The sequence below is a fragment of the Mesorhizobium sp. M1E.F.Ca.ET.045.02.1.1 genome, from assembly GCF_003952485.1.
Taxonomy (GTDB): domain Bacteria; phylum Pseudomonadota; class Alphaproteobacteria; order Rhizobiales; family Rhizobiaceae; genus Mesorhizobium.
In genome coordinates this window covers 1712360-1823029 of sequence record NZ_CP034447.1, presented here as the reverse complement: position 1 = coordinate 1823029, position 110670 = coordinate 1712360, and the positions used below count along the sequence as shown (strand labels likewise).

The 110670-nt window shown below is 64.6% G+C and carries 111 protein-coding genes, 1 tRNA gene and 2 pseudogenes (2 of these 114 only partly in view); 48 read left to right on the top strand and 66 right to left on the bottom strand.

The features are described 5' to 3' along the window. The 7 genes from EJ070_RS08595 to EJ070_RS08565 form a co-directional block, all read left to right on the top strand. Positions 1–37: the final stretch of a GtrA family protein gene (locus tag EJ070_RS08595; RefSeq protein ID WP_126090959.1), read on the top strand. It extends 1757 nt beyond the left edge of the window; only the last 37 of its 1794 coding nucleotides appear in the window; its start codon lies off the left edge, out of view; its stop codon occupies positions 35–37. A 211-nt stretch (positions 38–248) separates the two neighbouring features. Continuing rightward, complete coding sequence (locus tag EJ070_RS08590; protein WP_126090958.1) at positions 249–1598, top strand: EAL domain-containing protein; 1350 nt, start codon at positions 249–251, stop codon at positions 1596–1598. A gap of 277 nt (positions 1599–1875) precedes the next feature. Continuing rightward, positions 1876–2643 (top strand): SDR family oxidoreductase, encoded by a 768-nt coding sequence (locus EJ070_RS08585; protein WP_126090957.1) that lies wholly within the window; start codon positions 1876–1878, stop codon positions 2641–2643. Next, entirely contained in the window at positions 2640–3584 is a 945-nt protein-coding gene (locus EJ070_RS08580; protein ID WP_127220193.1) for a 2-dehydro-3-deoxygalactonokinase, read from the top strand. The genes EJ070_RS08585 and EJ070_RS08580 overlap by 4 nt, the downstream gene beginning before the upstream one ends. Next, positions 3581–4219 carry a 2-dehydro-3-deoxy-6-phosphogalactonate aldolase gene (locus tag EJ070_RS08575; RefSeq protein ID WP_126090955.1) on the top strand — a complete coding sequence of 213 codons (639 nt, stop codon included), beginning with the start codon at positions 3581–3583 and terminating at the stop codon, positions 4217–4219. Before EJ070_RS08580 ends, EJ070_RS08575 begins: the two co-directional genes overlap by 4 nt. Next, positions 4216–5091, top strand: coding sequence for an SMP-30/gluconolactonase/LRE family protein (locus tag EJ070_RS08570; RefSeq protein WP_126090954.1), 876 nt, complete (start codon positions 4216–4218; stop codon positions 5089–5091). Before EJ070_RS08575 ends, EJ070_RS08570 begins: the two co-directional genes overlap by 4 nt. Before the next feature lie 102 nt (positions 5092–5193). After that, positions 5194–6252 carry a D-alanine:D-lactate ligase-like protein gene (locus tag EJ070_RS08565; protein WP_126090953.1) on the top strand — a complete coding sequence of 353 codons (1059 nt, stop codon included), beginning with the start codon at positions 5194–5196 and terminating at the stop codon, positions 6250–6252. Positions 6253–6534: 282 nt separating this feature from the next. On the opposite strand, the gene EJ070_RS08560 is transcribed toward EJ070_RS08565, so the two are convergent. The 6 genes from EJ070_RS08560 to dnaK form a co-directional block, all read right to left on the bottom strand. Then, positions 6535–6822 (bottom strand): DUF1330 domain-containing protein, encoded by a 288-nt coding sequence (locus EJ070_RS08560; protein WP_126090952.1) that lies wholly within the window; start codon positions 6820–6822, stop codon positions 6535–6537. Between the two features lie 21 nt (positions 6823–6843). Beyond that, positions 6844–7545, bottom strand: coding sequence for an orotidine-5'-phosphate decarboxylase (pyrF, locus tag EJ070_RS08555; protein ID WP_126090951.1), 702 nt, complete (start codon positions 7543–7545; stop codon positions 6844–6846). Beyond that, positions 7545–8141, bottom strand: coding sequence for an NADPH-dependent FMN reductase (locus EJ070_RS08550; protein ID WP_126090950.1), 597 nt, complete (start codon positions 8139–8141; stop codon positions 7545–7547). Before EJ070_RS08550 ends, pyrF begins: the two co-directional genes overlap by 1 nt. Positions 8142–8265: 124 nt before the next feature. Beyond that, a complete protein-coding gene (gene pmtA / locus EJ070_RS08545; protein WP_126090949.1) occupies positions 8266–8871 on the bottom strand; it encodes a phospholipid N-methyltransferase PmtA in 606 nt (201 codons plus the stop codon). A 165-nt stretch (positions 8872–9036) separates the two neighbouring features. Next, a complete protein-coding gene (gene dnaJ, locus EJ070_RS08540) occupies positions 9037–10167 on the bottom strand; it encodes a molecular chaperone DnaJ (protein ID WP_126090948.1) in 1131 nt (376 codons plus the stop codon). A gap of 299 nt (positions 10168–10466) precedes the next feature. Then, positions 10467–12383, bottom strand: a complete 1917-nt coding sequence (gene dnaK / locus EJ070_RS08535; RefSeq protein ID WP_126090947.1) for a molecular chaperone DnaK — start codon at positions 12381–12383, stop codon at positions 10467–10469. Between the two features lie 481 nt (positions 12384–12864). Between dnaK and EJ070_RS08530 the strand changes: the two genes are divergently transcribed. Next, positions 12865–13485 carry a L,D-transpeptidase gene (locus tag EJ070_RS08530; RefSeq protein WP_126090946.1) on the top strand — a complete coding sequence of 207 codons (621 nt, stop codon included), beginning with the start codon at positions 12865–12867 and terminating at the stop codon, positions 13483–13485. A gap of 50 nt (positions 13486–13535) precedes the next feature. Here the strand turns inward: EJ070_RS08530 and EJ070_RS08525 are convergent, their stop codons facing one another. The 5 genes from EJ070_RS08525 to EJ070_RS08505 all read right to left on the bottom strand — a co-directional run bounded on the left by EJ070_RS08525 (position 13536) and on the right by EJ070_RS08505 (position 18776). After that, complete coding sequence (locus EJ070_RS08525; RefSeq protein ID WP_126090945.1) at positions 13536–14330, bottom strand: inositol monophosphatase family protein; 795 nt, start codon at positions 14328–14330, stop codon at positions 13536–13538. A 136-nt stretch (positions 14331–14466) separates the two neighbouring features. Further along, positions 14467–15465 carry an LLM class flavin-dependent oxidoreductase gene (locus tag EJ070_RS08520; RefSeq protein ID WP_126090944.1) on the bottom strand — a complete coding sequence of 333 codons (999 nt, stop codon included), beginning with the start codon at positions 15463–15465 and terminating at the stop codon, positions 14467–14469. Positions 15466–15468: 3 nt separating this feature from the next. Continuing rightward, positions 15469–16305, bottom strand: a complete 837-nt coding sequence (locus tag EJ070_RS08515) for an arylamine N-acetyltransferase (protein WP_126090943.1) — start codon at positions 16303–16305, stop codon at positions 15469–15471. An 86-nt stretch (positions 16306–16391) separates the two neighbouring features. Continuing rightward, positions 16392–17561, bottom strand: coding sequence for an AI-2E family transporter (locus EJ070_RS08510; RefSeq protein WP_126090942.1), 1170 nt, complete (start codon positions 17559–17561; stop codon positions 16392–16394). Between the two features lie 156 nt (positions 17562–17717). Next, entirely contained in the window at positions 17718–18776 is a 1059-nt protein-coding gene (locus EJ070_RS08505; RefSeq protein WP_126090941.1) for an LLM class flavin-dependent oxidoreductase, read from the bottom strand. A gap of 227 nt (positions 18777–19003) precedes the next feature. Between EJ070_RS08505 and EJ070_RS08500 the strand changes: the two genes are divergently transcribed. Then, the gene (locus EJ070_RS08500; RefSeq protein WP_126090940.1) at positions 19004–19432 is read left to right on the top strand and encodes a DUF6481 family protein; all 429 of its coding nucleotides are present in this window, start codon (positions 19004–19006) and stop codon (positions 19430–19432) included. 84 nt (positions 19433–19516) lie between these two features. Here EJ070_RS08500 and sugE read toward each other — a convergent pair whose 3' ends face one another. Together sugE and EJ070_RS37435 are read right to left on the bottom strand one after the other, a co-directional pair. After that, positions 19517–19831 carry a quaternary ammonium compound efflux SMR transporter SugE gene (sugE, locus tag EJ070_RS08495; protein WP_126090939.1) on the bottom strand — a complete coding sequence of 105 codons (315 nt, stop codon included), beginning with the start codon at positions 19829–19831 and terminating at the stop codon, positions 19517–19519. A 194-nt stretch (positions 19832–20025) separates the two neighbouring features. Beyond that, positions 20026–20151, bottom strand: coding sequence for a hypothetical protein (locus EJ070_RS37435; protein ID WP_082953831.1), 126 nt, complete (start codon positions 20149–20151; stop codon positions 20026–20028). A gap of 256 nt (positions 20152–20407) precedes the next feature. On the opposite strand from EJ070_RS37435, the gene EJ070_RS08485 reads away from it, so the two are divergent. Then, positions 20408–21367 (top strand): cation diffusion facilitator family transporter, encoded by a 960-nt coding sequence (locus EJ070_RS08485; protein ID WP_126090938.1) that lies wholly within the window; start codon positions 20408–20410, stop codon positions 21365–21367. Between the two features lie 34 nt (positions 21368–21401). Continuing rightward, positions 21402–21806: a GFA family protein gene (locus EJ070_RS08480; protein WP_126090937.1), complete on the top strand. Its 405-nt coding sequence runs from the start codon at positions 21402–21404 to the stop codon at positions 21804–21806. A gap of 27 nt (positions 21807–21833) precedes the next feature. Here EJ070_RS08480 and EJ070_RS08475 read toward each other — a convergent pair whose 3' ends face one another. After that, a complete protein-coding gene (locus EJ070_RS08475; protein ID WP_126090936.1) occupies positions 21834–23084 on the bottom strand; it encodes a DNA recombination protein RmuC in 1251 nt (416 codons plus the stop codon). Positions 23085–23187: 103 nt separating this feature from the next. On the opposite strand from EJ070_RS08475, the gene def reads away from it, so the two are divergent. From def to truA, 5 genes are all read left to right on the top strand, one after another. Next, the gene (gene def, locus EJ070_RS08470; RefSeq protein WP_126090935.1) at positions 23188–23718 is read left to right on the top strand and encodes a peptide deformylase; all 531 of its coding nucleotides are present in this window, start codon (positions 23188–23190) and stop codon (positions 23716–23718) included. 66 nt (positions 23719–23784) lie between these two features. Next, complete coding sequence (locus tag EJ070_RS08465; protein WP_126090934.1) at positions 23785–24066, top strand: plasmid stabilization protein; 282 nt, start codon at positions 23785–23787, stop codon at positions 24064–24066. Positions 24067–24199: 133 nt separating this feature from the next. Beyond that, positions 24200–25135 (top strand): methionyl-tRNA formyltransferase, encoded by a 936-nt coding sequence (fmt, locus tag EJ070_RS08460; protein WP_126090933.1) that lies wholly within the window; start codon positions 24200–24202, stop codon positions 25133–25135. Then, complete coding sequence (locus EJ070_RS08455; protein WP_126090932.1) at positions 25132–25638, top strand: N-acetyltransferase; 507 nt, start codon at positions 25132–25134, stop codon at positions 25636–25638. Before fmt ends, EJ070_RS08455 begins: the two co-directional genes overlap by 4 nt. Positions 25639–25661: 23 nt before the next feature. Beyond that, positions 25662–26426, top strand: coding sequence for a tRNA pseudouridine(38-40) synthase TruA (gene truA / locus EJ070_RS08450; RefSeq protein ID WP_126090931.1), 765 nt, complete (start codon positions 25662–25664; stop codon positions 26424–26426). Between the two features lie 349 nt (positions 26427–26775). Here the strand turns inward: truA and EJ070_RS08440 are convergent, their stop codons facing one another. Continuing rightward, on the bottom strand, positions 26776–27381 hold the full coding sequence (locus tag EJ070_RS08440; RefSeq protein ID WP_126095684.1) for a transporter: 606 nt from the start codon (positions 27379–27381) through the stop codon (positions 26776–26778). Positions 27382–27383: 2 nt separating this feature from the next. Beyond that, a complete protein-coding gene (dapE, locus tag EJ070_RS08435) occupies positions 27384–28583 on the bottom strand; it encodes a succinyl-diaminopimelate desuccinylase (protein WP_126090930.1) in 1200 nt (399 codons plus the stop codon). A gap of 116 nt (positions 28584–28699) precedes the next feature. Between dapE and EJ070_RS08430 the strand changes: the two genes are divergently transcribed. Beyond that, a complete protein-coding gene (locus EJ070_RS08430; protein ID WP_126090929.1) occupies positions 28700–29734 on the top strand; it encodes a 2-dehydropantoate 2-reductase in 1035 nt (344 codons plus the stop codon). Here the strand turns inward: EJ070_RS08430 and EJ070_RS08425 are convergent. The 4 genes and pseudogenes from EJ070_RS08425 to dapD form a co-directional block, all read right to left on the bottom strand. After that, positions 29712–30410: pseudogene (locus EJ070_RS08425) on the bottom strand (hypothetical protein); the annotation flags it as partial. The gene EJ070_RS08430 and the pseudogene EJ070_RS08425 overlap by 23 nt on opposite strands. Positions 30411–30412: 2 nt before the next feature. Beyond that, positions 30413–30790 carry a DUF805 domain-containing protein gene (locus EJ070_RS08420; RefSeq protein ID WP_189350446.1) on the bottom strand — a complete coding sequence of 126 codons (378 nt, stop codon included), beginning with the start codon at positions 30788–30790 and terminating at the stop codon, positions 30413–30415. After that, positions 30783–31145 carry a DUF805 domain-containing protein gene (locus EJ070_RS08415; RefSeq protein WP_126090926.1) on the bottom strand — a complete coding sequence of 121 codons (363 nt, stop codon included), beginning with the start codon at positions 31143–31145 and terminating at the stop codon, positions 30783–30785. The genes EJ070_RS08420 and EJ070_RS08415 overlap by 8 nt, the downstream gene beginning before the upstream one ends. A 72-nt stretch (positions 31146–31217) precedes the next feature. Continuing rightward, positions 31218–32072 (bottom strand): 2,3,4,5-tetrahydropyridine-2,6-dicarboxylate N-succinyltransferase, encoded by an 855-nt coding sequence (gene dapD / locus EJ070_RS08410; RefSeq protein WP_126090925.1) that lies wholly within the window; start codon positions 32070–32072, stop codon positions 31218–31220. Positions 32073–32215: 143 nt separating this feature from the next. Here dapD and EJ070_RS08405 point away from each other — a divergent pair, with 143 nt between their 5' ends. Further along, on the top strand, positions 32216–33055 hold the full coding sequence (locus EJ070_RS08405; RefSeq protein WP_126090924.1) for an LOG family protein: 840 nt from the start codon (positions 32216–32218) through the stop codon (positions 33053–33055). Positions 33056–33066: 11 nt separating this feature from the next. Here the strand turns inward: EJ070_RS08405 and EJ070_RS08400 are convergent, their stop codons facing one another. Continuing rightward, complete coding sequence (locus EJ070_RS08400) at positions 33067–33708, bottom strand: response regulator transcription factor (protein ID WP_245464836.1); 642 nt, start codon at positions 33706–33708, stop codon at positions 33067–33069. Positions 33709–34211: 503 nt separating this feature from the next. Further along, positions 34212–34835, bottom strand: coding sequence for a sensor histidine kinase (locus tag EJ070_RS08395; RefSeq protein ID WP_189350444.1), 624 nt, complete (start codon positions 34833–34835; stop codon positions 34212–34214). Between the two features lie 344 nt (positions 34836–35179). Here EJ070_RS08395 and EJ070_RS08390 point away from each other — a divergent pair, with 344 nt between their 5' ends. The 3 genes from EJ070_RS08390 to EJ070_RS08380 all read left to right on the top strand — a co-directional run bounded on the left by EJ070_RS08390 (position 35180) and on the right by EJ070_RS08380 (position 36734). Further along, entirely contained in the window at positions 35180–35596 is a 417-nt protein-coding gene (locus EJ070_RS08390) for a hypothetical protein (RefSeq protein ID WP_189350442.1), read from the top strand. Between the two features lie 176 nt (positions 35597–35772). Further along, positions 35773–36225 carry a hypothetical protein gene (locus EJ070_RS08385; RefSeq protein ID WP_126090922.1) on the top strand — a complete coding sequence of 151 codons (453 nt, stop codon included), beginning with the start codon at positions 35773–35775 and terminating at the stop codon, positions 36223–36225. 107 nt (positions 36226–36332) lie between these two features. Beyond that, positions 36333–36734 carry a hypothetical protein gene (locus tag EJ070_RS08380; protein ID WP_126090921.1) on the top strand — a complete coding sequence of 134 codons (402 nt, stop codon included), beginning with the start codon at positions 36333–36335 and terminating at the stop codon, positions 36732–36734. 61 nt (positions 36735–36795) lie between these two features. Here EJ070_RS08380 and EJ070_RS08375 read toward each other — a convergent pair whose 3' ends face one another. Further along, positions 36796–37503: a pyrimidine 5'-nucleotidase gene (locus EJ070_RS08375; protein ID WP_126090920.1), complete on the bottom strand. Its 708-nt coding sequence runs from the start codon at positions 37501–37503 to the stop codon at positions 36796–36798. Between the two features lie 150 nt (positions 37504–37653). Here EJ070_RS08375 and EJ070_RS08370 point away from each other — a divergent pair, with 150 nt between their 5' ends. From EJ070_RS08370 to EJ070_RS08365, 3 genes are all read left to right on the top strand, one after another. Continuing rightward, entirely contained in the window at positions 37654–38415 is a 762-nt protein-coding gene (locus tag EJ070_RS08370; protein ID WP_126090919.1) for a GGDEF domain-containing protein, read from the top strand. A 271-nt stretch (positions 38416–38686) separates the two neighbouring features. Next, complete coding sequence (locus tag EJ070_RS36205) at positions 38687–38860, top strand: hypothetical protein (protein WP_189350440.1); 174 nt, start codon at positions 38687–38689, stop codon at positions 38858–38860. Next, on the top strand, positions 38857–40296 hold the full coding sequence (locus EJ070_RS08365) for a GMC family oxidoreductase (protein WP_126090918.1): 1440 nt from the start codon (positions 38857–38859) through the stop codon (positions 40294–40296). The genes EJ070_RS36205 and EJ070_RS08365 overlap by 4 nt, the downstream gene beginning before the upstream one ends. 83 nt (positions 40297–40379) lie before the next feature. Here EJ070_RS08365 and EJ070_RS36200 read toward each other — a convergent pair whose 3' ends face one another. After that, positions 40380–40547, bottom strand: a complete 168-nt coding sequence (locus tag EJ070_RS36200; RefSeq protein WP_189350438.1) for a hypothetical protein — start codon at positions 40545–40547, stop codon at positions 40380–40382. Between the two features lie 95 nt (positions 40548–40642). On the opposite strand from EJ070_RS36200, the gene EJ070_RS08360 reads away from it, so the two are divergent. Next, a complete protein-coding gene (locus EJ070_RS08360) occupies positions 40643–41134 on the top strand; it encodes a MarR family transcriptional regulator (protein WP_126090917.1) in 492 nt (163 codons plus the stop codon). Positions 41135–41287: 153 nt separating this feature from the next. On the opposite strand, the gene phhA is transcribed toward EJ070_RS08360, so the two are convergent. Then, the gene (gene phhA, locus EJ070_RS08355) at positions 41288–42121 is read right to left on the bottom strand and encodes a phenylalanine 4-monooxygenase (protein WP_126090916.1); all 834 of its coding nucleotides are present in this window, start codon (positions 42119–42121) and stop codon (positions 41288–41290) included. Between the two features lie 138 nt (positions 42122–42259). On the opposite strand from phhA, the gene EJ070_RS08350 reads away from it, so the two are divergent. Next, positions 42260–42736, top strand: coding sequence for an Lrp/AsnC family transcriptional regulator (locus tag EJ070_RS08350; protein ID WP_126090915.1), 477 nt, complete (start codon positions 42260–42262; stop codon positions 42734–42736). Between the two features lie 468 nt (positions 42737–43204). Continuing rightward, positions 43205–45097, top strand: coding sequence for an EAL domain-containing protein (locus EJ070_RS08345; protein WP_245464835.1), 1893 nt, complete (start codon positions 43205–43207; stop codon positions 45095–45097). Between the two features lie 227 nt (positions 45098–45324). Here the strand turns inward: EJ070_RS08345 and EJ070_RS08340 are convergent, their stop codons facing one another. Continuing rightward, entirely contained in the window at positions 45325–46386 is a 1062-nt protein-coding gene (locus tag EJ070_RS08340; RefSeq protein WP_126090913.1) for a class I SAM-dependent methyltransferase, read from the bottom strand. Between the two features lie 424 nt (positions 46387–46810). Between EJ070_RS08340 and bchE the strand changes: the two genes are divergently transcribed. Beyond that, positions 46811–48379, top strand: a complete 1569-nt coding sequence (bchE, locus tag EJ070_RS08335) for a magnesium-protoporphyrin IX monomethyl ester anaerobic oxidative cyclase (protein ID WP_126090912.1) — start codon at positions 46811–46813, stop codon at positions 48377–48379. 7 nt (positions 48380–48386) lie between these two features. On the opposite strand, the gene argB is transcribed toward bchE, so the two are convergent. After that, positions 48387–49280: an acetylglutamate kinase gene (gene argB / locus EJ070_RS08330; protein ID WP_126090911.1), complete on the bottom strand. Its 894-nt coding sequence runs from the start codon at positions 49278–49280 to the stop codon at positions 48387–48389. Positions 49281–49384: 104 nt separating this feature from the next. Then, positions 49385–50881 (bottom strand): amidase, encoded by a 1497-nt coding sequence (locus EJ070_RS08325; RefSeq protein ID WP_126090910.1) that lies wholly within the window; start codon positions 50879–50881, stop codon positions 49385–49387. Between the two features lie 178 nt (positions 50882–51059). On the opposite strand from EJ070_RS08325, the gene EJ070_RS08320 reads away from it, so the two are divergent. From EJ070_RS08320 to msrB, 4 genes are all read left to right on the top strand, one after another. Further along, positions 51060–51599: a sigma-70 family RNA polymerase sigma factor gene (locus EJ070_RS08320; RefSeq protein ID WP_126090909.1), complete on the top strand. Its 540-nt coding sequence runs from the start codon at positions 51060–51062 to the stop codon at positions 51597–51599. Continuing rightward, a complete protein-coding gene (locus tag EJ070_RS08315) occupies positions 51596–52315 on the top strand; it encodes an anti-sigma factor (RefSeq protein WP_126090908.1) in 720 nt (239 codons plus the stop codon). The genes EJ070_RS08320 and EJ070_RS08315 overlap by 4 nt, the downstream gene beginning before the upstream one ends. Positions 52316–52520: 205 nt before the next feature. After that, positions 52521–53078, top strand: coding sequence for a fasciclin domain-containing protein (locus tag EJ070_RS08310; protein ID WP_126090907.1), 558 nt, complete (start codon positions 52521–52523; stop codon positions 53076–53078). Positions 53079–53274: 196 nt separating this feature from the next. Continuing rightward, positions 53275–53778 (top strand): peptide-methionine (R)-S-oxide reductase MsrB, encoded by a 504-nt coding sequence (msrB, locus tag EJ070_RS08305; RefSeq protein ID WP_126090906.1) that lies wholly within the window; start codon positions 53275–53277, stop codon positions 53776–53778. Positions 53779–53875: 97 nt separating this feature from the next. On the opposite strand, the gene EJ070_RS08300 is transcribed toward msrB, so the two are convergent. Continuing rightward, entirely contained in the window at positions 53876–55450 is a 1575-nt protein-coding gene (locus tag EJ070_RS08300; protein ID WP_245464937.1) for a DHA2 family efflux MFS transporter permease subunit, read from the bottom strand. A gap of 149 nt (positions 55451–55599) precedes the next feature. Then, positions 55600–56784 (bottom strand): HlyD family secretion protein, encoded by a 1185-nt coding sequence (locus EJ070_RS08295; protein WP_126090904.1) that lies wholly within the window; start codon positions 56782–56784, stop codon positions 55600–55602. 137 nt (positions 56785–56921) lie between these two features. Here EJ070_RS08295 and EJ070_RS08290 point away from each other — a divergent pair, with 137 nt between their 5' ends. Beyond that, positions 56922–57620, top strand: coding sequence for a TetR/AcrR family transcriptional regulator (locus EJ070_RS08290; RefSeq protein ID WP_126090903.1), 699 nt, complete (start codon positions 56922–56924; stop codon positions 57618–57620). 230 nt (positions 57621–57850) lie between these two features. After that, positions 57851–60273, top strand: a pseudogene (locus EJ070_RS08285) (DNA translocase FtsK). A gap of 425 nt (positions 60274–60698) precedes the next feature. Here the strand turns inward: EJ070_RS08285 and yihA are convergent. The 5 genes from yihA to rpmH form a co-directional block, all read right to left on the bottom strand. Next, positions 60699–61352, bottom strand: coding sequence for a ribosome biogenesis GTP-binding protein YihA/YsxC (gene yihA / locus EJ070_RS08280; protein ID WP_126095682.1), 654 nt, complete (start codon positions 61350–61352; stop codon positions 60699–60701). A 32-nt stretch (positions 61353–61384) separates the two neighbouring features. Further along, positions 61385–62023, bottom strand: coding sequence for a CatB-related O-acetyltransferase (locus tag EJ070_RS08275; protein ID WP_126090902.1), 639 nt, complete (start codon positions 62021–62023; stop codon positions 61385–61387). 334 nt (positions 62024–62357) lie between these two features. Further along, entirely contained in the window at positions 62358–64187 is a 1830-nt protein-coding gene (gene yidC, locus EJ070_RS08270) for a membrane protein insertase YidC (RefSeq protein WP_126090901.1), read from the bottom strand. A gap of 7 nt (positions 64188–64194) precedes the next feature. Continuing rightward, on the bottom strand, positions 64195–64548 hold the full coding sequence (rnpA, locus tag EJ070_RS08265) for a ribonuclease P protein component (RefSeq protein WP_126090900.1): 354 nt from the start codon (positions 64546–64548) through the stop codon (positions 64195–64197). A gap of 16 nt (positions 64549–64564) precedes the next feature. After that, on the bottom strand, positions 64565–64699 hold the full coding sequence (gene rpmH / locus EJ070_RS08260; protein WP_008833937.1) for a 50S ribosomal protein L34: 135 nt from the start codon (positions 64697–64699) through the stop codon (positions 64565–64567). Positions 64700–64955: 256 nt separating this feature from the next. On the opposite strand from rpmH, the gene EJ070_RS08255 reads away from it, so the two are divergent. Continuing rightward, complete coding sequence (locus EJ070_RS08255; RefSeq protein ID WP_126095681.1) at positions 64956–66449, top strand: HAMP domain-containing sensor histidine kinase; 1494 nt, start codon at positions 64956–64958, stop codon at positions 66447–66449. Positions 66450–66641: 192 nt separating this feature from the next. Next, positions 66642–66718: transfer RNA gene (locus EJ070_RS08250), tRNA-Arg, on the top strand. Positions 66719–66746: 28 nt separating this feature from the next. Here EJ070_RS08250 and adhP read toward each other — a convergent pair. The 3 genes from adhP to EJ070_RS08235 form a co-directional block, all read right to left on the bottom strand. After that, positions 66747–67826: an alcohol dehydrogenase AdhP gene (gene adhP, locus EJ070_RS08245; RefSeq protein WP_126090899.1), complete on the bottom strand. Its 1080-nt coding sequence runs from the start codon at positions 67824–67826 to the stop codon at positions 66747–66749. A gap of 96 nt (positions 67827–67922) precedes the next feature. Then, positions 67923–69098, bottom strand: coding sequence for an MFS transporter (locus EJ070_RS08240; RefSeq protein WP_126090898.1), 1176 nt, complete (start codon positions 69096–69098; stop codon positions 67923–67925). 21 nt (positions 69099–69119) lie between these two features. After that, positions 69120–70514: an FAD-binding oxidoreductase gene (locus tag EJ070_RS08235; RefSeq protein WP_126090897.1), complete on the bottom strand. Its 1395-nt coding sequence runs from the start codon at positions 70512–70514 to the stop codon at positions 69120–69122. Positions 70515–70750: 236 nt separating this feature from the next. Here EJ070_RS08235 and EJ070_RS08230 point away from each other — a divergent pair, with 236 nt between their 5' ends. Further along, positions 70751–71629, top strand: a complete 879-nt coding sequence (locus EJ070_RS08230) for a LysR substrate-binding domain-containing protein (RefSeq protein WP_245464834.1) — start codon at positions 70751–70753, stop codon at positions 71627–71629. Between the two features lie 114 nt (positions 71630–71743). On the opposite strand, the gene nuoB is transcribed toward EJ070_RS08230, so the two are convergent. From nuoB to EJ070_RS08155, 15 genes are all read right to left on the bottom strand, one after another. Further along, positions 71744–72283 (bottom strand): NADH-quinone oxidoreductase subunit NuoB, encoded by a 540-nt coding sequence (nuoB, locus tag EJ070_RS08225; protein WP_126090895.1) that lies wholly within the window; start codon positions 72281–72283, stop codon positions 71744–71746. Positions 72284–72351: 68 nt separating this feature from the next. Beyond that, entirely contained in the window at positions 72352–73875 is a 1524-nt protein-coding gene (locus tag EJ070_RS08220) for an NADH-quinone oxidoreductase subunit C (RefSeq protein WP_126090894.1), read from the bottom strand. A gap of 20 nt (positions 73876–73895) precedes the next feature. After that, on the bottom strand, positions 73896–75347 hold the full coding sequence (locus EJ070_RS08215; protein ID WP_126090893.1) for a hydrogenase 4 subunit F: 1452 nt from the start codon (positions 75345–75347) through the stop codon (positions 73896–73898). Continuing rightward, entirely contained in the window at positions 75344–76006 is a 663-nt protein-coding gene (locus tag EJ070_RS08210) for a hydrogenase-4 component E (RefSeq protein WP_126090892.1), read from the bottom strand. The genes EJ070_RS08215 and EJ070_RS08210 overlap by 4 nt, the downstream gene beginning before the upstream one ends. Continuing rightward, complete coding sequence (locus EJ070_RS08205; protein ID WP_126090891.1) at positions 76006–76962, bottom strand: NADH-quinone oxidoreductase subunit H; 957 nt, start codon at positions 76960–76962, stop codon at positions 76006–76008. The genes EJ070_RS08210 and EJ070_RS08205 overlap by 1 nt, the downstream gene beginning before the upstream one ends. Next, the gene (hyfB, locus tag EJ070_RS08200; protein ID WP_189350627.1) at positions 76953–78968 is read right to left on the bottom strand and encodes a hydrogenase 4 subunit B; all 2016 of its coding nucleotides are present in this window, start codon (positions 78966–78968) and stop codon (positions 76953–76955) included. Before hyfB ends, EJ070_RS08205 begins: the two co-directional genes overlap by 10 nt. Further along, a complete protein-coding gene (locus EJ070_RS08195) occupies positions 78968–79273 on the bottom strand; it encodes a helix-turn-helix transcriptional regulator (RefSeq protein ID WP_126090889.1) in 306 nt (101 codons plus the stop codon). The genes hyfB and EJ070_RS08195 overlap by 1 nt, the downstream gene beginning before the upstream one ends. 415 nt (positions 79274–79688) lie before the next feature. After that, on the bottom strand, positions 79689–80324 hold the full coding sequence (locus EJ070_RS08190; protein ID WP_126090888.1) for a Pr6Pr family membrane protein: 636 nt from the start codon (positions 80322–80324) through the stop codon (positions 79689–79691). Positions 80325–80456: 132 nt separating this feature from the next. Beyond that, entirely contained in the window at positions 80457–81353 is an 897-nt protein-coding gene (locus EJ070_RS08185; protein WP_126090887.1) for an RNA polymerase sigma factor, read from the bottom strand. Between the two features lie 46 nt (positions 81354–81399). Next, positions 81400–81720, bottom strand: a complete 321-nt coding sequence (locus EJ070_RS08180) for a hypothetical protein (protein ID WP_245464833.1) — start codon at positions 81718–81720, stop codon at positions 81400–81402. Positions 81721–81966: 246 nt separating this feature from the next. After that, positions 81967–83622, bottom strand: coding sequence for an FAD-binding dehydrogenase (locus tag EJ070_RS08175; RefSeq protein WP_126090886.1), 1656 nt, complete (start codon positions 83620–83622; stop codon positions 81967–81969). 36 nt (positions 83623–83658) lie between these two features. Beyond that, positions 83659–84645 carry a Gfo/Idh/MocA family oxidoreductase gene (locus EJ070_RS08170; protein ID WP_126090885.1) on the bottom strand — a complete coding sequence of 329 codons (987 nt, stop codon included), beginning with the start codon at positions 84643–84645 and terminating at the stop codon, positions 83659–83661. A gap of 279 nt (positions 84646–84924) precedes the next feature. Continuing rightward, a complete protein-coding gene (locus tag EJ070_RS08165; protein ID WP_126090884.1) occupies positions 84925–85500 on the bottom strand; it encodes a YceI family protein in 576 nt (191 codons plus the stop codon). Between the two features lie 58 nt (positions 85501–85558). After that, positions 85559–86131, bottom strand: coding sequence for a cytochrome b (locus EJ070_RS08160; RefSeq protein WP_126090883.1), 573 nt, complete (start codon positions 86129–86131; stop codon positions 85559–85561). Between the two features lie 145 nt (positions 86132–86276). Further along, entirely contained in the window at positions 86277–87167 is an 891-nt protein-coding gene (locus tag EJ070_RS08155; protein WP_126090882.1) for a LysR family transcriptional regulator, read from the bottom strand. 96 nt (positions 87168–87263) lie between these two features. On the opposite strand from EJ070_RS08155, the gene EJ070_RS08150 reads away from it, so the two are divergent. After that, positions 87264–88259, top strand: coding sequence for an aldo/keto reductase (locus EJ070_RS08150; RefSeq protein ID WP_126090881.1), 996 nt, complete (start codon positions 87264–87266; stop codon positions 88257–88259). A gap of 293 nt (positions 88260–88552) precedes the next feature. Here EJ070_RS08150 and EJ070_RS08140 read toward each other — a convergent pair whose 3' ends face one another. The 8 genes from EJ070_RS08140 to infC form a co-directional block, all read right to left on the bottom strand. Next, positions 88553–89155 (bottom strand): nucleotidyltransferase family protein, encoded by a 603-nt coding sequence (locus tag EJ070_RS08140; RefSeq protein WP_126090879.1) that lies wholly within the window; start codon positions 89153–89155, stop codon positions 88553–88555. A 106-nt stretch (positions 89156–89261) separates the two neighbouring features. After that, positions 89262–91670, bottom strand: a complete 2409-nt coding sequence (pheT, locus tag EJ070_RS08135; protein WP_126090878.1) for a phenylalanine--tRNA ligase subunit beta — start codon at positions 91668–91670, stop codon at positions 89262–89264. Beyond that, complete coding sequence (locus EJ070_RS08130; protein ID WP_126090877.1) at positions 91667–92104, bottom strand: GFA family protein; 438 nt, start codon at positions 92102–92104, stop codon at positions 91667–91669. The genes pheT and EJ070_RS08130 overlap by 4 nt, the downstream gene beginning before the upstream one ends. Further along, entirely contained in the window at positions 92101–93198 is a 1098-nt protein-coding gene (gene pheS / locus EJ070_RS08125) for a phenylalanine--tRNA ligase subunit alpha (protein ID WP_126090876.1), read from the bottom strand. Before pheS ends, EJ070_RS08130 begins: the two co-directional genes overlap by 4 nt. 140 nt (positions 93199–93338) lie before the next feature. Further along, the gene (gene rplT, locus EJ070_RS08120; RefSeq protein ID WP_071100686.1) at positions 93339–93740 is read right to left on the bottom strand and encodes a 50S ribosomal protein L20; all 402 of its coding nucleotides are present in this window, start codon (positions 93738–93740) and stop codon (positions 93339–93341) included. A gap of 37 nt (positions 93741–93777) precedes the next feature. Beyond that, complete coding sequence (gene rpmI, locus EJ070_RS08115; protein WP_027166935.1) at positions 93778–93981, bottom strand: 50S ribosomal protein L35; 204 nt, start codon at positions 93979–93981, stop codon at positions 93778–93780. A 469-nt stretch (positions 93982–94450) separates the two neighbouring features. Next, positions 94451–95098, bottom strand: a complete 648-nt coding sequence (locus tag EJ070_RS08105) for an isoprenylcysteine carboxylmethyltransferase family protein (RefSeq protein WP_126090875.1) — start codon at positions 95096–95098, stop codon at positions 94451–94453. Between the two features lie 316 nt (positions 95099–95414). After that, positions 95415–95951: a translation initiation factor IF-3 gene (infC, locus tag EJ070_RS08100; RefSeq protein ID WP_126090874.1), complete on the bottom strand. Its 537-nt coding sequence runs from the start codon at positions 95949–95951 to the stop codon at positions 95415–95417. Positions 95952–96165: 214 nt separating this feature from the next. Here infC and EJ070_RS08095 point away from each other — a divergent pair, with 214 nt between their 5' ends. The 4 genes from EJ070_RS08095 (at position 96166) to EJ070_RS08080 (ending at position 99555) form a co-directional block, all read left to right on the top strand. Then, positions 96166–96936 carry an alpha/beta hydrolase gene (locus EJ070_RS08095; RefSeq protein ID WP_126090873.1) on the top strand — a complete coding sequence of 257 codons (771 nt, stop codon included), beginning with the start codon at positions 96166–96168 and terminating at the stop codon, positions 96934–96936. 3 nt (positions 96937–96939) lie between these two features. Further along, on the top strand, positions 96940–98109 hold the full coding sequence (locus EJ070_RS08090; RefSeq protein ID WP_348639595.1) for a benzoate/H(+) symporter BenE family transporter: 1170 nt from the start codon (positions 96940–96942) through the stop codon (positions 98107–98109). Between the two features lie 84 nt (positions 98110–98193). Then, the gene (locus EJ070_RS08085) at positions 98194–98676 is read left to right on the top strand and encodes a DUF2852 domain-containing protein (protein ID WP_126090872.1); all 483 of its coding nucleotides are present in this window, start codon (positions 98194–98196) and stop codon (positions 98674–98676) included. 120 nt (positions 98677–98796) lie between these two features. Further along, the gene (locus EJ070_RS08080) at positions 98797–99555 is read left to right on the top strand and encodes a M48 family metallopeptidase (RefSeq protein WP_126090871.1); all 759 of its coding nucleotides are present in this window, start codon (positions 98797–98799) and stop codon (positions 99553–99555) included. 43 nt (positions 99556–99598) lie between these two features. Here EJ070_RS08080 and EJ070_RS08075 read toward each other — a convergent pair whose 3' ends face one another. Then, positions 99599–99817: a hypothetical protein gene (locus tag EJ070_RS08075; RefSeq protein ID WP_126090870.1), complete on the bottom strand. Its 219-nt coding sequence runs from the start codon at positions 99815–99817 to the stop codon at positions 99599–99601. Positions 99818–99926: 109 nt separating this feature from the next. Here EJ070_RS08075 and EJ070_RS08070 point away from each other — a divergent pair, with 109 nt between their 5' ends. The 6 genes from EJ070_RS08070 to EJ070_RS08045 all read left to right on the top strand — a co-directional run bounded on the left by EJ070_RS08070 (position 99927) and on the right by EJ070_RS08045 (position 105562). After that, the gene (locus EJ070_RS08070) at positions 99927–100586 is read left to right on the top strand and encodes a phosphoribosylanthranilate isomerase (RefSeq protein WP_126095679.1); all 660 of its coding nucleotides are present in this window, start codon (positions 99927–99929) and stop codon (positions 100584–100586) included. Between the two features lie 91 nt (positions 100587–100677). Then, a complete protein-coding gene (gene trpB, locus EJ070_RS08065; protein ID WP_126090869.1) occupies positions 100678–101898 on the top strand; it encodes a tryptophan synthase subunit beta in 1221 nt (406 codons plus the stop codon). A gap of 2 nt (positions 101899–101900) precedes the next feature. Continuing rightward, complete coding sequence (gene trpA, locus EJ070_RS08060) at positions 101901–102740, top strand: tryptophan synthase subunit alpha (protein ID WP_126090868.1); 840 nt, start codon at positions 101901–101903, stop codon at positions 102738–102740. Positions 102741–102778: 38 nt separating this feature from the next. Then, positions 102779–103705: an acetyl-CoA carboxylase, carboxyltransferase subunit beta gene (gene accD / locus EJ070_RS08055; RefSeq protein ID WP_126090867.1), complete on the top strand. Its 927-nt coding sequence runs from the start codon at positions 102779–102781 to the stop codon at positions 103703–103705. Positions 103706–103767: 62 nt separating this feature from the next. Further along, the gene (locus EJ070_RS08050; RefSeq protein ID WP_126090866.1) at positions 103768–105093 is read left to right on the top strand and encodes a folylpolyglutamate synthase/dihydrofolate synthase family protein; all 1326 of its coding nucleotides are present in this window, start codon (positions 103768–103770) and stop codon (positions 105091–105093) included. Between the two features lie 49 nt (positions 105094–105142). Next, positions 105143–105562 (top strand): VOC family protein, encoded by a 420-nt coding sequence (locus EJ070_RS08045; RefSeq protein ID WP_126090865.1) that lies wholly within the window; start codon positions 105143–105145, stop codon positions 105560–105562. A gap of 15 nt (positions 105563–105577) precedes the next feature. Here EJ070_RS08045 and EJ070_RS08040 read toward each other — a convergent pair whose 3' ends face one another. From EJ070_RS08040 to addB, 4 genes are all read right to left on the bottom strand, one after another. After that, entirely contained in the window at positions 105578–105859 is a 282-nt protein-coding gene (locus tag EJ070_RS08040; protein ID WP_126090864.1) for a cupin domain-containing protein, read from the bottom strand. A gap of 130 nt (positions 105860–105989) precedes the next feature. Further along, positions 105990–106313, bottom strand: a complete 324-nt coding sequence (gene trxA, locus EJ070_RS08035; protein ID WP_126090863.1) for a thioredoxin — start codon at positions 106311–106313, stop codon at positions 105990–105992. A 75-nt stretch (positions 106314–106388) separates the two neighbouring features. After that, a complete protein-coding gene (gene addA / locus EJ070_RS08030) occupies positions 106389–109901 on the bottom strand; it encodes a double-strand break repair helicase AddA (RefSeq protein WP_126090862.1) in 3513 nt (1170 codons plus the stop codon). Beyond that, a protein-coding gene (gene addB, locus EJ070_RS08025) for a double-strand break repair protein AddB (protein ID WP_126090861.1) crosses the window boundary here: on the bottom strand, positions 109898–110670 show its end. The gene runs 2347 nt beyond the window's last position; 773 of the gene's 3120 nt are visible here — the last part of the coding sequence; its start codon lies beyond the right edge, outside the window — the gene reads right to left on this strand; the stop codon is at positions 109898–109900. Before addB ends, addA begins: the two co-directional genes overlap by 4 nt.

The following is a 110670-nucleotide window of genomic DNA, read 5'->3' as shown; positions in this document are numbered from 1 at the left end:
CCCGATCGAGCTCTATCGCCTCAGGCAAGCCGGCTAATGCATGTCGCCCAAAACTGCGCAGCGGTTTTGGGACAACGACATGCATCAAAACAAAGACTAAAAACGCGTCGCCTGATCCGTTTCAGCGCCACGTGCTTTAAGCGCCGTGCGGACTTTTGAGGCCATTGAAAAATCGATTTTTCCGATACCTTTCCTAAACGCTTTGCTGCCAGTCTGAAGATAAATACCGCCATCACAACAGGGACATGATGCAAACGACGTTTGGCACCGGGCAGCCAGGCAGGGAAAACTCGGATCTGGCCTTCACCGATCCGCTGACCGGGCTTGGCAACCATCGTCGCTTCTTCGACAAGGTCGATCGCCTGATCAGCGATCGCGCCGACGATCCCGCGCCCTTCACCGTCGGCATCCTCGATCTCGACGGCTTCAAGCCGATCAACGACCTGTTCGGTCACAAGGCCGGCGACGACATCCTGATCCAGGTGGCGATGCGCCTGCGCGCCTCGATGGACGGCTATTCCACCGTCTGCCGTATCGGCGCCGACGAGTTCGCCTATCTCTATCCGATGGTGTTCAGCGAGGAGCAGGCGGCCGAGAAGTCGCGCATGCTGATCGAGATCCTGTCGGCGCCCTACGACGTCGGCGAGCGTACCGCGAGATTGTCGGCCTCGGTCGGCTGCTCGCTGTTCTATTCCGGCGACGAGACCACCGAGATCCTGATCAACAAGGCCGAGACCGCGCTCTACCACGCCAAGCGTTCGGGCCGCGGCCGCGTCGTGGTCTACACCCGCGAGATGGAGGAGGCCGCCAAGCGCGTCACCCGTATCGAGCAGGCGCTGCGCCGCGCCGTCTCCGCCGGCGAGGTCGAGCCGCATTTCCAGCCGATCGTCGATCTCAACAGTCGCCGCACCATCGGCTTCGAGACGCTGGCCCGCTGGACCGATCGCGATCTCGGCACGGTGCCGCCGAGCGTCTTCATTCCCATCGCCGAGGAGCGCGGCATCATCGGTCCGCTGTCGCAGCTCGTCCTGCGCAAGGCGACCGAGGCTGCCCGCAACTGGCCGAAGGACCTGTTCCTGTCCTTCAATCTGTCGCCGTCGCAGCTCGTCGACCAGAACACCGGCCTGCATATCCTGGCGATCCTCGACCGCACCGGCTTCGATCCGAGCCGGCTTGAGATCGAGATCACCGAAACCGGCTTGATGACCGACCCGGCTTCGGCCGAAAAGATCGTCGGAGACCTGCGCCGCGTCGGCATCCGCGTCTCGCTCGACGATTTCGGCACCGGCCAGTCGTCGCTCGGACGCCTGCGCGAATTCCATTTCGACAAGCTGAAGATCGACCGCGCCTTCGTCTCCTCCATTCTCGACGACCGGCCGTCGGAGCACATCATCCGCGCCATTCTCGCCATGTGCGAAGGGCTCGGCATGGATGTGGTCGCCGAAGGCATCGAAGAGGAAGCGCAGGCCGACCGCCTCGTCCAGTTCGGCTGCGCCGGCGGCCAGGGCTATCTGTTCGGCAAGCCGGCCGATGCCGACGCCACGCTGGGCTACCTGCGCGACTCCTATCGCGGCGCGCTGCACGCCAAGGCGATCTGACTACCCCCACCCCTAACCCCTCCCCTCTGTTTGGACCGGGGACATCGCGAACAGGTGCGCGAAGACATCGGCCGAAACAATGTCGGCATAGTTCCGCTCCCCCTTGTGGGAAGGGGTTAGGGGTGGGGGTACTCGTAAAGCGCTTCCGTCTGGCCGCGACAGCCTGCCGCGCAGCAGACCTCATTTGTCGGACATAAGCGCTGAAATCCGCTTTTTCGCCCTTGCCCCTGGCACCTGCGTGGCTAGGATGCGCGCCGGCCAAAGGGAGAAAGAAATCATGATGCCATCGGCGCGTTTCGCCGACCTTGACGGCGCCTCGGTGCTGATCACCGGCGGCGGCTCCGGCATCGGCGCGGCGCTGACCGAAGGCTTCATGCGGCAAGGCGCCAAGGTCGCCTTCATCGATATCGCCGACAAGCCCAGCACGGTGCTCGCCGACCGCCTGGAAAAGGAGCTTGGCCGGCGTCCGCTCTACCTCAAGACCGATTTGCGCGACGTGGCGGCGTTGCGCACTGCTGTGGCCAAGGCCGCGGAAGCGCATGGCGATGTCACGGTGCTCGTCAACAACGCCGCGCTCGATGACCGTCATGAGGTCAAGGACGTCACCGTCGAGTTCTGGGACAACAATCTCGCTATCAACCTGCGGCCGCATTTCTTCACCGCCCAGGCGGTGGCGCCGGGTATGAAGCGCGCCGGCGGCGGCTCGATCATCAACTTCACCTCCACCTCCTATCTCATCAACCATCCGGACATGCCGGCCTACACCGCGGCCAAGGCCGGCATACTCGGCCTCACCAAGGGCCTTGCCGGCAAGCTCGGCGCCGACGGCATCCGCGTCAACGCGGTCGCGCCCGGCTGGGTGATCACCGAGCGCCAGAAGGAGCTCTGGGTTACCGAAGAGACGCTCGCCGCTCATGTCGCCAAGCAATGCATCAAGGAGGTGATGCGGCCCGACGACATCGTCGGCACGGTGCTGTTCCTGGCGTCGGACGCTTCGCGCATGCTGACGGCGCAGATGCTGATCGTCGACGGAGGCGTGCTGTGAGCGGCGCGCCCGCGGTCGCCGCCCTCGATTGGGGCACGACAAGGCTTCGGGCCTGGCTGCTCGACGGCGAAGGCCAGATGCTTGCCGAGCGGCGCGGCGACGACGGGCTGATCACCGCGCGCGAAAAAGGCTTCGCCAACGTGCTGGAGGGTCACCTTGCCGCCATGGGCGCGCCGGAGGACTTGCCCGTCATCATCTGCGGCATGGCCGGCTCCCGCCAGGGCTGGATCGAGGCGCCTTATGTCACGGTGCCGGCGCCGATCGGCGCCATCCTTGGCGAGGCCGCCCGCATAGAGGGCGAGCGCCGCGATATCCGCATCGTTCCGGGCCTCGCCCAGCGCCTGGCCGATGCGCCGGATGTCATGCGCGGAGAGGAAACCCAGCTCGCCGGCGCCGGTTTGCCGGCAAAGGGCCGCCACCTGGTCTGCATGCCCGGGACGCATTCGAAGTGGGTCGCGGTCGAGGACGGCACCGTCGCCGGCTTCGGCACCTGGCCGACCGGCGAATTGTTTTCCGTGCTGGCCACGCACTCGATCTTGAAACATTCGCTCGGCGAGCATCCGGCCCCGGTCGCTGCGGACAACCCGTTCTTCCGCCACTGGTGCAGCCAAGCGCTGGGCGAGGGCGGCGACGTCACCTCGAAACTGTTCGCGATCCGCGCCGCAGGGCTGCTGCAGGACCTGAAGTCCGACGAGGCGGCGGCCTGCCTGTCCGGACTCTTGATCGGCGGCGAGATCGCCTCGGCCAAACGCCGCTATGGTGTCAGCGAAGCGCCGGTTGTGCTGATCGCCTCCGGCGCGCTGGCTTCGCTTTACGGCGCCGCCCTGGGCCTCGCCGGTCTTGCCTTCAGGATCGTCGATGCGGATGAAGCGGTGCGCGCCGGCCTTGTCGAGGCCGCGCGCGAGAACGGCATGATTGCCAGAACCGGAGTTGCCCGATGAGTCAGACAGCCCCCTTTCCCAAGCTCAAGCGCGGGCTGGTCGCCATTCTGCGCGGCCTCCAGGCGACCGAAGCGATTGCCATCGGCCAGGCACTGTTCGACGCCGGCATCGAGGCGATCGAGGTGCCGCTCAACTCGCCTGAGCCGTTTTCGTCGATCGCCAGGATCGTGGAGGTCCTGCCGAAAACGGCCCTGGTCGGTGCCGGCACGGTGCTGACGGCCGCCGATGTCGACGCCTTGCGCGAGGCCGGCGGCCGGCTGCTGGTCAGCCCCAACATCGACGCCGAGGTCATGGGCCGCGCGAAGGACTACGGCATGGTGACGATGCCCGGCGTGTTCACACCCACTGAAGCCTTCCAGGCGATCCGGCTCGGCGCGTCGGCGCTGAAATTCTTTCCGGCGAGTGTGCTCGGCGCGTCCGGCATCGCGGCAATTCGAGCCGTGTTGCCGGCATCGACCCTGATCGGCGCCGTCGGTGGCGTTTCCGACAAGGACTTTGCCGGCTACAAGGCGGTCGGCGTCAGCGTGTTTGGTCTGGGGTCGAGCCTCTACAAGCCGGGCGCCAGCGTCGAGGACGTGGCTGAGCGCGCCCGCGCCGCGGTCGCCGTCTGGGACGAGGCATTCGGAGGGAAATGATGGACAGCGTTTCGGTCTTCAGCGATCACATCTGCCAGCTTGGCGAGGGGCCGAGCTACGATCCCGGCACCGACACCCTCTTCTGGTTCGACATCGTCAACGGCAAGCTTCTGGAAAAGCCGCTCGCCGGCGCGCTGAAGGTCCATGACCTCGGCCTGATGGCCAGCGCCATTGCCGTCATCGACGACGACCGCCAGCTGATCGCCACCGAGGTCGGCCTGCAGGTCCGCGACGTCAAGACCGGCAAGCTGACGCTGCACACGCCGATCGAGGCCGACAATCCTGCGACCCGTTCCAACGATTCCCGCGTCCATCCTTGCGGCGCCTTCTGGGTCGGCACGATGGGCAAGGACGAGGGGAAGGGCGCCGGCTCGATCTACTGGTTCTTCAAGGGCGAGCTGCGCCGGCTGTTTGCCGACATCACCGTCTCCAACTCGATCTGCTTTTCCGAGGACGGGACGATCGCCTATTACACCGACACCGCGACGGGCCTCCTGATGCGCGTCGCCTGCGATCCGGCAACCGGCCTGCCGACAGGCGAGCCGAAAGTCTTCGTCGACCACCGCTCGCAGAAAGGCTATGTCGACGGCTCCGTCGTCGACCGCGACGGCGTTCTCTGGAACGCGGTCTGGGGCGGCAAGGCGGTGAAGGCGTATTCGCCCGACGGCGCGCTGCTGCGCGAAATCCCGATGCCGGTGACGCAACCCTCCTGCTCGGCCTTCGTCGGCCAGAAGGCCGACCGCATCGCTGTGACGTCGGCCTGGAAGGGCAAGGACGAGAAGCAGCGCGCGCTCGACCCGCAGGCCGGCATGACCTTTCTTCTCGATATTCCCGTCAGGGGCCGCTTCGAGCCACGCGTGCTGATCGCCTGAGCAGTTTAGCACTGCTGTCACGCAACCGTCCGGGCCGGTCGGTTTCCCGCAAGCCGATCGCAACGGCCATGCGATGGTAGCTTGATTTCGCCGGGAGCTTCCATGCCGCGCAACGGGCCGACGCTGATCCTTGTCCACGAGCCGGAGAAGGCCTGTTTCGACAGGCTCGTCGCGGACGGCTGCCCGGCGGAACGCGCCATCGAGATATCGTCCTATCTGGCGCAGTCGACCGATCTCGCCTGCGAATTCGGCCAGCTCGCCGCCGCTTGCGAAAAGCGCGGTCTTGCCTTTTTGCCGGTCGAACTGGACGACGCGGCGGCCGTACTGGCGAAAGCCGATCCGGCCAAAACGCTCGTCTGGACACTGACCGACGGCATCGCCTATTTCCGTGGCGGCGCTTCGCCCGCGCTGGCAAGGCTGAACGGGCTGAAAACCGTCGGCGCCGACGATTCGTTGTTCGCGCTCTGCCAGGACAAGTTCCGCTCCGGCGCCGTGCTCGGCGCACTCGGCCTGCCGGTCCCGCCGGCTGGTCTGGCGCGCAACGGCGCGTGGCTGGTCGAGCCCCCGGCCTCGCCGGCCGGCTGGTTCGTCAAGCCCAACCGGCTCGGCGCCAAGATCGGCATCTGGCCGGATTCGCGCGCGGCTGATCTTGGCCATGCGCTGGAGCTTAGCCGGCGCGTCTTTGCCCATTACCGCGACGATGTCGTCGTCCAGCCCTACGTCGCCGGCCGCAATGCGCGCGCGAGCTTCCTCGGGTTGAGGCCGGAAACGGGTGTCCAGGCGCTCGGCATCGCCTTTGTGGATTCCGGCGGCGACTTCCAGACCATGGCCGACAGCCAGGCGCTCTACGGCGATACCGGCCAGGCCGCCAGGGACGCCGGCGCCTATGCGGAGCCGAAGCTTCAGCCGGTCGCCGCCAGCCAGCCGATAGCCGATCGGGCGATCCGCGCCATGGCGCAAAAGCTGATCGCCGGGCTTGGCCTGAAGGACGTCTTCTCGATCGACCTCAGGGTCGAGGCCGACGACACCATCCATCTGATCGAGTTCGAAGTCTGCCCCGGTCTGCCCTGCTTCGATTTTCGCGACTATTGCCGCAGGCAATGGGGCATGAGTTTAGCCGACGCGATGGCGGAGACGGCGGCGAACAGGCTGACGTCGTGACCTTCATGACTGACTGAGACCTAACAACTTCGTCATTCCAGGGCGAAGCAAGGAGCGAAGCGACGCGCGCAGACCCTGGAATCCATGCCGTTACCTCTGCCGTGGAGTGGAGCAGAGCAGAATTCTGGACCGTAGCGGCGCGTTGAAGTCACGGAATGGATCCTCGGGTCTGCGCTGCGTCGCTACGCTCCTTGCTCCGCCCGTGGATGACGACAAGATGGGCGTTTCGGCTAATCTGCAACGTGCCAACGCAGCCAATCAGCCACCCCTTGCCTCGACCAACTAAACCCCCTCGACCAGCACGATCTCGCCGTCAGCTACCTTCTGGCGGATGGCGACGGCGCGCTGATATTCCGGCGAGTGGTAGCACTCATGCGCCGCGGCGAGCGATTCGAACTCGATGATGACGTTGCGCGCACGGCTGGGTCCCTCGGCCTTCTCGTGCTCGCCGCCGCGCGCCAGGAATTTCACGCCGAAACGATCGAAGGCGAGCTTGGCGGCGGCGACATAATCCTTGTAGCCTTCCGGGTCGCGCACATCGACGCGAGCGATCCAATATCCCTTGGGCATTCTTTTTCTCCTGTTTGAAAATCAGGCCGACTGCATCTCGGCCAGGATCGCCTCGGCCGCCGCGCGCCGGTCGGGCGCCTTGACGATCGGCCGGCCGACGACGAGGTGGCTGGAGCCGTTGCGGATGGCCTGCGCCGGTGTCACCACGCGTTTCTGGTCGCCATGGTCGCTGCCGGCCGGCCGGATGCCGGGCGTCACCACCGCCATGTCGGGTCCGACGATCCGGCGCACTGCTTCAGCCTCCTCGGCCGAGCAGACGATGCCGCCCATGCCGGCATGCAGCGCCTGTTCGGAGCGCCTAAGCACCAGCGTGTGCGGGTCATATTCGTAGCCCGCGTCGATCATGTCCTGCTCGTCCATCGAGGTCAGCACGGTCACCGCGAGCAGGCAGAGCTCGCTGCCTTTGGCGGCCTCGACCGCCGCCTTCATCGCCTTGGGGTAGGCATGCAGCGTCAGCATCGAGACCCCCATCCTGACGATGTTCTCGACCCCCTTGGCCACTGTGTTGTCGATGTCGAGCAGCTTCATGTCGAGGAAGACCTTGGTGCCACCGCTGGCGAGCTCGCGCGCGAAATCGAGCCCGCCCGCGAAGGCGAGCTGGTAGCCGATCTTGTAGAAGCAGACGGTGCCTTCGAGCTCGCGCACCGCCTTTTCGGCCTCCTTCAGCGTCGGCACGTCGAGGCCGACGATCAGCCTGTCGCGCATGGTCTCTGCCGGATGCATCAGGCCTCGATCCGGATGGACAGCATGCGCGAGGTTTCGATCAGTGTGCGGCATAGGCGCTCCATCGATTGGTGCAGTTTCTCGTCCCGGAATTGTCCGTCCTCGGCGAACGCCTCATCCGCGTTCGACACCGAGCATTCCGGCGTGATCACGTCCATCTGGCAGCGCACCAACACCGCGCGCAGGTGGTTGATGCAGCGTATGCCGGCAAACTTGCTCTCGGAAGAGGAGCAGAGCGCCACGGGCTTGCCGTAGAGCGGCCTGAACGAGCGGCTGCCGTCGCGCCGGATCCGGCTCACCCAGTCGATCGAGTTCTTCAAGAGCGGCGGGATCGAGCCGTTATATTCCGGCGTCGCGATCAGGAGTCCGTCATGGGCGGCGATCTGATAGCCGAGCTTCACGGCATTCTCGGGGATGCCTTTTTCCTTCTCCAGGTCCTCGTCCATGATCGGCAGTGGATAGTCGCCGAGCGAGATGCGGGTCACCTCGGCGCCGTGCATGGCGAGTTCCTTCTGCGCCACGTCGGCCGTCCTGCCGCTGAAGGCACCGGTGCGGATCGAGCCGGCGAAGACGAGAATTCTTGGGATCACTGCCATCGGCCACCCGGGAGAAATAGGGGAGTAAGGGAATAGGGCAGTAGGGGAGTAGGGAAAAGTCCGGAAATCGAGCCGTTCATTCCCCCTGCTCCCCTACTGCCTTACCCCCCTACTCCCTTCTCGTCTAATGCCCTTCGCGCCGGTAGATCCAGAGCTGTGTCGGCGGGATGTTGCGGATGATGAAGTCGAAATGCTTGACCTTGTAATTGCCGCGGCCGGGCGGGATCGGCGACAGCGGGCCATAGGTCAGTTGCACGATCGGCCGGCCGGCCGGGATGCGGTCGAGCAGGCTTTCGATATAGGCGATGCGCTGGGCGACCGGGAAGTTGAGCAGCGGCACGCCGGAAACGACCGAATCGAATACCATGTCGCGCTTGTCGCCGAGCGTGGCGTCGAGGTTGAAGGCGTCGCCCTCGATGACGTTGACGCGCGGATAGAGCCTGCGCAGATGGCGCACGAAGTCGGTCGAGTATTCGATCGCGTAGAGGTTTTCCGGCTTCACGCCCTGGGCCAGGATGGCGCGGGTGATGACGCCGGTGCCCGGTCCGACCTCGAGCACCGGCAGTCCCGATTTCGGGTTGACGATCGAGGCCATCTTGCGGGCGGTGATCGAACTGGTGGGAACGATCGAGCCGACCGCTTTCGGCTTGTCGATCCAGCCTTTGAAGAACTTCAGCTCGTCGTCGAATTTTTCCGCCAGCGCTTTGCGCAACCCGGGACCACGTGCCATGCGAGCTCTCCTCAACGCTCCCCACCCGCTACTTATCAGCTAGGTGGAACAAGGCAAGGCGTCAAGCTGGCATAAGGTGTTGATGACGCTCGGGAATGCTGCCAACGCAAGTTGCCCAAAAGTGTGAGGCGGTTTTGGGATAACGACTTGCGTCAAAAAATGACGTCAGCTGTCGCCAAAGGACTCGAAAAAGTCCTTCATGCGGGCGAAGAAGCCGCTCGACTGGGGCGAGTTGTCCTTCGACGAGAGCTGCTCGAACTCTTCCAACAGTTCGCGCTGGCGGCGCGACAGGTTCTGCGGCGTTTCGACCGCCGTCTGGATGTAGAGGTCGCCGACATTGGGCTGGCGCAGCACCGGCATGCCCTTGCCCTTCAGCCGGAACTGGCGGCCGTTCTGGGTGCCTTCCGGCACTTTCACCTTGGTCTGCGTGCCGTCGAGGGTGGTGACCTCGAACGAGCCGCCAAGGGCGGCGGTCGTCATCGAGATCGGCACCTTGCAATAGAGGTCGGCGCCATCGCGCTGGAAGAATTCGTGCGGCTTGACCGCGAGGAAGATGTAGAGGTCGCCGGAAGGACCGCCGCGCAGGCCGGCCTCGCCCTCATTGGCAAGCCGGATACGGGTTCCGTCCTCGATGCCGGCGGGGATGTTGACCGACAGCGAACGCTCCTCGGTGACGCGGCCCTGTCCGGCACATTTCGCGCAGGGGTCCTTGATCGTCTGTCCGCGACCTTGGCATTGCGGGCAGGTGCGCTCGATCGAGAAGAAGCCTTGCGTGGCGCGCACCTTGCCGTGGCCATGGCACATGGCGCAGGTGACCGGCTGCGTGCCGGGCTTGGCGCCGGTCCCTGAGCATTCCGAGCAGGAAATGGAGGCCGGCACACGGATTTGCGCCGTCTTGCCGGAGAATGCCTCCTCGAGCGAGATCTCCATATTGTAGCGCAGGTCCGCCCCGCGCTCGCGGCCGCCTGACGAGCGGCGCTGGCGGCCGCCCATCATGTCGCCGAAAATGTCTTCGAAGATGTCGGCGAAACCGCCGGCGCCGAAGCCGTGCGCGGCGCCGTTCATGCCGCCCTGCTCGAAGGCGGCGTGGCCGAAACGGTCATAGGCCGCGCGCTTCTGCGGGTCCTTCAGCGTCTCGTAGGCCTCGTTGATTTCCTTGAACTTGTGCTCGCAGGCGTGGTCGCCGGGATTGCGGTCGGGATGGAACTGCATGGCGAGCTTGCGGAAAGCGCTCTTGAGCTCCTTGTCGTCGGCGCCTTTTTGCACGCCCAGGGTTTCGTAGAAATCAGCTTTCATTTTTTCCCGCGGTCCGGATGCTCAATGTCTTCAAGCATTGTTGCGTCGTTTGCCGGCACGTTGTTGGATTTAGGAGCGATGCTGCCCGGATGCTAGTAGCGAGCCCGGCTCGGCCCATGTTTTCCGTCACTTTTTCGCCCAGGGTTGCAAAAAAGCCCGGCTCTGCGCCGGGCTTTCTACAGCGCCGCGCGTCCTCTCGGACGCGCAAAGGACGCTGTAGCACTTTTGAATTGGCGCATGATCCTTTCCAAAATCGATACCGATTTTGGGGTCGTTCGCATGATCTGCCGTCGGCCGGCTCAGGCCGACTTCTTCTTGTCGTCGTCTTCGTCGATTTCCTCGAAGTCGGCGTCGACCACGTCCGAATCCTTGGCGGCATCCGCCTTGGCGTCGGCTTCGGCCGCTTCCTTCTGCGAGGCCTCGTACATGGCCTGGCCAAGCTTCATCGAAGCTTCGGCAAGTGACTGCGACTTGGCCTCGATGTCGGCTGCATCGTCGCCCTCGGCGGCGGTCTTCAGCGCCGCGATCGCGTCGGCGATCGCGGTACGGTCGGCCTCCGAGACCTTGTCGCCATACTCCTTCAGCGACTTTTCGGACGAATGCACCAGCGACTCGGCCTGGTTGCGGGCCTCGACGAGGGCACGGCGCTTCTTGTCGGCATCGGCATTGGCCTCGGCGTCCTTCACCATCTTCTCGATGTCGGCGTCGGACAGGCCACCGGACGCCTGGATGCGGATCTGGTGCTCCTTGCCGGTGCCCTTGTCCTTGGCCGAGACATTGACGATGCCGTTGGCGTCGATGTCGAAGGTGACCTCGATCTGCGGCACGCCGCGCGGGGCCGGCGGAATGCCGACCAGGTCGAACTGGCCGAGCAGCTTGTTGTCGGCCGCCATCTCGCGCTCGCCCTGGAAGACGCGGATGGTCACCGCCGACTGCGAGTCCTCGGCCGTCGAGAACACCTGGCTCTTCTTGGTCGGGATCGTGGTGTTGCGCTCGATCAGCCTGGTGAACACGCCGCCCAGCGTCTCGATGCCGAGCGACAGCGGCGTCACGTCGAGCAAGAGCACGTCCTTGACGTCGCCCTGCAGCACGCCGGCCTGGATGGCGGCGCCGAGCGCCACGACCTCATCCGGATTGACACCCTTGTGCGGCTCCTTGCCGAAGAACTGCTTCACGATCTCCTGGATCTTGGGCATGCGGGTCATGCCGCCGACCAGGACCACTTCGTCGATCTCGCCCGCCTTCAGGCCGGCGTCCTTGAGCGCCGCCTTGCAGGGGTCGATCGTGCGCTGCACGAGATCCTCGACCAGGCTCTCGAACTTCGCCCGGGTGAGCTTCATCGTCAGGTGCTTCGGCCCGGTGGCATCGGCGGTGATGAAGGGCAGGTTGATCTCGGTCTGCGTCGTCGACGACAGCTCGATCTTGGCCTTTTCGGCAGCCTCCTTCAGGCGCTGCAAAGCGAGCTTGTCGTTCTTCAGATCGATGCCTTGTTCCTTCTTGAACTCGGCCGCCAGGTACTCGACCAGGCGCATGTCGAAGTCCTCGCCGCCGAGGAAGGTGTCGCCATTGGTCGACTTCACCTCGAAGACGCCGTCGCCGATCTCGAGCACCGAAATATCGAACGTGCCGCCACCAAGGTCATAGACGGCGATGGTCTTGCCGTCCTTCTTCTCGAGGCCGTAGGCGAGCGCCGCCGCCGTCGGCTCGTTGATGATACGCAGCACCTCGAGGCCGGCGATCTTGCCGGCGTCCTTGGTCGCCTGGCGCTGGGCGTCGTTGAAATAGGCCGGAACGGTGATGACCGCCTTCTCGACCTTCTCGCCGAGATAGGCTTCCGCCGTTTCCTTCATCTTCTGCAGGATCATGGCCGAGATCTGGCTGGGCGACTGCTTCTTGCCGCCGGCCTCGACCCAGGCGTCGCCATTGTCGCCCTTGACGATCTTGTAGGGGACAAGCTTCTTGTCCTTCTCCGTCACCGGATCGTCATAGCGGCGGCCGATCAGGCGCTTGACCGCGAAGATGGTGTTTTCAGGATTGGTGACCGCCTGGCGCTTGGCCGGCTGGCCGACGAGGCGTTCGCCGTCGCTGTTGATGGCGACGATGGAAGGGGTCGTGCGCGCGCCTTCCGCATTCTCGATAACCTTGGGCTCCTTGCCGTCCATGATGGCGATACAGGAGTTGGTGGTTCCGAGGTCGATACCGATAACTTTTGCCATTGTTCTAGTCTCTCCGCTAAGCAGGCTCTCAGGACCCTGATAAGGCGTTCCGACGAAAGCCCCTGTTCACAAGAATTCCGTCACGGTCCCGGGTTTTCAAGGCCGAACGGCTGGCGCGTATATAAGAACAGGCGGCACGGCGCGCAAGCATTCTGCGCAAGGTGGCTGCCGTCCGGCAGGGGCTCGGGAAACGAGCCGGCCCGTCACCAGCCGGGGTCGATCCGGATTTGCCCTATCTCATTGCCCAGACAGGATTTTTCCCGAACGGAACATCGTCGTCATGCATCAGCCGCATGGCGGCCGGGAGAAGCTTTGCCCTGGGGGCGTGACTTTGGGTCGCGAATAAGCCTGAAAACATCTTTTGCCGCCATGTGCCGGCAATCAGCCGGCGGAGAAGATAGAACGCTTGGCAAGCGAGGCATGCGGGACTACGAATAAGGCAGGATAAGGCAGATCGCCGGCACGAGCGCCGGCTTGGATCATGCGCGCGAAATCGATCCTGATCGTGGTACTTGCCGGGATGCTCGCATTCTCCGGCTGCACCACCGGCGGTGGGTTGCAGAGTTCTCCTTTGGCCTATGGCGGCCTCACCGACGCCGGTTTCCGCATCCCGCCGGTTCCGATCTACAAGGTCGACCAGAAACTCCATCGGCAGACGGTGCCTTATGCAACCGACGAGGCGCCCGGCACCATCATTGTCGATACAGGAGCGAAATTCCTCTACTACGTGCTGGGAGACGGTCAGGCGCTGCGCTACGGCATCGGTGTCGGCAAGGCGGGCTTCGAGTGGCATGGCACCGCGCAGGTCGCGAGGAAGCGCGAATGGCCCGATTGGAGCGCGCCGTCCCAGATGATCGTGCGCGAGCGCAATCGAGGCCACATCATACCGGCCCATATGGAAGGCGGACTTATGAACCCGCTCGGCGCGCGGGCGCTCTATCTCTACAATGAGAAGGGTGACACCGGCTATCGCCTGCACGGCAGCCCTGAATGGTGGTCGATCGGCAAGGCAGTGTCGGCGGGCTGCATCCGCCTCATGAACCAGGACATCATCGATCTCTACGACCGCGCCCCGATCGGCACCAAGGTCATCGTCATTTAAGGCTCGGCCGGACTCGAATCTCGACACGCCTTGCTTTTGGTGCCGAAGGGCTAGTCTCGGAACGCCTCCGTGCAAAGCGCGCGCAGCTTCGGGAAGATGTTGCTTCCGCCAGCGATCACTTGCGTCCCCTGGCTGACGACCGTCCTCGGGTCGGGCTTCAGCACCGTGCCGCCCGCCTCTTCGACCAGAAGCATGCCGGCAAGGCAGTCCCAGGCATTCATGTGTTCCTCGACATAGCCGAGCAGCCGCCCGGCCGCGGCATAGGCGAGCATCAGCGCGCCGGAAGCGTTTCTGAAGAAGACGCCGCCTTCGGCCATGATCATGCTGATCAGCACCGCCACATGTTCCGTGGCCGCACGGTTCGAAAGCCCGGTTCCGACCGAGCCTTCGGAAAGCGAGGTGGCGGCGCTCGCCTTGATCGGCCGGCCGTTGACGAAGGCGCCGCCGCCAAGGCGGCCGTGGAAGGTCTCGCCGGTGGAAGCCTCATGGATGACGCCGACGATGGTCTCGCCGTCCTTGGCGCAGGCGATCACCACGCACCAGGCGGGAATGCCGCGCACGAAATTGGCGGTGCCGTCGATCGGGTCGATCACCCAGACATGGCCGGTCCTGCCGGTCACCGGCGCATGCTCCTCGCCGACGATGCCGTCGTCCGGATAAGCCTCGGCGATCGCCGCGCGGATGAAGAGCTCGACGTTCCGGTCGCCGTCGGAGACCAGGTCCTGATGGCCCTTGCTCTCGATGGTAAGATTTTCGAGATCGCGAAAATATCTCAGCCCAAGCTCGCCGGCGCGGCGCGCCAGATCGATGGCGAAATGCATGCGCTGGTCGAGATCGTCGGTCACGGGAAAGGCTCGCGCTTAAGGAGGGTGGCCTGCCCTTAAAGCAATTCCAGGAAAAGTGTGAAACGGTTTTCCGTCCGGAATTGCGTAAAAACAAACAGCTGGCAGACGAGTGTGTCAGGCAAAGCCAGTGAGTCGGTCAGGCGGCTTGCGACATCGACTTGTGGACGTCGGACAGAATCTCGAAGGAGCGCACCCTTGCCGCGTGGTCGAACATCTGCGCCGTCACCATCAATTCGTCGGCGCCGGTGCGGCGCACGAAGGCGTCGATGCCCTGGCGGACCGTTTCCGGCGAACCGACGACGGCGCAGGACAGCGCCTGGGAAAGCATGCTCTTCGCCACCGGATCGAGGTCGCGGTCATAGTTTTCGACCGGCGGCGGCAGTTGCCCGGGCCGGCCGCTGCGCAGATTGACGAAAGCCTGCTGCAGCGAGCTGAACAGCAGCCGCGCCTCGGCGTCGGTGGGTGCTGCGAAGACATTGATGCCGAGCATCACATAGGGCTTGTCGAGCTGGGCCGAGGGCTGGAAGCGGGTCCGATAAACCTCCAGCGCGTGGTCGAGTTCGGCCGGCGCGAAATGCGAGGCGAACGCATAGGGCAGGCCAAGGAGCGCCGCGAGCTGCGCGCCGTAGAGGCTGGAACCGAGGATCCAGACTGGCACGTCCTGGCCTTCGCCGGGCACCGCGCGGATGCGCTGGCCTTCCTCGGCCGGCTGGAAATAGCCCATCAGCTCGACCACGTCCTGGGGGAAGTTGTCGCTGGCTTCCAGATTGCGGCGCAGCGCCCGCGCCGTCATCACGTCGGTGCCTGGCGCGCGGCCGAGGCCGAGGTCGATGCGGCCCGGAAAAAGCGCGTTGAGCGTGCCGAACTGCTCGGCAATCACCAGCGGCGCATGGTTGGGCAGCATGATGCCGCCGGCGCCGACGCGGATCGTCCTGGTGCCGCCGGCGACATGCGCGATGACAACGGAAGTCGCCGCGCTTGCAATGCCCGGCATGTTGTGGTGCTCGGCGAGCCAATAGCGCTTGTAGCCCAGCCGCTCGGCATGGCGGGCAAGGTCGAGCGAGTTGGCCAGCGACTGAGAGGCATTGCTGCCGAGGGTTATCGGCGACAGGTCGAGAACCGAAAGGGCTGTCATAGATCAGGTCTCCATGATGTTTTTCTGCAGCAGCCTGGCCTCGAAGGCGGCGCGGTCGGGAATGACGATGGCGAGCTGGTTCTCCAGCACTTCGGCGAGCTCGGCGGCGCTCGCGATCTCCCGCTGCTCGGTGCGGCCGCCGAGATGATGGGTCGACAGCCGGTTGTTGCGCAGCGCGTAGCGCCTGTCGGGCAGGGCGCGCGCCGCGACCAGGGTCGACAGGAAATGCGAGGTCGGATGCGTCGACAGGAAATGGCTGCTCACCTGATAGTCGACCTCGTAGGCATGCTGCATGTCGAAGCGGTAGAGCGTGCGCCAATCGCCGCCGATGCTGGCGCTGCCGATATTGGCCTGCAGGCGAAAATGATCGGCGCCCTCGACGATGCGGAACGTCTCGTGCGGCGTCCGCTGTTCGAGATCCGGCTCCAGCAGCAGCGGTGCCGTCAGCGTCAGGCCGCCGAAGCCCACATCGGCGATGTAGATTTTGCCGTCGAGATCGACGCGCAGCAGCATGTGGCTGCGCGCCGTGACGGCGTCGTCCGGCTGGCCCCAGAGCACGCGGGCGGCGAGCCCGCTCACATTGAAGCCCAGCGCTCCAAGCGCGTGCATGAAGATCAGATTGTGCTCGAAGCAGTAGCCGCCGCGGCCGCGCCGGAAGATCTTGTCCTGCAGCGAAGCCGGATCGAGCCCGACCGAGACGCCCATCAGCGCATCGATGTTCTCGAACGGGATCGCCTGCGGATGAGCCAAATGCAGCGACCGCAGCGTGACGAGCGAGCTGTCGGTCGGCCCGCCATAGCCGATGCGGGCGAAATAGGCGTCGAGATCGAAGTCGCTCATCAAGGCAGGTCCGGCATGACCGGCCCGATATAGGCACTCCCCGCCGAGGCCGCAAACGATGGACCACGCCTCGGATCGGGACTGGCCTAGCCTGCGGCCTTGTGATCGTTCTCGGCCGGCTCGTCGTCGATGACGAAGGTCTGCTGCGCCGCCAGGAAATTGCCGACATGGCTGAGGCCGTCGAAATGGTCGCAGAACACCTTGATGACCACCAGCAGCGGCACCGCCATCAGCGCGCCGACGAAACCCCACAGCCACGACCAGAAGGCGATGGCGATGAAGATCGCCACCGCGTTGATCTCGAGCCGCCGGCCGACCACCGTCGGGGTCACGAACTGGCCCTCGACGATATCGCACAACAGCACGAAGGCTGGCGCCAGCAGCGCGTAGGAGATCGTATCGAAGCTGATCAGCGCGATGACCATCACCAGGAGGATGGTCATCAGCGCGCCGACATAGGGCAGGAAATTGAGCAGCGCCGCGGCCGCGCCCCAGACCAGTGGGTTCGGCATGCCGAGCCCCCACAGGCCAAGCCCGATCACCGTGCCGAGGCCGGCATTGATGACCGTGACGGTGAGCAAATAGTGCGAGATCTCGCTCTCGACGTCATAGACGACGCGCAGCGCCCGCTTCTTCTGGCTGAGGCTGGTGAAGGACTGGACGATCTTCTCGTAGAACAGGGTGCCTGAGGCGAGCAGGAACAGCGACAGCACGAAGACGATGGTGATGCTGGTGCCTGCCCCTAGGATATTGCCGGCTGCGGTGGGTAGGATGCCCGACGACGCCACCGCGACCTTCTGCACGCCCGGTTCCTGCGAGGTCTCGGTCAGCGCTTCCAACTGGCGCGAGATATCGATAGCCCTTTCCAGCGGCCGCTTGAACGGCGCCAGCCGCTCGGTGAGCTGCTGGCCGATCGACGAGGTGTTGTTGATGAGGTCGATGACCGGGCCGCTGAGCAGATAACCGGCGCTGGCGACGAAGAAGACGGAGAGCAGCACCAGCAGCGTCGCGGACAGCGCGTCGGGAATGCCGTGCTTGCGCAGGAAGCGCACGATCGGGGTCAGCGTCAGCGCCAGCAGGAAGGCGAGGATGACCGGCATGAAGAAAGCGCGGGCGAAATAGAGCGCGAATACCGTCAATAGAATGAAGATGCCGATCAGCAGCGATCGCATCAGCCGCAATTCGGCGCGGGCGCCGGTCGGCGGATCGACGCTCTCGGCAACGCTCGCGCCCGAAGCGGTCGTTTCGGCTTTCATCAGTTTCCCGTCGAGCACCGCTACCGGTGCAATCGTCGAGAAAAACGTGTCCGCCGCACCAAGGTTCCGTTAGAGCAATTCCAGGAAAAGTGTGAGGCGGTTTTCCGTCCGGAATTGCGTTAAAACAAAGAGATAGAGCCTTCGTCGGCGGTGTCTTCAGGCGGGCGCCGCTGCGGTGGGCGTGGCCTTCGCCGTCTCCTTGCGCACGATCGGCGCCACTCTGGTGCCGTAGAGCTCGATCGCCTTCATGATCTTGGCATGCGGCATGGCGCCGATGGCCATCTGCAGCAGGAAGCGGTCGTTGCCGAAGATGTTGTGCTGGGCGACGATCTTTTCCGCCACAGCTTCAGGATTGCCGACGAACAGGGCGCCGCTTGGACCCCGCGCGTGGTCGAAATGCGCCCGCGAGGTCGGTCCCCAGCCGCGCTCGCGGCCGATCCGGTTCATCACCTCGGCCTGCGGTGCGTAGAAATCGTCGGCCGCCTTCTCCGTGGTCTCGGCGATGAAGCCGTGCACGTTGAGGCTGGTGGCAAGCGAGGCCGGGTCGTTGCCGGCCCGCCTTGCCGCCTCCCGATAGATTTCGAACAGCGGCGCGAAACGGGCCGGCTCGCCGCCGATGATGGCAAGCGCAAGCGGCAGGCCGAGCGCGCCGGCCCGTGCCGCCGACTGCGGCGTGCCGCCGATCGCGATCCAGATCGGCAATTTTTCCTGGAAGGGCCGCGGATAGACGCCGCGGCCGTTGATCGGCGCGCGCAGCTTGCCCTGCCACGTCACCTTCACCTGGTCGCGGATGGCGAGCAGGAGATCGAGCTTCTCGGCGAAGAGCTCGTCATAGTCCTCGAGATTGTAGCCGAACAGCGGGAAGGATTCGATGAAGGAGCCGCGCCCGGCCATGATCTCGGCGCGGCCGCTGGACAAAAGATCGAGCGTCGCGAACTGCTGGAAGACGCGCACCGGATCGTCGGAAGAGAGCACGGTGACCGCGCTGGTGAGCTTGATGCGCTTCGTCCGCTCCGCGGCTGCCGCGAGTGCCACGACCGGCGCCGAAGCAGCATAGTCGGGGCGGTGATGTTCGCCGAGGCCGAACACGTCGAGACCGACCTGGTCGGCCAGTTCGACCTCCTCGATCAGATTGCGCAGCCGTTCGTGCGGTCCGATGGCGCCGGGGCCCGGTTCCGGGCTGACATCCGCGAAAGTGTAGAGGCCGAGTTCCATTTCGATTGCATCCTGATGAGGTGTTCGAGCGTTGATTGTCGGCGCAAGACGTAGCGATCGGCCTTGCCGCCCGCCAGAGGCGCGATTTGTGAACAGTGCATCGCGCCGCGGTGACGTATCCCGGCGGCAACAGCTCAGATTTTCATGGCTGGCATACCGTTTTGGCGCTTGAACTCATCGCTTTCGCGCGTATGTAAGCGTCGCGAATTGACTGCAGGGAAGTGGATTTGGCTATCTACAGGGAAAAAGACATATTCGAGCGGCGCAACGCCGCGAACGAGGCAAAGAAGGCGCTCCTGGAGCGTTTCAAGGCAAAGCCGGCAGCAGATGATCCAGCGGTGCTGGCGCGTCAGGCGGAGCGTAAGGCGATCCTCGAGGCCCGCGCGATCCGCGAGGCCGAGAAGGCCAGGCTGAAGCAGGAAAAGCTGGCGCGCGAAGCAGCCGAGAAGGCCGAGCGCGAGGCAGCCGCGGAAGCGGCTCGTCGTGCCGCCGAAGAGGCGGCGGCGGCCGAGGCGAAGATCCGCGAAGCCGAGGAGACCGAACGCATCGCCCGCGTGCTCGCCGAAGAGGCCGAGCGCAAGGCCAAGCGCGACGCACGCTACGCCGCCCGCAAGGCGCGTGTCGGCAGGACGCCTCCGGGCTTCTCCGCCCGCTAAGGCGTACGCGCCCGGAATATAGTTTCGTTCGAAGATGCTTCAGGGTCGCCAGTGGCGGCCCTGAAGGCGTTTGTGCTGGACGCGTCAGGCGACGAGCTTCAGCCCGACAATGCCGCAGACGATCAGGCCGATGCAGGAAAGCCGGACCGCGGTCGCAGGCTCGCCGAGCAGCCATATGCCGAGCAAGGCCGTGCCGACGGTGCCGATGCCTGTCCAGACCGCATAGGCGGTGCCGACGGGCAATGTCTTCAGCGCCAACCCGAGCAGGCCGAGACTGACGATCATCGAGGCGACGGTGAGCCCGGTCGGCAGCGGTTTCGAGAAGCCATCGGTGTATTTGAGGCCGATGGCCCAGCCGATCTCGAACAGGCCGGCGAAAAAAAGAAGAACCCAGGACATCGCAAACGCTCCCTCATCCGGCATCGCTGTCCGATGCCTGAGGTGGCGGGTCGTCCCGGCCGGTTTTCGGGAAGCGAGGTCGTCCTCGCCGCACTGATATAGTGAGCTCCGCTCCCCGATCAACAAAACACCGGCAGCATTCGGCATGCCGCCGGTTCAGGTTTCACTCGAGACGGATCGGCCGCGCCGGCGGTCTACTTCTCCTTGATGCGCATCGCCTTGACCGGCGGCGCCTTCGGAGCCGGGGCCGCGGCTGGTTTCTTCGCGTCCTTCTTCGGCTTGCGGGGTTCCTTGCCCGCCTTCATCGCACCTTTAGCCATGATTCGCTCCTCCGATTTGTGGGCGCCTCAAGTGAAACAAGAGAAGCGCCGGATCGCAAGAGGCCGTTTGACGCTTCGAAGCCGGCTTCCCGGATGTCAACCGTTTTCCCTTGATCCGCCGGCCCCGAAACAGGTTTCGGCAGTTGGTCCGGCTGTGCGTCACTCTCCTTGAACCTCGGAGCCATTGGCGCATTGTCTGTGGAGCTTCGGTCGGCAGGTCGTTAAGCTCGGCGCTCCAAAGAGGATCGGGAAGCGGATGGCAGGGCACAGCGGCTCGAAAAGGGTGATCTACGCCGCGCTCGCCGGCAACCTCGCGATCGCGCTGACCAAGTTCGCCGCGGCATTCTTCACCGGCTCTTCCGCCATGCTGTCGGAAGGTGTGCATTCGCTGGTCGACACCGGCAACGGCGCGCTTCTGCTCTACGGCATGCGTCGCGCCGCACGCCCACCCGACCGCAAGCATCCGCTCGGCCACGGGCGCGAGCTCTATTTCTGGAGCTTCATCGTCGCGCTCCTGGTGTTCGCGCTCGGCTCCGGCGTGTCCTTCTACGAGGGCATCATCCACATCATGGCGCCCGAGCCGGTCGTCAACGCCAAGGTCAACTACATCGTGCTTGGCCTGTCCTTTTTGTTCGAAGGCAGTTCCTGGCTGGTGGCGCTGAAGGAGTTCCGCCAGCAGAAGGGCAAGCAGGGCTGGTTCCAGGCGGTGCGCCGCAGCAAGGACCCGAGCGTCTACACGGTGCTGTTCGAGGACAGCGCGGCACTGCTCGGCTTGATCGTCGCCTTCGCCGGCATCCTGTCTGCCGAGCTCCTGGAGATCCCCGAACTCGACGGCGCCGGCTCGATCGGCATCGCGATCATCCTTGGCGCCACCGCGATCTTCCTGGCGCGCGAGAGCAAGGGCCTGCTCCTCGGCGAGCCCGCTTCGCCCGAGGTGCAGCGCAAGGTTCTGGCGATCGCTGAGGAAGATCCGGCAGTCCAGCGGGCGAACGGCATATTGAGCGTTCACATCGGCCCGCAAGAGATCGTCGCCGGCTTGAGCATCGAATTCGAGGACCATCTGACCGCGCCCGAGATCGAGGCCTGCGTCGAGCGGCTGGAGGCGCGGTTGAGGAAAGAGATGCCGGAAATCATCAAGCTGTTCGTCAAGCCGCAGGCGACTGGCACATGGGAGCGCAGGCGCAAGGCTATCGCCGAGGCCTCCGAAGAGGATTAGGTTTGAGCGAAGTAACCTTTGGGGAGTAAGCCCGATGAAGATCGACGGCGGGTGCCATTGCGGCGCCATCACCTATGAGGCGGAGGTCGACCCGGAAAAGACCTCGATCTGCCACTGCACGGACTGCCAGCAACTCACCGGCACGGCTTTTCGCGTCACCGTACGGGTGCCTGAAGAAGATTACCGCATCACCAAGGGCGAGCCCAAGGTCTACATCAAGACCGGGTCGAGCGGCGCCAAGCGGGCGCAGGGCTTTTGCGGCGATTGCGGTTCGCACCTATACGCGACATCGGTCGGCGACGGGCCGAAGGTCTATGGCGTCAGGACAGGCACGGCGCGCCAGCGCGACCAGCTGGTGCCGAGGACGCAATACTGGCATCGCTCGGCGCTGCACTGGCTGCCGGAATTCGAGGGCACAAGGGTGGTCGAGGAGCAGTAGGGATCGAGACCTCGGCGAGAGGCGAGACTACTCGCCGTCTTCGACGACCCTGAGCCGCAATTGGCCTGTCTTGGAATCGGCCACGCGCGCGCCGCCTTCGACCTTGGCCGGGCCGCGCGGCGGTTCGGCTTCGCCCTCGCCGAACTCCAGCGCCTCGATCTTCTGGCCGCGCTTGGTGACTTTCGACGTCGAGACGAGGATGTCGTCGATATCCTTGGCCGCCTGGCCGAAATGCGTCTGCAGCCGGCGCACGCGCTCGTCGACGCGCGCCACGTCTTCCATCAGGCGGATGACCTCGCCCTGGATCAGATGCGCCTGCTCGCGCATGCGCGCGTCCTTCAGAATCGCCTGGATGACCTGGATCGACAGCATCAGCAGCGAAGGCGAGACGATGACGACGCGGGCGCGATGTGCCTTCTGCACCACCGCCTCGAAATTCTCGTGGATCTCGGCGAATACCGATTCCGACGGCACGAACATGAAGGCGGTGTCCTGCGTCTCGCCCTGGATCAGGTATTTCTCGGCGATATCGCGGATATGCACCTCGATGTCGCGCCGGAACGCCTGCGCCGCCGCCTTCTGCATGTCGGCGCCCTCGGCGGCGCGGATGGCATTCCAGGCTTCCAGCGGAAACTTGGCGTCGATGGCAAGCATCGGCGCGCCGTTGGGCATCCGCACCAGGCAGTCGGGCCGGCTGCCGTTGGACAGGCCCGCCTGGAACTCGTAGGCGCCGTGCGGCAGGCCGTCGGCGATGATCGCCTCCATGCGCGACTGGCCGAAGGCGCCGCGTGTCTGCTTGTTGGAGAGGATCGCCTGCAACTGCACGACCTGGCCGGCTAAAGACTGGATGTTGCCCTGCGCCGTATCGATCACCGCCAGCCGCTCCTGCAGCTTGGCCAGGCTCTCATGCGTCGACTTGGTCTGCTCGGCCATGGTCTGGCCAAGGCGGCCGGTCATCGCGTCGAGCCTCTGGCCGAGCGACTGGGTGAGTTCCGCCTGCCTGGCGCCGAACACTTCGGCGATCGCGCCCATGCGGCCTTGCATCTCGGCCTGCGCCTGCAGGATGTCGGCCATGCGGGCCTCGGTGTCACGCGCATGGTCGGCCGCTTCGGCCGCCGCCTCCGCGCGCGCCTTGCCCGCGCGCCACAAGGCGACAATGAGCGCCAGGAACAATACCAGCAGCACAACCGCGCCGAAACCGAGCGCTTCACCGAGCGTGATCGTGGTGGCGCCGAGCCGCGCGACCGGTTGCGAAAGGATCGAGGTCATGTCGTTCATGCGGGCAGCATAGCCGATTCGGCCCGCTGAAACAGATCAAAACGTGAACAGGTCGCAGCCGCCCCCGTTGACGCTTTTCCAACGACGTCTTAGGTGAGACGCCATGTCGATCAAGCCGCTCATCATCCTTCCCGATCCCATCCTGCGCCAGGTTTCCAAACCGGTCGAGCGCGTTGACGGCGATTTGCGCAAGCTCGCCGACGACATGCTGGAGACCATGTATGACGCGCCGGGGATCGGGCTGGCCGCGATCCAGGTCGGCGAGCCGCGGCGCTTGCTGGTCATCGACCTCGCCAAGGAAGGTGAGCCGCCCGCGCCGCATGTCTTCATCAATCCGGAAATCCTCGTAAGCTCGGACCAGCGCTCGGTCTATGAGGAAGGCTGCCTGTCGATCCCCGACTACTACGCCGAGGTCGAGCGCCCCGCCGCCGTGCGCGTGAAATATCTCGATCGCGACGGCAAGCTGCAGGAGATTGAGGCCGAAGGCCTGATGGCGACCTGCCTGCAGCACGAGATCGACCATCTCAACGGCGTGCTGTTCATCGACCACATCTCGAAGCTGAAGCGCGACATGGTGGTGAAGAAATTCAAGAAGCTCGCCAGGGAGAAAGCGCCGGGCAAGATGGTGGGCTAGCAGCCCTGCCGGCTTGGGCAGCTTGCCTCAACTATGATATCAACGATATCAGATTTGGAGGCTCTGATGGGCGACATGTTGATCAGAAACATTCCCGAGCCTTTGAAGCGGGAGATCGAGCAGGCGGCGCGAAGCGCTGGCCAGAGCCTGTCCGGCAAGGCGATCGATCTTCTGCGCAGGGGCATAGTCGACGACAGGAAGCCGAAGTCGGATCTTTCCGCCTGGGACGCCGTTCGCTCAGCCTTCGCGGCCGAGAATGCGATCGATGATGAGTTTGCCGGGATATTGGACAAGATCGAAGCGGAACGAAAACGCGATTTCGGCCGTCGGCTCGAGGACTTCGATTGATCGTCCTCGATACCAACATCATCTCTGAAGCAAGCAATGCCGGGGACCCACAACGTCCGGGACTTCGCCGGGCTTGACCTGAAGCTCGTAAATCCGTTTGAAGCGGACGCCTGAAAATAGGATTGCGGGAAAAATGCCCCTTCGCGTCATCTTCATGGGCACGCCGGATTTTTCTGTGCCGACGCTACGCGCCATCGCCGAGGCCGGCCACGAGATCGCGGCCGTCTACACGCAGCCGCCGCGCGCCGCCGGCCGGCGCGGGCTGGAACTGACGCCCTCGCCGGTGCAGCGCGAGGCGGAGCGGCTCGGCCTCGAGGTGCGGACGCCGACGTCGCTGAAAGGCGAGGCCGAGCAGCAGGCTTTTGCCGCCTTGCGGGCCGATGTCGCCGTGGTCGTCGCCTATGGCCTGCTCCTGCCGAAGCCGGTTTTGGAGGCAACCAGGCTTGGCTGCCTCAACGGTCACGCCTCACTTTTGCCGCGTTGGCGCGGTGCTGCTCCCATCCAGCGCGCCATCATGGCTGGCGATGCCGAGACCGGCATGATGGTGATGCGCATGGAAGAAGGTTTGGACACCGGTCCGGTGGCATTGGTTGAAAAATGCGCCATCGGACCCGATATGACCGCCGGCGAGCTGCATGACCGCCTGATGGCTCAAGGCGCCTCGCTGATGGTGCAAGCGCTCGCGCAGTTGGGGATAAATTGTCTGACATTTACCCAACAGGCGACGGAAGGGGTGACCTACGCCCGAAAAATCGATAAATCGGAGACACGCGTAGACTGGACGCGGCCTGCCGGCGAAGTCCACAATCACATCCGCGGCCTCTCGCCCTTTCCGGGCGCGTGGTGCGAGGTCGAAATTGGCGGCCGCATGGAGCGGCTGAAACTGCTTCGCTCGACGCTTTCCGATGGCGTCGGCGAGTCGGGAGGAATTCTCGATGACCGGCTGACGGTCGCCTGCGGGTCAGGCGCGGTCAGGCTGGTCGAAGTTCAACGGGCGGGCGGAAGGCCCGCCGCCGCGCAGGAGTTTCTGCGCGGGGCCAAGATCGAAAAAGGAACGAAACTCAAATGAGCATGATGTCGATACGCGCGGCGACGCCGCGGGATCGCGAGGCGATCCGCCTCGTCGAAGAGCATGCCTTCGGCCAGCGGGCCGAGGCCGGCCTGGTCGACGCGCTGGTCGCCGGCGGCGACACCGTCGTCGAGCTGGTTGCGGAAGAGGACGGCCAGGTCGTCGGCCATATCCTGTTTTCCAGGCTTTTCGTGCAGAACGGCGGCAAGCGCTTCCCGGCGCTGGCGCTGGCGCCGCTGGCGGTCGAGCCGTCCTTCCATGGCACAGGCATTGGCGGCGCGCTGATCCGCGAGGCGCATGTCCGCCTCAAGGAGGCCGGTGAGACGCTGGCCGTGGTGCTCGGCGATCCGGCCTATTACGGCCGCTTCGGTTACACCCATGCCCGCGCCGAAAGGTTCGAGAGCGAGTACCAGGGCGAAGCGCTGCAGGCCCTTGCCTGGGGCGACGCGCCCGAGACCGGCAAGCTGGTCTACGCTTCGGCCTTCACCGCGCTCGCTGCTTAGGCGAGGACCAAAGTAGATCTGGCATGCCGCGTTTTCGGCTCGATATCGAATATGACGGCAGCCAATTCGCCGGCTGGCAGCATCAGGCGGACCAGCCTTCGGTGCAGCAGGCGATTGAGCAGGCGATCGCAAGGTTCTGCGGCGAAGAGGTAAGACTGCGTGCCGCCGGCCGCACCGATGCCGGCGTGCACGCCACCGCCCAGGTGGCGCATGTCGATCTCGCCAAAGCCTGGGCGGGCGACAAGGTGCGCGATGCCCTCAACGCCCATCTGCAGGCGGCCGGCGCGCGCATCGCCATCCTCAAGGCGGGGGTCGTCGCAGACGATTTCGACGCGCGTTTTTCGGCCACAGGCCGCCACTATCTCTACCGCATCCTCAACCGTCGCGCGCCTTCCGCGCTGGAAAAGGGCAAGGTCTGGTGGGTGCCGAAGCGACTCGACGCCGCGGCCATGCACGAGGCGGCGAAGGTGCTGCTCGGGCGGCACGATTTCACCACCTTCCGCTCCACCCAGTGCCAGGCCGAGAGCCCGGTCCGAACGCTGGCGCGTCTCGACGTCAGCCGCGTCGGCGATCTCATCGAGGTGCGGACCTCGGCGCGCTCCTTCCTGCACAACCAGGTGCGCTCGATGGTTGGGTCGCTCAGGCGTGTCGGCGACGGCTCCTGGAGCGCCGCCGATCTCAAGGCGGCGCTCGAAGCGCGCGATCGCGCCGCCTGCGGCCAGGTGGCGCCGCCGGATGGGCTGTTTCTCGTCGGGGTGGACTATCCGGAGACGGACACGGCTGGGTGAAACATCGGTTTCGCGGCCGATGACGCCGGTCAATAGCGTGAGCATTCCTGCTTATGCTGGAGGGAGGTGGCCAATTGTCTGCGTCGACGCCGCCCCTCATCCCCCTACCGGCACCTTCTCCCCGTAAAGTGACTGGGACAAGGAGGCTGCCCGCGGCCTCGGCACCCCTTTCTTGCAACGCTGGAGACTGGCGAAACCGGCGATGAGAGCGCCCCTCTCCCCGTCACGATACGGGGAGAGGATGCCGGCAGGCAGGTGAGGGGCGGCGCCAAACGTCGGACGGGTAAGGACGAGGGCGGAATTCAAATCTGAAGCAATGACACGGATCGAAAAATGTTGGTTCGAGGGATCAGCCCGTCGTGCCGTTCGGAATGTCGATGCCGAGCAGCGCCTGCAGCCCGAACAGGACGATCAGCGAGGCCACGAACATGCCGACGAACACCGCGGTGCCGACGGCAGCTCCCTTGCCGATCGCCGCGTTGGTCATGCGCCAGGTCAGCACCATCGATAGCGCGAACAGAAGCAGCGAGACCAGTCCGCTGACCTCGTTGGTCGAAGGCAGGAAGAGCCTGAGCAATGCCGAAGGCAGCATCAGCCAGGCAATGATCGCGGAGGCCCAGTTGGAGGCGACGACGTAGTGGACGAAGCGGCCGCCGATGCCGGCGCGCGGCGCGACCAGCGCAAGCGCCACCAGCGGCAGCACCCAGGAGCCGATATCAACCGCAGCCAGTCTCAGAAGCATGCCGAGGCGGCCGGCGAATGCGTTCGGATCGCCGATCTCGTTGGCGATGCCGACCCAGCCGACGATCAGCGCAGGCAACGCTACGACGATACCGAAGAAGGAGTTCCAGAAACCGTCCGCCGACAGATCGAGCATGCGCAGCCCGTCGGCCTTGCCGAACATCAGCCGCCAGGCGCCGGCCAGCGAAGCGTAGGTTTCGTCTGCCGAAAGCATGGTCACGCGAGGCCCTGTCCGAACCAGTCTTCGATGAAACGTTCGTAGATTTGGGTCAGCGTCTCGAGGTCGGCAAGCGCCACGCGCTCGTCGACCATGTGCATGGTCTTTCCGACCAGGCCGAACTCGACCACCGGGCAGTAATCCTTGATGAAGCGTGCATCCGACGTGCCGCCGGAGGTCGAAAGCGCCGGCGTCTTGCCGACCACGGCCGCAACCGACGTGCTCAGCGTGTCGATCAGCTTTTCGTCGCGGGTGAGGAAGACATGGCTTGGCCGGTCGCGCCAGACAAGCTCATAGTCAACCGGCGTCTTCTTGCCCGGCCGGTATTTCTTGCGCCCGGCCGCCCGGTCGAGGCGATTGTGGATCTCGGCCTGGATCGTTTCGGCATCCCAAGCGTCGTTGAAGCGGATGTTGAACGTGGCGGTGGCCTTGGCCGGGATGACGTTGGTCGCCGGATTGCCGACATCGATCGACGTCACTTCCAGATTGGTCGGCTGGAAATCCTTCGTTCCCTTGTCGAACACCGGATGGAGCAGCGCGTCGACCAGGCCCATCAGTCCGCGCACCGGGTTGTCGGCAAGCTGCGGATAGGCGGCGTGGCCCTGGCGGCCATTGACGATGACGCTGCCGGAGAGCGAGCCGCGCCGGCCGATCTTGATCATGTCGCCGAGCGTGTCCGGATTGGTCGGCTCGCCGACGATCGAGGCGTCCCATTTCTCGCCCTTGGCGGCCGCCCAATCGAGGAGCTTCGTCGTGCCGTTGATGGCCGGGCCCTCCTCGTCGCCGGTGATCAGCAGCGACACCGAGCCTTTCGGCCCGCCATTCTTGTCGATATGGCGCGCCACCGCGGCGATGAAGCAGGCGATGCCGCCCTTCATGTCGACAGCGCCGCGCCCGTACATCTCGCCATTGGCGATCTCGGCGGCAAAGGGCGGATGCGTCCAGGCCGCCTCGTCGCCGACCGGCACGACGTCGGTATGGCCGGCAAACATCAGATGCGGGCCGTTGCCCGAGCGGCGCGCATAGAGGTTTTCGATGTCCGGCGTGCCGTCTTCCGAGAAGACCGGCCGCTCGACCGAGAAGCCGAGCGGCTTCAGCATGTCCTCCAGCGTCCGCAACGCGCCGCCCTCGGCGGGCGTCACGGAAGGGCAGCGGATCAGGGCGGCAAGGTTCCGGGCGGGGTCGGTCGGCAATTTCATGGGCAAAGCGATAGTCGAAAGCAGTAGGTCTGTCACGCCGGCAGATGATCGTCGGCCATGCCGCCGACAATATGGTTGTCATGTCGTATAGTTGCGAGCCAGGAGGGGGTGATCGCATGGCCAATGCAGCAAAGACGATCGCGATTGCCGGCGCCGGCAGCATCGGCTGCTATGTCGGCGGCTGCCTGGCGCTCGCCGGGCGAAAGGTGAATTTCCTGGGACGCGGCCGCATCGTCGAGGCCATGCGCAAGGATGGGCTTCGGATCAGCGATCTCGACGGCCGCGATCGCCGCATTGACCCCGAGGCGCTCGCGGTCACCGACGATCCCGCGATGGCCCTGCGCAACGCCAATATCGTTCTCGTCTCGGTGAAGAGCGGCGCGACCGAGGAGATGGCGGCGCTTGTCGCGGCCCATGCCGGCCCCGATGCCATTGTGGTCAGCCTGCAGAACGGCGTCGGCAATGCGGACAAGTTGCGGGCCGAACTCCCGTTACGGCGCGTGCTTGCAGGCATGGTGCCGTTCAACGTCGTGCAGTCGCCCGATGGCGAGACGCCATTTCGGGTCCATCGCGCGAGCGACGGCAAGGTTATGGTCGAGGATGGTGTGGACGGGCTCGCTGGCCTGCTCGACGTCGAAGGGCTTGGGGTCGAGGCCCATTCCGACATGAAGGCGGTTCTGTGGAGCAAGCTCCTGATGAACCTCAACAACGCGCTTGTGGCGCTCTCCGGGCTGCCGCTGGCGCGCGAGCTGGCCGACCGCCGCTGGCGCGTCATCCTGGCCAAGCAGATCGACGAGGCGCTCGCGGCGATGAAGGCGGCCGGCATTGCGCCGGCGCGGATCGCCGGCCCGCCGCCGTCGCTGCTGCCGAAAGTGCTGAGGCTGCCCGACTGGCTGTTCGGACTTCTGGCGCGGCGCATGCTGGCGATCGATCCGCAAGCGCGCTCCTCGATGTGGGACGATCTCGAGCGCGGCCGCCCGACCGAGATCGACGAATTGCAGGGTGCGGTGCTCGGTCTGGCGAAACAGACGGGCACGCCGGCGCCGACGATTGAGCGCGTCGCGGCGCTGGTGCGTCAGGCGGAAGCGGAAAAGCGCGGCCCGCCGGGCCTCAGCCCGGACGCCGTCAGTGGCGGCCCTCGATCAGCGTGATCTTCTGCCAGATCTTGCGCGACAGGTTCGAGCTCAGGTTTTCGATGTCGTTGACGCCGTCGATGACCACGTCGTCGTTGACCGATTGGGCAAACAGCGCCGCGATCTTGCCGGTGATCGACAGCATCTCCGAGCAATAGTCGAGATAGCGCGCGAGGTCGGCCGGATTGCTGATGCGGCTGGGCGAGTGCGAGGTCGGCTTGAAGTTCGCCGACAACGCCGCCGGGTCCTTGGTCAACTGGTGCATGTCGATGACATGGATCAGCGAGCGCAGCCCATGCAATCGCCGAAAGACCTTCTTGCGCTTGATCCTCTCCTCGGTGCGGATCAACGCCAGGAAGCCAAGCACCGCGAGGATGACCGTGTTGATCGTCGCCTCGATGCCCTGCACCGACTGCACGGCGTCGTCGGCTCCCGAAATGCGGTCGAGCGGCAGGATGGTGCCGACGAACAGGAACACCAGGACGCCGGTGACGAACGCGCCGACGATCAGGGTGCGCAGCCACCAGATCGGCGCTTCCAGGTCCTTGGCGGCCCTCGCCAGGTCGCGCGACAGCGACACCAGCTCGCCGGCAACGCCGCGCAGGCCCGCTTCCGGGAAACGCTCGCCGATGCGCTCCTCCAGCCTTTCGGCGGTCTCGATGATCAGCTCCGGATCAAGGGTGCGGTAGCGCATGACTAGCGATCGGAAGGCGCGTTGGTGCGGCTGCCGTAGCGATTGGCCCCCGGTTGTCCTGGAAACAGGCAAAGCACCAGGAACGCGACGATCGAAACGACGGGAACGAACAACACCAGCGCCGCGATGCCGGGTTTGTCGAGGTCATGCAGCCGCTTCACCGCCAGCACGATGTTCGACCACAGCGACGCGAGGAAGGTCAGGAAGAAGACGAACGACCACATGTTGCTCTCGGGCGAGCCTTCCGGCACCAGCGTGAAGCGGTAGAGCGGGAAGGCCTGGGCGAGGGCCACCAGCAATCCGCCGAGAAAATAGGCCGCGCGGCTGACGCGGCCCGAGGTTTTGAAGAAGAGCCAGATGAAATCTGCTTTTTCAGGCAAGCGGGTCCGGTCCGTATTGATTGGCGCCTCTGGTGCCTTCGAGGATGCCGAGTTCGATCAGCAGCCAGATGCCGCCGATGATTGGTATGAGGCCGATCAATGTCCACCAGCCCGACTTGTTACGGTCGTGCCAGCGTTTGGCATAGAGCGCAATCGCGAAATAGATCGAGGCCAGCATAACGAGGATGCCGATGACGCCGACCTCACCGCCGCTTTCGGTGGTGAACCGTGTGCCGAGGATCGAATCGAGAATGAAGGCAACAATAGCGAGGACGATGAATATGCCGATGCCGGCCCAGAACTTGGCGCGGTTGATGCGGCCGTCGAAACTCGTCAGCAGATATTTCCAGTCCATAACGCCCCTCCGTGTTGAACCAGCGCGGCGGAACGTCGCGCCGGCGGAAGGTGCGTCCGTTTCCGGAAAAGATCAATCGCGCAGCAATTCGTTGATCGAGGTTTTGGAACGGGTCTTGGCGTCGACGCGCTTGACGATGACGGCGCAGTAGAGGCTGGGGCCGGGCTCGCCATTGGGCAGCGGCTTGCCCGGCAGCGACCCGGCGACCACCACGGAATTGGCCGGCACCTCGCCATAGAAGACCTCACCGGTAGCGCGGTCGACGATCTTGGTCGATTGGCCGATGAACACGCCCATGCCGAGCACCGAGCCTTCACGCACGATGCAGCCTTCGACCACCTCGGAGCGCGCGCCGATGAAGCAATCGTCCTCGATGATGGTCGGGCCGGCCTGCATTGGCTCCAGCACGCCGCCGATGCCGACGCCGCCGGAAAGATGCACGTTCTTGCCGATCTGGGCGCAGGAGCCGACCGAGGCCCAGGTGTCGACCATCGTGCCCGTATCGACATAGGCGCCGACATTGACGAAGGACGGCATCAGCACCGCGCCCGGCGCCACATAGGCCGAACGGCGCACGACCGAGGATGGCACGGCGCGGAAGCCTGCCTTCTCGAAATCGACGGCGCTCCAGCCGTCGAACTTCGACGGCACCTTGTCCCACCAGACCGCCTGACCCGGGCCGCCTTTGATGATCTCCATCGGGTTCAGCCGGAAGGAGAGCAGCACCGCCTTCTTCAGCCATTGGTTGACGTGCCACTTGCCGTCGTCCTGCCGTTCGGCGACGCGGACCGCGCCGCGGTCGAGCAGGTCGAGCGCCGACTGGATGGCGTCGCGGGTTTCGCCGCGGGTCGCGGTCGAAATCGTATCGCGCTCCTCGAAGGCCTTTTCGATGGTCTTTTCGAGGCTCGCCAGATCGGGCATGGACATGAAATTGCTCCATTACAAAGCTGTTAAGGGCTCAGCCTTAACCTGTTTTGAAATCGCGCGGACCCTATGTGAAGCCTTTATGAGGGTCAATCGCGGCTGCGTCATGGGACGGCGCAAGTAAGGGAATTGGAACGGTGGACTCAATGACACCCATGGAAAAGGCGGGTTGGACGCCGCTGCCGCATTCGGACGAGGACCTGGAGCGCGCCAAGAGCGTGCCGGATACGCCGCAGACGCGAGCCGAGACCTATCGCCTGGCCTGGAACGATCCCGACTTCATGACGCGGCGCGAATTGCGCCCAGTGCGTCTGCAGCTCGAGCTGCTGAAGCCGGAGATGATCCTGGCCGAGCGCGGCATCCGTTCGACGGTCATCCTGTTCGGCGGCGCGAGGCTGCCGGAGCCGGGCGGCGTCGCCTGGGCGGCCAAGAACGAGACGCAGAAGAAGAACCTCGAGCTGAACAGCAAATATTACGAGGAAGCGCGCAAGTTCGCCCGGCTCTGCTCGCAGCACTCGGCCACGTCCTACTACCGCGAATTTGTCGTCGCCACCGGCGGCGGACCGGGCGTGATGGAGGCCGGCAACCGCGGCGCCGACGATGTCGGCGCGCCGTCGATCGGCCTCAACATCGTGCTGCCGCACGAGCAGGCGCCGAACGCCTATGTCACGCCCGAGCTCTGCTTCAACTTCCACTATTTCGCCATCCGCAAGATGCATTTCGTCATGCGCGCCAAGGCTGTCGCGGTGTTTCCGGGCGGTTTCGGCACGATGGACGAGTTCTTCGAAGCCCTGACGCTGATCCAGACCGGGCGCATGGAGCGCGTGCCGGTGATCCTGTTCGGCAAGGCGTTCTGGCAAAGGGTGATCGACCTCGACTTCCTTGCCGAGCAAGGCACCATCTCGCCGGGCGATCAGGACATCATCGATTTCGTCGACACCGCCGACGAAGCCTGGGACATCATCCGCCGCTTTTACGATCTCTGAGGAAGCCAGCCCTATTGCAGTTCGGCCAGCCAGCCATTCGAGTGCGCGAAGCGCACGATGGCAGCGCGGGAGTGAAGCTCCAGTTTGTCGGTCGCCCTGGTCCGGTAGGTTTCGATGGTCTTTATGCTGAGGTTCAGCCGCGAGGATATCTCCTTGTTGCTGTAGCCAAGCGCAACGAGCTGGATCACCGACCGCTCTCGCTCGCTGAGATTCCCCGGATCGCATTGCGTGCCATGGCGTGGGCTCAGGATGCGCGCCGCAAGCGCCGGGTCGACGTAATTGTCGCCGGCCAGCACGCAGCGGATGGCCTGCAGCAGATCCGTCGCGGTCGACCGCTTGACCACGAAACCGCGCCCGCCGGCGGCCAGCACCTGGCGCAGGCAGCCGGGGTCCTCGTGCGCCGTCAGCGCAATGCAGCCGAGATCGGGAAACCGTTCGACGAGCCGTTCGATCAGCGTGACCCCATTGACGCCGGGGAGCGAGATATCGACCACGGCGACGTCGGGAAGGGCCTTGCCGATGCCCTCGAGGGCCTCGTCGGCATTCGCCGCCAGTCCGACGATCGTCAGATCGGCCTGGCTGTTGATCATCGCGCCGACGCCGGACAGGATGATCGGATGGTCGTCGACCACGAATATGCGCCTGCAGCACACCTTTAACCTCCATCAGTCTGTCAAAGGGCCGTCGCGTGGAGCGGTCCCCCTTGTGCTTGATGGTCTAGGCAACTGCCCCGCCTGGCGCGGGACGCCCGTCTGTTTCAGCAAAGCCGCGACGCGGCCGCAACGGGCAAGCCATCCCCCGCCTGACCCATGGCGCGGATTGTAAGCCGCGGCCGACGATTTCGGATGTGGAACGCTTCACTTAATGCATGTCGCCCAAAAGTGCGCAGCGGTTTTGGGAGAACGACATGCATCAAAACAAAGACCTGAAGCGCATCGCCTGAATTCGTTTCAGCGCGACGCGCTTTAGGGCAATTCCGGGAAAAGTTCGTAACGGTGTTCCGTCCGTAAATTTGCAAAAAAACAAACAGTTAGGCCAGTTTGGCGATACTGCCGGCCGCTGGGCCGGCCAGCCGGCCGCGGCACCGAAGACCGGCATTCCCGTCGAACAATGCCAAGGGGAGGAGGCGCTGGCGCCCAGCCGTCGGTCCGAGGATTCAGTCGGCCAGAAGCACATCGGCATAGATGGCGGTTCCCCTGCCCTTGGCGGTTTCGACCGTCAGTTCGCCTCCGATCAGGGCAAGGCGCTCTTTCATCCCCGCAAGCCCCAAATGGCGGGAGCCAGGCGCGACAGTGCCATCGAACCCACGGCCATTGTCCTCGATGGTCAGCCGCAGTTTGTTGTCCCAAATGTGGGCCGTCACGCTGACCCGGCCCGGCCGGGCGTGCTTGCCGATGTTGGTGAGGGCCTCCTGCGCGATGCGATAGAGCGTCAGGGCGACTTCAGGCTCCAGCGGCCTCGACAGGGCTTCGAGATCCACATCGCCGGGGATGCCGAGCTGAGCGCACAGCATGCTGACCAGGTCCTCGATGGAGGCGCGAAGCCCCAGGCGATCGAGATCCGCGGGTCGCAGGCTCCAGGCGGCGTCGTGCACCCTGGCGCTCAGCTGGTCGACCAGTTGGGCAGCGCGCTCGAGGCGGGCATCGAGTTCCGCGGAGTCCACGCGGATGCCGTGGAGCTCCAGCGCGACGCTCGCCAGCATCTGGCCCAGATCGTCGTGCAGCTCACGTGACAGGCGCAGGCGCTGTTCTTCCTGTACGGCAATCAAATGCCGCGCCAATCTCCGGCTCCGTGCCTTCGTAGCATCGTCCTTGCCTGGCTGGATAGCCGCCCGCATCACCCCTTCCTTCTCTTTGCCGCCGTGAGATACAAGCCGTTCACGGAGCGGCGAGAAAAGGCATGAAAGTCTGTTCCTCCGTGCAATATACACCCGGCATATGCCCTTATGCCTGTCAGTTTTTTCCCGATGCCTTCAACTTTTCCTGACAGCCGCATCGGCTGAAAAACCGACAGACCCTGCCGATCAGCCCCGATGTTTCTGCGCCCTTTCTGCGCGCATCCTTTTTGCGTGGTCCCGGTATCTTGTGTTGGCCGGGATGTTCAACGCAAACCAAGGAGAACGTCATGAGGAAGATCATTCTGGCCGCGGCTGTCCTGTCGGCTCTGACAGGTTCGGCATCCGCATTGTCGGTCGGTAGCGGCAACGGCAACGGCAACGGCAACGTCGGGGTCGGCAACGGCAACGGGAACGGCAATGCCAACACCGGCGCCTTCAACGGCAACTTCAACGGCAACGGCAATTTCGGCATCGGCAACGGCAACGGGAACGGCAATGCCAACATGGGCGCCTTCAACGGCAACTTCAACGGCAACCTCAATGCCGGCATCGCCAACGGCAATGGCAACGGCAACGGGAACTTCGGCCTCGGCAACGGCAACCTGAACGGCAACGGCAACTGGGGCCTCGGCAACGGCAATGCCAACGGCAACGGCAACTGGGGCGCCGGCAACGGCAACGGAAACGGTAACGGCAACCACTAGCGCCGCCGCCAATCGCCAGCGTTGAAGGACGCTGACGCTTCTGGGATCGCCGAGCCACGCGCCGTCCCCCCGCGCAAGGCTATCGCGACATGTCGCCGGCGGTCCCAGTCCTTTTCCAGATAGAGAGTCCCTTTTCGAGAGACCCTTTTCACGCAAGCCATGGAAGGAGTTCGCAGATGAAACGGTGTGTCATACCGGCGCTTTGCCTGGGGCTGTTGAGTGCAACCGCGGTGAAGGCCGACACCACGACGGGCAGCCAGGCCTTCGGCATGTCGCGGATCGCGCAAACCGCCGGTCAATACGGTCAGTACATCGGCTCGAACGTCAGGAACATGGATCCGCTGAGCAGCCTGGGCGGCAACGTCGGCTACAAGAACACCGGCAGCGGCAACGTCGGCGCCTTCAACAGCGGGACCGGCAACGTCGGCGCTTTCAACGGAAACGACAACACCTCGCAGACGAGCGGCAACCACAACATCGGGGCCTTCAACGGCAACGGCAATACCGGCGAATATGACGGCAACGCCAATGTCGGCGCCTTCAACGGCAACTTCAACGGCGGCTCGTTCAACGGCAACGGCAATGCCGGCGCCTTCAACGGCAATTTCAACGGCCGGGGAAACCGCTGATGGCCGAACTCAGACCATCTGCTTGCGTCCGCCATCGTATTCGCCACGCGACGGCGCGGCTGTTTGATGGAAGCCGCATCGCGGTTTGCACGCTGCTTGCCGCGGTCGTGGTCGCCGACGCTTCGACGGTGGTCAGGATAGCCGACCTTCCCATCGGCCGCGGCGATATCACGGTCGCCGGTCTGGGCGCCGGCGCGGACATCGCCGATGCCTCGAGCGGCAGCGGCAACGCCGGCAACTTCAACGGCAACGGCAATCGCGGCAGCTTCAATGGCAATGGCAACACCGGCAATTTCAACGGCAACGGCAATGCCGGCAGCTTCAACGGCAATGGCAACGCGGGCAGCTTCAACGGCAACGCCAGTTGCGGCGGCGGGTTCGGCAACGGATTTTCGTCCGACGGCAACGGCAACGGGAAGCGCCGGGACGCGCCTGAATGGTGCCGGTTCCTGAAAAACCTGAACGGTGAACTGGGGCTGCCGCCCGGCACGATCCCGGACTTCGACTAGTCACGGCCAAAGCTTGCCGGCGAAGTGCGGGCTGCGCTGCGCCGGCAAGCTGGGGTTGGCTTCAGGCCGTGACTTCGACGATTGCCGTCAGGAAGCCGGCGAGGTCGTCGGTGACGAAATCCACATCGTCCTCGTTCGCCGGGTCGCGCTCCCAGATCTCGGAGAATGTCGGCTCGAAATTGCGCGGCACGACCAGCACGGTCGTCATGCCGAGTAACTTCGGCACCGAGAGGTTGCGCGCCAGGTCCTCGAACATCACCGCGTTGTGCCCGGTGACGGAATGCAGCTCGGCGAACCTCTCGTAGGTCTGGCGCGCCGGCTTGGGATTCAAGCCCGCCGCGACTATGTCGAAGATGTCGTCGAAATGGTCCAATATGCCGAGCTGGCGCGCGGCGCGCTCGGCATGCCTGCGGTCGCCATTGGTAAAGATGAACTTGCGGCCGGGCAGCTGCCGGATCGCCGCGCCGAGCACCGGATCGGGCACCAGCCAGGAATAGTCGATGTCGTGCACCTTCTCGAGAAAGTCGTCGGGATCGATGCCGTAGCGCGCCATCAGTCCGCTCAGCGTCGTGCCATACTCCTGGTAGAGCTCCTTCTGCAGCTTGCGCGCTTCCTCGCGCGACAGGGTCAGCAACTCGCCGACATAGGCGGTCATCTTCACGTCGATCTGCGCGAACAGATTCGAATGATGCGGATAGAGCGTGTTGTCGAGGTCGAACACCCAATCCGTGACATGGGCAAAACGGGCGGGGTCGGGTGTCGTTGTCATGGCCTCCTTATGGCATGCGGTCGTTGGCTTTATCCACAACTTCTGCGCGTCGCGCGTGGTGAAAATAGCCTCTCGCTTCAAATTTTAACCGTCCCGGAAAGGTCGCCTTCAGTGCTTGCTGGCACAGAGGCAGTCCGTCGGGAGTCAACGATGAGTCGCATAATTTTGAAGTCCGCAGCCGTTGCGTTCGCATCGGTCGCCGTCTCGCTTCTGTTGACGCTGGTTGTGGTCCCGGCAATGGGCTTTACGATCAGCCGCACCGTCTGGCTGACGGCCACGGTTTGCCCTTTGATGCTTGCCTGGATCGCCAGCGCCGGCACCTTCTGGCAAACCGACCGGGTGAAGAACGCGCATCGCGACCTTGCCCGCGCCCATGCCCAGCTCGCCGCCGCTCACAGGCGCCTGTCGGAGAAGGCGAGCCGCGACGACATGACCGGCATGCTCAACCGCGAGACCTTCTTCGCCGCGCTCGACGGGTCCCGGCGCAAGGCCGATCGCGGCGCGCTGCTGATCATCGACGCCGATCATTTCAAGACCATCAACGACAATTACGGCCACTTGACCGGCGACGATGCGCTGCTTCTGATCGCCGCCGCCATCGAGCGCGGCGTGCGCAGCGGCGACGTGCTCGGGCGTATCGGCGGCGAGGAGTTCGCCGCCTTCCTGGTCGGCGCCACCGAGCCGGAAGCGAGGCATGTCGCCGAGCGCATCCGCCGCGAGGTCGAACTGATCCGTTTCCGCCCCGTCGATGAGCGGACCGTGCCGTTGACCGTCTCGATCGGCGGCATCACCTGCGGCGAGAGCGCCACCGTCTCGGAGCTGATGCGCGCCGCCGACCGCAGGTTGTATGAGGCAAAGCACCGCGGCCGCAACCTGTCCATTCTCGACCGCGACATCTCGGAGGCGGCCTGAGACCTTTGGCTGGGCGTTAAAGCAGGTCTCCCGAAAGTGGGAACCGGCTTCGGGAGACATGGTTGAGATCAAAAGTCTGAAGCGTACGGAGCGATCTGAAAGATCGCGACGCGCGTTAGCGGGTTGCTAACGCTTTTCAAATTCAACCGCGGCGATTGCGCGGTTGTAACGGGGTTTTCATCTACACTAGGCACGGAATTGGCTTCTCCGGCGCCATGTGTGCCGTAAGGGAACGGCATGCGTGGATCGAGCCCCCATCGAAAGGCGCGTCATGAGCCATTTCATAAAGAAGATGTCGCGCCGCGCGATCTTGCAGGCGCTGATCGCGCTGCCCGCACTGTCACTGTTCCGCAACCGGCCCGCCGTCCCCGCTCCTGACGAGATCGACCCCGACGAGATTATCGAGGTCAATGGCTGGATCCTGAGGCGGAGCGATCTCGCATGATCTTCGACAGCTACGAGGCCTATAGGCAGGCGGGCTTCAAGCCCAAGGTCTGCATCCTCGGCTCCGGCCCCGCCGGCACCACGGTCGCCAGGAAACTGGGCGGCGCAGGCATCCCGGTGGTCGTTCTGGAGGCCGGCTCGCGCGAATTCAGCGACGAGTCGCAGGATTTCTATCGCGGCACCACGGTTGGCGATTTCTATTTCGATCTCGACATCACCAGGCTGCGCTTCATGGGCGGCTCCTCCAACCACTGGGCCGGCTGGTGCCGCGTGCTCGACAAACAGGATTTCGAGCCCAAGGCCTGGGCGCCGGATACCGGCTGGCCGATCAGCCGCGCCGACATCGAGCCCTATCTGCGGGAAGTTCACGATATTCTCGAACTGCCCGATTTCCGGCCGGATGTGCCGATTTCGGACGACATCCGCTGGGTGCAGCTGATCAAGAGCCCGGCCGTGCGCTTCGCAGAGAAGTTCGCCGACGAGCTCGACCGGAGCAGGAACATCGCCGTCGTGCTCAACACCTATGCGACCGAGCTCGCCGGCGACGGCAGGCGCGTCACCGGCGCCAGATTGTGGTCGAACGGCCAGGACGCCGGCACCTTCGCGGCGGACTACTTCATCACCTGCACCGGCGGGCTGGAGAACTCCAGGCTGCTGCTCTGGTCGAACCGGCGTTCGAATGGCGGCGTGGTGCCCAACGCCAACGCGCTCGGCCGCTACTGGATGGAGCACCCGACCTTCGAGGGCGGCAACGCCATCCTCGCCGACTACGGCGAGTTCGAGGTCGACGCCTCGAGCGAAGCCTTCTTCTCGCCAACGCTTGCCGCGATGGAGCGGCTGCAGATCCTGAATTTCGGCATCCGCCTGATCGAGACGCCTTACCCGCATGTCAAGCGGCTGATCGCCGACCTTGCCTGCACAGCGCCCAGCATGGCGGAGTGGATGTCCGACCAGCTTGAGCAAAGGCTGCGTTGCGCAGCCCAGCTCTACGTCGCCTGGGAACAGGCGCCGCTAGCTTCGAACCGGATCGAGCTGTCGAAGGCCGATGTCGACCACGCCGGCGTGCCGCGCGTCGAATTGCATTGGAAGAAGTCGCCGCTGGAGCGCCGCACGCTGCTCGAAGGTTTGAGGCTCTTCGGCACCACGATGGCGCAGAAGAATCTTGGTCGCGTCCGCATCGCCGACTGGATCGGCAATGGCGGCGACTACCCGACGAATGAGGAGACGGCCGGTCACCACCATATGGGCGGCACCCGCATGGGCACCGACGTCTTGAAGAGCGTCGTCGACGCCAACTGCAAGGTGCACGGCATGGACAATCTCTATGTCGGCGGCTCCTCGGTGTTCTGCACTTCCGGTCAGTGCAATCCGACGACCACCATCACCGCGCTTGCCTGCCGGCTGGGCGATCACCTCAGCAAGGTGATCACGGTCTGATCTCCCGAAAAGGCAGGCGGCGCCGGCGCCTGGAGTGGCAACTGGCGCCGCCCTGGCGCGCCTTTGGGAAGTTCGATCGAGAGCTACAGCCCGTACACGGCGATGCGCACCAGCACGGCCGCGGCGGCAAGTGCCACCAGCAGAATGCCGAGGCCGATGGGCGAGCCCCAGCCGTACCATTCCATCGCCAGCTTGGCGTATCTGTACTCTTCCTCGTTCGAGAGGGGGGTGCGCTGTTGAATCAGGCTCATTGTTCACTCCTTGTCGGCGACTTTGCCCTTGCCTCGCAAAGGGTGACGTCGCATATTGATACGATAGTTTGAATGTTAGGCAGATTGATAGTTAGATGATCGAAATAAATTCGTCAAGCACGAATCGCGACGACATGACGAAGGCCATCAGCCTCGCCGTCATGCGCTGGCAGGACGCGACGCAGGCCTATGACGAGGCGGTGGGGGCGCGACTCGGGCTGATCGCGGCCGAGCGGCATTGCCTGGGCCTGCTCTATGCCGGGCCACAATCGGCGGGCGCCGTGGCAGCCGCAACCGGATTGACCCCGGCCGCTGTTACGGCATTGATCGACCGGCTGGAGGCGCGCGGGCTCGTCACCCGGACACGCAGCCTGGAGGACAGGCGCAAGGTGGTGATCGAGGCGACCGAACTGACCAGAGAGCTGTCGGAACGCTACTACGGCGCTATCGCGCGGGAGGGCGAGAAGGTGGTGGCGAGCTTCAGCGACGCCGAGCTGGCGACCGTGCTGCGCTTCATCAATGCGGCACTCGATCTGCAGAGCGAGCAACTGGCAAGGCTCAAGGCCGAGCCGGTTGAGGCTGGCTGATGCGGGAACGACGAAGAAACGCTTTTCCGGAAAACCCAGAGCGGTTCAACCGCCTGTCGGCGACCGAACCGCTCTGACTCCGGCTGGGCGAAAGCCAGATCTCGAAGCACGCCGCGTCGAAACGGATAGAGGCGCCGGGCTTTTATTCGATGCCTAAACCGTCGCCGGGTCGAGCGCCGGCTGGCCCTTGAACCGCGCGACGATGCCGGCGAGATCGCCGCCGGCGAAGGCATCGCGCAACGCATCGAAGGACGGCAGCACGAAATAGGCGCGCTGGAACTTGTCGATCTCGTAACCGGTGCGCATCACCTTCTCGAGGTCGAACGGCACGTGGTGGGCTTCCTTGCTCTCGACTGCGAACTGCAGCTCGGTGAAGGACGACATCAGCCCGGCGCCGAAAGCCTTCAGCGGCTGGCCGGCTTCCTGGATGAGGCCGTATTCGGCGCTGTACCAGTAGAGCCGGGTGATCATCTCGTCACCGCCGAGCGCAATCATGTCCTCGGCCTTCTCGCCATACATCTGCATGAAATCGGCAAACACCGGCTGCGTCAGGATCGGCACATGGCCGAAGAAGTCGTGGAACATGTCCGGCTCGACGATGTAGTCGAGCTCCTTGCGGGTGCGCAGCCAGTTGGTGACGGGGAAGCGGCGGCTGGCGAGATGATCGAAGAACGGGCCGGCGGGGATCAGGCCGGGCACCGCTACGATCTCCCAGCCGGTCAGCTTGCGCAGCGTCGCGCTGACCGCGCCGAAATCCGGAATTTTGTCGAGCAGGCCGAGGGCCGCGACGCCGTCGAGATAGGAACGGTGCGCCAGCCTCTGCGTCAGCTTCGTCTGGCGATCGCAAAGCGTGCGCCACACCGCCTGCTCCTCCGCCGAATAATTGTACCCTTGAGCCACGGTGAAATCGGCGCGGCACACCGAATAATCGCCGCGAAGGCCCTGTGCAGCGCAGTCGCGGGCATAGTCGGCAACGCTGATCGTCATTTCTTCCTCCTCGAGATCATGATCCGTGGATCGTGACCGAGAATATAGCGGCGGACGATGAGGCAATTCAGCTTTGTTGATGGTCTGATTGGCGGTTTCGAGGTAGAAACACTCGATCCAATGAGGAATCGAGAAGATATGCCTCAGTTCGACGAATTCGAGATAAAGATGCTGGATATCCTGCAGCGCGATGGGCGCAAGCCGGTTTCGGAGCTGGCGCAGGAGATCGGCCTGTCGACCACGCCCTGCGCGCGCCGCTTCGAGGCGTTGCAAGGCGCCGGCATCATCAAGGGCTTTGCCGCGGTGCTTAGCCGCCGCGCCGTCGGCCTGACGGTCGAGGTGTTCATCCAGGTCCGGCTCACCAGCCACGCCGACGGCTCGCCGGAAAGTTTCATCGCCGCCGTGCAGCGCATGGACGAGGTCTCGTCCTGCTGGACGATGACCGGCGAGCACGATTTCCTGCTGCATGTGATGGTGCCGTCGGTGGACGACCTCAATGCCTTCGTCATGCACCGGCTCATGCGGCTTCCCGGCGTGCGCGACGTCCACACCCAGCTGGTGCTGCAGAACATCAAGGGACCTGGCCACGTGCCGCTCGCGCATCTGCGGCGCTAGAGCGCATTTTCCAGTGCAAATGGACCCGAAAAGAAATAGGGTCAAAATTAGATCGGGGCATTCTATTAAATATTGAACGAATTAAGGCTTCGCTGTGTCTAAAAAGAGCAAGCCTCGAGACTTGCGATAGCATCGCCTTTGCGCACGATTGACATCGTGAATCGGGGAAAAGTCTTGTCGTGCATTGTTCGGCCCCCTTGGCCTGTTGTATGGATGCTTGCTGAGCCGCAGCGGCGAGGAGGTCGAGCAGTCCGTTTACCGCCGGTTAGCAACATTAGTGTCTTATAATGGATCAGGCTGGCCATCGTCCTTACGCGAGGACTTGACGGACTTCGCTTGCTCGAACCGCTCACGCGGAGGATGATCGCCAAGGAGCGATGCATGCAATTGACGGAGGATGTGGCGCGGAGGGTCACGGAAGCGATTTCACGCCCCTCGTGGAAATCGGCTGATCCAACGCTTTTTGCGATGCTCCTGCAAAAAAACGCGGACCAAAACCGCAAGGTCGTCCGCTGGGGCATAGCGGCGGCCGTGTTGAGCTACATCTGCTACGGTGCCTTCGACCTGTTTCTATTCCCTGACGTCGCGGACCGTCTGATCCTGACGCGCCTGTCGTTGGGGTTGACCTTCCTTGTGCTTGTCGAACTCGTTGCCCGGCGCGGTTTTGCCATCACCACGCTGCACTACGCCGCCGCCCTGGCGATCGTAACAGGCGCCATCGGTTGGCTGCTGTCGGCGCTCGGGACGGCGCATCAGGCGGAGCTGTCCCATTTCATAATCTTCGGCACGGTATTCATTCTAGGCGCGAACCTTTTCTTCAATTTCCGGCTATGGCTTTCGGCGATCTCGTCCGCGACCGTGACGGTCGCCTTCGCGGGCGCCACGCTGTTCGTGCTGCAAGCCGACTTTGGCACGCGCTTGGTGCTTGCGACCTATTTTGCCAATTGCCTTGTTTTGTCCCTCTATCTCTCGTGGCGCCTCAGCATGGAGCGCTACCAGACCTTCCTGCATGCGCTTCAGGCGCAAATCCAGGAACAGGTCGCCATCGAGAATGGTCAGAAGCTTATCGAGATCGCGGATACGGATCCGCTTACCGGCCTCAAGAACCGCAGGGCGATCACGCGGGAATTCTCGGAACTCTGCAAGGAGTGGGCCACGGACACCGACGAAATCGGCGTCATTCTCATGGATGTGGACTATTTCAAACGCTACAACGACCGGCTCGGCCACCAGGCCGGCGATGACTGCCTCATCGAACTCGCCCGCGCCTTCGATGAAACGGCGGTCTCCAACCATGCCATCGCAGGACGCTACGGCGGCGAGGAATTCGTCGTGCTCTGCAAGGTTGCCGGACGGGATCATCTGCGCGAGGTGACGCATCAATTCTGCCAGGCTGTTGAGGATTTGAAGATCTCGCATCCCGATCGGGACGACAAACTCGACATCGTCACGATCAGCGCGGGCGCCTCGTTGACGCGCGCCGATCAAAGCGTAGAGCTGCGGATCCTGCTGCAGGAGGCCGACCGTGCGCTTTATGCGTCCAAGTTCTCGGGTCGCGCGACGCTCACCATCTATGATGCGCAGGCCACCGACCAGAAGCGAGCCAGCCAGAACCTTTCGGAGCTCCTCAAGCATGCGGTTTCGGAGGGACTTGTTTCGGTCGTTTATCAGCCGATCTGCGACGCGGTCTCCGGCCAGGTGCTCGGCCATGAATCGCTGATGCGGCTGCGCGACTTCGACGGCAGCGCGATCAGCCCGTCCGTATTCATTCCCGTCGCCGAGCAGACCGGCGGGATCGAGGAACTTGGGCTGTGGCTGATCGATCGGGCCTGTGGCGACATGGTCGAGCATGGATTGGGGGCGGTCGTGTCCGCCAACGTATCGGTCGTTCAGCTCAAGGCCCCAAATTTCTCGCTGCACATCACCGAGATCCTCGGCCGGCATGGCATGGCGCCTCAGAAACTGGCGCTCGAGGTCACCGAGGGCAGCGACATTTCCCTGGAAGCGCAGGCCGCCAGAAGTATCGAGCAGCTTCGAGCCCTTGGTGTCCAAATCTGGCTGGATGATTTCGGGACCGGATTTGCGGGCCTGGCCTGGCTCCGACGTTTCAAGTTCGACGTCGTGAAGGTCGATCGGAGTTTCCTGCACGACTGCCAGACGGTTCGCGGCCTGAGCCTGCTGCAGGACATGGTCAGGCTTCTGCGCAATCTCGGCCACACGGTCCTTGTCGAGGGCGTCGAGACGAAAGAACAGCAGAACCTGCTGCAGCACATGGGCATACAGTCGGTCCAGGGCTTTCTCACCGGCCGTCCCGTTCCGATCGAGGAGATCAAGCGGGCCAGACTGGGACTCGTCGCCTAATGCATGTCGCCCAAAAGTGCGCAGCGGTTTTGGGGGAACGACATGCATCAAAACAAAGACTTGAAGCGCGTCGCCTGGCTCCGCTTCAGCGCGACGCGCTTTTAGGGCAATTCCGGGAAATGCGGCGCGGCGCTATCCCAGGTAACGGGGCGCGGGGCGCCACGCGACCCATAAAAAAGCCGGACCGCTGAACGGCCCGGCCCGAAAAATCGAAGCGGATCTATCGCCTATGCCGGCGCCCCGAGATCCCCGCGCTTGCGGATCTTGCCGTAAACGATGTTCCTGTTCGATCCGTAGTAGACCTCGGCATCAACGTGATTCTTGTCCACCGCGGCATTGATAATGTCCCACATATCGCTGGCCGAACGTAGGATGAGCGGCCAGTCCATGAAAGTCTCCATATAGCCGTCGGTCGTGATCTCGTCGCTGAAATTGGCAAAGAGGAATTCGCCGTCCGGCTTGACCAGTTCCATGGCTCTCTGAAGCAGGCGTGCACCGACAGGGAGCGGCAGGTAGTCGTACAGGCCGGACGCATAGACGAGATCGAACGTGCCAAGCGGGTAGGCCCGCCGCAAAAGACCGCGCACCGACCCGTCCACAGCTTCCACCACCGTACCCGCGAGATCGCGATTCACGGTGCCGACGCTGATCGGGTCCTGGTCGAGACCGATCCAGCGCTTCAGTCTTTTTTCGGCGAGCGCTCTTGAGAGTTCAGCTTCCCGCAAATGGCCGCAGGCGATTGCCAGCACCTCCGCGTTTTCCACCCGCGCAGCCGTTTCGTCGACCGTTCTGGCCAGTATCTCGCGACGTTCGCGCCCGGCCACCGAACTCGCCGCCTCGCTCGTATAGGCAAAGATTTCGCGGCCGAGTTCGCTCGAGGATGCGACGATCTCGTTAGCGCTCGGATGCTTGTAATAGATGTCCAGCAGCGTCGCGTCGCCCGAATAGCCGCGCGGCTTTTCGAAGGACCAGCGCGTGAACGGATCCTGTTTCAGATATGTCGCCACGCGGTGCTGCTGAGCCAGCGGGATCAGTTCCTGCCACAGAGCGGGGGCGACCTCGCGGCGCAATTCATGCAATCGACCGGCCAGGCGTTCGACGATTTGCCCCGCCGGCTCCTGGCGCGCGAAAGCCTGGTGGGCGAGGTCCAGCACGAGGGCGAGTTGGGCCGTCCGCGCCTTGAGCTCGACGACGTCGACCGTCTCCGCGGACGCCGCCTTGTGCTTCTTGATCAACGTTGATGTGATGAGACTTTGTTCGTCAATTTTCAGGTCTGGATTCAGCGCCATATGGGCATTCCTTGTGGTTCCCCACCGACAATTATAGATGCTTAGAGTTTTAATAAAAGTTTAGGACGATCTGTATTAGATGAGTCTAAAGTACGGTATTCAGAAGATTTGAACCGCCTGAAGCCATAGCGCGATCAAGCCGGGACGCGTGCGACCGCGGCACACCCTCGTCAGGCGCTGACGCGGTTTCCCGGCATGCGCGACGTCAATGCATGTCGCCCAAAAGTGCGCAGCGGTTTTGGGAGAACGACATGCATCAAAACAAAGACTTAAAGCGCGTCGCCTGGCTCCGCTTCAGCGCGACGCGCTTTAAGGCCGCGCCCGTCAAATCTGTGGGAAAGCTGCATCGAAACTGCTGAACCGCGTCAAGGCGGCTTCGACATCCGAAAGTACGACCGGTGGACCAACAGCAATGAGGTCCGCCATGAACATCGTGCTGATCAATCCGCCGCATACGGCCATCGGCAGCCGCGTGCCCGACGATCATCTGCCGCCGCTCGGCTTGCTGGCGATCGGCGGTCCGCTGCTCGATGCCGGCCATGGCGTGCGCCTGGTCGACGCCGAGTTCGGACCGATGCCGCTTGCCGTGCTCGTCGATGACGCCCTGAGCGGCGGTCCGGAACTCGTCCTCATCGGCCATTCCGGCTCGACCTCGGCGCATCCGACAGCGCTGCGGATCGCCGAGATGATCAAGGCCCGCGCGCCCGGCATCGTGATCGTCTACGGCGGCGTCTTCCCGACCTATCATTGGCGCGACGTGCTGGCCGCAACGGATGTCTTCGACTTCATCGTGCGCGGCGAGGGCGAGGCGACCGCGGCGGCGCTGGTCGAGGCGCTGGAACTGCGCCGGCCGGTGCGAAGCGTCGCCGGCATCGCCTATCGCGACGATCTCGGCCGTCCTTTCGCCACGCCGCCGGCCGTGGCGATCGCCGATCTCGACGCCTGTCGCGTCGGCTGGGAGCTGATCGATTTCAGCCGCTACAGCTATTGGGGCGGCAAGCGCGCCGTGGTCATGCAATTCTCGCGCGGCTGCCCGCATCTGTGCAACTATTGCGGCCAGCGCGGCTTCTGGACCCGCTGGCGGCATCGCGATCCGGTTCGCTTCGCCAGGGAGATCGCCTGGCTGCACCGCGAGCACGGCGTCGAGCTGATCAACCTCGCTGATGAGAACCCGACCTCCTCCAAGAGAGCCTGGCGCGCCTTTCTCGACGCCATGATCGCGGAAGACGTGCCGGTGCTGATCGTCGGCTCGACGCGCGCCGACGATATCGTGCGCGATGCCGATATTCTGCATCTCTACCGCAAGGCCGGCGTCATCCGCTGGCTGCTCGGCATGGAGAACACCGACGAGGAGACGTTGTCACTGATCCGCAAGGGCGGCAGCACGAAATCCGACCGCGAGGCGATCCGGCTCCTTCGCCGGCACGGCATCCTGTCGATGGCGACCTGGGTCGCCGGCTTCGAGGACGAAGGGTTTCGCGATTTATGGCGCGGCTTCCGTCAGCTCATCGCCTATGACCCGGACCAGATCCAGGCGCTTTATGTGACGCCGCATCGTTGGACGCCGTTCTTCCGCATCGCCAAGGATCGCAAGGTGATACAGCGGGATGTCCGCCTCTGGGATTACAAGCACCAGGTCCTGCATATGACCCGGCTGAAGCCCTGGATGCTGTTCTTCGCCGTCAAGCTGATCGAGCTTGCCGTGCAGTCGCGGCCGAAGGCGCTGGCGCGCATCCTCTTCCACCCCGATCCCGAGCAGCGGCATTCGATGCGCTGGTATACGAAGATGGGCCGTCGCGTCTGGTTCCGCGAGGTCTGGGGCTTTCTGGTCCGCGACCGTCGCGTGACGGACGGCCCGACGCTCGCCGAATTCTGGGGCGCGCCGCAGGACGCCGAGGAGGAATCGATGGTCTTTCAGCGCCTGGCGCGCAAGCCGGCCCCGCCTGTCATCGAACACGAGCACATGCCGGGCGAAAGAAGATTAGCCGGCTGACGATATATCAAGGAACGATCAGCGTGCCGGCGCCATGCTCGGTGAAGAGCTCGAGCAGCACCGAATGTGGCGTCTTGCCGTTGAGGATGACGACGCCCTCGACGCCGCGCTCGATCGCCTCGATGCAGGTCTCGACCTTCGGGATCATGCCGCCCGAGACGGTGCCGTCCTTGATCAGCGCCTTGGCCTCGGCAACCGTCAGCTCGTCGATCAGCTTCTTGTTCTTGTCGAGCACGCCGGGCACGTCGGTGAGGAACAGGAGGCGCGAGGCGCGGCAGGCGCCCGCGATAGCGCCCGCGAAAGTGTCGGCGTTGATGTTGTAGGTATGGCCGTCGCGGCCGGGCGCCACCGGCGCCAGCACCGGAATCATCTCCGAGCGTGCCAAAAGGTCGAGCAGCGTGCGGTCGACCTCGACCGGCTCGCCGACGAAACCGAGATCCAGCACCCGCTCGATGTTGGAGTCCGGGTCGATCATGGTCTTGCGCGCCTTTTCGGCGAACACCATGTTGCCGTCCTTGCCGCAGAGCCCGATCGCCCATTCGCCTTCGGCGTTGATCAGCGCCACGATCTCCTTGTTGATCGAGCCGGCCAGCACCATCTCGACGATTTCGACCGTCTTCTGGTCGGTGACGCGCAGGCCGCCCTCGAATTTGGATTCGATGCCCATCTTGTTGAGCATCGCGCCGATCTGCGGTCCGCCGCCGTGAACGACGATCGGATTGACACCGGACTGTTTGAGCAGCGCGATGTCGCGGGCAAAGGCCTTGCCGAGCTCGGTGTCGCCCATGGCATGGCCGCCATACTTCACCACCACCGTCTTGTTCTCGTAGCGCTGCATATAGGGCAGCGCTCTGGAAAGCAGCGCGGCCTGCATTTCGGCGGTGGCGGCGATGTCCGTCATCGATGTGATCCCGGCTTGGCGTGAATGGCCGCGTCTTAGCGGGAATTGCCGCAGGCCGCAAACGGCTTTGCGGTCACAATGATGAAATCGTGTTGCGGTTCTTTCTAGGCCGGCGCCTTGAGCGGCGCGCGCCGCCCGAGCCATCCCGAAATCTTCTCCATCTGTGCCGCCAGCGACAAAAGCGTTTCTTCGTCGCCCGGCCGTCCCGCGGCCTGGATGCCGAGCGGCAGGCCGCCCGCCGTGACATGCACCGGCAGCGCGATCGATGGCTGGCCGCTGACATTGTGGATCGCCGGCCAGTGGGTGAACCACAGGCTCTTGTCCATAAGCTGGCCGAAAATTGATTTGATCCTGAGCAGCCCGGTGAGATGCAATTTGTCGAGCAGGTTTTCGATGAGCTCGTCCGCGCCCTTCGGATCCATCGCGCCGCAGGCGAGCGGCGGATGCGCGATGATCGGCATCAGCACGGCATCGAAGCGCGCGGTCTCTTGGATCATCCGCCGCGCGGTGGCGTTGAGCCGCTGCACCGCGTCATAGACTTCGCCCGCGGACAGCATTTCACCGAGACGGCCGAGCACGCGCGTCGCCCGCTCGACGTCGCCGGTGACGGATCGGCCGACACGCAGCGCCTCGGCCCGCATCATGCCTGCAACCGCTGAAGCAACGCTCTTGCAGAAATCGGCCATGAAGTCGCGGCCGATATAGGGCAGGTCGATCTCTTCCACTGTGTGTCCACCCTCGCGCGCCAGCGCCACAGCCGTATCCAGCGCGGCAATCGTCTCGACCGAGATCGGCAGGCCGAGCGGCGACTTGCGGTAGACGGCGAGGCTGAGCTTGCCGGGATCGCGCGCCGCGGCGGCGGCAAACGAGCCCTTCGGCTCCCGCGCGGCATAGGGCGACAGCGGATCGGCGCCATGGGTCAGGTCGAGCAGAAGTGCCGTGTCGCGCACCGAGCGGCTGACGGCGTGGTCGACGACCATTCCGTACCAGCTTTCGCTGGTGAGCGGCGTCAGCGGCACGCGGCCGCGCGAGGTCTTCAACCCGACCAGGCCGCTGCAGGCCGAAGGCACGCGGATCGAGCCGCCGCCGTCGGAAGCATGCGCCGCCGGCACCACGCCTGCCGCGACCAGCGCCGCCGATCCGCCCGACGAGCCGCCGGTGGTGTGGCCGTTATTCCAAGGGTTGCGTGTGATACCGAAGCGGGCCGATTCCGTCATCAGCCGCAGCCCATGCTCGGGCGAGGTGCTGGTGGCGATCGGGATCAAGCCCGCGGCCAGATACCGCTCGACCATCACCGAGTTGTAGTCCGCCGTGAAGGCCGGGATGCGGCTGCCGCCATGGATCGGCACGCCCTTGATGCCGATGCCGAGATCCTTCAGCGCGAAGGGCACGCCGGCGAGCGGCAGCTTGCGGTCGATCGCCTTCGCCCGCGCCCTGGCCGCGTCATAGAGCGGCGTGGCGATAGCGTTGATGTCGAGCCTTGTCGCCTCGGCGCGCGCGATCGCGGCGTCGACCAGCTCCTGCGCCGAGATGTCTCCCTTGTGCACGAGCCCAGCAAGGCCGGTCGCATCCTCTTCCCAAAGCACGCGTTCAATCGACATTCGCCGCACCCCTCTTTTGCCAAAGGCTAGCGCATGAGCCCGCAAATCGAAATCGGGATTTGTTTCCTTGACCTCGCATTCGTGAAGATGACTTCAGGTGCTGACGTGACGGAAGCCCGTGGTGGACAACACCGCGGCGCCCCGTTGCAAATAAATCGCAATCTTCTAATTTGCCTGCATGGGGCCTCAGGACATCAGCAAGCTGATCGTCCGGACTTCGATGAAGGACCGGGCTGCGTTCGATCTGCTCTACAGGCAGACCAGCGGGAAACTTTTCGGCGTCTGTCTTCGTGTATTGAGGGACAGGGGAGATGCGGAAGAAGCGCTGCAGGAGGTCTTCGTCAAGATCTGGACGAAGGCGGACCGTTTCGCGGTTTCCGATCTGAGCCCGATTTCCTGGCTGGTGGCCATTGCGCGCAACCATGCGATCGATCGCATCAGGGCGCGTCGCAGTCCTTCCGCCAACATCGACGCAGCCATCGACGTCGCCGATCCGACGCCGGGACCTGAGGCCATGGCCGTCGCGGGCGGCGAGACCGAACGCATCCACCATTGCCTCGATGAATTGGAGAAAGACCGGGCCGCGGCGGTTCGGGGCGCCTATCTCAACGGCGAAAGCTATGCCGAGCTGGCGGAACGCCACAAGGTTCCGCTGAACACGATGCGGACTTGGCTGCGGCGAAGCCTGCTCAAACTGAGAGAATGCCTGGAAAGATGACGCTGGCGCAAGACAACGGACCGGAACGCGGAGGCGACGACCTGCTCGCCGCCGAATACGTTCTCGGCGTTCTGGCGGCCGACGAACGCCAGATCGCTTCGCGCCGCATCGACACCGAGACGGCGTTTGCCCGCCTGGTCGATGCCTGGGAGGTCCATTTCGCGCCGATGGCGGCCGCCTATGCCGCGGTCGAGCCTCCGGCTTCGGTCAAGGCGGCGATCGACCGCCGGCTCTTTGCCTCCTCGGCCGCCACATCCGCTCCCAGCGCCGGCCTGCTGGGGAGCCTCGCCTTCTGGCGCGGGCTTGCCGCCGCCGCGCTTGCCGCTTTGGCCGTCTTTGTCGCCCTGCCTTTCGTCAATCCGTCATTGCCGCCCCCCGAGACCAGGCTGGTCGCCTCGCTCGCCGCCGACAACAGCAACGTCAAATACCTCGCCGTCTATGACGCGGCGCGCCACGAGGTCGGCCTGTCGCTGGTCTCCGGCGAACGCGGCGCCGGCAAGGACTTCGAGCTGTGGATGATCGAGGGCAAGAACGCCCCGGTCTCGATGGGCGTCATCCCGGTCGGTCAGACCGCGCGCATGGCTGTCGCGCCCGCCATCCAGCAGAAGCTGGCGCAGGGCGCCGTGCTCGCCGTCAGTCTCGAGCCCACCGGCGGTTCGCCGACCGGCCAGCCGACCGGCCCCGTCGTCGCTGCGGGTGACTTGAAGGGCATCTGATCACTTTCCGGTAATTTCAAAAGTTAATTGAAGTCTATCTGCCTGGCATGTGTCGGTAGGAGCGTTTTTATGCGTCGAGGCACGGAACATACGAACTCAGATCGGCGAATAAAAAATCTTCGAGGCTCGCGAAACTAAGTTTTTGATGCCTCGTATCTCCTCGCGTTCCCAACAACGGGAAAAACAACCCGAGGAGACTGATATCATGCGTAAGCTCGCCACCCTTTTGCTTGCCTCGTCGATCGGCCTTTCCGCGCTCGGCGCCGTTGCCTATGCCGCCAACCCGATGGTCGGCGGCGCGCCGATGTATGCCAAGAAGAACATCATCGAGAATGCCGTCAATTCGAAGGACCACACCACGCTGGTCGCCGCCGTCAAGGCCGCCGGCCTCGTCGACACCCTGCAGACCCCCGGTCCGTTCACCGTCTTCGCGCCGACCAACGAAGCCTTCGCTGCGCTCCCGGCCGGCACGGTCGAGACGCTGCTCAAGCCGGAGAACAAGGACAAGCTGACCAAGATCCTCACCTGCCATGTCATCGCCGCCAAGGCGATGGCCGCCGACGTCGCCAAGATGGCCAAGGCCGATGGCGGCGCGCATGAGGTCAAGACCGTCGGCGGCTGCGCGCTGACGCTGAAATCGGAAAAGGGCAAGGTCACGGTGACCGACGAGAACGGCAACGTCGCCCATGTCACCATTGCGGACGTGCGCCAGTCGAACGGCGTCATCCATGTCATCGACAAGGTTCTCTTGCCGAAGATGTAACAAAGCGCGTGCGGCCGGCGAAGTGAGGTGTGTCCCCGCCGGCCGCACGGTTCTCCCTTCCGCAATCCGTGTCGCCGTCGAGCGCCGCTCCGCATCGCCAGGGCTTGGGTCGATGTGAAGCGGCGCGCGGACCGTCACCGGCTTTTGATTTTCCGGCGGCGCCATAGTTTGCAACAAGACGTCAGGAGGAAAGGCCATGAACCGTCGCGACTTTCTCTGGAGCGGCGCCGCCGCCACTGCCCTCGTCATCGGAACCGGAGCAGCGCAGCGCATGGGCGGCGCCAAGCCCGCTCTGGCCGCCGAGACTTTCGAGGTCACCAAGACCGATGCCGAATGGCACGCCATTCTTTCGGACGCCGCCTTCGACGTGCTGCGCAGAGAAGGCACCGAATATCCGGGCACCAGCCCGCTGCTCAACGAACACCGCAAGGGCATCTTCGCCTGCGCCGGCTGTGACCTGCCGGTCTATCCGTCGGAGACCAAGTTCGATTCCGGCACCGGCTGGCCGAGCTTCTGGCAGGAGATCCCCAACGCGATCGGCAAGACCGAGGACCGCTCGCTCGGCATGACCCGCACCGAGGTGCATTGCCGGCGCTGCGGCGGCCATCTCGGCCATGTCTTCGACGACGGCCCGCCGCCCACCGGCCTGCGCCACTGCATCAACGGTGTGGCGCTGAGCTTCAAGCCGGCCGCCGCCTGAGGTAGCATTTTCGATCTCACAAAAAGAAACGACCCCGGAAACCGTCGCCGGTTTCCGGGGTCACACATGAGGACGCCAGGCGGGGGTTCCGGCTTCCTCAATGGCCTCCGCCGCCACCGCCGCTTTGGTCGGCCGGCTTGTTGATGAACAGCACGAACAGCCCGAGCGTGGCGAACAGCGCCGTCAGCATGAAGAAGACGTCCATGAAGGACAGCAGCGCCGCCTGCTGATGCACCATGCCCGACAGCTTCGAGATTGCGGCGCTGGTGGCGTCGAGGCCGGCGGTCTGCTCGAAGTTCAGCGTCATGTTCTGCAGCTTGGTCTGGGCTGCCTGGCTGCCCCACTCGACATGCTCGGAGAGCCTTGCATAGTGGAAGGCGTTGCGGTCGATCAGCACCGTGTTGATGATCGCCAGGCCGACCGCGCCGCCGAGATTGCGGGTCAGGTTGAACAGGCCCGACGCGTTCTTCAGGCGCTCCGGCGGCAAAGTGCCGAGCGCGATGTTGTTGATCGGCACCATGCACAGCATCATCGAGCAGCCGCGCAGGATCTGCGGGACGAGCAATTCATAAAAATCCCAGTCGGCGGTGAGGTGCGTCATCCACCAGGTGCCGGTGGCGAAGCCGAAGAAGCCGATCATCATCATCAGCCTGAGATCGATCTTGTTCGACAGGATGCCGGCAACGGGCGCGGTGAAGAACATCGCCAGGCCGCTGACGAACAGCGCCTCGCCGATCATCATCGAATCGTAGCCGCGGATGCGCCCCAGGAACACCGGATAGAGATAGGTGAGCCCGTAGAGGCCGATGCCGACGACGAAGGAGAACAGCGAGCCGAAGGCGAAGTTGATGTTGCTGAAGGCCCTGAGGTCGACGATCGGCTCCTCGGCGGTGAAGACGCGCCAGAAGAAGATGACGCCGCCGATGGTCATGATGATGGCGCAGATGAAGACGGCCTGTTCCTGCAGCCAGTCATGGTTCGGGCCTTCCTCCAGCACATATTCCATGCAGCCGAGGAAGGCGGCCATGCCGGCGAGCCCCCACCAGTCGAACTTTGAGAACAGCTTGAGGTTCGGCTTGTCGAAGTCGATCAGCGACCAGGCCGCCGTCGCCACCAAAATGCCGGGCACCACATTGATCAGGAACAGCCAGTGCCAGGACATGGCGTGGCTGATATAGCCGCCGACCGTCGGGCCGATGGTCGGCGCCAGCGTCGCCACCAGGCCGATCATCGGCGAGACGACGGCGCGCCGCGACGGCGGGAAGATGGTGAAGGCGGCCGCGAACACACTCGGGATCATGCCGCCGCCGATGAAACCCTGGATGGCGCGGTAGACGATCATCTGGTCGATGTTGGTCGCGGTCGCGGCGAGCGCGCTGGCCGCGGTGAAGCTGGCGGCGGCGATGGTGAACAGCACCCTGGTCGACAGCATCCGGCTGAGGAAGCCCGACAGGGGGATCATCACCACTTCGGCGATCAGATAGGCGGTCTGCACCCACGGAATCTCGTCGGAGCTGGCGCTGAGGCCGGCCTGGATCTCGGCCAGCGATGCCGAGACGATCTGGATGTCGAGGATCGCCATGAACATGCCGAACACCATCGCCAGGAAGGCGATGACGCGGCGCGCCGGCATATGGTCGGCGGGGGCAGTGGCCACCGGCCGTGCCGGCATCGATCCTGCGGTGATGGTTGCGGTTGCCATGTCATGGCCTCCTACGGCAATTCCAGGAACAGTCTTCCGTCCGGAACCGCGCCAAAACAAATACCTGGCAGGCGGGGCGGCTCAGCGCTCGATGGCCACTGAGCCGCCCCCCAAACTGCTCAGTTGGACGTCGCGGCCGGCGCGGTGCGGCTGTCGGCGGCGACGATGACGCTCAGGCCGGCGCGCAGCTTGCCGGTCTTCAGAACGTCGGCCGGCACATCAATGCGCACGGGCACGCGCTGGACAACCTTGGTGAAGTTGCCGGTGGCGTTTTCCGGCGGCAACAGCGAGAACACCGCGCCGGAGGCCGGCGCCAACGACGAAACCGTGCCCTCGAAGCTCTGGCCGTCGATGGCGTCGACCGTGATGCGGACCTTCTCGCCGGGCACCAGCCGGCCAAGCTGCGTCTCCTTGAAGTTGCCGACGATGTAGAGCTTGTCCATCGGCACCACGACGGCGAGCTTCTGGCCGGGGCTGACAAGGTCGCCCTGTTCGACCGAGCGGTTGCCGACGACGCCGTCATAGGGTGCCTTGAGCACGGTGAAGGAAAGGTCGCGTTGCGCCTTGTCGCGGGTGAGCTGCAGCGAGGCGAGTGTGCTGGCGGATTCCGCGCGCTGGGCTTCGAGCACGCCGATATTGGCCTGGGCCGCGGTGATCTGGGCATCGGCGCCGGCAAGCGCCGCCTTGGCCTGGTCGAGCGCCGTCTGGGCGTCGTCGAGCTGCGCCTGTGTGCCGACATGGGTCTTGAGCAGCTGCGCCGCGCGGTCCTGGGCGCGTGCCGCGTTGTCCGCGGCGGCCTGGTCGGCGATCTTCTGCGCCTGGGCCTGCGCCAGCGAGGCCTGGGCCGCCTTGGTCTGGGCGTCGATGCGGTCGAGCGTCTTCGCAAGCGTGGCGATCTGCGCCTCGGCCTGGGCAACGGCTATTTTGTAGTCTCCGTCGTCGATGACGAACAGCGAATCGCCGGCCTTGACCTTTTGGTTCTCGCTCACCAGGACCTTATCCACATATCCCGAGATTTTCGGCGACATGAACGACATGTCGGCCTGGACATAAGCGTCGTCGGTGGAGATCATGAACCGGCCATCGGCCCAATAGTTATATCCATACCAGGAACCGGCGCCGAGCAGGCCAAGCCCGATGATCGGCAACAGCATCGAGCGGAGAGAGCGCTTCTTCTTGGCCGGCGCTTCGACCGGCTCGGGAGGAGCGGGCTGTACGGGCACTTCCGGCGCTTCGATCGACGGCTGGACCTTGGCGTTGGGAAAATTGCGGACTTCGGCAGTGGCGGGCGCGTTCGAGGACATGATAATCTCTCTGGGATATAAGTCAGTCAGACTGAACCGTTCGGTTCGAATTGCTGATTGACATAGCGCGGAAAGAGGCCCATATCAAGAGCAAATCGAACCGCCTGGTTCGAAATATTTCGTGAGGTGTGACTTCAATGGTCGAAACGACAGCCGATAGCGATCTGCTCGACCTGCGCAAGGGCCGTCCGGCGGCGGGGCAGGATCCAATCAAGCGGGCCCAGATCATCGAAGGCGCGCGCCGCGTCTTCATCGACAAGGGCTTCGAGGCCGCCTCCATGAACGACATCACACGCGAGGCCGGCGTCTCCAAGGGCACGATCTACGTCTACTTCGCCAATAAGGAAGAGCTCTTCGAGGCGCTCATTGAGGAAGAGCGCGGCACCATCTTCAAGAATATGTATGACGTCCTCGACCACGCCGACGACCTGCGCGAGACGCTGGTGAAGTTCGGCAAGGTGCTCGTCATGAAGATCACCTCGGCCAAGGTCATCCAGGCGCAGCGCACGGTGATCGGCGCGTCCGACCGGATTCCCGAGCTTGGCGCGCGCTTTTACGAGCGCGGCCCCAAACGCGGCCACGACAAGGTCGCCGCCTTCCTCAACGCCGCCGTCGAGCGCGGTCTGTTGAAGATCGAGGATGTTGAACTCGCCGCCTATCAGCTTACCGACCTTTGCCTTGCCGGCCTGTTTCGCCAGTGCATCTTCTCTTACCGTACCAAGGCGCCGACCCAGGCCGAGATCGACCATGTCGTCCGCTCCGGCGTGAACGTCTTCCTGAAGGCCTACGGCACCGCGACGCTTGCCGCCGAGGAGAAGGTGTCGGAACCGGCCTAGGCGCCACGCCCTTCTTCCGACGTCGACAATTGGCGAAAGCCGCGCAACATCGATCTCCCCCCTTGCGGGGGAGATGGCCGGCAGGCCAGAGGGGGGTGTGAAGGAACGCGGCGCCCTTCCAACTTGACCGTCGATCAGCCTCCCTTAGCGCGCCAGTCGGAAGGTCTTGTTAACCATCAGTTCCTATGTCTCGGGACAGCTTTGTTCGACGAGTCTCGAGTATGACATCCATGCGTTTTTCCCGTGCCAATCCGTCCGGCGCTTCCGCCTATGGCAACGACGATCACAGCCGTCCGGAGGACGCGCGGGACCATGGCCCGGCTGCAGCGCCGCAGAAGCAAATGGGGCAGGTCGTCGCGCTGCGAGCCCCTGCTGACGGCGAATCGAACACCGTCCCGCTCGATCCGGCTGGCGGCGGCGAGTTCGGCCATCCGGCCTGGCAGCGATATTTCTTCCTCGCGCCCAATGTCCGGTTCACCCGCACGCCGGATTCCGACAAGCGGCCCGCGCCGCAGCCGGATGACGAAGCGCCGGCCAAGGTGGTGGCTTCCGGCGGCGATTCCATCCGCTCCGCGCCACCGGCGCCACAGGTCGCCAATCCGGCCCGGGCAATTCCCGCCGCGGCCTCCACTGCTCCGGCCCGGCCGCCGCAAGCCATCGCCGCGCCGCAGCGGGCGGTCGCCACTCCGGCGCAAAAGCTGCAGCCGCCGAAATTTCGCTGGTCCTATCTTTCCGATGATGCGTTTTTCGAGTTCAGCATGCCCTTGCTCGCCGAGCGCCTGGCGCGGGCGCGCCTGAACGAATCGCCGCAGCCGCCCGCCACTCCCGCGCGTCCTCCGGCAGCGCAGCCGAACCCATCCCGCGCCGCTTCCCTGGGCGAGGCAACATCGTTCTATCGCGTCATCGAATGGCGCTCGAACGGGCCGGCCGAAAATCCTGCTTCGGGAAGAGTGCCGCCCGCCCCGCCCGTCGCCCGGCCCGCTCCGGTGGAGATCGAACCGCGTGCGCCCGAAGCGACTGCTGCCGCGCCGGTTTCCGGCGCAAGAAGCGCCCGGACCGCAAGGCCCGCGCCCTCCCTGCCTGTCGCCGGTAAGGTCGCGCCGCTGACCGCCGCGGCCGGATACGAGCTTCCTCCCGAGGACCTGCTGCAGCTGCCGCCGGAAGGCCAGGGCTTCTACATGTCGCAGGAGCGGATGGAACAGAACGCCGACCTGCTCGAAAGCGTGCTGGAGGATTTCGGCGTCAAGGGCGAGATCATCCACGTCCGGCCGGGTCCGGTCGTCACGCTCTACGAGTTCGAGCCGGCGCCGGGTGTGAAATCGAGCCGGGTCATCGGGCTGGCCGACGACATCGCCCGCTCCATGTCGGCGATCTCGGCGCGCGTCGCCGTCGTGCCGGGCCGCAACGTCATCGGTATCGAGCTGCCCAATGAAACGCGCGAGACGGTCTATTTCCGCGAGCTGATCGAATCCGCCGGTTTCCGCAACACCTCCTGCAGACTGGCGCTCGGCCTCGGCAAGACGATCGGCGGCGAGCCGGTCGTCGCCGACCTGCCCACCTGCTGGTCGCCGGCACCACCGGCTCGGGCAAGTCGGTCGCCATCAACACCATGATCCTGTCGCTGCTCTACCGGATGAAGCCGGAGGAATGCCGCCTCATCATGGTCGATCCCAAAATGCTGGAGCTGTCCGTCTATGACGGCATCCCGCATCTGCTCACGCCCGTCGTCACCGATTCCAAGAAAGCCGTCACCGCGCTGAAATGGGCGGTGCGCGAGATGGAGGAGCGCTACCGCAAGATGGCGCGCCTCGGCGTGCGCAACATCGACGGCTACAACCAGCGCGTCGCCGCTGCCCGCGACAGCGGCGAGGTGGTGGTCATGCAGGTGCAGACAGGCTTCGAGAAGGGCACGGGCGAGCCGCTGTTCGAGGAACGGGAGATCGACCTCGCGCCGATGCCCTACATCGTCATCATCGTCGACGAGATGGCCGACCTGATGATGGTCGCCGGCAAGGAGATCGAAGGCGCCATCCAGCGGCTGGCGCAGATGGCCCGCGCCGCCGGCATTCACCTGATCATGGCCACGCAGCGCCCGTCGGTCGATGTCATCACCGGCACCATCAAGGCCAATTTCCCCACCCGCATTTCCTTCCAGGTGACGTCGAAGATCGACAGCCGCACGATCCTGGGCGAGCAGGGCGCCGAGCAGCTGCTCGGCCAGGGCGACATGCTGCATATGGCCGGCGGCGGGCGCATCGCGCGCGTGCACGGTCCCTTCGTCTCCGATCTGGAGGTCGAGCACGTCGTGGCGCATCTGAAGGCGCAAGGCCGCCCGGAATATCTCGACACCGTCACCGCCGGCGAGGAAGCGGAGGAAGAGGCGGCCGACGCCGGTCCGGTCTTCGACAAGGGCTCGATCGCCGAGGAGGATGGCGACGCCCTCTATGAGGAAGCCGTCAAGGTGGTCAAGCGCGACAAGAAATGCTCGACCTCCTACATCCAGCGCCGCCTCGGCATCGGCTACAACCGCGCCGCCTCATTGGTCGAACGCATGGAGAAGGAAGGCCTGGTCGGCGCCCCCAACCACGTCGGCAAGCGTGAAATCCTTGCCGGTCGGCGGGACCTTGCGCCGGAACGCGACGAGATGGATTGAGCAAAGCTTGATAGGGCGGGGTCTGGCGCGCTTTCGGGCCAGCGCAATCGCATATGAAGTACCCCTCTACCCCTCCCCACAACGGGGTACACACGGGGCAATCGCACACGGCAGCGCTGCCCCCTCTCCGTCCGCTACGCGGCCACCTCTCCCCCATTTCATGGGGGCGAGGAAACGCTAATCGCTGATGTAGCGGCCTTTGGAAGCTTGGGTTCCTCGCCCCCACAACGTGGGGGAGAGGTGGCTCGGCGAAGCCGAGACGGAGAGGGGGAGCGCCATATGCGATTGCCCTGCCACAGGAAGGAGGGACGATGCCGCCGTTGTATCATCGACATTTCGTCGTTGCCGCCAGGATTCCGTTGTGGGTAGGGGTGGGGCTCGTGCCACGCAAACCTTTCCAATGCGGCTGCCCGACGCAGGCCCGCTCAGCCACCGTTCGCCACCAGCGCGATCGCCGCGCGCAGCTCGTCGAGCCCGGCGGCCTTTTCCGATGATGTCGCGAGCACGGTCGGAAACGCCGCCGGCCGTTTCTTGATCTTGGCAAGCGTTTCCTCGATCAGTTTCGGCACGCCCGCCGCCTTGATCTTGTCGGTCTTGGTCAGCACGACCTGGTAGGAGACAGCCGCCTTGTCGAGCAGCGACAGCACCTCCTCGTCCTTGGCCTTGATGCCGTGGCGGGCATCGATCAGCACATAGACGCGCTTCAGCGTCACGCGCCCCTGCAGATATTCGAAGATCAGCTTCGTCCAGGCATCGACCTTGTCCTTCGGCGCGCTGGCGTAGCCGTAGCCCGGCATGTCGACCAGCGCCATCGGCGGCAGGTCGGCGCCCTCGCCGGAGAACCCGTCCGGCACGAAATAGTTGAGCTCCTGCGTGCGCCCCGGCGTGTTCGAGGTGCGCGCCAGGCCCTTCTGGCCGACCAGAGCGTTGATCAGCGAGGATTTGCCGACATTAGAGCGGCCTGCGAAGGCGATCTCCGGCGGCCCTTCGGGCGGCAGGAATTTCATCGAAGGCACGCCGCGGATGAAGATCCAGCCGCGTGTGAACAGCTCAGGGTTGATTGCCGCCGTGTCGCCCATTGTCTTGTCGTTTGTCGTCTTTTCGGGCGCGCTCAAACCGCGGCCTCCAGCCTGGAAATGTCGGCGCCCCGGATGGCGTCGAGGTTGCGGCTGATCTTGTCGACCGGCCAGTCCCACCAGGCCGCTTTCAAAAGTCGCCGTATCGTGAAGTCGTCGAAGCGCATCTTTACCACCTTGGCCGCGTTGCCGGCGACGATCGCATAGGGCGGCACGTCGTGCGTGACAACCGATTTCGCCGCAACGATCGCGCCATGGCCGATCCTCACGCCGGGCATGATCACCGCATCCATGCCGATCCAGACGTCATTGCCCATGATCGTGTCGCCGCGGATCTCCTTCGACCACGTCTCAGGGTCGAAACCTTCCTCCCAACCATGGCCGAAGATGTTGAACGGATAGGTCGAGAAGCCGGACATCGCGTGATTGGCGCCGTTCATGATGAAGCGCGCGCCCTCGGCGATAGCGCAGAACTTGCCGATGATCAGTCTGTCGCCGATGAAGGGATAATGGTGCAGCACGCATTTTTCGGCGAATTTGTCGGGGCCGTCAGGGTCGTCGTAATAGGTGAAGTCGCCGATCTCGATGTTGGGCGCGTTGACCAGCCCCTTCAGGAAGCCGACGCGCGGATGCATCGCGATGGGATGCTTGATGTTGGGATTGGGTCCGGTCATCGGCTGGCTCCGTCCACCCTTGCAGGAGGCCGAGCTTATAGTGATGCGCGACGCGTGGTCTACCCACCCCTAGTTAGCCGGGAACGACCGGGATCCCCCCGCGGGGATCCCGGTCTGCCGGACGGCCTCCCAAACACCGGCGTCGTAGCGCCGGAAGCCGTCGCGGCCTTATTGGGGAGGACCGGGAAGCTACGAGGCGGGCCACGCCGGAGTTTCGCGGGGCGACGCGAATTCCGGAAGAAGCCCGCGAGGTTCTGTCCGAAGGGCGTCGAACGATATCGGCCAACAAAAAACCCCGGCATGCCGGGGTTTTGTATTCAGGGTCGGGCGCCGGCTATTCCGCCGGCGATGGCTTCTTGCGGAACATTGCCGCCAGATTGTCCCACAATTCGATCTTGGCGCCCTGGCGCTTCATGATCACACCCTGCTGCAGGATCGAGAGCGTGTTGTTCCAGGCCCAGTAGATGACGAGGCCGGCAGGGAAGCTGCCCATCATGAAGGTGAAGATCACCGGCATCCAGGTGAAGACCGCGGCCTGCGTCGGATCCGGCGGCGCCGGGTTCATGCGCATCTGCAGGAACATGGTGATGCCCATCACCACCGCCCAGGCGCCCATATGCGGCAGGAAAGCCGGCGGAGCGAACGGCAGCAGTCCGAACAGGTTGAAGATCGACGTTGGATCGGGCGCCGCCAGGTCATGGATCCAGCCGAAGAACGGCGCGTGCCGCATCTCGATGGTGATGTAGAGCACCTTGTAGAGCGAGAAGAAGACCGGGATCTGCAGCGCCACCGGCCAGCAGCCGGCCAGCGGATTGATCTTCTCGGTCTTGTAGAGCTCCATCATCGCCTGCTGCTGCTTCATCTTGTCGTCCGCGTATTTCTCGCGGATTTCCAGCATCTTCGGCTGCACCTTCTTCATGTTCGCCATCGACGCGTAAGATCTGTTGGCGAGCGGGAAGAAGATAGCCTTGACGATGACGGTGGTGGCGAGGATCGCCAGTCCGAAATTGCCGAAGAACTTGTAGAGCGTGTCGATGAGGTAGAACATCGGCTTGGTTATCCAGATGAACCAACCCCAATCGATCAGGCGATCGAACAGCCGGATGTTGCGGTCCTGAGCGTATGCATTGACCTTGTTGACTTCCTTGGCGCCGGCAAAGATCTCCGTCTCGACCGTTGTCGATTGCCCAGGTCCGACCGCGATGGCATCGGTCATGTAGTCGGACTGATAGCTGTGGCGAAGCCCGTTGTTGATGTCGACATAGGAGTAGCTGGGCTGGAATGGCTGCTTCTCCGAAGGGATCAGCGTGACGGCCCAGTATTTGTCGGTGATGCCGAGCCAGCCGTCTGTCGACTTTCCGGGCTTGTACTGCTTGTCCTTCTCGATCGCCGCGTATTTGTGCTCCTGCAGGCCCTCGCTGCCGGTAACGCCAATGAGGCCTTCATGCAGCACATAGGTGCTGGCCACGGCCGGCTTGTCGAAGCGGGCGACACGGCCATAGTTGAAAAGCGACACGGCGGTGCCGCCGGTATTCTGAACGGTATCGGAAACGGTGAACATGTAGTCGTTGTCGACCGAGAACGTCCGCTTGAAGACAAGTCCCTTGTCGTTGGTGAAAGTGAGCGTCACGGGCGTCGCCGGGCTCAGCGTCGAATTGCCGTCAACACTCCATACCGTCTTCGGCCCGGGCAGTGTGCCGACATTGCTGTCGCCGACGAAACCAATCTCGGCGAAATATCCGTTTGACAATTGCTCCGGGTTGAGAAGTTGGATCTCGGGCGAGTTCTTGTCGACCGTCTCGGTGTAGTGCTTGAGCTTGAGATCGTCGAGGCGTGCGCCGGCGAGGTTGATCGAGCCGGACAGGCTCGGTGTATCGATCTTGACGCGCGTGGTTGCGGCGAGCGCCTGTTCCAAGGTTGCCGGCGTCGTTGCCTCGGCGCCAGGCGTGTTGGGGATGGCGCCGGGCGCCGGAGCCTGTGTCCCGGTTGCGCCGGAATTGGCGGCGCCGCCCGCTTCCTTCTTCTGCGCTTCGGCGCGCTGCTGCTCGATGCGGGCCTGCTCGCGCTGCTGCTCCATGCGCGGGTTCATGTAGAACACCTGCCACAGCGTCAGGATCAGCACCGACAGCGCGATGGTGATGAAGAAATTGCGGTTGTTTTCCATCGAGAGCCTATCGTGTTCCGCGCAGCCGGCGGGAAAGCTCGGCCTTCAACTGGCCGAACGGAATGGCAAGCACGTCTTCGCGCCCGACGATGACATAGTCATTGCCGGGCGCCATGTCATCGGCGGCATACGTTCGCACAGCTTCTCTGAGCCGCCGCCGGACGCGGTTGCGCACCACGGCGTTGCCGACCTTCCTGGTGACCGTGTAGCCGACGCGTGGCGCGGAATCGTCGCCACGATCGAGAACCTCGACGAGAAAAAGCCGCCCGCGGCGTTTCTCGCCGCCGCGCACAGCCAGGAAATCCGCGCGTTTCAGAAGCCGCCCGGGAGCTTTCCCCTTTGGCTTGCCGGTTGCGGGCAACGATCTCGTCTTTCGCTCAGGCGCTCAGCCGCTTGCGGCCGCGGTTGCGGCGGGCTGCGACGACGCCGCGGCCACCCTTGGTGGCCATGCGGGCGCGGAAACCGTGCCGGCGCTTGCGGACGAGTTTGGACGGTTGGTAGGTACGCTTCATTTGTTTTAATACCGCGGCGTGCGGCCCTTCTTGATTCTGTCACTCTGTAACAGGAGCTTTGCCGGGCCGGTTTTAGGCGCGATCGAAACCGCGCCGGGACGAATGGCCCGAGCGTGAGCGGGCTTATAGAAAGAAGGTTTTTGGAAGTCAATCCGGGCTGATGCGGGCGAATTTTTTGCGATGCCAGGGACGAAATTGGCAAAAAAGCCGCAAATCGCATAACCTTGTCCGATCAAGCGTTCGTGAAAACCGCGTCATGACGAGTGAAGTCCTGTCCACGGATGAAAAGGCACGCCCGACGGAAGTGAGCTCTCCGCGCCGGGTGCCGCTGTCGCGCGGCCTGTCGACGAAGCTTCTGCTTCTCACCATCGTCTTCGTGCTGCTCGCCGAAATCCTGATCTTCCTGCCCTGGATCGCCAGCTACAGGGTGAACTGGCTGAAGGAGCGGCTGAGCACCGCCGCCGCCGTTTCGATCGTCCTGTTGCAGGGCGAGCCCAACTCGCTGTCGCACACCGCCCAGAACGATGTGCTGATGGCGATCGGCGCCAAGGCGATCGCGGTGCGCGACGGCGGCGTCTCGCGGCTGCTGGTCGTGGCCGACATGCCGCCGAAGGTCGACGAGCATATCGACATCGCCAATGTCGGCCTGGTCAACGGCATGACGGGCGCGTTGGAAACGCTGTTCGTCGGCGGCAACCGCATGCTGCGCGTCTTCGGCCCGGTCGGCGACAGCGACAAGGAGTTCGAGCTGATCATGCCGGACCGCAGCCTGCGCAACGCGATGCTGCGCTATTCGCGCAACGTCGCCTTGGTGTCGCTGCTGATCTCGCTGTTCACCGCCATGCTCGTCTATGCGGCGATCGACCTCATCATGATCGGCCCGATCCGCACCATGACGCGCTCGATCCTGTCCTTCTCCGAGGCGCCCGACGATCCCGGGCGCATCATCTGCCCGACGGAGCGCTCCGATGAGATCGGCGTCGCCGAGCGCGAGCTGGCGCAGATGCAGGATCGGCTGCACAAGATGCTTTCCGAGCAGAAGCACCTCGCCGACCTCGGCCTTGCCGTGTCGAAGATCAACCACGACATGCGCAACATCCTCGCCTCCGCGCAACTGATGTCGGACCGCCTGCGCCAGGTGAAGGACCCGACCGTGCAGTCCTTCGCGCCGAAGCTCCTGCGCGCGCTCGACCGCGCCGTCGCCTATTCGGAGGGCGTGCTCGCCTATGGCCGCACGCAGGAGCCGGCGCCGTCGCGCCGCAGGCTCAGGCTGCGCCAGCTGGTCGACGACGTGCATGGCCTGCTCGACATCGAGGAAGGCATCGAGTTCATCAATGGCGTCGATCTCACCTTCGAGGTCGATGCCGATTCCGACCAGCTGTTCCGCGTGCTCACCAATCTTTGTCGCAACTCCGTGCAGGCGATGGCAGCCGACACCGAAAGCGCGGTGGTGCGTCGTCTCGCCGTCTCGGCCGAACGTTCGGGCAGCGTCAGCCGCATCACCGTCACCGACACCGGGCCCGGCCTGCCGCCCAAGGCCCGCGAAAACCTGTTCGCGGCCTTCCGCGGCTCGGCGCGCAGCGGCGGCACCGGCCTCGGCCTGGCGATCGCCCATGAGCTGATCCGCGCCCATGGCGGCACGGTCGAGCTGGTCGAATCGATCGGCGGCCGCACGGTCTTCGCCGTCACCATCCCCGACCAGCCGGTGCGGCTCGATCAGGCCCGCAACGGCCTGCGCCGTCCCGCTTGACCGCAGCCATCCCGACAAACCGCGCCGGTTCCGTCCTGAACGACGCCGTCGGAGGCTCAGCCGCAATGCCTGCGACAAAACTTTTGCCGGATCGGCTTGCTTTTCGCAAATTCAGTCGTTAGGGAACACTCCACATTTCGCGGCCGGTCGTTTTGATCGGATCGCGGGGCCGTGTCGCACACGGCCTGATGCGCGCCCGTAGCTCAGCTGGATAGAGCACCAGACTACGAATCTGGGGGTCAGGAGTTCGAATCTCTTCGGGCGCGCCATTTCATCCGGTTGAAACCGCTGATATTTTTAGGTTTCTGACTCGGCTAGCTCCAGTTTCCTCGTGCTTGCCCTGTCGGAGCCGGTAAGGTCCAGCACCACGCGGCCGTCGATCTTGCCTGCCTTGAGTCTGGCGAAGATCGCATTGATGTCGCTTAACGGCGCCTTGGTGATTTCGGCCTTCACCTTGCCTTCGGCCGCGAAGGCCATGGCCTCATCGAGATCGCGCCGCGTACCGACGATCGACCCGCGCACCGTGACGCGCTTGAGCACCACATCGAAGATCGGGGTCGGGAATTCCCCCGGCGGCAGGCCGACAAGGGCAACCGTGCCCTTGCGGCGCACCATGCGCAGCGCCTGTGAAAAGGCCGGCGGCGAGACGGCCGTCACTAAGATGCCGTGCGCGCCGCCGGCGGTCGCCTTGAGCACATCGGCCACCGCGTCCGGCGAACGGGCGTCGATGACCCCCTCGGCGCCGGCCGCGCGCGCCAGGGCGAGCTTGTCCGCTGCGATGTCGAGCGCCACGACCTTCAGGCCCATTGCCTTGGCGTACTGGATCGCCACATGGCCGAGCCCGCCGATACCGGAGATCACGACCCATTCGCCAGGGCGCGCTTCGGTCTCTTTCAAGCCCTTGTAGGTCGTCACGCCCGCGCACAGGATCGGAGCCATCTGCGCAAAATCGACGCCGGCAGGAAGACGCGCGGCAAAGGCCGCCGAAGCGATGACATATTCGGCGAAGCCGCCGTTGCAGCTGTAACCCGTGTTGTGCTGATGCTCGCACAGCGTTTCCCAGCCGGTCTCGCAATATTCGCAACGCATGCACGCGTCGTGCAACCAGGCGACGCCGACGGGATCGCCTTCCTTGAAATCGCTGACGCCGGGACCGAGCGCGGCCACGACGCCGACCACCTCATGGCCGGGGATGAAAGGCAGCGCCGGCTTCACCGGCCAGTCGCCCTCGGCCGCGTGCAAGTCCGTGTGGCACACGCCGCAGGCGACCACCTTGACAAGCAGTTCACCGGGTCCCGGCGCGGGCACCGGCACGTCCTCGATTGTGAGCGGCTTGCCGAAATCGCGCACCACCGCAGCTTTCATCGTCTTCGTCATCGCCTGCTCCTTTTGTGAATGCCGGAAGAGTAGGGTCGCGGAGCGGGCATGCCTTGATCAAGGTCAAGGCATGCATCGTTCGGTCGTTGGGAGCACCTACCGGGATGGAACCGCCATCGGCTGCGGGAGGCGGCTGATCCGCTGGAATGACCAGAGAAGGAGAGGGCAAAGGAGCAGGGCGGCAGCGCCGAAATCGAGAGCGGCCGTCGCGGTGCCTGCCCAAACAGCGAGTTTGCCGCCGATCGCCGGCCCGGCAAGCATGCCGGCATAGTAGACGGTGTAAAACACGCCCGTCCCGACCGATCGCGTCCTCTGATCGAGCACGCGCGTGGGCAAGCTCATGATCGCGCCGGCAGGCAGGCCGCATACGATCCCCATGGCGATGATGAGGGCCAGCACCGGTCCGCTTCGCGACAGAAGGAGCATCAGGAATGCGAAACCCACACAGCCCGCGGCGAGAACCGTCCCGCTGTGTTTGGTGCGATCCGCCAGCAAGCCACCCACGGGGACCGAAAGCGCGGCCAGCCAAATCACGACGCTGATCGTCGATCCCGCCGCCGAATTGGACCACCCCCGCTCGACGAGCATCGACGGACCGAAGCTGAAGACCATCGCGAAGCCGACATTGTAAAGGCACCAGATCAGACCGGCGGCAATGAGGGCATAGGTTGTCCCGGCCGAAATGCCGGAGCGTTCGAGGCCACCGGCGGGCGGCATCTCCGGGGTGCGATAGATCAAAGCCAACAAGCCGATGCTGACGACGACCAGGGCCGAAACGGCAATGCCCACGGCGGTCAGCCCGAAGGTTGTTCCGATTGCCGGCAGCAGCATGAGAGCGATAGCGATGCCCGCCGGCCACGAGTTGATGTAGATGGCCATGGCGGTGGCGATTTCCCGGCCGGCAAACCAGTCGGCGACCATCTTGGTCATCAGCACGTTCAGGAGAACGCCGCCGGTGCCGCCGATCAGTCGCCCGCCGATCTGCAGGCTCCAGGACGTCGACGCCGTCATCAGCATTTCACCCGCCAGCATCATCAGCAGGCCGGCGAGAGCGGTCGCCTTGTCGCCATAGCGCCGGCCGATGGTCGCGCCAGGCAGGGCCAGCGCGACACCCGGTGCAAGATAGAGGCCGATCAGAATGCCGATGTCGGCCAGGCTTGCGCCGAGGCCGGCGCTGACAAGGGGCGCGACGGCGGCAACGCTCTGAAACTGAAACGCCATCGCGGTGCGGGCGACAAAGAGCACAGCAAGGATCGTCCAGCGGCTGCGCACGGTTCTCTCACGGATTGCGAATTATCCAGGCCTGATATTCTGGTTCAATCGGAAGAAGTTGGTCGGGTCGTATTGCTTCTTGATGGCGGCGAGGCGCGCATAATTTCCGCCATAAGCATCACGCACGCGCTCGTCGCCTTCGTCGCCAAGATTGTTCGCATAGACCCCGCCGGTTGAGAATGGCTTGACCGCATTCCACAGCTCGCGCGCCCAGCGCATATTTGCCTCGTCATCGACCGGATTGTCCCAGATGGCGATCGGGAAGCAATCGAAGGCCGCATCGCGATTGGCATAAGGCGAGTGCGACGCGGGCACGCGGGCGATCGCGCCGCCGACCTGCTGGAAAACCAGCAGGGACGAGCGATTGGGAGCCCTCGCGTAACTGTCGAGCAGCGCGTCGATCGCACCATCGCTGATTTCATGCAGGAATTGCGCTTTCCAGTAATAGCGCCGTCCGCGCGGGAAAAGGCTGTCGCCCGCCGATTGAATCTGGAGATAAGGAACGGCTTGGAGGCGGCTTTCAATGGGAGATCCGAATTTCATCAGCGGTGCTATGACGGGCCCGCCCGCTTCGGGAGACCCCACATAACAAGCCGAGATGCTGAAGGCGCGATCGCCCGACGGCAGTGTGACGAGCGCGGCGTCGACGCTCACCTCGTCCGGGGCGTCACGGGAGAATTTGTCGTAAAACCGCATGGCCTCGCGCGCCTGATCGTAGGCGTGAAGCACCGAGCCCACCAGAAGGGCCGGGCCGAGCGGGTGCAGCCGGTATTCGAACGCCGTCACTATGCCGAAATTGCCGCCGCCGCCCCGCAGGGCCCAGAACAGGTCAGGATGCTCGCCGGCGCTTGTCCGCAACAGCCGTCCGTCGGCCGTCACGATTTCGGCCGCGATCAGATTATCGCAGCTCAGACCGTGCTTTCGCCCGAGCTTGCCGAAGCCTCCACCCAGCGTCAGCCCGGCAATACCGGTGTCGCCGTTGACGCCCATGGTCGTCGCAAGACCGTGGGCCTGCGTGGCCGCGTCGAACTCGCCGAGGGTCAGACCGGCCTCGGCTCGGACGATGCGGTGCTCGGGATCGACGGAAATCTTCTTCATGCGAGATAGATCGATCACCATCCCATCGTCGCAGACGGACAAACCGGCGACGTTGTGGCCGCCGCTGCGAACGGCCACGAGTGAGCCTTGTGACTTGGCATAGATCACGGCATGGACGACGTCATCGGGATTGGTGCAAAAGACAATTGCGGCAGGGCGTTTGTCGATCGCCCCGTTCCAGACCGCGCGCGCCTGGTCGTAGCCAGCGTCCGTCGGCAACACCACATCGCCCCGCAAGCCCTGCCGTAGCCGTTCGATCGCCGCGCTCGGAACATGGGATCGGCCCAACAGCGCATCGGTTTGTCGCGGAATCTCCATCGTCGCCGTCCTCGGTTCCAACCGGACTAGAGCAATTCCAGGAAAAGTGTGAAGCGGTTTTCCGTCCGGAATTGCGTGAAAACAAAGAGATAGAGTGGTTCGCCGTTTCCGTGAAACGGCGAACCACTCTAGGGTCTCACAGGGCTCAACCTTCTGCAAAAGCGAAATTCTTAGCTACTGGATGAGCAGAATTCATCTACACTGCCGGCATGAGGAACTGCCCGCCGCTCCGTGCTTTGCACGCCTTCGAGGCCGCTGCCCGGCACGGCAGTTTCAAGGCCGCGGCGGTGGAGCTCGGCGTGACGCCGACGGCGATCAGTCACCAGGTCCGCTTGTTGGAAGAGATATGCGGTTGCAAGCTGTTCCAGCGCCGGCCGCGCCCGCTCGTGCTGACGGGTGCGGGAGCGCGGCTGTTCCCTATCCTGCGCAACGGCTTTGATCTTCTCGCCGGTTCCCTTGCCGCGGTCGCGGAGCCGGATTTTCAAGCGCCTCTGCGGGTGACCAGCCCGAATGCTTTTGCCAGCCGATGGCTGGTGCCCCGGTTGCCGAAATGGCGGGAAGCCAACCCGGCCGTGCCGTTGGAGATCATCGGGACGGACGCGCTGCTCGATCTGCGCGCCGGCGCCGCGGACGTGGCGATCCGCTATACACGGCGCCCGCCTTTGGGCTTTGCCGGGCAAGAGCTGTGCCGCGATTCCTTCTTTCCCATTTGCAGTCCGCGATTGCTGGCGAGCGATGGGCGGGCGATCGAGCGGGCCGCCGATCTCCTGCGTTATCCGTTGATCCATTTCGACTGGATGAGCCGCGATCCGGACGCTCCCACCTGGCGCCGGTGGCTGGTGACGGCCCGTTCAATCGATCCGGACCTGATCCCGGACAAGGCCTGGGACTTGAGCTTTCGTGAGGAGCTGCACGCGATCGATGCGGTTGTCGCCGGGCAAGGCATTGCGATTTTAAGTGACGTCGTGGTCGGCCGTGAACTGGAAAGCGGCACGCTCGTCAAAGCGCATCCATTGTCCCTGCCGGGCTACAGCTTCTATGTCGTGTGGATGCATCACAGCCCGCGATCCGCGGTGATGGAATCCTTCCTGGCGTGGATGAGAACCGTGATATGAGCGCAAGGTTGTGATTTGACGTAGGCGAGCAGCGATCGGGGTCGATTGGCAGCATGAGCTCGTCCATCGAGATTGAATTGTCGCCGTATGGGTAGAGTCGGGCTTGCCGCTATTTCAGCCTTCCGAAGCGCCACCCTTCCCGTTCGCGCCGTCGAGCAGCGCGATCAATCCCTTGAGGATCTCGATCGGCGGCGGCGGGCAGCCTGGAATGTGCAGGTCTACGGGCACGACGTCCGCCACGCCGCCCACGACCGCGTAGCTGCCGGCGAAGCAGCCGCCGTCCTTTGCGCAGTCGCCGAGCGCGACCACCCATTTCGGGTTTGGCGTCGCGTCCCAAGTTCGCTTCAATGCCTCGCGCATGTTCTTGGTGACCGGCCCGGTGACCAAAAGCACGTCGGCATGGCGCGGCGACGCGACGAAGCGGAAGCCGAAGCGCTCGATGTCGTAGAAGGCGTTGTTGAGCGCGTGCATCTCGAGCTCGCAGCCATTGCAGGAACCGGCGTCGATCGCCCGGATCGACAGGCTCCGGCCCAGCCTCCTGAGGGCGGCGCCGTCGAGTGCGCGCGCCAATTCATCGACCGCCGCATCGCTCACTTGCGGCGGGCGCTCGGTCAGGGGCGGGCGGATCAGACTTTCAAAGAGGAGCTTGCGCATGACGGCATATCTATTGTTTGACCATGATCTTTTCCGAAAAACCGGCCTCCACTTTTCGGGATCGTGGTCTAGAGATCATGGCCGGAATAGGAGCAGTTGAACGATTTGTTGCAGAGCGGGAAGTCGGCGACGATGTTGCCCTCGATCGCCGCTTCCAGGAGCGGCCACTGGAACCATGAAGGGTCGCGCAGGTGGCAGCGCTCGATAAAGCCGCCCTCGCCGATGCGCAGCCAGGCCAGGATGTCGCCGCGAAAACCTTCGACCAGCGCCATGCCCTCGCGCGGCCCGTTTGCAACATTGTCCGCCGCGGCGATATCGGCGCGGATCGCGCCGGCCGGCAGCCGCCCCAGCATCTGCTCGACCAGCGACAGGCTCTGCTCGACCTCGCGGACGCGGATCCAGACGCGTGCGTTGACGTCGCCCTCCTGCAGCACCGGCACATCGAAGGTGAGTTCGTCATAGGGTGCGTAGACTGCGTTGCGCCGCGCATCGAAATCGCGGCCGGAGGCGCGCCCGACATAACCGCCGGCGGCATATTGCCTGGCAAGCTCGACCTTGAGCCGTCCGGTCGCCACCGTCCGGTCCTGCAGCGACGCGGTGTTGTCGTAGAGCTCGACCAGATGCGGAAAGCGCTGCCTGATCTCCGCGACCAGCGATCGGATGGCGCTCGTGCCCGCTTCGCCGAGATCGCCTGCTACGCCCCCGGGCACGACGCGGTCGCGCATCAGGCGATGGCCGAAGGCCGCATCGGCGGCGCGCAGCACGCGTTCGCGCAGCACGCCGCAATGCGCGTGCATCAGCGCGAAGGCGGCATCGTTGCAGATGGCGCCTATATCGCCGAGGTGATTGGCAAGGCGCTCCAGCTCGGCCATCAGCGCCCGCAGCCATATCGCGCGCGGCGGTGGCGTGACGCCGAGAGCCGCCTCCACGGCACGGGCAAAGGCGAGCGAATAAGCGACCGTGCTGTCGCCGGAAGTCCTGCCCGCGAGTCTTGCCGCGCGATCGACCGGCGCGCCGGTCATCAGGCCTTCGATGCCCTTGTGCACATAGCCCAGGCGCTCTTCCAGCCGCACCACCGTTTCGCCGCTTGCCGTGAATCGGAAATGTCCCGGCTCGATGATGCCGGCATGCACGGGTCCGACCGCGATCTGGTGGAGGCTGTCGCCCTCCGCCGCGAGGAACCGATAGGAGGACCCGGCCGCCGGCTTCCCGGGCTGCGCCGCCAGCGGATGGCTGATGCCCCATTGGCCATGATCGAGCCAGCGGCGGGTGTCGGGAAGCCCTTGCGGCGCCAGTCCGAAGAGATCGGCCGCGGCGCGCTCCAACCTCAGGGCCGGCGGATGGTACTGGCCGACCGACGGATAGCGGCCGCCGCGGCAGTCCAGACTGATTACGCCAATGTCCCGCGCTTCATCGAGGAGCGCCATGTGCACCCTGTCCGGTTCTCCCCACAGGCCGAGCAGGCTCCAGCGGCCGCCGGCGAGCTGCTCGACGGCAAGGTTCCAGACCTTCGGGGCCACCACGGCGCGTCTCCACGGGGCGTGATGCTCGGCCGGCCGGCCGGCCTCGATGAGATCTGTGAGTGCGGGCATGCTTTTCCTCACCATGCGCCTTACCCCAGGATACCGGCGACATGCTGGAACCACGCGACCAGCGGCGCCGGCAGATAGATGCCGGCGGCAAACACCAGAGCGAGGTGCGAATACATCGGCACGTAGGACGCCTCGACCGGCGCCGTGCCGCCGCGCGGCTCGCCGAAGGCGAGGCCGGTCAGCCGCAAAAGCAGCGCGCCGAAGGCGATGAGCAGCCCGAACACCAGCGGGATCGCCAGCCAGGGATGCCTGGCGAAGGTCGAGCTGACGACCAGGAATTCGCTCATGAAGATGCCGAGCGGCGGCAGGCCGGCGATGGCGACGACGCCGATCACGAGCGCCCAGCCAAGTCCGGGGTGGCTTTCGGTCAGCCCCCTGATCTCGGAGATCTTCTGCGTGCCCTTGACCTGCGCGATATGGCCGACGGCGAAGAAGATCGCCGACTTGGTCAGGCTGTGCATGACCATGTGCAGCAGGCCGGCGAAGTTGGCGAGCGGGCCGCCCATGCCGAAGGCGAAGACGATGATGCCCATATGCTCGATCGAGGAATAGGCGAACAGCCGTTTGATGTCGCGGCGGCGGTAGAGCATGAAGGCCGCGAAGATCAGCGAGGTCAGCCCCATCGTGACCATCAGCGGCCCCGGGCCGATCGCCTCCGGGCTCGCGGCGAGCAAAAGCTTGAAGCGCAGCACGGCGTAGAGCGCGACGTTGAGCAGCAGGCCCGACAGCACCGCCGAGATCGGCGTCGGACCCTCGGCATGCGCATCGGGCAGCCAGGCATGCAGGGGGGCGAGCCCGACCTTGGTTCCATAGCCGAGCAGCAGGAAGATGAAGGCGACGCTGAGCAGGGCCGGGTCGAAATGCGCCGCCTTTTCGATCAGCACCGACCAGACCATGGCATTGGTGCCCTCGCCGACGACCGGTTGTGCGGCCATGTAGACGAGGATTGTGCCGAACAGGGCGAGCGCGATGCCGACGCTGCCGAGGATGAAATATTTCCAGGCCGCCTCGAGCGCCTCATGGGTGCGGTAGATGCCGACCATCAGCACGGTGGTCAGCGTGGCGAGCTCCACCGCGACCCACATCAGGCCGATATTGTTCGACACGAAGGCGAGGTTCATGCCGAACATCATGATCTGGTACATCGCGTGGTAGAACCGGAGGTTCGGCGCGGTCAGCCGGCCGGTTTCCAGCTCATGCCCGATATAGGACGCGCTGAACACGCTGGTGGTGAAGCCGACGAATGTGTTGAGCACGATGAAGACGATGTTGAGGTCGTCGATGATCAGATATTGCCCTGGCGCCGGCCGCTCGGTGATGAACAGCGACAGCGCCGCGAGCAAGGTCAGCAGGCTCGCCATGACGTTCACGACCGCGGTCATCTTGTAGTTCGGCAGCGCCGCGAGAATGGCCGCGGCGCCCGCGGGGATCAAAAGGATGGCGGCGACGGCATCGAAGGAAAACGCGGTCACTGGCGCTCTCCCCGGTAGTCGTCGAGCGCGCCGACATCGACCGAATCGAACCGCTCGCGGATGCGGAACAGAAAGACGCCGATGACGATGAAGGCGATCAGGATCGAGAAGGCGACGCTGATCTCGACCACCAGCGGCATGCCCTTGGCGCCGGTGGCGGCCAGCACCAGGCCGTTCTCCAGCGACATGAAGCCGACGACCTGGCTGACGGCGTTGCGCCTTGTGACCATCACCAAGAGCCCCAGCAATATGATCGACAGCGCGAAGGCGAGGTCCTCGCGGGCGAGCGGGTCGGCCTCGGGCGTCACCCTGAGCATCAGCACCATGGAGAGCGTCACCAGCCCAATGCCTGCAAGCATGGTCGGACCGATGCCGACGGCGGTTTCGATGTCGCGGTGGATGCCGAGCCGCTGGATGATGCGATGCAGCCCGACGGGGATGACGATCGCCTTGAACACCAGCGCTATTGCCGCCGTGATGTAGAGGTGGTGCGCGTCCTGGATATAGGCCTGCCAGGCCACCGAGAGCGCAAGCACGACCGCGTGCAGGGCAAAGACGTTGATCAGCGCGAACAGGCGGTCCTGGTAGAGCATCATGAAGGAGACCAGCACCAGGCTGCCGGCAAGCAGGTGAGCGATGTCGAAGGTGAGACCGTTCATCACAGGCTCCGCGAGACGAACAGCAAGAGCGTGCCGAGCAGCGCCAGCATCAGCGCCGCGCCCAGGAAGTCCGGCACGCGGAAGACGCGCATCTTGGCGACCGCCGTCTCGAACACGGCAAGCAGGATGGCAAGCACCGCAAGCTTGGCGAGATAGGCGGCGGCGCCGATCGCCAACGCCTTTGGCCCCGCCCCGACGCTCGCCAGCCCCCATGGAAGGAAGACGCAGGAGATCAGCGACACGTAGAGCACGAGCTTGAGGAAGGTGGCGAGCTCGATCATCGCCAGATGGCGGCCGGAATACTCCAGGATCATCGCCTCATGGACCATGGTGAGCTCCAGATGCGTGGCCGGATTGTCGACCGGTATGCGCGCGTTCTCGGCGATCGCCACCATCACCAGGGCGATCAGCGACATGCCGAGCGACACCCGCAATCCGACTTCGGGCGAACCCATGAAGGCGGCGACCGTCGAAAGCTGCGTGGCGCCGGCGACGAGCGCCAGGCTGAACACGATGAGCAGCATCGCCGGTTCGGCCAGCGAAGCGATCATCACCTCGCGGCTGGCGCCGATGCCGCCGAAGCTGGTGCCGACGTCCATTCCGGCCAGCGCCTGGAAGAAGCGCGCGCTGCCGAGCAGCGCCACGATGACGATGAGATCGGCTGTCCAGCTGAACTCGAGGCCGGCGGCGAATGTCGGAACGAGCGCCGCCGCGACCCAGGTGGCGGCAAAGATCAGGTAGGGCGTGACGCGGAACAGCCAGGATGCGTTGTCGGCCAGCACGACCTCCTTGCGCATCAGCCTGATGAGATCGCGATAGGGCTGAATCAGCGGGGGGCCTTGCCTGCGCAGCAGCCTTGCCTTCACCTTGCGCACGAAGCCGATCAGCAGCGGCGCCAGCAAAAGCACCAGCAGCATCTGCGCGCCCTGCACGGCCAACTGGAAAATCATGGCCATAGCGCAAGCACCAGAAGCAGGATGACGAGGTAGAGGAAAACCAGCGTCAGATAGCGGCGGATCGTCAGGAACTGCAGGTAGTTCAGCCGCTCGGTGGCGAAATCGATCGCGCCGGCGATCGGCTGGTAGAACGTCTCCCAGGCCACATCGTGAATGTCCACCTTGATGCGTGCCGGGTCGAGCGTGCCCGGCGCCGGCATTTCCACCGTCTCGCGGGCGCGGAACGCGAATCCGCCGAATACCCGGCGGATGGGCTGCGCGAAGCTGACGGCCGTATATTGCGCGGCGGGCGCCGCGTCGTCGAAGCCGCAACCCCATGCCAGGCCCCGGCGCAGCGCGTGCGAGGCGAAGCGGTGGATGAAGAAGGCCGCGAGCGACGCCGAGATCGTGATGAAGACGAACACCAGCAGGCCGTTGTAGGAGCTTCGGCTCTCGGCGATCGGCACGATCGACAGCCAGGGCTGCGCCGACTGCACCGGCATGCGGTCGCCGATGAGCGGAAGCGTCACCGTCGACAGGCCGTCGATGACAAAGCCGGGCACGACGCCGGCGAGCAGGCAGAGGACGGCAAGCACGACCATCGCCGCCAGCGAGAAGCGGTCGACCTCATGCGCCTGTTCCACCACCGCCGATCGCGCCCGGCCGAGGAAAGTGATGCCGAATGCCTTGACGAAGCAAGCCGCGGCCAGCGCCGCGGCCAGCGCCAGCATGCCGCCGACGGCGGGCACGATCACCTTCAGCCCCCATTGCGGCAGCTCGGGGCTCTGCAATATGGCCTGGAAGGCCAGCCATTCCGAGGCGAAGCCGTTGAACGGCGGCAGCGCCGAGATCGAGACGCAGCCGACGAGGAAGACGAAGCTGGTCACCGGCAGACGGTGGATGAGGCCGCCCAGTCTCTCCATGTCGCGTTCGCCGGTCGCCGAGAGCACGGCGCCGGCGCCGAAAAACAGCAGGCTCTTGAAGAAGGAATGGTTCAGCACGTGGAACAGTGCCGCGGTGAAGGCCAGCGCCGCCGCCGACGGCATGGCATTCGCCTTGAAGGCAAGCGCAAGGCCGAGGCTGGCGAAGATGACGCCGATGTTCTCGATGGTCGAGTAGGCGAGCAGCCGCTTGAGGTCCTTTTCCATCAGCGCATGAAGGATGCCCAGAACCGCCGTAACGCCGCCGATGAGAAGCACTGGGACGCCCGACCACCACGCCGGCGCGCCCAACAGGTCGAACACCACGCGGACGAAGCCGTAGATGGCGACCTTGGTCATGATGCCGCTCATCAGCGCCGAGACGTGGCTCGGCGCCGCCGGATGGGCAAGCGGCAGCCAGGCGTGCAGGGGCACGAGGCCGGCCTTGGAGCCGGCGCCGAGCAGCATGAGGGCGAGCACCGCGCCGGCGGCGAGCGGGCCGGGTTGCGCCGTGCGCATGGCGTCGAACGCATAGGTTCCCGCCGGCCCCGCCAGCAGGCCAAAGGCCAGCAGCAGCGCCAGCGTGCCGAAGCTTGCCATCACCAGATAGATGTAGGCAGCCCGCCTGTTCGCCTCGTCGCGGTGGTGCGCCATGACCAGCGCCCAGGAGGCGAGCGACATGAATTCCCAGGACAGCAGGAAGGCGAAGGCGTCGTTGGCCAGCACGACAAGGTTCATGCCGGCCAGAAAGGCCGGATAGAAGGGCAGCACGCGATGCGGCGCCGATTCGTGCTGACCATAGCCAAGGCCGTAGAGGCTGGTGACCGCGCCGCCCAGGTTGACGACGATCAGAAAGAAGGCCGACAGGCCGTCGAGACGGAACCGGGCGCCGGTCCATGGCAGGCCGAGCGGCAAGGTGACGGCGGACACCTCGCCGGGATTGCCCATGAGATGGCCTGCGACGATGACGAGCAGGGCGGCCGAGATGGCGAGCGCGGCGCCATAGACCAGACGCGTCGCCGAGGCACGTCGGCTGATGGCTCCGGCCAGGACGGCCGTGCCCAGAAGCGCTGCGGGACCGCACAACAGAAGAGCAACGGTCGAAATCACGGCAGGCTCCCGCCGGGCTCGGCATAGGCGGCGTCTGGCGCCTTGGCCGTGCCGAAGCCGGCTTTCAGCCGCACACCGCGCCCGCCGCCCTGGCTGACCGCGCCTTCCCCGATCAGTTCGATGCCGGCCACCTCGAGCGCCGCGATCAGTTTCATCAGCGAATCGACGTTGCCCCGGATGATCGAGCCGCTGGCTTCCATGCGCTGGATCGTTGGCACCGACAGGCCGGACAATTCGGCAAGCCGGCGCTGATCGATGCCCAGCAGCGATCTGGCGGCGCGCAATTGCGGTGCGGTTATCACCGACGAACTTTCTTGCTCAGTTTAAAATATGAGGTCTCGAATCTGTAGCATACATTAAAGTGCCTCATCGTCAATAAATGATGTTTGAGACATGGATGTTGATGGTAGCGTGAGCGAGGTTGGTCGCGTCGCAGGATCTCTTGATCGCTATCGCCCCAAATGCATGTCGCCCAAAACTGCGCAGCGGTTTGAGGAAGTGACACGCATCAAAACAAAGATCTTAGCGCGTCGCCTGAATCCGTCTTTCAGCGGCGCGCTTTGATTCCGCGCCCCAGGCGCCTCCGGCCTGAGATACACGGCAAGACAGCAGCAACAGATGGCCAGTCCGATGATAGGGGACTTCAGCGCGACGAGTGCCGGCCGGAATATCGATTGCGGATGCTGTGCCGGCGGCCAGCCGCCTCTGGCGAGCCGCTTACGACCTTGTCTTTCCGCCGAGCCGTCGGTCGAGCCAGACCAGCACCTCTCCCGCCGCCACGAAGCCGAGGGCGATCAGGAGGCTGTTGACGAGTGTCTGTTCCCAGCCGATCCTGGCGACATCGATAAAGGGATAGGGATAGCGGTTCTCCACCGCGCCGCGAAACAGGGCGTAGACGAGGTAGCCGATCGGGTAGAGCGCCCAGAGAAACGGGGCTTGCAAGGTAAGCGATCCCTTACGGACAAAGCCTAGCCAGAAAACAGTCGTCAGAGCCGGCGTCACCCGATGAAGCAGGACGTTGGCGAGTTGCGAGCCGCCCGTTAATTCCTTCAGGCCCTGCAGCAGGAGCCCATAGACGACGCCGACGAGCAGGATGTTGAGCAAGGTCGCGCCAAGCAGCCATGGCGTGGCGAACCGCGCCTTCGCCGCAACGCCGGTGAACACGATTGCCACCAAAAGATTGGTCGTGACCGTGAAATAGCCGAGCAGGGTCCAAACCACCCCGGGCCACGATGCCGGCCCGTCGGCGAGCGCGTGAAAATGCACCGCTATGCCAGCCCAGGCCGCCAATGCGATAATCGCTGCGAGGACCCGTGCCGAGGTGCCGTGCGTTTCGGGACCAGCCTGCGTCACGTCCTCGTGTCCGTTCTGCTCAACGCTCCGCCCGATGCGGACTTATAGACGTGCCGGTGGCTGGAGGAAACTCGGCCCGGATCGGAGAGGGGAGCGGCGGAAATCCGGCGAGCCGATCTTCGCGGTATCCAGTCATGCCCGCTCACCGGAAACGAAGAGGATACCCGCCTCCGTCACACAATAAGGCGCGTGGCGGAAATCGCGGATGCGGACGACCTCGTCGCCGCGCCATTCGAGAAGCACGAAGCCGCGCACCGCATTGTCCGCCTGCGGATTGCGGATCAGGATCGCCGGCTGGCCATCGACGAAGCCGAGCTGCAACGCCCAGTCGCTGACGCGGTCGTAATTGCCGAAATAGGTCGAAGCTTCCTTCTTGCCGCGCAAGCGGGTGCGGTTGACGACGTCGACCTGGATATCCTCGGCGATCAGCGCCCGGACCCCATCGAAGTCGCGCGCGTTGAACAGGTCGATGTAGCGGCGCAGCCGGCGCTCCTCTTCCGGATCGAGCCTGGGCACCGGCATGTCATCCGGCGCCGATGCCAGCGCCTTCAACTCCGCCCGGCCGCGATGCAGCGCAGCCTTGGTGGCGGCGAGTGTCGCGCCCGTCACCTCGCAGGTTTCAAAGAGGCTGAGGCCGAGCACATCGACCAGGATCACCGCGCTGCGCTGCGCCAGCGTAAGCCGCATGAAGCTGCGCAGGCTCGCCGCCGCCGCAAGCCTCGCCTCCGCGCTGGCGGAGAGGTCTTCCATTCCGGTCATGTCGGCCTCGGTCACGCGGGAGCGCTCCCGCTGGCGGCGGCGCAGATGATCCTGCGCCGCATTGTGGGCGATGCGGAACAGCCACTGCTCGGGGCGCTCGACCGCGGCGCCACCGTCGTGCGCGGCAAGCGCCTTCACCGCCGCCTCCTGGACGATGTCCTCGCCCTCGATCGTCGAGCCGGCCATGCGGGCCGCGTAGCGATGCAGTTTCGGGCGCAGGCCGACGAGCATGGCTTCAAGCGCCGCGCGGTCGAATTTCGCTGTGCTCATCGTTCCCGTTCTCTTGATCGCCGGCCCGCGAGCCATATCGTACCCGTCAGGCCGACACGGCCTCGTCGGCTTTCGCCAGCATATGATAGTTGCCGATGATCTTCGCCGCCGACCTGGCCAGCGGTGTCGAGCGTCGCTCGGCGTGATCGGCGCCGAAGGCCTTGAAAGCGTCGAGTTCGGTCAGCGCCGAGCTGTCTTTTTCATAACCGACGATGTGGACGAATTCGCCGTTGTCGAGTTCGAGCACGAGATATCGCACGGATTGCGGCCTCGTTTCATCCAGCGCTTCGAACACTTTCGCCACCAGCGCCCGGTTCTCGGCGATGCCGGTGTCCTTCACGCCGTAGCGGATGAGATTGTGGTTCATGGTCGTCTCCTTTGGTTGGTCCAAGGAAGACGTTTCGTGCGGCCGAAAGGATTCGCTGTCGGAGACTTTTTTGACCTGGCACCGCCAAATCTCCCCCCTTGAGGGGGAGATGTCGCCGAAGGCGACAGAGGGGGCCGCCGCGCGTGGAACGCCGACGCCTTTCGCGATAACAGACCGCGTTGGCGATCTATGTGAGACGACCCCCTCTGGCCTGCCGGCCATCTCCCCCTCAAGGGGGGAGACTGCTCAGGCGACCGCCTTGGCCGCCGCCCGTCCGGCGCTGCGGCCGGAAAAGATGCAGCCGCCGAGGAAGGTGCCTTCGAGCGCCGCATAGCCGTGCACGCCGCCGCCGCCGAAGCCGGCGACCTCGCCAACCGCGTAGAGCCCGGGCACCGGCTGTCCGGCGGCATCGAGCACGCGGCTGTCGAGGTCGGTCTGCAGGCCGCCCAGCGTCTTGCGGGTGAGGATGTTGAGGCGGACCGCAATCAGCGGGCCGCTTTCCGGATCGAGCATCTTGTGCGGCTTCGCCGTGCGGATCAGCCTGTCGCCGAGATAGGCGCGGGCGCCGCGCAGCGCGGTGATCTGCGCATCCTTGGAGAACGGGTTGTCGAGCTGCATATCGCGGGCGCGGATCTCGCGCTCGACCTGCGCGGCCTCCAGCAGCGGCTCGCCGGCCAGCGCGTTCATGCGCTTGACCAGGTTCGAAAGGTCCGTCTCGACGATGAAATCCTCGCCCTTTTCCATGAAGGCCTTCATCGGGCCGGGAATGCCCGATGTCGCGCGACCCAGCACCTGCCGCCAGCTTTTTCCCGTGAGGTCCGGGTTCTGCTCGGAGCCCGACAGCGCGAACTCCTTCTGGATGATCTTCTTGGTCAGGATGAACCAGGAATAATCGAAGCCGGTGCTCATGATGTGGCTGAGCGTGGCTAGAGTGTCGAAGCCCGGATAGAGCGGCACCGGCAGCCGTTTTCCGCGTGCATCGAGCCAGAGCGACGACGGGCCGGGCAGGATGCGGATCGCGTGCTCGGTCCAGATCGGCGCCCAGTTCTTGATCCCCTCGACATAGTGCCACATGCGGTCGCGGTTGATGATCGACCCGCCGGCCGCTTCGCTGATTGCCAGCATGCGGCCGTCGACGTGGTCGGGTACGCCGGTGATCATCCGCTTTGGCGGCGCGCCCAGACGCTGCGGCCAGTTCTTGCGCACCAGCTCATGATTGCCGCCGATGCCGCCTGAAGCGACGATCACCGCTTGCGCGTGGAACTCGAAATCGCCCACGACATCGCGCGAGCTCTTGTGGCCGCGCTCGACGCTGCTTGCCTCCAGCACGTCGCCGCGCACGCCGGTCACCGTCTTGCCGGTGCGCGTGATCTCATTGACCCGGTGGCGAAACTTGAATTGGACGAGTCCACGCTTTTGCGCCTCGCGCACGCGCAGGACGAAGGGTTCGATTATGCCGGGCCCGGTGCCCCAGGTGATGTGGAAGCGCGGCACCGAATTGCCGTGGCCGCTGGCATTGCCGCCGCCGCGCTCGGCCCAGCCGACCACGGGGAAGAATTTCAAGCCCCTCTCGATCAGCCAGGAGCGTTTCTCGCCGGCGGCGAAGCCGACATAGGCTTCCGCCCATTTGCGCGGCCAAAAATCTTCCGGACGGTCGAAGGCTGCGGTGCCCATCCAGTCCTCGAGCGCAAGGTCGTGCGAATCTCGGATGCGCATGCGTCGCTGCTCGGGCGAATCGACCAGGAAAAGTCCACCGAACGACCAGAAGGCCTGGCCGCCCAGCGATTGCTCCGGTTCCTGGTCGACGATGACGGTTGTTTTGCCGGCCTCGGCAAGCTCGGCCGCGGCGACGAGGCCGGCAAGCCCCGCGCCGACAATGATCACGTCCGCGTCGTCAGCCATCTTCTTTCTCCCCCCAAGCGTCCTGTTGGCGACCTGTCAGACTGGTTCCCAGCCGTCCTTGTCGCCGGCGCGGAAGATGGCGTCGATGACCTTCTGGTTGAGCACCGATTCCTCCAGCGTGAAGACGCGGTCCTTGCCGCCCTGGGCGGCGCGGACGAAGGCTTCGCATTCCAGCCGGTATTGCTGGGTGCCGGGGAAGCGGAACACCTGCGCCTCAGTGTGGTTCTGGTTGTGCAGTTCGATGCGGTGGTGGTCGTAGAGCCCGGCATTGAAGGGCGATAACACTTCGATGAAACCCTTCTCGCCGTGGAACACCATCACCTGGCGCGCCGCCATCTGCGTCGAGAGGTAGAAGGACAATTCGAAGTCGCCGAAATCGGCGCGGATCGAGGAATAGATGTCGGTGCCGAAGGTCTTGTCGCGCTCGATATTGGCCTGGACGCGGACCGGCTCCTTGCCGGTCGAGAACCGCGTCGACACCGTTGGGTAGACGCCGATGTCGGGCAGCGCGCCGCCGCCCAGGTCGAGCTGGTTGCGCATGTTCTTCGGGTCGACATTGTAATAGGAGAACGCGCCCTGCACATGGCGCAGCCGGCCGATGGCGCCGTCGGCGATGAGGTCGCGCACCTTGATCCATTGCGGGTGGTAGACGACCATGAAGGCCTCGCAGACCAGCACCTTCTTTTCGTCGCGCAGCTTGATCAGCGGCGGGATGTCCTTGGCGTCGAGTGCGAGAGGCTTCTCGACCAGCACATGTTTGCCGGCTTCTATCGCCCTTGCTGCCCATTCGACATGCTGCGAGGTGGGCAGCGGGATGTAGACACCGTCGACGTCCTTCGAGGCGAGCAGCTCCTCATAGGAGCCGAAGGCATGGCGGGCCCCGAAGCGGTCGGCCAGCGCGCGGGCCTTCGACAGATCGCGGCTGGCGATCGCCGACAGCACGCCGTTTTCCGAATCCACGATCGCCGGCAAAAGCTGCTCGCGGCCGATCTTGGCCGTCGACAGAACACCCCATCGGAACATCGTGCTTCTCCATGTCGATTTACAGGCGACGAGGTTTGCCCGAAATCGGCGGAAAAGCCAATGCGGTGCGCCAGTTCCTCGCCCCACGAAGTGGGGAGCCCGACGAAGCCGGGACGGAGAGGGGACTTCGTAAAGAGCCGGCCCCGGAGTCGAAGCTGCCTGATAGCCGCCAACTTCTCAGACGGCTTTGCCGTCGCGGAGGGCGTCCCCCGCTCCGTCTCGGGCTTCGCCCGAGCCACCTCTCCCCCGCCTTCGCGGGAGCAAGGAAAAGGGTCGCGCCTAGCCTCGTCTGCCCATCAGCGTCATGTTGAAGTCGACGACGTTGGAATAGAGCGGCGTGCCGACATCCATGCCGTAGCGCGACCTCAGCACCTTGCCGGTGACATGGAACTTGATCGTGCCGGACTTCAATCCGTCGAGCTCGGCCGTGAACTTTTCCGAAAACGTCTTGCCGCGCGCCGTCAAGCGGCCGGTGACAAGGGCCGTCGTGTCGCCGGTGCGTGTCACGTTTGTCGAGCGGAACTGGATCTCCGGGTTGTTGGCGCTGTCGAACACCGCGTCGGAGCGCAGGAAGGCATCGATGCGGCCTTGGCCGGTGCCGACGCTTTCCGGATAGATGGTGAGGTCGACCTTCGAGCGTCCGACATCGCTGTTGTCGATGCGGATCGTGCCCTTGAAGCGGCCGAAGGCGCCGTCGAAGCCGCCGCCGCCGGCCTTGCCGATGGTGAAGTGGATGCTGGAGCCCGAGGAGCTGATCGTGTAGCTGCCGGCGGCGTCGCTGAGAGCGACGGCCGCGTAGACAGGCATGGCAAGGCAAGCGGCAAAGGCCGCCAATCCGAGGATGCGCGCGGTCATGGGTTCGTTCCTTTCGGAGATACGCGTTCTTGCCCCATCAACGTATGACTGGCCCGCTCTATTCCCCGCCTGACGAAGGCGTGATTATGCGCCTCAGCACAGTATCGCGCAGCAGGAAATGGTGGCGCAGCGCCGCCGCTATATGCAGCGCGACCAGCGCGATGCCGGCATAGGCGAGATACCAGTGCGCGGCGGACCAGAAGCTTTCGGCGGCGTCGGATTCGGTGAGCGGCAGGTTGGGCATTACGAACTGGTTGAACGGCATGGTCGGGATTTCCAGCGTCGAGACCGAAACCAGCGCCCAGCCGGAAAGGGGCAGCGCGATCTGGAAGACATAGAGCGCGAAATGAGCGAGCGGCGCCGCCTTGCGCTCTAGTGTTCCGACCGAAACCGGCAAGGCCGGCGCCGCGTTGCCGAGCCGCCAGGCGATGCGCAGGATGATCAGCCCAAGCAGCAGGAAGCCGAAGGATTTGTGCAACTGGATCAGCTCGAAGGACGTCCGTTGGCTTTCGATCCGCACCATGACGAAGCCGAGCACGAACTGGCCGATGAAGATCGCGCCGATCAGCCAGTGGAGGATGATCATCGCCCAGCCATAACGGGTCGTGGTGTTGGTGATGGATGATTGCATGGTGTGCAAACGCCTTCGCTTCCGGCTTTCTTCCACCCTCCCCCTTGTGGGGAGGGTCGGCGCGAAGCGACGGGGTAGCGCCCTACGAGAACCCCCACCCCGATCCGCTATGCGGATCGACCCTCCCCACAAGGGGGAGGGTAGGCTAACCGCTGACCCTGAAGAAGTCGACGAAGGCCCTCAGCGCCGGCCGCATTTGGCGGCGGCTCGGATAATAGACGAAGAAGCCGTCGAAGGACGGGCACCAATCTTCCAGCACGCGGATCAGCCTGCCGTCGGCGAGCGGCGCCCACACATAGGGCTCGAAGACGAAGGCGAGCCCGGCGCCGTCGACCGCCGCCCGGGCGATCAGATGGTCCTCGTCGAGGATCAGCGGCCCTTGCGCGGCAATTTCGATCTCTTCGCCATCCTTCTCGAACTCCCAGCGGTAGAGGATGCCGCTGGAGAAACGGAAGCGGATACAGCGGTGATCGGCCAGATCGCGCGGATGGCGAGGTTTCGGCCTCGCCTCGAAATAGGACGGCGCGCCGACCACGGCGCCGCGAAGGTCGGGCCCGATGCGCACCGCGATCATGTCGCGCTGCAGGCTTTCGCCGAGGCGCACGCCGGCGTCGAACCCGCCTTCGACCACGTCGGTGAAGCGGTCCTCGATGACGATCTCCAGCACGATCTCGGGATAGGCGGCAGTGAAGGCGCCGAGCCGTGGCGTCAGCACCAGATGCGCGGCGGTGCGCGGCACGCTGAGCCTGAGATTCCCGGCTGGTCGGTCGCGCGCCTCGACCGCTGTTTCCAGCGCCAGGTCGATCTCGGACAGCGCTGGCCGCAGGCGCTCCAAGAGCTGCGCGCCCTCCTCGGTCGGGGAGACGCTGCGCGTGCTGCGCGCCAAGAGCCGCACGCCGAGCCGCGCCTCGAGGCTCGACACCGCGTGGCTCACCGCCGACGGTGCGATGCCGAGCTCGCGCGCGGCGCCGCGGAAGCTGGCGCATTGGGCGACGGCCGCGAGCACCGCGAGCTGGGAAAGGTTCGTTCGATTCATTGATCTATTTTATAGAGCAAGCTGTGCAAAAGAGACAGAATTATCGAACGCATTGCGAGGCGCTATCTCTCCCTCATCGCAACAAGGAGATGCGCCATGCAAACCCGCAAACTCGGAACTGAACTCGAAGTCTTCCCCGTCGGCCTCGGCTGCATGGGCATGAGCTTCGGCTATGGCGGCCAGCCGGAGGCGGAAGCGATCGCCACGCTGCGCCGCGCCGTCGAGATCGGCGTCACCTTCTTCGACACGGCCGAGGTCTACGGCCCTTATGAGAACGAGATTCTGCTCGGCAAGGCGCTGAAGCCGGTGCGTGACAAGGTGACCATCGCCACCAAGTTCGGCTTCAAGATTCTCGATGAGGGCACGGGCACCGACCGCATGGCCGGTGTCGACAGCCGCCCCGAGCACGTCAAGGCGGTGGCCGAAGCCTCGCTGAAGCGGCTCGGCACCGATGTCATCGACCTCTATTACCAGCACCGCGTCGATCCGAACGTGCCGATCGAGGACACGGTCGGCGCCATGGCCGAATTGGTGCGCGAGGGCAAGGTACGCGCGCTCGGCCTGTCGGAGGCAAGTGCGGCGACCATCCGCCGGGCCCATGCCGTGCACCCGATCGCCGCCGTGCAGAGCGAATATTCGCTGTGGAGCCGCGATCCCGAGGACGAGGTCTTCGCTGTCTGCCGCGAGCTCGGCATCGGCTTCGTGCCCTACAGCCCGCTCGGACGCGGCCTGCTCACCGGCACGCTCAGCAAGCCGGATGCGCTCGGCGCCGGCGACTGGCGCCTCGGCCTGCCGCGCTTCCAGGCCGAGGCCATGGAAGCCAACAACGCCGTCATCGCGGTGTTGGAAAAAATGGCGGCGGAAAAGGGCGTGACGTCGGCGCAACTGGCGCTCGCCTGGGTGCTGCACCAGGGCGATTTCATCGTACCGATCCCCGGTGCGCGAAAGCTCCGCCATCTGGAGCAGAACACGGCGGCGGCGGGGATCGCGCTGAGCGCGGCCGAGGTCGCGGCGATCGGCGATGCGCTGTCGCCCGACAAGGTGGTCGGCAAGCGCTACACGGAAGAGCTGCTGGCGCTGGTGAATGGGTGAAACCGGATCACTGGGCAATCGAGAGGGCCGCTTCGGCGGCCCCTCTTTGCACTTGCGACGCAAATGTTTGAAACGTTGGCGCGAGGCACCCCCTCTGGCCTGCCGGCCATCTCCCCCGCAAGGGGTGAGATCAGATGTCGCCCTTGCTTTCGCTAATCGCCAACGTTGCAAAAGAGCGCCGCGGACGAAGCTGCCAATCTCCCCCCTTGCGGGGGAGATGCCCGGCAGGGCAGAGGGGGGTGCTGTCCCGCCGACATTAGGCTCCTTATCCGCTTGGCGATGGGGCTTCAGCCCTACCACGGCACCACACTAATCTCAGGCCAAGTCTCCCGCGCCCTGCTGCCCTTCGCCTCATGCGTCCGTTGGTTGTCCATCACCCGGTTCGGCACGATGCGAAACGAAAAAAGGTCGTCGAGCCCGAACGGTGCAACCAGCTCCAACGCCCCGTCTCCATCGAACCGCACCCCCACCGCATGCGCCGTCGAGGCAAAGTAGCTCACCGACTCGCTGGCGCTCGTATAGCGCGGGCACTCCTGCCCGAATTTCTTCGGATACCACAGATGCACCCGCGCCTGGTTGCGCACCTCGACCGGCAGCGCCAGGCCCTTGAAATGCTTCGCCGCCCGGCGGATCACCGCATCCTCGGCCTCGTAGGAGAGGTCGGCGTCGTCGAAATAGAACAGGTCGACGTCCTTGATGCCGTAGCCCGGCGGCTTGCCGGTCAGATGATTCCAGACGCTGTTGTAGAGCGCGCCGGAAACCACCAGCCAATCCGGCAGCGCAAGCGCGCGAACCCGTGCGAGCGTTTCGGCCAGCAGCGCATCGGCCGTGACGATGGCGAGAAAGGCCGCGCGCTGCTCCTCGAAAGGAAGGCCGGAATAACGGAGATGGTGCATCGCCCCTTTGGAGGACGATTCGCCACCTGCCGGCAATCCTCACAAGCAATTCCAGGAAAAAGTGCGTAGCGGTTTCCGTCCGGAATTGCGTAAGATGAGAGCCTTTCTAAGCTCTGAGCACGCCGCCCGTCTGCTTGTTGACGTTGTCGACGATGCGTTTTGCCAGCGCCTCGAAATCCTCGTCGGTCAGCGTCTTCTCGACAGGCTGGATCGAGACTTCGATGGCGATCGACTTCTTTGCCGCACCCAGCGCAGCGCCCTCGAAGACGTCGAACACCGAGACGCCGGTGACCAGCTTCTTGTCGGCGGCCAAAGCTGCCCGCACCAGCGTGCCGGCCTCGACCGACCTGTCGACGACGAAGGCGAAGTCGCGCTTCACTGCCTGGAACGGCGACAGCTCCAGCCTCGGCTTGGTGCGTGTCGGCTTGGCCTTCGGCTCCGGCACGGCGTCGACATAGATCTCGAAGCCGCAGATCGGCCCCGACGCGTCGAGCGCGTCCAGCGTCCTCGGATGGAACTCGCCGAAAGTGCCGAGCACGGTCTTCGGCCCGAGCTTGATCGTGCCGGAACGTCCCGGATGGTACCAGGCAGGACCGCCGGGCTCGAGCTGCAGCCGGTCGACCGGCGCGCCGCAGGCTTCAAGCGCCGCGATCGCATCGGCCTTGGCGTCGAACACGCCGACAGGTCCGGAATTGCCGGCCCAGCTGCGGCCCGAACCGTCGAGCTTGGCGGTGCCGCGCCGCACGCCGGCGGCGACGCGCCGCTGCTGGTCGGCCCCATCGCCCTCATAGGTGCCGGAGACCTCGAACAGCGCCACGTCGCCGATGCCGCGATCGGCGTTGCGCTGCGCGGCGGCGATCAGCCCGGGCAGCAGCGAGGGCCGCATGTCGGACATGTCGGCGGCGATCGGATTGGCGAGCTTCAGCGCGGTCTGGCCGCCGCCGAACAGCTCGGCGTGTTTGGCCGGGATGAACGACCAGGTGACGGCCTCCATCATGCCGCGCACGGCCAGCGCGCGCTTGGCGGCACGGGTGCGCACCTGCAGCGTGGTCAGGATCTTGCCGTTGACGGCGTCATGCGAGGTCAGCGGCTGGGCCAGGATGTTGTCGACGCCGTGGATGCGCATCACCTCCTCGACCAGATCCGCCTTGCCGTCGATATCCGGCCGCCACGACGGCACCTTCACCTTGACGACATCGCCCGAGCCCTGCGGCTCGAAGCCGAGCCGGGTGAGGATGCCGAGCGCTTCTTCTTTCGGCACCTCGATACCGGTCAGCCGCTTCACTTCCGAGATCGGGAAGGACACGATCATCGGCTTGTGCCCGGCATAGCCGGCAACCTCCATTTCCGTCGGCGTGCCGCCGCAGAAATCGAGCACCAGCTTGGTCGCGAGCTCGACGCCCGGCACCATGAATTCGGGGTCGACGCCGCGCTCGAAGCGATAGCGCGCATCGCTGATGATACCGAGCGTGCGGCCGGTGCGTGCCGTGGTGATCGGGTCCCAGAGCGCCGATTCGATCAGCACGTCGGTGGTGTTCTCGTCGCAGCCCGAATGCTCGCCGCCCATGATGCCGGCGATCGATTCGACGCCGTTGTCGTCGGCGATCACGCACATCTCGGGCGTCAGCGTGTATTCGCGGCCATCGAGCGCCAGCACCGTCTCGCCGTCCTTGGCGCGGCGCACCACGAGGTTGCCGGCGACCTTCGCGGCATCGAACACATGCAGCGGCCGGCCCCGGTCGAAGGTGACGTAGTTGGTGATGTCGACCAGCGCGCTGATCGGCCGAAGCCCGATGGCGATCAGCCGCTGCTGCAGCCATTTCGGCGACGGGCCGTTCTTGACGCCCTTCACCAGCCTGAGCGCGAAACCGGGGCAGAGGTCGGGCGCCTCGATCGTGACCTTGACCGGGCACAGGCCTTCGCCGGCATGCGGCATGATCGCGCCGCCAGTGAGTCGGCCGAGCCCGCTCGCCGCGAGGTCGCGCGCGATGCCGTAGACGCTGGTCGCGTCCGGCCGGTTCGGCGTCAGGTTGATCTCGATCACGGGATCGTCGAGATGCGCGTAGGCCGCGAAGCTGGTGCCGACCGGCGCATCCTCGGGTAGGTCGATGATGCCGGTATGCTCGTCCGAAAGCTGCAACTCGCGCTCGGAGCACATCATGCCGTGGCTCTCGACGCCGCGGATCTTGCCGACCGAGAGCGTCACGTCGATGCCGGGAATATAGGTGCCGGGCGCCGCGAAGGCCCCGATTAGGCCCGCGCGGGCGTTCGGCGCGCCGCATACGACTTGAACAGGCGGTTTGCCGTCGCCGGTGTCGACGGTCAGCACGCGCAGGCGATCGGCGTCGGGGTGCTGAACCGCGGTCAACACCCTGGCGATGACGAAGGGCTTCAGGCCCGCCTTGTCGTCGACATGCTCGACTTCGAGGCCGATCGCGGTCAGCCGCGCGACGATCTCGGCAAGCGAGGCGTCGGTCTCGAGATGGTCCTTGAGCCAGGAGAGGGTGAATTTCATGACTGTGTTCCGTCGGGTCTTTGTTCTTCGGGCCTGGGCACGCTGGTCTTCAGATGTCTCGGCAAATCGTCCGGCATGTGCAGGAAGGGCAGTTGCTCGCGCACATGGGCATGCAGCGTCGGCCTGAAATAGGCCGGCATGTCCATGGCGCCGAGCATGAAATAGATCCGGTTGTCGAGCCGCTGGTCGACATAGGCGATCGGTGAGCCGCAGGTGCCGCAGAACGAGCGCTCCACCGGGCCGTTGCAGTAGCTTTTCAGCGCCTTGCCCTCGAGCGCGACCTGGTCGGTCATGAAGCCGACGAAGGCCGACACCGGCGCGCCGCTGGCGCGGCGGCAATCGCTGCAATGGCAATAGCTGATGTGGTGCGGCTCGGCTGACGCCTCGAACCTCACCGCGCCGCAGCGGCAGCCGCCGGTGTGCGGGGCCGTCATGTGGAGAGTCCCCCGAACAGCGTCGGCAGGTCGAGCGGCCTGAAGCCGTAATGCGTGAGCCAGCGCACGTCGGCGTCGAAGAAGGCGCGCAGGTCCGGCATGCCGTATTTCAGCATGGCGATGCGGTCGATGCCCATGCCCCAGGCGAAGCCCTGGTATTCGTCGGGGTCGAGCCCGCCGGAACGCAGCACGTTGGGGTGCACCATGCCGCAGCCCAGGATCTCCATCCAGTCGGAGCCTTCGCCGAAGCGCACTTCGCCGGGCCGCGAGCGGTCGCACTGGATGTCGACCTCAAGGCTGGGTTCGGTGAACGGGAAGAAGGATGGCCGGAAGCGCATTTTCACGCTCGGCACCTCGAAGAAGGCCTTGCAGAACTCCTCCAGCACCCACTTCATGTTGGCGATGTTGGCGGTCTTGTCGATCACCAGCCCCTCGACCTGATGGAACATCGGCGAGTGCGTGGCGTCCGAATCCTGCCGGTAGGTCTTGCCGGGGATGACGATGCGGATCGGCGGCTTCTGCCGCTCCATGGTGCGGATCTGCACCGGCGAGGTGTGCGTGCGCAAAAGCTTGCGTTCGCCCTTCTCGTCCGGCTGGAAGAAGAAGGTGTCGTGCATCTCCCGCGCCGGATGGCCTTCCGGGAAATTCAGCGCGGTGAAGTTGTAGTGGTCGGTTTCGATGTCCGGACCTTCGGCGATCGAGAAGCCGAGATCGCCGAAGATCGCCGCGATCTCGTCTGTCACCTGGCTGATCGGATGGATGCGGCCGCGCTCGGCCGGCGACTGGCGCACCGGCAGCGTCACATCGACCGTCTCGGCGGCAAGCCGGGCGGCGATCGCCACGTCCTTCAGCTCCGCCCTGCGTGCGGTCAGCGCCTCGGTGACGCGGTACTTCAGGCCGTTGATCGCCGGACCCTTCACCTGCCGCTCCTCGGCGCTCATCGCGCCGAGCGTCTTCAGCATTTCGGAGACCGAGCCCTTCTTGCCCAGCGCCGAGACGCGCACCGCCTCGATCGCGGCTTCATCCGAAGCCGCCGCGATGTCGGCTAGAAGGGAAGCTTCAAGGGTTTCAAGATTTCCAGCAGTGGCGTTCACGGCGAAACTCTCTCGATCGGGCAACCACCCAGGTCGGGTGCGTCACCATTTTGGTTACATCAGGCATAAGAAAAACCCGCGCCAGCCGTGCCAGCGCGGGTTCCCCAAATCAGAATTGCGAATGCTTGGGAAGCGCTGGCTTAGGCGACAGCGCTCTCAAAAGCATTCGGTGTGGTGTTCTTCAGATATTCGAGCGCGACCTTGGCCTTGGCGACCAGCGCGGCGAAAGCCTGCGGCTCGTGGATGGCCATGTCCGAAAGGATCTTGCGGTCGATCTCGATGCCGGCCTTGTTGAGGCCGTCGATGAAGCGGCCATAGGTCAGGCCGTGCTCGTGCACCGCCGCGTTGATGCGCTGGATCCACAGCGCGCGGAACGAGCGCTTGCGGTTCTTGCGGTCGCGATAGGCGTACTGCAGCGACTTCTCCACCGCCTGCTTGGCGATGCGGATGGTGTTCTTGCGGCGGCCGTAGAAACCCTTGGCGGCTTTCAGGACCTTCTTGTGCTTGGCGTGGGCGGTAACGCCTCTCTTTACGCGTGCCATGTCATGATCTCCTTAAATGCTATCCAGGCCGAGGGGTTTAGAGGCCGTTCGGCAGAAAATTCTTGATGACCTTCTTGCCGTCCGGTTCAGCCAGAACCATCGTGCCGCGGGCATCGCGAATGAACTTGTTGGAACGCTTGATCATGCCATGGCGCTTGCCGGCGGCAGCCGACAGCACCTTGCCGGTGGCAGTAATCTTGAACCGCTTCTTGGCGGCCGATTTGGTCTTCATCTTGGGCATTTTGCTACTCCGTAATGTGGCGCACCATCGCGCTTCTTTTCTCGCTTCGGGCCGACCAAAGCCCGAAAAGCAAATGAAACCGCCACGGCATGCCCTGCCGGGCGGTTTTCTTTAGACGGCGGTCCTATAGATCAAACGAGGCGCGCGCGCAACACCCGACGCGACGTTCATATGGCGAACGCTTCAGGAGAATTCTCCCAGCGTTTGCGCCGCCCCTCACCTGCCTGCCGGCATCCTCTCCCCGTATAGTGACGGGGAGAGGGGCGCTGTCGTCGCCGTTTTCGCCAATCTCCAGCGTCGCAAGAAAGGTGCTAGGCTGCGGCCAGCCCTTTCTCCCCGTCACTATACGGGGAGAAATGCCCGGCAGGGCAATGAGGGGCAGCGCCGACATCGAAAATGATGTCTCAAATTCAGGTCTGTCGCGATCTTTTTTGCCCGGCTAGCCGAAGGGCGTGCGACGCGAGCCAACCTACGGCAGCCTAAACAGCACCGGCAGCATCCCTGACTGCTGGGCGCCGTCGATCAGCTCGAAGGCCGGCAGCGCCACCAGGAACACCAGCCCGTCGAGCAGCGTGTTCAAGAGCAGGCGCGGCTTGAAGCTGCCGGTGTCGCCTTCCTGGTAGAGCGAAAGCTTGGGAAAGAAGCGCGGCACGCGCGCCAGGTAGGCTTCGTAAGGCGCGCCGAGCGCCTGCTTGAGGAATCTCTCCTCGCGCAGGATGACGATATGGAACGCGCCGGCGCACAGAAGCGCGAAAAGGATGATGCCGGAGAACGAGCCGATCTGCGCGCCGACGCCGGCTGCGGCGACCGTCGAGAACACATAGAGAGGGTTGCGGGTGATCGAATAGGGCCCGCCGGTGACCACCTCGGAAGATTTGCGCCCGCCGATGTAAAGCGTCGACCACAGGCGCCCGACGACGCCGAGGAAGATCAGGAGCACGCCGAACATCTCGATCGACTCGTGCATCGACGTATCCGGCGGAAAGGTCGACTGACCGAACAGCAGCGCCGCGAACAGCACCACGATCAGCACGGCCAGTACCAGCCTGCGCATCTGCTGGTAGCCGCCCAGCCCGTCAGGCGGGACGTCGTTCGCGAATTTCACTTCATCGACCATGACGGGAATCCGATCGTCGAGGGGTTTGCCGGCGATCGGGTAGGCGCCCCGCCGATCGTCGGGACGCCGTGCTCCGCAATTCAGGCGGATTTTAGAGCAATTCCAGGAAAAGTGCGTAGCGGTTTTCCGTCCGGAATTGCGCCGGAACAAAGAGATAGAGCGGTTCTGCGTTTCCGTGAAACGATGAACCGCTCGAAAGCACGATGCCGCGAGGGCCGGTCAATTCTGTTTCCCGAAGCGGTGATAGGCGCGGTCGATTTCGGGATCCGCGCCGGCAGGTATCGGAACAAGCAGGAAAGGCGCAGGCGCCCGCTCGTCAGCGGGGCGCCAGCACCATCATCATCTGGCGGCCTTCGAGCTTGGGCTCCGCCTCGACCTTGGCGATCGGCGCCACTTCCTCGCGGACCTTGTTCAGAAGCTGCATGCCGAGCTCCATATGCGCCATCTCGCGGCCGCGGAAGCGCAGCGTCAGCTTGACCTTGTCGCCCTCTTCGAAGAAGCGCCGCACGGCCTTCATCTTGGTCTCGTAGTCATGGCTGTCGATGTTCGGGCGCATCTTGATCTCCTTGATCTCGATGACCTTCTGGTTCTTGCGCGCTTCGGCCGCCTTCTTCTGGTTGGCGTATTTCAGCTTGCCGAGATCGAGGATTTTTACAACGGGCGGCTGCGCGTTTGGCGATATTTCGACGAGATCAAGCCCGGCCTCTTCGGCCAGGAGCAGCGCGTCATTGATGGAAACGTCGCCACGGTTGTTGCCTTCTGCGTCGATAAGCTGGACCCGGGGCACCCGGATGTCTCTATTGGAGCGCGGACCGTCCTTGGTGGGTGCCGCTGCTTTGAAAGGTCTGCGAATGGTCGTGGTCTCCTCGGCCGTTTCGTTCAGGGTTTCTTTAGATTCAACTATGTGGACGCGCTATGTGGTGAGCGCGCGGCCGGAGTCAATAGCACAGCCTTGTCAGGAAATCACCTCAAAGCTTGGCATTCCCTGCACCAAGCGAAGAAACGGCGCGAGCACTTTTCGGCGAACCACCGGTTGTGCCAAAAGACCGGCCGGGAAGGACAAGGTCATGAACGCCAGCACACCAGTTTTCATCGACGTCGCGGGCTCGAATATCGCCGTCAGGCAGGCGCCGGGTGCCGTGCCCGGCATCGTCTGGCTGGGCGGCTACAAGTCCGACATGCTGGGCACCAAAGCCGAAGCACTGTCGGCCTGGACGGCCCGCGAAGGCCGCGCCTATCTGCGCCACGACTATTCCGGCCACGGCGAATCCGGCGGCGATTTTGTCGACGGCACGATCTCGAAATGGCTGGCCGAGAGCCTCGCCGTCTTCCGCCGCTTCAGCAAAGGCAAGCAGATTCTGGTCGGCTCCTCGATGGGGGCTTGGATTGCGCTGCGCATGATTCAGGAACTGCGCAAGACGGGCGAGGATCGCGTGGCCGGCCTCGTGCTGCTTGCGCCGGCGCCGGACTTCACGATCGAGCTGATCGAACCGGTGCTGACCAAGGCGCAGAAGCGCGATCTTTCGAAAAAGGGATTTTTCGCCGAACCGTCCGACTATTCGGACGAGCCCTATATCTACACGCGCGCGCTGATCGAGGACGGCCGGGCGAACCGGGTGATGACCGGGCCGATCGACACCCACTGCCCCGTCCATATCCTGCAAGGCCTGGCCGATCCCGATGTGCCGTCCGGCCATGCACTGAAGCTCGCGGCGCTGCTGCCGGCCGACGACGTCACGCTGTCGCTGATCCCCGATGGCGACCATCGCCTGTCCCGCCCCGAGGATCTCGACATGCTCAAGCGCGCCGTCGGCGACATGGCCCGGCGGGTCGCCTGAACCATGCGGATTTCCATCCCGATATCCGCCTTCGTCGCGGCGGTCGTCGGCTTCGGCGGCACGTTGGCGATCGTCATCGCCGCCGCCAAGGCCGTCGGCGCCACCCAGATCGAGACCGCGAGCGGGGTGACGGCGATCTGCCTGGCCATGGCGATCGAATGCCTTTGGCTGTCCTGGCGCACGAAGATGCCGGTCATCACCGCATGGTCGACGCCCGGCCTCGCGCTGGTCGCGGCCTCCAGCGGCTTCACCATGCAGCAAGCGGTCGGCGCCTTCATCGTCACCGGCATCCTTTTGATCGCCACCGCCCTGTTCAAGCCGCTGACCCGGCTGATCGCGCAGATACCGGCCTCGGTCGCATCCGGCATGCTGGCCGGCATCCTGGTCAGCTTCGCCATCAATGCGGTCAAGGCCATTCCCGCCGATCCGTGGCTGATCCTGCCGCTGATCGCCGCCTTCTTCGTCATCCGGCTGTTCAACCCCGCGGTGTCGGTGCTGGTGGTGCTGATCGGCGGCGGCCTCGCAGCCTTCCTCACCGGCCGGGTCGGCGGCCTGCCGACGCCGGAATTGTCGACGCTGACCTTGATCGCGCCGCAGTTCACCGCCTCGGCCATCATCGGCCTGGCCTTGCCGCTCTACCTTGTCACCATGGCCTCGCAGAACCTGTCCGGTCTCGCCGTGCTGAAAGCGGCCGGCTACCATCCGGAGCCCGGCCCGCTGATCGGCGTAACCGGCCTGTTTTCGCTGCTCTCGGCGCCTTTTGGCGCCTCGACCACCAATCTGGCGGCGATCTCGGCGGCGCTCTGCACCGGTCCGGACGTCCATCCCGACCCCGCCGAGCGCTGGAAGACCGTTCTATGCACTCGCCTACCTGATCTTCGCCATCTTCGGCGCGTCGCTGGTGGCGATCTTCGCCGTCCTGCCGCCGAGCCTGATCGTGCTAGTCGCCGGCCTGGCGCTGATGGCGCCTCTCGCCAATGCGCTGTCGATAGCACTTCACGACGCGGCCGAGCGCATGCCGGCCACGGTCACCTTCGCGGTCACCGCCTCGGGGCTCACGCTTTTCGGCGTCGGCGCGGCGTTCTGGGGGCTGGTCGCCGGAATGGTCGTGCTTTTCCTGGAAAAACTCAAAAAGCGATAATCATTTCAGGCTCTTCGCCGGTTTTGGGCTGACTTGCCTTGAATCGCCGATTTCGCCTTCCCATTTCGATTCCACGCAGCCGGTTTGGCTGTCTCCAACGGAAGGATTGGGAGAAAATGAACACAACCGCATTGATCCGTCCGGCCTGGACGCCGGCGACCATCGCGCTGATGGTCATCGGCTTCATGGTGTTCTGGCCGCTCGGCTTCGCCATGCTCGCCTACATCATCTGGGGCGACCGGCTCGATGGCTTCAAGCGCGACGTCAACCGTGCCACCGACGGCATCTTCGCCGGCTGCCGCCGCGGCTCCGACAAGGCTGCCCGCTGGGGCCACGGCTCGTCCCGCACCGGCAACGTCGCCTTCGACGACTGGCGCGAGAAGGAACTCGAGCGCCTCGCCGAGGAGCGCCGCAAGCTCGACGAGATGCTGACCGAGTTCGACGAATATGCCCGCGAGCTGCGCCGCGCCAAGGACCAGGAAGAGTTCGACCGCTTCATGGCGAACCGCAGCAAGTCGACCGCGCCGACCACAACGAGCGATACGACCGGAAAAACCGCCCCGAAGCGCGGCAAGGGCACCAACCTGCTCGACGACTGAGACCAGGCGACAGGTCTCAGCTTGACACAACGGCGTCGCGTGAGCGGCGCCGTTTCTTTTTTGTTCTCCATGTGGCCTCACTCCTCTGGCCGTTTTCCTCGAATCGCGTATCGTCCAGCCATGACCCTCGGCTTCTTTCGCAACCTGACCAAGCCAAAGCCCAAGCCCGTCGTGGAGCGCGAGCATTGCGTCGCCGGCCGCACGCTGCCGCTCAAGATCGTCGAGAGCGCCAGGGCCCGGCGGCTGACGCTGCGCATCGATTCCGGCGGCCAGGGCCTGCGCATCACCGTGCCGCCCGGTCTGCGCCGTGGCGAGGTGGAGAAATTCCTCGACCGCCATCAGGACTGGCTGGAGCAGCGCCTGGCCAAGGTGCCGACACGTCCACAGGTAAGGCCGGGCATCAAGATTCCGGTTCGCGGCGTGCCGCACCGCATCGTCCATGAGCCGGCAAAGCGCGGCACCGTCACCGTCTCGCGCGACGAGCGTGGCCCGCTGCTGATCGTCCATGGCGAGCGCATCCACTTGCCGCGCCGCATTGCCGACCATCTGAAGCGCGAGGCCAAGCGCGAGATCGAGAAGCTGGTGGTCAAGCATACCGAGGCGATCGGCAAGCGCGCCAAGGCGATCCGGTACAAGGATACCTCCAGCCGCTGGGGGTCATGCACCTCGGAGGGCAATCTCTCCTTCTCGTGGCGCATCATGATGGCGCCGCCGCCGGTCATCAATTACCTGGTGGCGCATGAGGTGGCGCATCTGAAAGAGATGAACCACGGCCCGAAATTCTGGAAGCTGTGCGAAAAGCTCTGCCCCGACACCGACCGCTGCAAGGACTGGCTGAAGCGCAACGGCGGCGCCCTGCAGGCGATCGTGTTTGAGTAGGAAAACCGCCGGCGCGCCAGCCGGGTTTCAGGGCGCGGGCCGTTCAATCATCATTCGCCGCATTCAGCTCCTCCGGTTTCAGCCCCTCTTCGCCCTGATGCGGCCACGGCAGGAAATTCCGGTCGAAGGCGTCGCTGCCGAAATAGTCGAGCGCCCGGTGCGCCTCGGCGCCGTTGAAGTCGGACTTCTCCATCAGATGCGCGATCACCTCGCGCGCTTGCGCGATCTTCTGCCTGAGTTCGGCGACGGTCTGGTCGGCCATTTGTCTGCTCCCGCCTGCATTGCCTTAAATTCAAGTTAGCGCTTTCTGATCATCCGGCAACAGCATGCTTTTTCTCGACTCTCGCGGCTTTTCGTGCCAATCCCGCGCCATGACGCTCGACATCAAGATCTGCGGATTGAAGACCGACGCCGCGATGGCCGCTGCCCTTGCCGGCGGCGCGAACCATGTCGGCTTCATCTTCTTTGCCAAAAGCCCGCGCTTTGTCGATCCGGCCGAGGCCGGCCGTCTGCGCCAGGCTGCCAGCGGCAAGGCCAGGGCGGTCGCCGTCACCGTCGACGCCGACGATGCCTTCCTCGATGAGATCATCGCCAAGGTGCGGCCCGATATGCTGCAGCTTCACGGCGCCGAAACGCCGGAACGGGTGGCGGAGCTTAAAGGGCGCTATGGCCTGCCGGCGATGAAGGCGCTGCCGCTCAGCGAGGCTTCGGATCTCGGACGGATAAAGCCGTATATCGGTATCGCGGACCGGTTCCTGTTCGACGCCAAGCCGCCGAAGGGTTCGCAATTGCCGGGCGGCAACGGCGTCGCCTTCGACTGGCGCATCCTTGCCGGCCTTGACGGCGGCGTCGATTACATGCTTTCCGGAGGGCTCAACGCCGCCAATATCGGCGATGCCCTGAGACTGGCCAACCCGCCCGGAATAGACATCTCGTCCGGCGTGGAAAGCGCTCCGGGTGTCAAGGATCCGGCGCTGATCGAGCAGTTTTTTCGGGCCGTCAGGGCCGCGCGCGACGATCGCGCCGCCTGAGGAAGTTTTCAAACCCGAGCATGTCCCGGAAACGTGGGAACCGGTTTTCCGACAGGGACATGCTCAGAAGTTAAGACTCAGGAGATCGGCGATGAATAAGCCGGCTATGCCCAATTCCTTCCGCACCGGGCCCGACGAGCAAGGCATGTTCGGCATTTTCGGCGGCCGTTTCGTCGCCGAGACGCTGATGCCGCTGATCCTCGATCTCGAAGTGGAGTGGAACAAGGCCAAGAACGACCCGGAGTTCAAGGCCGAGCTGCAGAACCTGTCCACCCACTATGCCGGGCGGCCATCGAAGCTCTATTTCGCCGAGGGCCTCACAAAACATCTCGGCGGCGCCAAGGTCTATTTCAAGCGCGAGGACCTGAACCACACCGGCTCGCACAAGATCAACAACTGCCTCGGCCAGATCCTGCTCGCCAAGCGCATGGGCAAGAAGCGCATCATCGCCGAGACCGGCGCCGGCCAGCACGGCGTCGCCTCGGCCACCGTCGCGGCGCGCTTCGGCTATCCGTGTGTCGTCTACATGGGCGCCACCGACGTCGCCCGGCAGAGCCCGAACGTCTTCCGCATGAAGCTGCTCGGCGCCGAGGTGCGGCCGGTCACCGCCGGCCACGGCACGCTGAAGGACGCCATGAACGAGGCCCTGCGTGATTGGGTCACCAATGTCGAGGACACCTATTACCTGATCGGCACCGCCGCCGGCCCGCATCCCTATCCGGAGCTGGTGCGCGACTTCCAGTCCGTGATCGGCACCGAGGCGCGCGCCCAGATGCTCGAGCAGGAAGGCCGGCTGCCAGACACCATCATCGCCGCCGTTGGCGGCGGCTCCAACGCCATCGGCCTGTTCCATCCCTTCCTCGACGACAAGGAGGTTCGCATCATCGGCGTCGAGGCCGGCGGTCGCGGCCTCGACGGCGTCGAGCATTGCGCCTCGATGAACGCCGGCAAGCCGGGCGTGCTGCATGGCAACCGCACCTATCTGCTGCAGAATGCCGACGGCCAGATCCTCGATGGGCATTCGATCTCGGCCGGCCTCGACTATCCGGGCGTCGGGCCGGAGCATTCATGGCTGCGCGACACGGGCCGCGTCGAATATGTGCCGATCCTCGACGACGAGGCGCTGGAAGCCTTCCAACTGACGACCCGTGTCGAAGGCATCATCCCGGCGCTGGAGTCGGCGCACGCCATCGCCCACGCGATGAAGATCGTGCCGGCCATGGACAAGGACCAGATCGTCATCGTCAACCTGTCCGGCCGCGGCGACAAGGACGTGCATACGGTGGCCAAGATGCTGGGCATGGAGATCTGATGATGGCGACCCGCATTGACCGCCGCATGGCGAAGCTCAAGTCCGAGGGCCGTCCGGCTTTGGTCACCTATTTCATGGGCGGCGACCCGGACTACGCCACTTCTTTGGCCATCATGAAGGCACTGCCGGGCGCCGGCAGCGACATCATCGAGCTCGGCATGCCGTTTTCCGACCCGATGGCCGACGGCCCGGCCATCCAGGCGGCCGGCCTCAGGGCGCTGAAAGGCGGCCAGACGCTGGTCAAGACGCTGAAGATGGCGTCCGAATTCCGCGCCGGCGACGACGAGACGCCGATCGTGCTGATGGGCTATTACAATCCGATCTACATCTACGGCGTCGACCGCTTCCTTGCCGATGCCAAGGCGAGCGGCATCGACGGGCTGATCGTCGTCGACCTGCCGCCCGAGATGGACGAGGAACTCTGCATTCCGGCGCTGAAGGCCGGCATCAATTTCATCCGCCTGGCGACGCCGACCACCGACGACAAGCGTCTGCCCAAGGTGCTGCAGAACACCTCCGGCTTCGTCTATTACGTCTCGATGACCGGCATCACCGGCTCGGCCCTTGCCGACACGGCCAAGGTCGCGGCGGCGGTCAAGCGCATCAAGGGCCACACCGTGCTGCCGGTCTGCGTCGGCTTCGGCGTCAAGACCGCGGAGCAGGCCCGGGTGATCGGCGCTTCGGCCGACGGTGTCGTCGTCGGCACGGCGATCGTCAACGCGGTCGCCAATGTGCTCGGACCGAAGGGCGAGAAGACCGCCGATCCGGCCGAAGCCGTCGCCACTCTGGTCAGCGGCCTGGCCCAGGGCGTGCGCTCGGCCCGCCTTGCTGCGGCCGAATAGTCTTACTACGTCTACCTTCCAGGACAGGAGCCGAAGCCATGAACTGGATCACCAACTACGTTCGTCCGAAGATCAATTCGATGCTCGGCCGGCGCACCGACATGCCGGAAAACCTCTGGATCAAGGATCCCGAGACCGGCGAGATGATCTTCCACAAGGACCTCGAATCCAACCAGTTCGTCATCCCGGTCTCCGGCCACCACATGAAGATCTCGGCCAAGGAACGGCTGAAATATTTCTTCGACGATGGCAAATACGAGACGCTGGAAAACCCCAAGGTCGTCCAGGATCCGCTGAAGTTCCGCGATGAGAAGCGCTACACCGATCGCCTCAAGGAGGCTAAGGCCAAGACCGGCCTGGAGGACGCCATCCTCAACGCCGCCGGCACCATCGAAGGCCTGCCGGTCATCGTCACCGTGCAGGATTTCGCCTTCATGGGCGGCTCGCTCGGCATGGCGGCGGGCGATGCCATCGTCCACGCCTTCGAGGTCGCGCTGCAGCGCAGGCGACCGCTGATCCTGTTCGCCGCCTCCGGCGGCGCCCGCATGCAGGAAGGCATCCTCTCGCTGATGCAGTTGCCGCGCACCACGGTCGGCGTCGACCGGCTGAAGGAAGCCGGGCTGCCCTATATCGTCGTGCTCACCAACCCGACGACGGGCGGCGTCACCGCTTCCTACGCCATGCTGGGCGACGTTCACATCGCGGAGCCCGGCGCGCTGATCGGCTTTGCCGGCCCCCGCGTCATCGAGCAGACCATCCGCGAGAAACTGCCGGACGGCTTCCAGCGCTCCGAATATCTGATGGAGCACGGCATGGTCGACATGGTGGTCTCGCGCCTGGAGATGCGGCCGACCATCGCGCGGCTGCTGAAGATGCTGCTCAAGGTGCCGGAGGCTGAGAAGCCGGTCGAGCCGGAGATCCTGCCGCCGGCTGTCGTCAACGCAGAAGCGCGGCCGCAGGCCTGACGCGACGTCGTTCGCCGCGAACCGCGATTGCGCCCGGTACGTCGAGCGCCTAGGATTCCGCCATGACAACGCTCGCCGCCGACCGCGCAATCGAACATCTGATGACGCTCCACCCGAAAGGCTTCGACCTTTCGCTGGATCGTATCGCCCGCCTGCTCGAGCGCCTGGGCAATCCGCAGGACCGGCTGCCGCCGGTCATCCATATCGCCGGCACCAACGGCAAGGGCTCCTGCGCCGCCTTTTCGCGGGCACTGCTGGAGGCGGCGGGCCATCTCGTCCACGTGCATACCTCGCCGCATCTGGTGAACTGGCACGAGCGTTACCGGCTGGCGGCCGAGGGCGGCGGCAGGCTGGTCGCAGACAAGGTCTTTGCCGAGGCCATTGCGCGCGTCGCCAAGGCCAATCAGGGCCAGAAGATCACCGTCTTCGAGATCCTGACCGCCGTCACCTTCATTTTGTTTTCAGAGCATCCGGCCGAGGCTGCGATCATCGAGGTTGGACTGGGCGGCCGCTTCGACGCCACCAATGTCATCACGCGGCCTGCGGTTTCGGTGATCATGCCGGTGTCATTGGATCACGAAGCCTATCTCGGCGACCGCGTCGAGGTGATCGCCGCCGAAAAGGCCGGCATCATGAAGCGCGGCTGCCCGGTGGTGATCGGCGCACAGGAAAGCGAGACGGCGCTCGAGGTGCTGATCGAGACCGCCGAGCGGCTGGATTGCCCGACTGTCGTTTACGGTCAGGATTTCCTGGCCTTCGAGGAGAACGGCCGCATGGTCTATCAGGACGAGGACGGCCTGATGGACCTGCCGCTGCCGCGCCTGCCCGGACGCTATCAATTCGCCAATGCCGCTGCGGCGATCGCCGCAGTCAAGGCCGCAGGGTTCGAGATCGGCCACCGCGCTGCCGAAAAGGCGATGGCACAAGTCGCCTGGCCCGCCCGGATGCAGAAATTGTCGCAAGGCAAGCTGGTTGATCTGGCCCCCAAGGGTGCCGAGATCTGGCTCGACGGCGGCCACAATCCGGGTGCCGGCGTCGTCATCGCCGAGGCGCTGGCCGAGCAGGAAGAGAAGAACCCGCGCCCGCTGATCCTCATCTCCGGCATGATCAACACCAAGGACCAGAGCGGTTATTTCAGCGCCTTCAAGGGGCTTGCCCGCCATGTCTACACCGTGCCGGTGAGCAAGAGCGACGCCGGGGTGCCGAACGACGAGCTGGCGCTGCGCGCCGCCGACGCCGGCCTGTCGGCCGAGCCGGTCGGCTCCGTCGCCAATGCGCTGATGCTCCTGCGCGACACCTGGGACGGCCCGCCGCCGCGGATTCTCATCGGCGGCTCGCTCTATTTCGCCGGCGCGGTGCTGGACGAGAACGGCACGCCGCCGACCTGAAAATCAGGAAACAGGTGCGGATTTCGGCGGGGGCCGGAAGGAGCCGGTCATGATCAAGGTGAGGCAGCTCGCCCATGTCTGCATCTTCGCGAATGACCTGGAGGCGACGCGCCGCTTCTACCGGGACGTCCTCTGCATGGACACAAGGTTCAATTTCCTGCGCGACGGCAAGATCTTCGGCTTCTACCTCGATTGCGGCGGCCGCAGCCATGTCGAGGTGTTCGAGAAGAGCGAGGCCAGCTACAGCGAGCGCAACCAGATCAACCACTTCTGTCTCGAGGTGGAAGATATCGACGTGGCCATCGCTCACATCCGCTCGAAAGGCGTCGAGGTCACGCCGAAGAAGCTCGCCTGCGACGACACCTGGCAAGCATGGGTCAAAGACCCCAATGGGGTGAAGATCGAGCTGTTCGAATATACTGCAAAAAGCGCGCAATTCACCGGCGGCAATCGCGTCGCCGACTGGTGAGCCTGGTTTAACGACTCACTTCAGCTCGATCTCGATGAAGGCGTATTCGCCGTCATTGGCGTTGATGACGTCGTGCTCGACGCCTTCCTTGCGGAAATAGGGCGCGCCCTTTTTCATCTCGGCGAAGGATTCGCCGTCCTTGGTCAGAAGCTTCACCTTGCCGTCCATCAGCGGCACCACGACATAGTCGTGGCCGTGGCGATGCCAGCCGGTGTTGGCGCCCGGGGCGAAGCGGTATTCGGTGACGATGACCCGCTCATTGTCGACAAAGACGGTGGCCTTGGCTGTTCCGGTCATGGGACTCTCCTTTCCGCCAAGAAAAGGAGATGAGGCCCGCCGACGTCAGGGCCAGAGCGCCATCAGCGATGACGCCAAAGAAAAGCCCGGCGCGATTGGCCGGGCTTATTCGTCGAATCTTTGGATTGGCTCAGGCGAGGCTGCCGTTGATCCAGTGCGACAGCGCGGTCTTCGGCGCGGCGCCCACCTTCATGTCGGCCACTTCGCCGCCCTTGAAGATCATCAGCGTCGGGATAGAACGCACGCCGTACTGCGCGGCCAACTCGGGATTCTCGTCGATGTTGAGCTTGGCGACCTTGATCTTCGAGCCGAGCTCCTTGGCGATTTCTTCCAGTGACGGGCCGATCATCTTGCACGGACCGCACCACTCCGCCCAGAAATCCACCACAACCGGCTCCTTGGCGTTGAGCACATCGGCCTGGAAATTGCCCTTGTCGACCTTGACGGTGGCCATGCTGAAATCCTTTCGAAAACTCGGGGTTGCACCAAATGTGGTGGTTGTGGCGGTGATGTTCAAGCAGTTCTTGTGTCACGCTCCCGTGAGTCGGGCAAGGGCATCGTCCATGGCCTTTGCCGGCAGCTCGATCAACCGCGGCGCCTCGGTGAAGAGCAGCGCAGCCGTAACGTCGCGGCCTGGGTAGAGCGGCTTGAGCAGGGCGCGGTAGAGCGCAAGCTGCAGCACATAGGCCGGCGGTACTTCGGCCAGGCTCGCCGGCGCCGGCCGGTTGGTCTTGTAGTCGACGATCGAGACCTTTTCCGACGTGACGGCCAGCCGGTCGATCTTGCCGGAGATGGAGCGCAGCTTGCCCTTCACTTCCAGGCTGCCCATGACCGCGACTTCCGCCCGCGAGGACGGCGAAAACAGCGCGTCGAAACGGCCGTCGGAGAGGATGGAAGACACCGCCTCCAGCGCCTTGCCGCGCTCCCCCGCCGGCCAATCGGCGCCGGCGCGCGCCAGATAGCGCTGCGCGGCGTCCTTACGCTCGCCTTTGGCGACCGAAGGCAGCATCTGCAGCAATTTGTGCAGGGCCAGTCCGCGCATCACCGCGAAGCTAGGCTCGGCCTCGGCGTCGAGCACCGGCGAGCGCGTGTCGGGCAGGGCCTCGGTCGATTCGTCGATCAACGCGGAGGCGCCGGAGGGCGAAAGCGGCCGCGGCAGGTCCTCATAGGGCGGCAGCGGCCGGAACAGGTTTTCCGGCAACGGCTCCGCATGCTCGAATGGCGCTGCCTTCTCGCCCTCGGTCAACGCCATGGGCGGCAGCTTCGTCATATGGAAGCGATGCACGGCCACATCGGCCGTCGCCGGATGCCGGCGCTCCACGCTTTCCGGCGCGCCCAGCAGCGCCCGGCTGACGATCGAATGCCAGGTGCCGGTGCTGGGTTGCCGCTTGCCGTGATAGCCGCAGACGATCAGCCGGTCCTCGGCGCGCGTCATGCCGACATAAAGCAGCCGCCGGTATTCATCGTCGGCAAGCTCCCGCGCCCGCGCCGAGGCCGCCCGCGAAACGCCATTGGCGACGTCGCTGGCCGAGCGCCAGAGATAGCCCTTGCCCTTCCAATGTTGGCCCGAGCCTTCGAAGGCCATCAGTCGCGGCAGATGCTGGTCGTTGAATGGCGCCGAGCCGCCATCGACCAGGAAAACCACCGGCGCCTCCAGGCCTTTCGCGGCATGCACGGTCATGACGCGCACCTCGTCGCGCGTCTGGTCCATCTCGCGCTTGATCTCGGGGCCGCTGTTTTCCAGCGTCGAGAGGAAGGATTCCAGCCCCGGCAGGCCGGTGCGTTCCTCGGTCAGGCAGAAGCTCAGGAACTCGTCGAGGATGTCGCCGGCTTCCGGCCCGAGTCGCGCCTTCATCCTGCGGCGCACGTGGTCGCGCGCCAGCACAGCGGCATAGAATTCGAACACCGGCTTGAAGGCCACCTCGTTCGCCCAGCCATCGAGCCGGCTGACGATCGCGGACAGAGCCTCGTCTGCGGCCGCACGCTGCCTAAGCGATGCGATCAATGACTGGCCGGGCGGCCGCTCGCCGGCGAGCGCCAGCAGGGTCTCCTCGGAGACATCGAAGATCGGACTGCGCAGCACCGCGGCCAGGGACAGGTCGTCCTCCGGCTGGATCAGGAAATGGCCGAGCGCGATAAGATCCTGCACGGCGATATGGCCGGGCAGGCTAAGTCTATCGGCGCCGGCCACCGGGATCTGCCGGTTTTTCAGGCTGCGCGACAGCGCATGCACGAAGCGGTCACGCTTGCGCACCAGAACCAGGATGTCGCCGGCCGTCACCTTCCTTCCCTTGCCTTCGATGACCTCGCCGTTGCGCAGCCAGTCCTGGATGGTCGCCGCCACATGCTCCGCCACGCGCACGGCCGGCGCGCTGGCATGGTTGACCGGCAGGGTCCAGTCGTCGGGCTCCTCGACCGCATCAGCGCCGATCGAAGGCCACACCTCGACATAGCCCGGCGCGTCGGTGCGGATCGCCTTGTGGCTGAGCGGATCGGGGTCGTGGCTGATGCCGCGCCGCACACCTGGCTCGGCAAAGACGCAGTCGACGGCGGCAAGCACGTCGTCGCTCGAGCGGAACGACCAGGTGAGCTTGAGGTCGGCGAAGGCGGCCTCGGCGTCGCGCACGCGCCCGGCAAACAGAAGCCGGCTCTCGGCGAAGGAATCGGGCGCGGCTCCTTGAAAGGAATAGATCGACTGCTTTTCGTCGCCGACCGCGAACACCGTGCGCTTGACCGCCTCGCGCTGGCCGAGCCCGGCGAAGAACTCTTCCGTCAGCTTCTTCACCACTTCCCATTGATCGGGACTGGTGTCCTGCGCCTCGTCGAGCAGGATGTGATCGATGCCCTGGTCGAGCTTGAACTGCACCCACGGCCCGGCATCGGGCCGAGACAAGAGACTGACCGTGCGGGTGATCAGATCGTTGAAGTCGAGGAAGCCGCGGCCGCGCTTCAACTGCTCATAACGCGCGATCAGCCAGCCGGCGACGGTGAGCGCCGCCGCCGTGCCTTCGAGCATCCGGAACAGCGCCAGCCGGTCCGATACGTCGAGAATCGCCTTGGCTGTCGCGAGATAGCGCTCGGGCAGGTCCGGCAGCCGGTCGACCAGCGCCTTCTTGAAGATCTTGGGTGGGTCGTAGGGGTCGCCGTCGGCCTTGAGAAAGGCCTTTGCCAGGAGCCGCAACCGGCGGGTCGGGTCGACTTCGGCGAATGCGCCTCGTGCATAAGGGATAACGTTGTTCAGCACTTGCCGTGCTTCGGTAGCTTCGGCGGCATGCGCGAACTCTGCGAACTGGCCGGGCGCGAAGCCCGGCAGCGGCCAGATGGAAGCGGCGGTGCCGTCGGCCGTCTGGCCGGGTCCGAAGCCGAATTCGGCGAACAGCGGCCGGAAGTCCCGGCTCTTGCCGAGCTTGGCGATGAAGCCGCGCAATTCATCGCGCTTGCCGACGATTTCGGTGAGCAGCGCGTCGAGCCCGAATTCGCCGCCGCGCTCCAGGACCGTGGCAAAGGCCTCCGCCAGGCCTTCGACGCCGGCGCCGGCGCCCGAGATCATGTCGCGGCGGGCGTCCGCGAACAGCGAGGCCTCCATCTGCGGATCGAGCATCTCGAAATGCGCGGGGATGTTGGCTTCCAGTGGGAACTGGTGCAGCACCGATTCACAGAAGGCGTGGATGGTCTGGATCTTCAGCCCACCCGGCGTTTCCAGCGCCTCGGCGAACAGCCGGCGCGCGCGGCGCATGGTGTCGCGGTCGGCGCTGCGTCCGTCGAGCGCCGCGATCCTCGCCGCAAGCTCGGTGTCGGGCAACGCGGTCCATTCCGACAGGGTCGAGAATACGCGGTTCGACATGTTGGCGGCGGCCGCGCGCGTATAGGTCAGGCACAGGATCTTCGACGGATCGGTGCCGTTGAGCAAAAGCCGGATGACGCGCTGCGCCAGCACATGCGTCTTGCCCGAGCCGGCATTGGCCGAGACCCAGGCGGAATTTTGCGGGTCGGAGGCGCGCGCCTGGCTGGCGGCGGTATCGGAGGGGATCGGATATCTCATCCTTCCGCCTCGTCTTCGCTTGCGCCACCGGCCGACCATTCGAGCACGCGGGCCAGATGATCGTAGTCGCCGTCGGCCTCGCCCTCGCGGAACGGCAGCGCGCGCGACAGATAGCCGGTCGCAGGATCGGCATAGTGGAACAGCAGCCGCTCAAGCCGCGCCCAGGCTTCCTCGGCAAGCTCGTTGGCGGTCTTCGGCTTGCGGTTGTATTCGAGGATCGATTCCTCGAACACCTCGCCGTTGGGCTTCAGCCGCACGAAGGCAAGCTGCGAGGGCTCGCAAATGCCGAGCTCCTTGAAGGCGCCGCGTCTGAGCAGCGCGCCTTCGAGCGCGAGCTGCGGCGACAAGAGCGTATGCGCCTGCGCCTTCGAAGGCGAGGAGCCGGTCTTGTAGTCGAGGATATCGGCCATGCCGCCGGCGAGCAGGTCGACGCGGTCGGCATAGCCGGAGAGCGTGACGCCCGTGCGGCCCACGACTGTCTTCTCCGCGCGCTCCTCGGCGTAACGTTTGGCGACGGCCTCGGCGCGGGTATGCTCCCATTCGATGATGTTGGCGGCCAGCTTTTCGAAGCGCGGCCACCACACGGCCTCGATGTCGGGCGGAAGCGCTGCGTCGGCAAAGCAAGCGCGGCCGGCATCGACAAGCGCCGCCAGCGCGCCCGGACTTCTAGGATCCTCGACCCGGCGCGAGAACAGGTGCAGGATTTCGTGGAACAGCGTGCCGCGTTCGGCAGCACCCGGATCGCGGATCACCGGGTCGAGCGGCATCA

What these genes read in the sequence shown, in the direction of transcription:
- EJ070_RS08590 (WP_126090958.1), top strand. Translation starts at nt 249, where the DNA reads ATGCAAACGACGTTTGGCACCGGGCAGCCAGGCAGGGAAAACTCGGAT.
- EJ070_RS08585 (WP_126090957.1), top strand. Translation starts at nt 1,876, where the DNA reads ATGATGCCATCGGCGCGTTTCGCCGACCTTGACGGCGCCTCGGTGCTG.
- EJ070_RS08575 (WP_126090955.1), top strand. Translation starts at nt 3,581, where the DNA reads ATGAGTCAGACAGCCCCCTTTCCCAAGCTCAAGCGCGGGCTGGTCGCC.
- EJ070_RS08570 (WP_126090954.1), top strand. Translation starts at nt 4,216, where the DNA reads ATGATGGACAGCGTTTCGGTCTTCAGCGATCACATCTGCCAGCTTGGC.
- EJ070_RS08565 (WP_126090953.1), top strand. Translation starts at nt 5,194, where the DNA reads ATGCCGCGCAACGGGCCGACGCTGATCCTTGTCCACGAGCCGGAGAAG.
- EJ070_RS08560 (WP_126090952.1), bottom strand. Translation starts at nt 6,822, where the DNA reads ATGCCCAAGGGATATTGGATCGCTCGCGTCGATGTGCGCGACCCGGAA.
- pyrF (WP_126090951.1), bottom strand. Translation starts at nt 7,545, where the DNA reads ATGCATCCGGCAGAGACCATGCGCGACAGGCTGATCGTCGGCCTCGAC.
- EJ070_RS08550 (WP_126090950.1), bottom strand. Translation starts at nt 8,141, where the DNA reads ATGGCAGTGATCCCAAGAATTCTCGTCTTCGCCGGCTCGATCCGCACC.
- pmtA (WP_126090949.1), bottom strand. Translation starts at nt 8,871, where the DNA reads ATGGCACGTGGTCCCGGGTTGCGCAAAGCGCTGGCGGAAAAATTCGAC.
- dnaJ (WP_126090948.1), bottom strand. Translation starts at nt 10,167, where the DNA reads ATGAAAGCTGATTTCTACGAAACCCTGGGCGTGCAAAAAGGCGCCGAC.
- dnaK (WP_126090947.1), bottom strand. Translation starts at nt 12,383, where the DNA reads ATGGCAAAAGTTATCGGTATCGACCTCGGAACCACCAACTCCTGTATC.
- EJ070_RS08530 (WP_126090946.1), top strand. Translation starts at nt 12,865, where the DNA reads ATGCGCGCGAAATCGATCCTGATCGTGGTACTTGCCGGGATGCTCGCA.
- EJ070_RS08520 (WP_126090944.1), bottom strand. Translation starts at nt 15,465, where the DNA reads ATGACAGCCCTTTCGGTTCTCGACCTGTCGCCGATAACCCTCGGCAGC.
- EJ070_RS08515 (WP_126090943.1), bottom strand. Translation starts at nt 16,305, where the DNA reads ATGAGCGACTTCGATCTCGACGCCTATTTCGCCCGCATCGGCTATGGC.
- EJ070_RS08510 (WP_126090942.1), bottom strand. Translation starts at nt 17,561, where the DNA reads ATGAAAGCCGAAACGACCGCTTCGGGCGCGAGCGTTGCCGAGAGCGTC.
- EJ070_RS08505 (WP_126090941.1), bottom strand. Translation starts at nt 18,776, where the DNA reads ATGGAACTCGGCCTCTACACTTTCGCGGATGTCAGCCCGGAACCGGGC.
- sugE (WP_126090939.1), bottom strand. Translation starts at nt 19,831, where the DNA reads ATGTCCTGGGTTCTTCTTTTTTTCGCCGGCCTGTTCGAGATCGGCTGG.
- EJ070_RS37435 (WP_082953831.1), bottom strand. Translation starts at nt 20,151, where the DNA reads ATGGCTAAAGGTGCGATGAAGGCGGGCAAGGAACCCCGCAAGCCGAAG.
- EJ070_RS08485 (WP_126090938.1), top strand. Translation starts at nt 20,408, where the DNA reads ATGGCAGGGCACAGCGGCTCGAAAAGGGTGATCTACGCCGCGCTCGCC.
- EJ070_RS08480 (WP_126090937.1), top strand. Translation starts at nt 21,402, where the DNA reads ATGAAGATCGACGGCGGGTGCCATTGCGGCGCCATCACCTATGAGGCG.
- EJ070_RS08475 (WP_126090936.1), bottom strand. Translation starts at nt 23,084, where the DNA reads ATGAACGACATGACCTCGATCCTTTCGCAACCGGTCGCGCGGCTCGGC.
- def (WP_126090935.1), top strand. Translation starts at nt 23,188, where the DNA reads ATGTCGATCAAGCCGCTCATCATCCTTCCCGATCCCATCCTGCGCCAG.
- EJ070_RS08465 (WP_126090934.1), top strand. Translation starts at nt 23,785, where the DNA reads ATGGGCGACATGTTGATCAGAAACATTCCCGAGCCTTTGAAGCGGGAG.
- fmt (WP_126090933.1), top strand. Translation starts at nt 24,200, where the DNA reads ATGCCCCTTCGCGTCATCTTCATGGGCACGCCGGATTTTTCTGTGCCG.
- EJ070_RS08455 (WP_126090932.1), top strand. Translation starts at nt 25,132, where the DNA reads ATGAGCATGATGTCGATACGCGCGGCGACGCCGCGGGATCGCGAGGCG.
- truA (WP_126090931.1), top strand. Translation starts at nt 25,662, where the DNA reads ATGCCGCGTTTTCGGCTCGATATCGAATATGACGGCAGCCAATTCGCC.
- EJ070_RS08440 (WP_126095684.1), bottom strand. Translation starts at nt 27,381, where the DNA reads ATGCTTTCGGCAGACGAAACCTACGCTTCGCTGGCCGGCGCCTGGCGG.
- dapE (WP_126090930.1), bottom strand. Translation starts at nt 28,583, where the DNA reads ATGAAATTGCCGACCGACCCCGCCCGGAACCTTGCCGCCCTGATCCGC.
- EJ070_RS08430 (WP_126090929.1), top strand. Translation starts at nt 28,700, where the DNA reads ATGGCCAATGCAGCAAAGACGATCGCGATTGCCGGCGCCGGCAGCATC.
- EJ070_RS08415 (WP_126090926.1), bottom strand. Translation starts at nt 31,145, where the DNA reads ATGGACTGGAAATATCTGCTGACGAGTTTCGACGGCCGCATCAACCGC.
- dapD (WP_126090925.1), bottom strand. Translation starts at nt 32,072, where the DNA reads ATGTCCATGCCCGATCTGGCGAGCCTCGAAAAGACCATCGAAAAGGCC.
- EJ070_RS08405 (WP_126090924.1), top strand. Translation starts at nt 32,216, where the DNA reads ATGACACCCATGGAAAAGGCGGGTTGGACGCCGCTGCCGCATTCGGAC.
- EJ070_RS08390 (WP_189350442.1), top strand. Translation starts at nt 35,180, where the DNA reads ATGAGGAAGATCATTCTGGCCGCGGCTGTCCTGTCGGCTCTGACAGGT.
- EJ070_RS08385 (WP_126090922.1), top strand. Translation starts at nt 35,773, where the DNA reads ATGAAACGGTGTGTCATACCGGCGCTTTGCCTGGGGCTGTTGAGTGCA.
- EJ070_RS08375 (WP_126090920.1), bottom strand. Translation starts at nt 37,503, where the DNA reads ATGACAACGACACCCGACCCCGCCCGTTTTGCCCATGTCACGGATTGG.
- EJ070_RS08370 (WP_126090919.1), top strand. Translation starts at nt 37,654, where the DNA reads ATGAGTCGCATAATTTTGAAGTCCGCAGCCGTTGCGTTCGCATCGGTC.
- EJ070_RS36205 (WP_189350440.1), top strand. Translation starts at nt 38,687, where the DNA reads ATGAGCCATTTCATAAAGAAGATGTCGCGCCGCGCGATCTTGCAGGCG.
- EJ070_RS08365 (WP_126090918.1), top strand. Translation starts at nt 38,857, where the DNA reads ATGATCTTCGACAGCTACGAGGCCTATAGGCAGGCGGGCTTCAAGCCC.
- EJ070_RS36200 (WP_189350438.1), bottom strand. Translation starts at nt 40,547, where the DNA reads ATGAGCCTGATTCAACAGCGCACCCCCCTCTCGAACGAGGAAGAGTAC.
- EJ070_RS08360 (WP_126090917.1), top strand. Translation starts at nt 40,643, where the DNA reads ATGATCGAAATAAATTCGTCAAGCACGAATCGCGACGACATGACGAAG.
- phhA (WP_126090916.1), bottom strand. Translation starts at nt 42,121, where the DNA reads ATGACGATCAGCGTTGCCGACTATGCCCGCGACTGCGCTGCACAGGGC.
- EJ070_RS08350 (WP_126090915.1), top strand. Translation starts at nt 42,260, where the DNA reads ATGCCTCAGTTCGACGAATTCGAGATAAAGATGCTGGATATCCTGCAG.
- EJ070_RS08345 (WP_245464835.1), top strand. Translation starts at nt 43,205, where the DNA reads ATGCTCCTGCAAAAAAACGCGGACCAAAACCGCAAGGTCGTCCGCTGG.
- EJ070_RS08340 (WP_126090913.1), bottom strand. Translation starts at nt 46,386, where the DNA reads ATGGCGCTGAATCCAGACCTGAAAATTGACGAACAAAGTCTCATCACA.
- bchE (WP_126090912.1), top strand. Translation starts at nt 46,811, where the DNA reads ATGAACATCGTGCTGATCAATCCGCCGCATACGGCCATCGGCAGCCGC.
- argB (WP_126090911.1), bottom strand. Translation starts at nt 49,280, where the DNA reads ATGACGGACATCGCCGCCACCGCCGAAATGCAGGCCGCGCTGCTTTCC.
- EJ070_RS08325 (WP_126090910.1), bottom strand. Translation starts at nt 50,881, where the DNA reads ATGTCGATTGAACGCGTGCTTTGGGAAGAGGATGCGACCGGCCTTGCT.
- EJ070_RS08320 (WP_126090909.1), top strand. Translation starts at nt 51,060, where the DNA reads ATGGGGCCTCAGGACATCAGCAAGCTGATCGTCCGGACTTCGATGAAG.
- EJ070_RS08315 (WP_126090908.1), top strand. Translation starts at nt 51,596, where the DNA reads ATGACGCTGGCGCAAGACAACGGACCGGAACGCGGAGGCGACGACCTG.
- EJ070_RS08310 (WP_126090907.1), top strand. Translation starts at nt 52,521, where the DNA reads ATGCGTAAGCTCGCCACCCTTTTGCTTGCCTCGTCGATCGGCCTTTCC.
- msrB (WP_126090906.1), top strand. Translation starts at nt 53,275, where the DNA reads ATGAACCGTCGCGACTTTCTCTGGAGCGGCGCCGCCGCCACTGCCCTC.
- EJ070_RS08300 (WP_245464937.1), bottom strand. Translation starts at nt 55,450, where the DNA reads ATGCCGGCACGGCCGGTGGCCACTGCCCCCGCCGACCATATGCCGGCG.
- EJ070_RS08295 (WP_126090904.1), bottom strand. Translation starts at nt 56,784, where the DNA reads ATGTCCTCGAACGCGCCCGCCACTGCCGAAGTCCGCAATTTTCCCAAC.
- EJ070_RS08290 (WP_126090903.1), top strand. Translation starts at nt 56,922, where the DNA reads ATGGTCGAAACGACAGCCGATAGCGATCTGCTCGACCTGCGCAAGGGC.
- yihA (WP_126095682.1), bottom strand. Translation starts at nt 61,352, where the DNA reads ATGGGCGACACGGCGGCAATCAACCCTGAGCTGTTCACACGCGGCTGG.
- EJ070_RS08275 (WP_126090902.1), bottom strand. Translation starts at nt 62,023, where the DNA reads ATGACCGGACCCAATCCCAACATCAAGCATCCCATCGCGATGCATCCG.
- yidC (WP_126090901.1), bottom strand. Translation starts at nt 64,187, where the DNA reads ATGGAAAACAACCGCAATTTCTTCATCACCATCGCGCTGTCGGTGCTG.
- rpmH (WP_008833937.1), bottom strand. Translation starts at nt 64,699, where the DNA reads ATGAAGCGTACCTACCAACCGTCCAAACTCGTCCGCAAGCGCCGGCAC.
- EJ070_RS08255 (WP_126095681.1), top strand. Translation starts at nt 64,956, where the DNA reads ATGACGAGTGAAGTCCTGTCCACGGATGAAAAGGCACGCCCGACGGAA.
- adhP (WP_126090899.1), bottom strand. Translation starts at nt 67,826, where the DNA reads ATGACGAAGACGATGAAAGCTGCGGTGGTGCGCGATTTCGGCAAGCCG.
- EJ070_RS08235 (WP_126090897.1), bottom strand. Translation starts at nt 70,514, where the DNA reads ATGGAGATTCCGCGACAAACCGATGCGCTGTTGGGCCGATCCCATGTT.
- nuoB (WP_126090895.1), bottom strand. Translation starts at nt 72,283, where the DNA reads ATGCGCAAGCTCCTCTTTGAAAGTCTGATCCGCCCGCCCCTGACCGAG.
- EJ070_RS08220 (WP_126090894.1), bottom strand. Translation starts at nt 73,875, where the DNA reads ATGCCCGCACTCACAGATCTCATCGAGGCCGGCCGGCCGGCCGAGCAT.
- EJ070_RS08210 (WP_126090892.1), bottom strand. Translation starts at nt 76,006, where the DNA reads ATGAACGGTCTCACCTTCGACATCGCTCACCTGCTTGCCGGCAGCCTG.
- EJ070_RS08205 (WP_126090891.1), bottom strand. Translation starts at nt 76,962, where the DNA reads ATGGCCATGATTTTCCAGTTGGCCGTGCAGGGCGCGCAGATGCTGCTG.
- EJ070_RS08185 (WP_126090887.1), bottom strand. Translation starts at nt 81,353, where the DNA reads ATGAGCACAGCGAAATTCGACCGCGCGGCGCTTGAAGCCATGCTCGTC.
- EJ070_RS08180 (WP_245464833.1), bottom strand. Translation starts at nt 81,720, where the DNA reads ATGAACCACAATCTCATCCGCTACGGCGTGAAGGACACCGGCATCGCC.
- EJ070_RS08175 (WP_126090886.1), bottom strand. Translation starts at nt 83,622, where the DNA reads ATGGCTGACGACGCGGACGTGATCATTGTCGGCGCGGGGCTTGCCGGC.
- EJ070_RS08170 (WP_126090885.1), bottom strand. Translation starts at nt 84,645, where the DNA reads ATGTTCCGATGGGGTGTTCTGTCGACGGCCAAGATCGGCCGCGAGCAG.
- EJ070_RS08165 (WP_126090884.1), bottom strand. Translation starts at nt 85,500, where the DNA reads ATGACCGCGCGCATCCTCGGATTGGCGGCCTTTGCCGCTTGCCTTGCC.
- EJ070_RS08160 (WP_126090883.1), bottom strand. Translation starts at nt 86,131, where the DNA reads ATGCAATCATCCATCACCAACACCACGACCCGTTATGGCTGGGCGATG.
- EJ070_RS08155 (WP_126090882.1), bottom strand. Translation starts at nt 87,167, where the DNA reads ATGAATCGAACGAACCTTTCCCAGCTCGCGGTGCTCGCGGCCGTCGCC.
- EJ070_RS08150 (WP_126090881.1), top strand. Translation starts at nt 87,264, where the DNA reads ATGCAAACCCGCAAACTCGGAACTGAACTCGAAGTCTTCCCCGTCGGC.
- EJ070_RS08140 (WP_126090879.1), bottom strand. Translation starts at nt 89,155, where the DNA reads ATGCACCATCTCCGTTATTCCGGCCTTCCTTTCGAGGAGCAGCGCGCG.
- pheT (WP_126090878.1), bottom strand. Translation starts at nt 91,670, where the DNA reads ATGAAATTCACCCTCTCCTGGCTCAAGGACCATCTCGAGACCGACGCC.
- EJ070_RS08130 (WP_126090877.1), bottom strand. Translation starts at nt 92,104, where the DNA reads ATGACGGCCCCGCACACCGGCGGCTGCCGCTGCGGCGCGGTGAGGTTC.
- rplT (WP_071100686.1), bottom strand. Translation starts at nt 93,740, where the DNA reads ATGGCACGCGTAAAGAGAGGCGTTACCGCCCACGCCAAGCACAAGAAG.
- rpmI (WP_027166935.1), bottom strand. Translation starts at nt 93,981, where the DNA reads ATGCCCAAGATGAAGACCAAATCGGCCGCCAAGAAGCGGTTCAAGATT.
- EJ070_RS08105 (WP_126090875.1), bottom strand. Translation starts at nt 95,098, where the DNA reads ATGGTCGATGAAGTGAAATTCGCGAACGACGTCCCGCCTGACGGGCTG.
- EJ070_RS08095 (WP_126090873.1), top strand. Translation starts at nt 96,166, where the DNA reads ATGAACGCCAGCACACCAGTTTTCATCGACGTCGCGGGCTCGAATATC.
- EJ070_RS08090 (WP_348639595.1), top strand. Translation starts at nt 96,940, where the DNA reads ATGCGGATTTCCATCCCGATATCCGCCTTCGTCGCGGCGGTCGTCGGC.
- EJ070_RS08085 (WP_126090872.1), top strand. Translation starts at nt 98,194, where the DNA reads ATGAACACAACCGCATTGATCCGTCCGGCCTGGACGCCGGCGACCATC.
- EJ070_RS08080 (WP_126090871.1), top strand. Translation starts at nt 98,797, where the DNA reads ATGACCCTCGGCTTCTTTCGCAACCTGACCAAGCCAAAGCCCAAGCCC.
- EJ070_RS08075 (WP_126090870.1), bottom strand. Translation starts at nt 99,817, where the DNA reads ATGGCCGACCAGACCGTCGCCGAACTCAGGCAGAAGATCGCGCAAGCG.
- EJ070_RS08070 (WP_126095679.1), top strand. Translation starts at nt 99,927, where the DNA reads ATGACGCTCGACATCAAGATCTGCGGATTGAAGACCGACGCCGCGATG.
- trpB (WP_126090869.1), top strand. Translation starts at nt 100,678, where the DNA reads ATGAATAAGCCGGCTATGCCCAATTCCTTCCGCACCGGGCCCGACGAG.
- trpA (WP_126090868.1), top strand. Translation starts at nt 101,901, where the DNA reads ATGGCGACCCGCATTGACCGCCGCATGGCGAAGCTCAAGTCCGAGGGC.
- accD (WP_126090867.1), top strand. Translation starts at nt 102,779, where the DNA reads ATGAACTGGATCACCAACTACGTTCGTCCGAAGATCAATTCGATGCTC.
- EJ070_RS08050 (WP_126090866.1), top strand. Translation starts at nt 103,768, where the DNA reads ATGACAACGCTCGCCGCCGACCGCGCAATCGAACATCTGATGACGCTC.
- EJ070_RS08045 (WP_126090865.1), top strand. Translation starts at nt 105,143, where the DNA reads ATGATCAAGGTGAGGCAGCTCGCCCATGTCTGCATCTTCGCGAATGAC.
- EJ070_RS08040 (WP_126090864.1), bottom strand. Translation starts at nt 105,859, where the DNA reads ATGACCGGAACAGCCAAGGCCACCGTCTTTGTCGACAATGAGCGGGTC.
- trxA (WP_126090863.1), bottom strand. Translation starts at nt 106,313, where the DNA reads ATGGCCACCGTCAAGGTCGACAAGGGCAATTTCCAGGCCGATGTGCTC.
- addA (WP_126090862.1), bottom strand. Translation starts at nt 109,901, where the DNA reads ATGAGATATCCGATCCCCTCCGATACCGCCGCCAGCCAGGCGCGCGCC.